Origin of the sequence: Burkholderia diffusa (genome assembly GCF_902499115.1) — a bacterium.
Taxonomy (GTDB): Bacteria; Pseudomonadota; Gammaproteobacteria; order Burkholderiales; family Burkholderiaceae; genus Burkholderia; species Burkholderia diffusa.
Genome location: NZ_CABVPN010000013.1, coordinates 115,344 through 206,340 on the forward strand (window position 1 = coordinate 115,344; position 90,997 = coordinate 206,340).

General features: G+C 66.1%; 87 protein-coding genes, 1 tRNA gene, 1 other RNA gene and 1 riboswitch (1 of these 90 running past the window's edge). Of the genes, 41 read left to right on the forward strand and 48 right to left on the reverse strand.

The features are described 5' to 3' along the window. A protein-coding gene (locus tag BTE28158_RS15115) for a sigma-54 dependent transcriptional regulator (protein WP_151047031.1) crosses the window boundary here: on the reverse strand, nucleotides 1-886 show its 5' portion. It extends 512 nt beyond the left edge of the window; the window shows 886 of its 1,398 coding nt (coding positions 1-886); its start codon is at nucleotides 884-886; its stop codon lies beyond the left edge, outside the window. Nucleotides 887-1,420: 534 nt separating this feature from the next. Between BTE28158_RS15115 and BTE28158_RS15120 the strand changes: the two genes are divergently transcribed. Beyond that, nucleotides 1,421-1,714 (forward strand): hypothetical protein, encoded by a 294-nt coding sequence (locus tag BTE28158_RS15120; RefSeq protein ID WP_239007111.1) that lies wholly within the window; start codon nucleotides 1,421-1,423, stop codon nucleotides 1,712-1,714. 295 nt (nucleotides 1,715-2,009) lie between these two features. Further along, nucleotides 2,010-2,510, forward strand: coding sequence for a dihydrofolate reductase (locus BTE28158_RS15125; protein ID WP_124902128.1), 501 nt, complete (start codon nucleotides 2,010-2,012; stop codon nucleotides 2,508-2,510). A gap of 83 nt (nucleotides 2,511-2,593) precedes the next feature. Here the strand turns inward: BTE28158_RS15125 and pmbA are convergent, their stop codons facing one another. Then, nucleotides 2,594-3,964 carry a metalloprotease PmbA gene (pmbA, locus tag BTE28158_RS15130; protein WP_059523791.1) on the reverse strand — a complete coding sequence of 457 codons (1,371 nt, stop codon included), beginning with the start codon at nucleotides 3,962-3,964 and terminating at the stop codon, nucleotides 2,594-2,596. A gap of 128 nt (nucleotides 3,965-4,092) precedes the next feature. On the opposite strand from pmbA, the gene yjgA reads away from it, so the two are divergent. Together yjgA and mog are read left to right on the forward strand one after the other, a co-directional pair. Beyond that, entirely contained in the window at nucleotides 4,093-4,695 is a 603-nt protein-coding gene (yjgA, locus tag BTE28158_RS15135) for a ribosome biogenesis factor YjgA (RefSeq protein ID WP_275404604.1), read from the forward strand. Beyond that, nucleotides 4,679-5,296, forward strand: coding sequence for a molybdopterin adenylyltransferase (gene mog / locus BTE28158_RS15140; protein ID WP_081259227.1), 618 nt, complete (start codon nucleotides 4,679-4,681; stop codon nucleotides 5,294-5,296). Before yjgA ends, mog begins: the two co-directional genes overlap by 17 nt. 16 nt (nucleotides 5,297-5,312) lie before the next feature. On the opposite strand, the gene orn is transcribed toward mog, so the two are convergent. Continuing rightward, nucleotides 5,313-5,933 (reverse strand): oligoribonuclease, encoded by a 621-nt coding sequence (gene orn / locus BTE28158_RS15145; RefSeq protein ID WP_059678659.1) that lies wholly within the window; start codon nucleotides 5,931-5,933, stop codon nucleotides 5,313-5,315. 117 nt (nucleotides 5,934-6,050) lie between these two features. Between orn and BTE28158_RS15150 the strand changes: the two genes are divergently transcribed. The 3 genes from BTE28158_RS15150 to BTE28158_RS15160 are packed head-to-tail and all read left to right on the forward strand — an operon-like array spanning nucleotide 6,051 to nucleotide 8,624. Continuing rightward, the gene (locus BTE28158_RS15150) at nucleotides 6,051-7,310 is read left to right on the forward strand and encodes a M48 family metallopeptidase (protein ID WP_059599377.1); all 1,260 of its coding nucleotides are present in this window, start codon (nucleotides 6,051-6,053) and stop codon (nucleotides 7,308-7,310) included. Then, nucleotides 7,307-8,248 carry a ribosome small subunit-dependent GTPase A gene (gene rsgA / locus BTE28158_RS15155; RefSeq protein WP_059599376.1) on the forward strand — a complete coding sequence of 314 codons (942 nt, stop codon included), beginning with the start codon at nucleotides 7,307-7,309 and terminating at the stop codon, nucleotides 8,246-8,248. The genes BTE28158_RS15150 and rsgA overlap by 4 nt, the downstream gene beginning before the upstream one ends. A 58-nt stretch (nucleotides 8,249-8,306) precedes the next feature. Then, nucleotides 8,307-8,624 carry a putative signal transducing protein gene (locus BTE28158_RS15160; RefSeq protein ID WP_151047037.1) on the forward strand — a complete coding sequence of 106 codons (318 nt, stop codon included), beginning with the start codon at nucleotides 8,307-8,309 and terminating at the stop codon, nucleotides 8,622-8,624. A gap of 78 nt (nucleotides 8,625-8,702) precedes the next feature. On the opposite strand, the gene BTE28158_RS15165 is transcribed toward BTE28158_RS15160, so the two are convergent. The 6 genes from BTE28158_RS15165 to rpsP all read right to left on the reverse strand — a co-directional run bounded on the left by BTE28158_RS15165 (nucleotide 8,703) and on the right by rpsP (nucleotide 12,830). Further along, nucleotides 8,703-9,641, reverse strand: coding sequence for a CobD/CbiB family protein (locus tag BTE28158_RS15165; RefSeq protein ID WP_059599374.1), 939 nt, complete (start codon nucleotides 9,639-9,641; stop codon nucleotides 8,703-8,705). A gap of 120 nt (nucleotides 9,642-9,761) precedes the next feature. Beyond that, the gene (locus BTE28158_RS15170; protein ID WP_151047039.1) at nucleotides 9,762-10,448 is read right to left on the reverse strand and encodes a CoA pyrophosphatase; all 687 of its coding nucleotides are present in this window, start codon (nucleotides 10,446-10,448) and stop codon (nucleotides 9,762-9,764) included. Nucleotides 10,449-10,535: 87 nt separating this feature from the next. Next, nucleotides 10,536-10,928, reverse strand: a complete 393-nt coding sequence (rplS, locus tag BTE28158_RS15175) for a 50S ribosomal protein L19 (protein WP_006753174.1) — start codon at nucleotides 10,926-10,928, stop codon at nucleotides 10,536-10,538. 133 nt (nucleotides 10,929-11,061) lie between these two features. After that, nucleotides 11,062-11,856, reverse strand: coding sequence for a tRNA (guanosine(37)-N1)-methyltransferase TrmD (trmD, locus tag BTE28158_RS15180; protein WP_059599372.1), 795 nt, complete (start codon nucleotides 11,854-11,856; stop codon nucleotides 11,062-11,064). Next, nucleotides 11,856-12,533: a ribosome maturation factor RimM gene (gene rimM / locus BTE28158_RS15185; RefSeq protein ID WP_124902131.1), complete on the reverse strand. Its 678-nt coding sequence runs from the start codon at nucleotides 12,531-12,533 to the stop codon at nucleotides 11,856-11,858. Before rimM ends, trmD begins: the two co-directional genes overlap by 1 nt. Before the next feature lie 42 nt (nucleotides 12,534-12,575). Beyond that, the gene (gene rpsP / locus BTE28158_RS15190) at nucleotides 12,576-12,830 is read right to left on the reverse strand and encodes a 30S ribosomal protein S16 (RefSeq protein ID WP_006476550.1); all 255 of its coding nucleotides are present in this window, start codon (nucleotides 12,828-12,830) and stop codon (nucleotides 12,576-12,578) included. A gap of 153 nt (nucleotides 12,831-12,983) precedes the next feature. Here rpsP and BTE28158_RS15195 point away from each other — a divergent pair, with 153 nt between their 5' ends. Both BTE28158_RS15195 and BTE28158_RS15200 read left to right on the forward strand, forming a co-directional pair. Next, entirely contained in the window at nucleotides 12,984-14,123 is a 1,140-nt protein-coding gene (locus BTE28158_RS15195; RefSeq protein WP_151047075.1) for a PQQ-dependent sugar dehydrogenase, read from the forward strand. Nucleotides 14,124-14,233: 110 nt separating this feature from the next. Next, a complete protein-coding gene (locus BTE28158_RS15200; protein ID WP_059599369.1) occupies nucleotides 14,234-14,704 on the forward strand; it encodes an NINE protein in 471 nt (156 codons plus the stop codon). Between the two features lie 22 nt (nucleotides 14,705-14,726). Here BTE28158_RS15200 and BTE28158_RS15205 read toward each other — a convergent pair whose 3' ends face one another. Then, the gene (locus BTE28158_RS15205; RefSeq protein WP_151047041.1) at nucleotides 14,727-15,905 is read right to left on the reverse strand and encodes a PA0069 family radical SAM protein; all 1,179 of its coding nucleotides are present in this window, start codon (nucleotides 15,903-15,905) and stop codon (nucleotides 14,727-14,729) included. A gap of 91 nt (nucleotides 15,906-15,996) precedes the next feature. Continuing rightward, nucleotides 15,997-16,485: an Lrp/AsnC ligand binding domain-containing protein gene (locus tag BTE28158_RS15210; protein WP_006762687.1), complete on the reverse strand. Its 489-nt coding sequence runs from the start codon at nucleotides 16,483-16,485 to the stop codon at nucleotides 15,997-15,999. 144 nt (nucleotides 16,486-16,629) lie between these two features. Here BTE28158_RS15210 and BTE28158_RS15215 point away from each other — a divergent pair, with 144 nt between their 5' ends. Continuing rightward, nucleotides 16,630-17,916, forward strand: a complete 1,287-nt coding sequence (locus BTE28158_RS15215) for a D-amino acid dehydrogenase (RefSeq protein ID WP_124623391.1) — start codon at nucleotides 16,630-16,632, stop codon at nucleotides 17,914-17,916. Between the two features lie 321 nt (nucleotides 17,917-18,237). Here the strand turns inward: BTE28158_RS15215 and BTE28158_RS15220 are convergent, their stop codons facing one another. The 5 genes from BTE28158_RS15220 to BTE28158_RS15240 all read right to left on the reverse strand — a co-directional run bounded on the left by BTE28158_RS15220 (nucleotide 18,238) and on the right by BTE28158_RS15240 (nucleotide 22,668). Next, a complete protein-coding gene (locus BTE28158_RS15220) occupies nucleotides 18,238-19,173 on the reverse strand; it encodes an electron transfer flavoprotein subunit alpha/FixB family protein (RefSeq protein ID WP_151047043.1) in 936 nt (311 codons plus the stop codon). 16 nt (nucleotides 19,174-19,189) lie between these two features. After that, complete coding sequence (locus BTE28158_RS15225; protein ID WP_059678648.1) at nucleotides 19,190-19,939, reverse strand: electron transfer flavoprotein subunit beta/FixA family protein; 750 nt, start codon at nucleotides 19,937-19,939, stop codon at nucleotides 19,190-19,192. A 229-nt stretch (nucleotides 19,940-20,168) separates the two neighbouring features. After that, nucleotides 20,169-20,963, reverse strand: coding sequence for a MetQ/NlpA family ABC transporter substrate-binding protein (locus BTE28158_RS15230; RefSeq protein ID WP_151047045.1), 795 nt, complete (start codon nucleotides 20,961-20,963; stop codon nucleotides 20,169-20,171). 27 nt (nucleotides 20,964-20,990) lie between these two features. Further along, nucleotides 20,991-21,644 carry a methionine ABC transporter permease gene (locus tag BTE28158_RS15235; protein WP_059529977.1) on the reverse strand — a complete coding sequence of 218 codons (654 nt, stop codon included), beginning with the start codon at nucleotides 21,642-21,644 and terminating at the stop codon, nucleotides 20,991-20,993. Continuing rightward, nucleotides 21,634-22,668 (reverse strand): methionine ABC transporter ATP-binding protein, encoded by a 1,035-nt coding sequence (locus tag BTE28158_RS15240; protein WP_124623398.1) that lies wholly within the window; start codon nucleotides 22,666-22,668, stop codon nucleotides 21,634-21,636. The genes BTE28158_RS15235 and BTE28158_RS15240 overlap by 11 nt, the downstream gene beginning before the upstream one ends. Nucleotides 22,669-22,884: 216 nt before the next feature. On the opposite strand from BTE28158_RS15240, the gene BTE28158_RS15245 reads away from it, so the two are divergent. Continuing rightward, nucleotides 22,885-23,808 carry an alpha/beta hydrolase gene (locus BTE28158_RS15245; protein ID WP_151047077.1) on the forward strand — a complete coding sequence of 308 codons (924 nt, stop codon included), beginning with the start codon at nucleotides 22,885-22,887 and terminating at the stop codon, nucleotides 23,806-23,808. A 22-nt stretch (nucleotides 23,809-23,830) separates the two neighbouring features. Here the strand turns inward: BTE28158_RS15245 and BTE28158_RS15250 are convergent, their stop codons facing one another. Then, nucleotides 23,831-24,754 carry a histone deacetylase family protein gene (locus BTE28158_RS15250; RefSeq protein WP_151047047.1) on the reverse strand — a complete coding sequence of 308 codons (924 nt, stop codon included), beginning with the start codon at nucleotides 24,752-24,754 and terminating at the stop codon, nucleotides 23,831-23,833. Nucleotides 24,755-24,797: 43 nt separating this feature from the next. Here BTE28158_RS15250 and mltB point away from each other — a divergent pair, with 43 nt between their 5' ends. After that, the gene (gene mltB, locus BTE28158_RS15255) at nucleotides 24,798-26,147 is read left to right on the forward strand and encodes a lytic murein transglycosylase B (RefSeq protein ID WP_124623567.1); all 1,350 of its coding nucleotides are present in this window, start codon (nucleotides 24,798-24,800) and stop codon (nucleotides 26,145-26,147) included. 77 nt (nucleotides 26,148-26,224) lie between these two features. Here the strand turns inward: mltB and cysM are convergent, their stop codons facing one another. The 16 genes from cysM to gyrA form a co-directional block, all read right to left on the reverse strand. Continuing rightward, complete coding sequence (gene cysM, locus BTE28158_RS15260) at nucleotides 26,225-27,127, reverse strand: cysteine synthase CysM (RefSeq protein WP_059599013.1); 903 nt, start codon at nucleotides 27,125-27,127, stop codon at nucleotides 26,225-26,227. Nucleotides 27,128-27,333: 206 nt separating this feature from the next. Beyond that, nucleotides 27,334-27,678, reverse strand: coding sequence for a ComEA family DNA-binding protein (locus BTE28158_RS15265; RefSeq protein WP_151047049.1), 345 nt, complete (start codon nucleotides 27,676-27,678; stop codon nucleotides 27,334-27,336). Between the two features lie 73 nt (nucleotides 27,679-27,751). Beyond that, nucleotides 27,752-28,744: an ADP-glyceromanno-heptose 6-epimerase gene (gene rfaD / locus BTE28158_RS15270; protein ID WP_059507155.1), complete on the reverse strand. Its 993-nt coding sequence runs from the start codon at nucleotides 28,742-28,744 to the stop codon at nucleotides 27,752-27,754. Nucleotides 28,745-28,808: 64 nt separating this feature from the next. Continuing rightward, nucleotides 28,809-29,759 (reverse strand): D-glycero-beta-D-manno-heptose-7-phosphate kinase, encoded by a 951-nt coding sequence (gene rfaE1, locus BTE28158_RS15275; RefSeq protein ID WP_170296363.1) that lies wholly within the window; start codon nucleotides 29,757-29,759, stop codon nucleotides 28,809-28,811. Nucleotides 29,760-29,766: 7 nt separating this feature from the next. Continuing rightward, nucleotides 29,767-31,167, reverse strand: a complete 1,401-nt coding sequence (locus BTE28158_RS15280) for a UDP-glucose dehydrogenase family protein (RefSeq protein WP_124623408.1) — start codon at nucleotides 31,165-31,167, stop codon at nucleotides 29,767-29,769. Nucleotides 31,168-31,257: 90 nt separating this feature from the next. Beyond that, nucleotides 31,258-32,430, reverse strand: a complete 1,173-nt coding sequence (lapB, locus tag BTE28158_RS15285) for a lipopolysaccharide assembly protein LapB (RefSeq protein ID WP_124623411.1) — start codon at nucleotides 32,428-32,430, stop codon at nucleotides 31,258-31,260. A 53-nt stretch (nucleotides 32,431-32,483) separates the two neighbouring features. After that, entirely contained in the window at nucleotides 32,484-32,777 is a 294-nt protein-coding gene (locus tag BTE28158_RS15290) for a lipopolysaccharide assembly protein LapA domain-containing protein (RefSeq protein WP_059530004.1), read from the reverse strand. A gap of 210 nt (nucleotides 32,778-32,987) precedes the next feature. Next, complete coding sequence (locus BTE28158_RS15295) at nucleotides 32,988-33,311, reverse strand: integration host factor subunit beta (RefSeq protein WP_006750752.1); 324 nt, start codon at nucleotides 33,309-33,311, stop codon at nucleotides 32,988-32,990. 22 nt (nucleotides 33,312-33,333) lie between these two features. Continuing rightward, nucleotides 33,334-35,046, reverse strand: coding sequence for a 30S ribosomal protein S1 (rpsA, locus tag BTE28158_RS15300; protein ID WP_059599019.1), 1,713 nt, complete (start codon nucleotides 35,044-35,046; stop codon nucleotides 33,334-33,336). A 141-nt stretch (nucleotides 35,047-35,187) separates the two neighbouring features. Continuing rightward, complete coding sequence (cmk, locus tag BTE28158_RS15305; protein WP_059599008.1) at nucleotides 35,188-35,874, reverse strand: (d)CMP kinase; 687 nt, start codon at nucleotides 35,872-35,874, stop codon at nucleotides 35,188-35,190. Nucleotides 35,875-35,887: 13 nt separating this feature from the next. Continuing rightward, complete coding sequence (aroA, locus tag BTE28158_RS15310) at nucleotides 35,888-37,192, reverse strand: 3-phosphoshikimate 1-carboxyvinyltransferase (RefSeq protein WP_059530011.1); 1,305 nt, start codon at nucleotides 37,190-37,192, stop codon at nucleotides 35,888-35,890. Nucleotides 37,193-37,212: 20 nt separating this feature from the next. Then, nucleotides 37,213-38,139: a prephenate dehydrogenase/arogenate dehydrogenase family protein gene (locus BTE28158_RS15315; RefSeq protein WP_151047053.1), complete on the reverse strand. Its 927-nt coding sequence runs from the start codon at nucleotides 38,137-38,139 to the stop codon at nucleotides 37,213-37,215. 187 nt (nucleotides 38,140-38,326) lie between these two features. Next, on the reverse strand, nucleotides 38,327-39,409 hold the full coding sequence (gene pheA / locus BTE28158_RS15320) for a prephenate dehydratase (RefSeq protein ID WP_059599006.1): 1,083 nt from the start codon (nucleotides 39,407-39,409) through the stop codon (nucleotides 38,327-38,329). Nucleotides 39,410-39,442: 33 nt separating this feature from the next. Beyond that, nucleotides 39,443-40,525 carry a 3-phosphoserine/phosphohydroxythreonine transaminase gene (gene serC, locus BTE28158_RS15325; protein WP_059530019.1) on the reverse strand — a complete coding sequence of 361 codons (1,083 nt, stop codon included), beginning with the start codon at nucleotides 40,523-40,525 and terminating at the stop codon, nucleotides 39,443-39,445. A gap of 161 nt (nucleotides 40,526-40,686) precedes the next feature. Then, nucleotides 40,687-41,286 (reverse strand): DUF2059 domain-containing protein, encoded by a 600-nt coding sequence (locus tag BTE28158_RS15330; protein WP_011883810.1) that lies wholly within the window; start codon nucleotides 41,284-41,286, stop codon nucleotides 40,687-40,689. Nucleotides 41,287-41,369: 83 nt separating this feature from the next. After that, nucleotides 41,370-43,973: a DNA gyrase subunit A gene (gene gyrA, locus BTE28158_RS15335; RefSeq protein WP_151047055.1), complete on the reverse strand. Its 2,604-nt coding sequence runs from the start codon at nucleotides 43,971-43,973 to the stop codon at nucleotides 41,370-41,372. A gap of 536 nt (nucleotides 43,974-44,509) precedes the next feature. Here gyrA and ompA point away from each other — a divergent pair. The 4 genes from ompA to ssrA all read left to right on the forward strand — a co-directional run bounded on the left by ompA (nucleotide 44,510) and on the right by ssrA (nucleotide 47,146). After that, a complete protein-coding gene (gene ompA / locus BTE28158_RS15340; protein WP_006400736.1) occupies nucleotides 44,510-45,178 on the forward strand; it encodes an outer membrane protein OmpA in 669 nt (222 codons plus the stop codon). 152 nt (nucleotides 45,179-45,330) lie between these two features. Further along, complete coding sequence (ubiG, locus tag BTE28158_RS15345; protein ID WP_044844843.1) at nucleotides 45,331-46,029, forward strand: bifunctional 2-polyprenyl-6-hydroxyphenol methylase/3-demethylubiquinol 3-O-methyltransferase UbiG; 699 nt, start codon at nucleotides 45,331-45,333, stop codon at nucleotides 46,027-46,029. A gap of 13 nt (nucleotides 46,030-46,042) precedes the next feature. Then, a complete protein-coding gene (locus BTE28158_RS15350; protein WP_151047057.1) occupies nucleotides 46,043-46,759 on the forward strand; it encodes an HAD-IA family hydrolase in 717 nt (238 codons plus the stop codon). A 17-nt stretch (nucleotides 46,760-46,776) separates the two neighbouring features. After that, nucleotides 46,777-47,146, forward strand: a transfer-messenger RNA (tmRNA) gene (gene ssrA / locus BTE28158_RS15355). Nucleotides 47,147-47,406: 260 nt separating this feature from the next. On the opposite strand, the gene BTE28158_RS15360 is transcribed toward ssrA, so the two are convergent. The 3 genes from BTE28158_RS15360 to BTE28158_RS15370 form a co-directional block, all read right to left on the reverse strand. Beyond that, nucleotides 47,407-47,760, reverse strand: a complete 354-nt coding sequence (locus tag BTE28158_RS15360) for a DUF4148 domain-containing protein (protein ID WP_059599002.1) — start codon at nucleotides 47,758-47,760, stop codon at nucleotides 47,407-47,409. Between the two features lie 309 nt (nucleotides 47,761-48,069). Further along, nucleotides 48,070-48,339 (reverse strand): hypothetical protein, encoded by a 270-nt coding sequence (locus tag BTE28158_RS15365; RefSeq protein ID WP_124623574.1) that lies wholly within the window; start codon nucleotides 48,337-48,339, stop codon nucleotides 48,070-48,072. Between the two features lie 101 nt (nucleotides 48,340-48,440). Further along, a complete protein-coding gene (locus tag BTE28158_RS15370; RefSeq protein ID WP_151047059.1) occupies nucleotides 48,441-49,547 on the reverse strand; it encodes a substrate-binding domain-containing protein in 1,107 nt (368 codons plus the stop codon). 131 nt (nucleotides 49,548-49,678) lie between these two features. On the opposite strand from BTE28158_RS15370, the gene BTE28158_RS15375 reads away from it, so the two are divergent. The 4 genes from BTE28158_RS15375 to BTE28158_RS15390 are packed head-to-tail and all read left to right on the forward strand — an operon-like array spanning nucleotide 49,679 to nucleotide 54,981. Beyond that, nucleotides 49,679-50,179 (forward strand): NAD(P)H-dependent oxidoreductase subunit E, encoded by a 501-nt coding sequence (locus BTE28158_RS15375; RefSeq protein WP_151047061.1) that lies wholly within the window; start codon nucleotides 49,679-49,681, stop codon nucleotides 50,177-50,179. Continuing rightward, complete coding sequence (locus BTE28158_RS15380) at nucleotides 50,176-51,753, forward strand: formate dehydrogenase beta subunit (protein WP_151047079.1); 1,578 nt, start codon at nucleotides 50,176-50,178, stop codon at nucleotides 51,751-51,753. The genes BTE28158_RS15375 and BTE28158_RS15380 overlap by 4 nt, the downstream gene beginning before the upstream one ends. 17 nt (nucleotides 51,754-51,770) lie before the next feature. Beyond that, nucleotides 51,771-54,722: a formate dehydrogenase subunit alpha gene (gene fdhF, locus BTE28158_RS15385; protein WP_151047063.1), complete on the forward strand. Its 2,952-nt coding sequence runs from the start codon at nucleotides 51,771-51,773 to the stop codon at nucleotides 54,720-54,722. Nucleotides 54,723-54,729: 7 nt separating this feature from the next. Further along, nucleotides 54,730-54,981 (forward strand): formate dehydrogenase subunit delta, encoded by a 252-nt coding sequence (locus BTE28158_RS15390; protein ID WP_059598996.1) that lies wholly within the window; start codon nucleotides 54,730-54,732, stop codon nucleotides 54,979-54,981. An 8-nt stretch (nucleotides 54,982-54,989) separates the two neighbouring features. Here the strand turns inward: BTE28158_RS15390 and BTE28158_RS15395 are convergent, their stop codons facing one another. Continuing rightward, entirely contained in the window at nucleotides 54,990-56,648 is a 1,659-nt protein-coding gene (locus BTE28158_RS15395) for an FAD-dependent monooxygenase (RefSeq protein WP_151047065.1), read from the reverse strand. 130 nt (nucleotides 56,649-56,778) lie between these two features. Between BTE28158_RS15395 and BTE28158_RS15400 the strand changes: the two genes are divergently transcribed. Beyond that, entirely contained in the window at nucleotides 56,779-58,617 is a 1,839-nt protein-coding gene (locus BTE28158_RS15400) for a tetratricopeptide repeat protein (protein WP_420868010.1), read from the forward strand. Nucleotides 58,618-58,690: 73 nt separating this feature from the next. Here BTE28158_RS15400 and BTE28158_RS15405 read toward each other — a convergent pair whose 3' ends face one another. Then, the gene (locus BTE28158_RS15405; protein ID WP_151047069.1) at nucleotides 58,691-59,986 is read right to left on the reverse strand and encodes an MFS transporter; all 1,296 of its coding nucleotides are present in this window, start codon (nucleotides 59,984-59,986) and stop codon (nucleotides 58,691-58,693) included. Between the two features lie 350 nt (nucleotides 59,987-60,336). On the opposite strand from BTE28158_RS15405, the gene BTE28158_RS15410 reads away from it, so the two are divergent. Beyond that, nucleotides 60,337-61,287 (forward strand): hypothetical protein, encoded by a 951-nt coding sequence (locus BTE28158_RS15410; protein ID WP_244107987.1) that lies wholly within the window; start codon nucleotides 60,337-60,339, stop codon nucleotides 61,285-61,287. Nucleotides 61,288-61,368: 81 nt separating this feature from the next. On the opposite strand, the gene BTE28158_RS15415 is transcribed toward BTE28158_RS15410, so the two are convergent. Together BTE28158_RS15415 and BTE28158_RS15420 are read right to left on the reverse strand one after the other, a co-directional pair. Next, the gene (locus BTE28158_RS15415) at nucleotides 61,369-62,070 is read right to left on the reverse strand and encodes a DUF2968 domain-containing protein (protein ID WP_151047071.1); all 702 of its coding nucleotides are present in this window, start codon (nucleotides 62,068-62,070) and stop codon (nucleotides 61,369-61,371) included. Nucleotides 62,071-62,184: 114 nt separating this feature from the next. Further along, the gene (locus BTE28158_RS15420; protein WP_151047073.1) at nucleotides 62,185-63,372 is read right to left on the reverse strand and encodes a gamma-glutamyl-gamma-aminobutyrate hydrolase family protein; all 1,188 of its coding nucleotides are present in this window, start codon (nucleotides 63,370-63,372) and stop codon (nucleotides 62,185-62,187) included. 277 nt (nucleotides 63,373-63,649) lie between these two features. Here BTE28158_RS15420 and BTE28158_RS15425 point away from each other — a divergent pair, with 277 nt between their 5' ends. From BTE28158_RS15425 to BTE28158_RS15460, 8 genes are all read left to right on the forward strand, one after another. Next, nucleotides 63,650-64,330, forward strand: a complete 681-nt coding sequence (locus BTE28158_RS15425) for a GntR family transcriptional regulator (RefSeq protein ID WP_059598990.1) — start codon at nucleotides 63,650-63,652, stop codon at nucleotides 64,328-64,330. A gap of 7 nt (nucleotides 64,331-64,337) precedes the next feature. Next, nucleotides 64,338-65,714 carry an amidase gene (locus BTE28158_RS15430; protein WP_059598989.1) on the forward strand — a complete coding sequence of 459 codons (1,377 nt, stop codon included), beginning with the start codon at nucleotides 64,338-64,340 and terminating at the stop codon, nucleotides 65,712-65,714. A gap of 149 nt (nucleotides 65,715-65,863) precedes the next feature. Next, on the forward strand, nucleotides 65,864-66,376 hold the full coding sequence (locus tag BTE28158_RS15435; protein WP_059598988.1) for a disulfide bond formation protein B: 513 nt from the start codon (nucleotides 65,864-65,866) through the stop codon (nucleotides 66,374-66,376). 612 nt (nucleotides 66,377-66,988) lie between these two features. Continuing rightward, entirely contained in the window at nucleotides 66,989-67,975 is a 987-nt protein-coding gene (gene xdhC, locus BTE28158_RS15440; protein ID WP_151052146.1) for a xanthine dehydrogenase accessory protein XdhC, read from the forward strand. 36 nt (nucleotides 67,976-68,011) lie between these two features. Beyond that, the gene (locus tag BTE28158_RS15445; protein ID WP_151052145.1) at nucleotides 68,012-69,037 is read left to right on the forward strand and encodes an adenosine deaminase; all 1,026 of its coding nucleotides are present in this window, start codon (nucleotides 68,012-68,014) and stop codon (nucleotides 69,035-69,037) included. A gap of 27 nt (nucleotides 69,038-69,064) precedes the next feature. Then, the gene (locus tag BTE28158_RS15450; RefSeq protein WP_124904397.1) at nucleotides 69,065-69,403 is read left to right on the forward strand and encodes a hypothetical protein; all 339 of its coding nucleotides are present in this window, start codon (nucleotides 69,065-69,067) and stop codon (nucleotides 69,401-69,403) included. Next, nucleotides 69,400-70,719, forward strand: a complete 1,320-nt coding sequence (gene guaD, locus BTE28158_RS15455) for a guanine deaminase (protein WP_151052143.1) — start codon at nucleotides 69,400-69,402, stop codon at nucleotides 70,717-70,719. The genes BTE28158_RS15450 and guaD overlap by 4 nt, the downstream gene beginning before the upstream one ends. A gap of 96 nt (nucleotides 70,720-70,815) precedes the next feature. Beyond that, nucleotides 70,816-70,954: riboswitch (yybP-ykoY riboswitch) on the forward strand. A 77-nt stretch (nucleotides 70,955-71,031) separates the two neighbouring features. Next, nucleotides 71,032-71,604 carry a TMEM165/GDT1 family protein gene (locus BTE28158_RS15460; RefSeq protein WP_047900090.1) on the forward strand — a complete coding sequence of 191 codons (573 nt, stop codon included), beginning with the start codon at nucleotides 71,032-71,034 and terminating at the stop codon, nucleotides 71,602-71,604. 52 nt (nucleotides 71,605-71,656) lie between these two features. Here the strand turns inward: BTE28158_RS15460 and BTE28158_RS15465 are convergent, their stop codons facing one another. Then, a complete protein-coding gene (locus BTE28158_RS15465; RefSeq protein ID WP_059680756.1) occupies nucleotides 71,657-72,358 on the reverse strand; it encodes a DUF4136 domain-containing protein in 702 nt (233 codons plus the stop codon). A 186-nt stretch (nucleotides 72,359-72,544) separates the two neighbouring features. Here BTE28158_RS15465 and pepN point away from each other — a divergent pair, with 186 nt between their 5' ends. From pepN to BTE28158_RS15500, 7 genes are all read left to right on the forward strand, one after another. Continuing rightward, complete coding sequence (pepN, locus tag BTE28158_RS15470; protein WP_151051421.1) at nucleotides 72,545-75,238, forward strand: aminopeptidase N; 2,694 nt, start codon at nucleotides 72,545-72,547, stop codon at nucleotides 75,236-75,238. Between the two features lie 283 nt (nucleotides 75,239-75,521). After that, nucleotides 75,522-76,541: a class 1 fructose-bisphosphatase gene (locus tag BTE28158_RS15475; RefSeq protein WP_059598981.1), complete on the forward strand. Its 1,020-nt coding sequence runs from the start codon at nucleotides 75,522-75,524 to the stop codon at nucleotides 76,539-76,541. A 208-nt stretch (nucleotides 76,542-76,749) separates the two neighbouring features. After that, nucleotides 76,750-76,825 (forward strand) — tRNA-Thr (locus BTE28158_RS15480). Nucleotides 76,826-77,008: 183 nt separating this feature from the next. Further along, nucleotides 77,009-77,818 (forward strand): helix-turn-helix transcriptional regulator, encoded by an 810-nt coding sequence (locus BTE28158_RS15485; RefSeq protein ID WP_059598980.1) that lies wholly within the window; start codon nucleotides 77,009-77,011, stop codon nucleotides 77,816-77,818. Between the two features lie 175 nt (nucleotides 77,819-77,993). Continuing rightward, on the forward strand, nucleotides 77,994-79,739 hold the full coding sequence (locus BTE28158_RS15490) for an FAD-dependent oxidoreductase (RefSeq protein WP_151051419.1): 1,746 nt from the start codon (nucleotides 77,994-77,996) through the stop codon (nucleotides 79,737-79,739). Then, nucleotides 79,736-79,945, forward strand: a complete 210-nt coding sequence (locus BTE28158_RS15495) for a hypothetical protein (protein ID WP_151051417.1) — start codon at nucleotides 79,736-79,738, stop codon at nucleotides 79,943-79,945. The genes BTE28158_RS15490 and BTE28158_RS15495 overlap by 4 nt, the downstream gene beginning before the upstream one ends. Before the next feature lie 237 nt (nucleotides 79,946-80,182). Then, nucleotides 80,183-80,437: a GlsB/YeaQ/YmgE family stress response membrane protein gene (locus tag BTE28158_RS15500; protein WP_059530096.1), complete on the forward strand. Its 255-nt coding sequence runs from the start codon at nucleotides 80,183-80,185 to the stop codon at nucleotides 80,435-80,437. Between the two features lie 88 nt (nucleotides 80,438-80,525). Here BTE28158_RS15500 and BTE28158_RS15505 read toward each other — a convergent pair whose 3' ends face one another. The 4 genes from BTE28158_RS15505 to BTE28158_RS15520 form a co-directional block, all read right to left on the reverse strand. Further along, a complete protein-coding gene (locus tag BTE28158_RS15505; RefSeq protein WP_124904379.1) occupies nucleotides 80,526-81,008 on the reverse strand; it encodes a TlpA disulfide reductase family protein in 483 nt (160 codons plus the stop codon). Next, complete coding sequence (locus BTE28158_RS15510; protein ID WP_151051415.1) at nucleotides 81,005-82,264, reverse strand: sialidase family protein; 1,260 nt, start codon at nucleotides 82,262-82,264, stop codon at nucleotides 81,005-81,007. The genes BTE28158_RS15505 and BTE28158_RS15510 overlap by 4 nt, the downstream gene beginning before the upstream one ends. Then, a complete protein-coding gene (locus BTE28158_RS15515) occupies nucleotides 82,252-84,600 on the reverse strand; it encodes a TonB-dependent receptor (protein ID WP_151051413.1) in 2,349 nt (782 codons plus the stop codon). The genes BTE28158_RS15510 and BTE28158_RS15515 overlap by 13 nt, the downstream gene beginning before the upstream one ends. 143 nt (nucleotides 84,601-84,743) lie before the next feature. Further along, the gene (locus BTE28158_RS15520; RefSeq protein WP_151050527.1) at nucleotides 84,744-85,133 is read right to left on the reverse strand and encodes a DUF2946 domain-containing protein; all 390 of its coding nucleotides are present in this window, start codon (nucleotides 85,131-85,133) and stop codon (nucleotides 84,744-84,746) included. A gap of 197 nt (nucleotides 85,134-85,330) precedes the next feature. On the opposite strand from BTE28158_RS15520, the gene BTE28158_RS15525 reads away from it, so the two are divergent. Further along, complete coding sequence (locus tag BTE28158_RS15525) at nucleotides 85,331-85,477, forward strand: hypothetical protein (protein ID WP_009690993.1); 147 nt, start codon at nucleotides 85,331-85,333, stop codon at nucleotides 85,475-85,477. Between the two features lie 220 nt (nucleotides 85,478-85,697). Beyond that, nucleotides 85,698-86,291, forward strand: coding sequence for a chorismate mutase (locus BTE28158_RS15530; RefSeq protein ID WP_124623488.1), 594 nt, complete (start codon nucleotides 85,698-85,700; stop codon nucleotides 86,289-86,291). Nucleotides 86,292-86,327: 36 nt separating this feature from the next. Here the strand turns inward: BTE28158_RS15530 and BTE28158_RS15535 are convergent, their stop codons facing one another. Both BTE28158_RS15535 and BTE28158_RS15540 read right to left on the reverse strand, forming a co-directional pair. Continuing rightward, nucleotides 86,328-87,455 carry an exonuclease domain-containing protein gene (locus BTE28158_RS15535; RefSeq protein ID WP_124904369.1) on the reverse strand — a complete coding sequence of 376 codons (1,128 nt, stop codon included), beginning with the start codon at nucleotides 87,453-87,455 and terminating at the stop codon, nucleotides 86,328-86,330. A gap of 161 nt (nucleotides 87,456-87,616) precedes the next feature. Beyond that, nucleotides 87,617-87,820, reverse strand: coding sequence for a cold-shock protein (locus BTE28158_RS15540; RefSeq protein ID WP_006476615.1), 204 nt, complete (start codon nucleotides 87,818-87,820; stop codon nucleotides 87,617-87,619). Between the two features lie 393 nt (nucleotides 87,821-88,213). On the opposite strand from BTE28158_RS15540, the gene BTE28158_RS15545 reads away from it, so the two are divergent. Both BTE28158_RS15545 and BTE28158_RS15550 read left to right on the forward strand, forming a co-directional pair. Further along, complete coding sequence (locus BTE28158_RS15545; protein ID WP_151050525.1) at nucleotides 88,214-88,477, forward strand: hypothetical protein; 264 nt, start codon at nucleotides 88,214-88,216, stop codon at nucleotides 88,475-88,477. Nucleotides 88,478-88,984: 507 nt separating this feature from the next. Next, nucleotides 88,985-90,127 carry a porin gene (locus BTE28158_RS15550; RefSeq protein ID WP_151050523.1) on the forward strand — a complete coding sequence of 381 codons (1,143 nt, stop codon included), beginning with the start codon at nucleotides 88,985-88,987 and terminating at the stop codon, nucleotides 90,125-90,127. Nucleotides 90,128-90,231: 104 nt separating this feature from the next. Here BTE28158_RS15550 and greB read toward each other — a convergent pair whose 3' ends face one another. Beyond that, on the reverse strand, nucleotides 90,232-90,795 hold the full coding sequence (gene greB / locus BTE28158_RS15555; protein ID WP_059530120.1) for a transcription elongation factor GreB: 564 nt from the start codon (nucleotides 90,793-90,795) through the stop codon (nucleotides 90,232-90,234). Nucleotides 90,796-90,997: the final 202 nt, after the last annotated feature.

The following is a 90,997-nucleotide window of genomic DNA, read 5'->3' on the forward strand; positions in this document are numbered from 1 at the left end:
ACAGCCCGTCGCGCAGCGCCGCTTCCATGTTCACGTGCGTCGCGCAGATCACGCGCACGTCGACCGGCACCGACACATGCGCGCCGAGCCGCTCGATCTTGCCTTCCTGCAGGAATCGCAGCAGGCTCGCCTGGCTCTCGAGCGGCAGGTCGCCGATCTCGTCGAGAAACAGCGTGCCGCCGTTCGCGGCCTCGACACGGCCGATCTTGCGCTGGTTCGCGCCCGTAAAAGCGCCGCGCTCATAGCCGAACAGCTCGGCTTGCAGCAGCGTCGACGGAATCGCACCGCAATTGATCGCGACGAACGGCGCCTGCGCGCGCGCCGAGCGCTCGTGGATCGCAACGGCCGTCAGTTCCTTGCCGGTACCCGATTCGCCGGAGATGAACACCGGCGCATCGGTCGTGGCGACGCGCCGGATCGTCCTGAAGAGTCCGAGCATCGCGTCGCAGGTGCCGACCATCTCGCCTTCGGCGCGCCCGGCGCCGACGGGCGCCGCCACCGGGTCGGTCAGTGCGACCATGCCGTGCGCATGGCCGATGGTCTCGACGATGCGCGACGCCTCGTACGGCATCGTCACGTAGTCGAAGCAATAGTCGCGAATGAGATGCCGCAGCGACGCGTCCTGCAACTGCCCACGCCGGGTCGCCGCGATCCAGCCGATGTGCTGGATGCTCAGACACGTTTCGAGTTCGCGCAGATCCGCGGGCCGAAAGCCCGGCGAGAAATCAAGCAGGCCGGCGGTTGCCACGCCGTGCTGCACGACACGCCGCACGTCGCGTGCGCTTTCCGCAAGATCGACGCGCCACCCGCATTCGTCGAAACGCCCGCGCAACGCGTCGTTCGGCTCGCGCGAGAAATAGATCACATGCCGCTGCTCGGCTCCCATATGCCCACCCCGTTCATCAACCGTCTAACGATTGCAGCACACGCCAAGTCGCGTGCTAAAGGATCGAACCGGGTCAGCCGAAGCGGCTCGATTCGCCATGCCGATGCGCGGCGACGACCAGCCTCGCATGATGGCGCTTGTCTCGCGTCCAGTTATTTTTGGGTCACGACGGCTTAGTTATAGGCGCTGAATACGACAAACCGATTGCAGCGCAAATGGGCGAGCGGCCGAATCGCTCAATGGTCGACGTTTATCAATCATCTGCACATAAGCACACGCGCAGTGACGCGTACCTGCATCGACACACGCCCAGATTTTCATCCTTGAAGCGTATCGAATGAATCCGCAGTACTCCCAAGCCCCTTCGTTTCACGCCTGAAACATTTCCCGGCGTTTTCGATTGCGATTCACGATGCTCCCCCGCGAATCGCAGACGCGACAATGCTCTTCGCCCGATGGCATGTATTTCGCTGAATGTGCAACGGATCGGAGAAGGCAGCCATGCGAACACTTTTTTCACGGTCTTGTGTGCAGATGACGATTGCATTCGCGCTCGCGTGTCCGTTCATGCCGGCCCGCGCGGAAGAAAGCGCGCGGCCCGAACGCGCGATGCTGCTTGCCGATAACGCGCCGCACACGCAACAGGACAACCGCATCGGTATCGTGCCGGTCGCCGCACCCCAACCGCGTTCGTCGAGCAAGACATGGGTGACGCTGTGGGACGAGCTCGCCCCGCCTACTCCGCTGCCGGTACCGATTCCTGTTCCGCTTCCCGGCAACGCACAGCATGCGATGGAGGGAAACGCCGGAAACCGCGTGCATCAATAATCTGCTCACGACGCCACATGCCGCTCAATTGATGAGGATTACAGACGAGCGAGATGAGTCAGGTCAATTCACACAGCGCCGATATCTCGACGCGAACCGTTTTTGTGTCCGTCCCCCGGCGGGCACTCTTTTTATTCAGGACATTACGGCGCAAAGGCCGCACCTCGTCGCCACCGTCGGCGAGGTGCGGCGGACCGGAATCTGCCAAACCGCCCGCGCATCCGCATCGATGCGGTCGCGCGCCGCCATTCCGGTAGAATCGGCGCCATTCCGGTTCTCCTCTTCTCCGACCTTCATGACGACGTTGACCCTGATCGTCGCGCGCGCCCGCAACGGCATCATCGGCCGCGACAACCAGTTGCCCTGGAAACTTCCCGAGGACCTCGCGTTCTTCAAGCGCACGACGATGGGCGCGCCGATCGTGATGGGCCGCAAGACCCACGAGTCGATCGGCCGGCCGCTGCCGGGCCGCCGCAATATCGTCGTCACGCGCGACGCAGCGCGCCGCTTCGACGGCTGCGACACCGTCACGTCGCTCGCCGATGCGCTCGCGCTCGCCGCGCGCGACGGGGTGGCCGAAGCATTCCTGATCGGCGGCGCACAGCTCTATGCGGAAGGTCTGGAACTCGCCGACAAGCTGGTCGTCACCGAGATCGACGCGGACTTCGACGGCGATGCGTCGTTCCCGGCGCCCGATCCCGCGCACTGGCAAGAAGTGTCGCGCGATCCGCACCAGGCCGCCGCGCCGAACACGTTCGGCTATGCGTTCGTCGTCTACGCGCGCAAGCGCGACTGACACGCGGCACACGACAAAAAGCCCGACCGGCGCACTCACGCCAGTCGGGCTTTTTCGTTTCATGGCGGCCGACGCCGCGCCGCTTACTGGCCGGCGATCGTCATCTGCTCGATCAGCACCGAGCCCGTTTCCTTCGTACCGCGCACGATCGAATCCGCGCCGATCGCGACAATATGCCGGAACATCTCCTGCAACGTGCTCGCGACGGTGATTTCCTCGACCGGATATTGGATCACGCCGTTCTCGACCCAGAAGCCGGCCGCGCCGCGCGAATAGTCGCCGGTCACGTAGTTCACGCCCTGCCCCATCAGCTCCGTCAACAGCAGGCCCGTGCCGAGCTTCTTCAGCATCGCGTCGAAATCATCGCCCGGCTGCGTGTTCGAACTGCGCAGCGCGAGGTTGTGCGAACCGCCCGCGTTGCCGGTCGTCTGCGTGCCGAGCTTGCGCGCCGAATAGGTCGACAGGAAGTAGCCTTCGACGACACCGTCGCTGACGACGCTGCGCGCACGCGTGCGCACGCCTTCCTCGTCGAACGGCGCGCTGCCCATTGCACGCGGCACGTGCGGATCCTCGACGACCTGCACGTGCGGTGCGAACACCGGCTTGCCGAGGCTGTCGACGAGGAACGACGTCTTGCGGTACAGCGCGCCGCCGCTGACGGCCTGCACGAATGCGCCGAGCAGGCCGGCCGCGAGCGGCGCCTCGAACAGCACGGGCACCTTGCGGGTGTCGAGACGGCGCGCGCCCATCCGCGCCAGCGCACGCTCGGCCGCATAGCGCCCGACGGCTTCCGGCGCAGCGAGGTCGACCGCGCTGCGCTTCGACGAATACCAGTCGTCCCGCTGCATGTGGCGGCCGGTGCCCGCGATCGGCGCACACGCGATGTAGTGGCGCGAGTACGGGTAGCCGGCAAGGAAGCCGCGCGACGTCGCGAGCACGAACTGCGAATGCTGCGCCGACACGCTCGCGCCTTCCGAGTTGCGGATCTGCGGACTGACCGCGAACGCGGCGTCCTCCGCGCGACGGGCGAGCTCGACGGCCTCATCGGCCGTCAGCGCCCACGGGTGGTAGAGATCGAGGTCGCGCGGGTCGGTTTCGAGCAGCTCGGCCTCGGCGAGGCCGGCCGCGTCGTCCTCGGCCGTGAAGCGCGCGATGTTGTACGCGGCGGCGACGGTATCCTTGATCGCGGCCGGCGAGAAGTCCGACGTGCTCGCGTTGCCGCGCTTCTTGCCGATGAACACCGTCACGCCGACCATCTTGTCGCGGTTGTGTTCGATCGTCTCGACCTCGCCGCGGCGCACCGACACCGACAGGCCGTCGCCTTCGGAGATTTCGGTCGCGGCGTCCGTCGCGCCGAGCGCCTTCGCATGGCGAAGGATGTCCGAGGCAATTTCTTTGAGCTGGTCCTGCGTGTGCGGGAAATAGCGCGCTTGTACGTCGAGATTGGCTGCCATCGTCGTGATATCCGGTGGCGGGCGAGCCGCCCGCATGTTCAAAATGTTGCGTATCCCGCGATCATAGCAAGGTCCGGGGCCGCATACCGACAAGCTTGGGGTGTTCGCGCCGCGATACAATGCCGCCCATGACACGCAAAACCCGAATCCAGCCGATCGAGCATGCCGACGACGACGTCGGCAACGGCTACGATCGCCCCAGCAAATCCCAGTTGAAACGCGAGATGCACGCGCTGCAGGAGCTCGGCCAGGCCTTGGTCGACCTGCCGAAGGACGCGCTCAAGCGCATGCCGATGCCCGAGGACCTCGCCGACGCCGTGCGCGAGGCACGTCGGATCACCGACCACGAAGGCAAGCGCCGCCAGCTCCAGTACGTCGGCCGCGTGATGCGCTCGCTGACCGAGGATGAAACGGCCGCGCTGCGCACCGCGCTGGACGCCCAGCGAGGCGTGAACAAGGCCGCGACCGCTCGCCTGCACTGGATCGAGCGCACGCGCGAACAGCTGCTCGCCAACGACGACGCGCTGACCGAATTCCTCCGCCAGCACCCCGAAGCCGACATCCAGGAAGGCCGCACGCTGATCCGCAACGCGCGCAAGGAAGCGCAGCAAGGCAAGCCGCCGCGCTATTTCCGCGAGCTGTTCCAGTGGATCAAAACCGCGAGCGGTACGCCCGACGGGGATGACGAAGCGGCCGACGACGCCGGAGACGACCATGACGACGAAGCGTAACCACCCGGACGAGCTCGTGGTCGGCCTCGTGTCGATCAGCGACCGCGCGAGCACGGGTGTTTATGAGGACAAGGGCATTCCGGCGCTGCAGGAATGGCTCGCCGGCGCATTGCGCTCGCCGTGGCGCGCCGAAACCCGGCTGATCCAGGACGACGCGCCGACGATCTCCGCCACGCTGGCAGAACTCGTCGACGTGGCAGGCTGCGATCTGGTGCTGACGACCGGCGGCACCGGCCCGGCGCGGCGCGACGTGACGCCGGAAGCCACGCTGGCCGTTGCGACGAAGGAAATGCCGGGATTCGGCGAACAGATGCGGCAGATCAGCCTGAATTTCGTGCCGACCGCGATCCTGTCGCGACAGGTCGCGGTGATCCGCGAGACGGCCGACCACGCGGCCCTGATCATCAACCTGCCCGGCCAGCCGAAGTCGATCCGGGAAACGCTCGAAGGGCTGCGCGACGCCGACGGCAAGTCGACCGTGCCCGGCATCTTCGCGGCCGTGCCCTACTGCATCGACCTGATCGGCGGCCCGTACATCGAGACCGACGCCGCAGTGGTCGCGGCGTTCCGGCCGAAGAGCGCTCAACGCGCGCCGCGCTGAGCGCGTGCCGGCCCGCTCAGGCGGCCGGTGCGGACTCGCCTGCCGGCGCCGACGCGGCCGGAATCAGGAAATGCTCGCGGTAGTACTTCAGTTCGTCGATCGACTCGTGGATGTCCGCGAGTGCCGTGTGCATCGCGCGCTTCTGGAAGCCCTTGTAGATCGCGGGCTGCCAGCGGCGGCACAGCTCTTTCAGCGTGCTGACGTCGAGATTGCGGTAGTGGAAGAATTTCTCGAATTCCGGCATCCAGCGCGCCATGAAACGGCGATCCTGGCAGATCGAATTGCCGCACATCGGCGACTTGCCGGGCGATACGTACTGCGCGAGGAACGCCTGCAGCTGCGCGGCGGCGTCCGCCTCGGTCACGGTCGACGCGCGCACGCGGTCGATCAGGCCCGAGCGGCCGTGCGTCGACTTGTTCCAGTCGTCCATCTTCGCGAGCGTTTCGTCGCTCTGGTGGATCGCGAACACGGGGCCTTCGACGGCGATGTCGAGCGTGGAATTGGTCACGACGACCGCGATTTCGATGATGCGGTCGTTATCCGGGTCGAGGCCCGTCATCTCCATGTCGAGCCAGACGAGGTTCAACTCGTTGCGCACGAGCGCGGGCTGGCTGGCGGAAGCGGCGGTATCGGTCATGAGTCATCCTGGAAAATGGCGGACGGCGCGCGGCGCCGCCCGGGCGGCCGGCATCGCGTGAGCGGGCCCGGTCCGCAAGAACATATAATTCTCGCATAGAACCCTTTGGCGCCTTCGATGTCACCCTTTTCGTTCACCCTGCTGTTCGCGCTCGCCGTGCTCGCGATGGTCGTTACCAAGCTGTGGCTCGCGTCGCGGCAGATCCGCTTCGTCGCCGCGCACCGCAACGGCGTGCCCGCGCAGTTCAGCGCCACCATTCCGCTGACCGCCCACCAGCGCGCGGCCGACTACACGGTCGAGCGCACCCGGCTGGCGATGTTTGAAATTGTTGTCAGCGCGGCCGTGCTGGTCGGCCTCACGCTGCTCGGCGGCGTCGGTGCCCTCGACACGCTGCTGACGGGCTGGTTTGGCCGCGGCTACGGGCAGCAGGTCGCGCTCGTCGCCGCCGTGCTCGCAACCATGAGCGTGATCGACGTGCCGTTCGAGTATTACCGCCAGTTCGGGATCGAACAGCGGTTCGGCTTCAACCGCATGACCAAGCGCCTGTTCTTCACCGACATGCTGAAGAACACGCTGCTCGGCGCCGTGCTCGGCCTGCCGCTCCTGTTCGTCGTGCTGTGGCTGATGAACCAGGCCGGCAGCCTGTGGTGGCTGTGGACCTGGATCGTCTGGGTCGCATTCCAGATGCTCGTGCTGCTGATCTACCCGACCTTCATCGCGCCGATCTTCAACAAGTTCGAACCGCTGAAGGACGAAGCGCTGCGCACGCGCATAGAGTCGCTGATGAAACGGTGCGGCTTCGCGGCGAAGGGCCTGTTCGTGATGGACGGCAGCCGCCGTTCCGCGCACGGCAACGCGTATTTCACGGGCTTCGGCGCATCGAAGCGGATCGTGTTCTTCGACACGCTGCTCGCGCGGCTGTCCGGCCAGGAGATCGAGGCGGTGCTCGCGCACGAACTCGGCCACTTCAAGCGCCGCCACGTAATGAAGCGGATGCTCGTGTCGTTCGTGCTGAGTCTCGTGCTGCTCGCGCTACTCGGCTGGCTCGCGCAGCGCACGTGGTTCTACACGGGGCTCGGCGTCACGCCTTCGCTCGACACGAGCAACGCGGGCGCCGCGCTCGTGCTGTTCTTCCTCGCGATCCCCGTGTTCCTGTTTTTCGCGACGCCGTTCAGCAGCCTCACGTCGCGCAAGCATGAATTCGAGGCCGACGCGTTCGCGGCCAGCCAGACCGACGCGCAGGATCTCATCAGCGCGCTCGTGAAGCTTTACGAGGACAACGCGTCGACCCTCACGCCTGACCCGGTCTACACGGCCTTCTACTACTCGCATCCGCCGGCGTCGCAGCGGATCGACCGCCTGATGCAGCACGCATGAGCCGGCCGACCTCCCGCAAGCCGGCTCCGCGCGCATCAGGCGCGTCGCGTGTCGAAGGCCGCGTGATCGCGGCGCACGGCCGCCACTACATCGTCGCACCCGACGACGGCGGCCCGATGCTGCAGTGCTTCCCCCGCGGCAAGAAAAGCGAGATCGCGGTCGGCGACCGCGTCGTGTACGAACAGGCGTCGGCGGACCAGGGCGTGATCGTCGAGATCGGCGAGCGGCGCAACCTGCTGTACCGTTCCGACCAGTTCAAGTCGAAGCTGTTCGCGGCCAACCTCGACCAGCTGCTGATCGTGCTCGCAACCGAGCCCTATTTCAGCGAGGACCTCCTCGGCCGCGCGCTGATCGCGGCCGAAGCGAACGAATTGAAGCCGCTCGTCGTGCTGAACAAGATCGACGTCGAGGCCGCGCTGCCGGTCGCCCGCGAGCGCCTCGCGCCCTACCGCGCGCTCGGCTACGACGTGCTCGAACTGTCGGTGAAGGGCTCGCCCGACGATGCGCGCGCGCAACTGATGCCGCATCTGGCCGGGCATTCGACGATCCTGCTCGGCCAGTCCGGGATGGGCAAGTCGACGCTCGTGAACCTGCTCGTGCCCGATGCCGAAGCCGCGACCCGCGAAATCTCGGCCGCGCTCAACAGCGGCCGCCATACGACGACGTTCACGCGCCTCTACCCGCTCGAAGGCGGCGGCGCACTGATCGATTCGCCGGGCTTCCAGGAATTCGGCCTCTACCACCTGACGGAAGGCCGCCTCGAGCGCGCGTTCCCGGAATTCCGCCCGCTGCTCGCGGACTGCCGTTTCTATAATTGTCATCATCTGCACGAGCCGGGCTGCGCGATTCTCGAAGCCGTCTCCGACGGCCGCATTTCACCGTCGCGGCATGCGCTTTACGCACAGCTCGTGCACGAGGCAAGCCAGATCGTCCGCTGACCGCACGGCGGACAGAAGGCGGCCGGGGCCGGCCCGGCCTTCACCGACAGGAGCCGCGATGCGTTTCAGGGCCCCCGATCTCGCCACCGCGCAGCATTGGGCGAATGTGCTGCAGGTGGCCGGCATCGGCTGCGAATTGCACAACTGCTACGCGACCGGCGCGCTCGGCGGCTTGCCCGCCGACGCTTGCGCCCCCGAGCTGTGGCTCGACGACGAGCGCGACGATGCACTCGCCCGGCGGCTCCTCGATGCGGCGTCGCACGGCCCGTCGGCCGGCGCCGTTCCGTGGCGCTGCCGCCAATGCGGCGAGGCGCTGGAGGCCCAGTTCACCGCCTGCTGGCAATGCGGCGCCGTACGCGATCCGCTCGACGACTGAGCGGACTGACCGGACGCACAGCAAAAAGGCCGGCATGAAGCCGGCCTTTTCGTTTCATCGCGCATGTTCGCTGCCGCGTCACGACACCCAGACGGCCAGCGTCAGCATCAACAGCAGGATCATCCACAGGATCACGGCGCGCCAAACCAGGCCGACCGCGGACTGCAGCGTGCGCGGCGTGCAATCATCACCGACCGTCAACGGGCCGCTGTCACCGACCGCCAACGCGTCGAGACTCGACGGTTCCGCGAGCGGCCCCGCGAGGCGCGCGCCAAGCGCGCCGCTGCCGGCCGCGAGCAGCACGCCATCGTTCGGGTCGGGCCACTGGCGCGTGTGATTGCGCCACGCGTAGATCGCATCCTCGAAGTTGCCGACGATCGCGAAGCCGAGCGCGGTCAGTCGCGACGGAATCCAGTCGATCACGAAGAACGCGCGCTGCGCGAACGTCGAGAACGCGGCCGTGCGATCGTCGCCCGGCGTCGACCAGCTGCGCGCGAGATATTCGGAGATGCGGTACAGCACGGCTCCGGCCGGACCGATCGGCAGCACGTACCAGAAGAACACGCCGAACACGTGGCGATGGGACGCAACGACCGCATGAATCAGCGTATGGCGGACGATTTCACCGACCGGCATGTCGACCGTATCGAGGCCCGTCCACTCGTGCAGGATTTCACGCGCGCGCGGCACGTCGTCGTTGTTAAGCGCGAGATGGATATCGGTGAAGTAGTGGCTGAACTGGCGGAAGCCGAGCGTGAAATACACGACGACGACGTTCCAGATGAACGCGAGCACGAAGCTCACCTTGAACAGCAGGAAGTAGATCAGCGCGACGACCAGAACCCACGGCAGCACGACTGCGATCCATGCGAGCAGGCCATGCTTTTGCTTGCCGGCGTCGAGGCCATGGGCGACGGTTTCCGCATGAAACTGGAACAGCGCGAACACCGGATTGCTCGGCGACAACGCGCGGACCTGTTCGATGATGAGGGCGAGAAGAACCGAAAAGAAAGTCATGCGTGGTGCCGTCTTCGGAGTTATGTCATTTTTTGCATAACGATAGCACAGCGTAAGGGGCGCATGGCTGCCGACGCGACGGGCCGGCAGCCGGCCGCGTGCGCAGGTTAGGGTGGGATGCTATCCGGCTGCCAAGAAGCGGTACAGATTGCGCAACATGCCGGCAGTTGCGCCCCAGATGAAGTAATACCCGGCCGATTCGCCGTTCGGATAGGGCATCGCAAAAAAACGACGCTCGCCGCCTTCCCAGCGGAACACGCGCACCTGGTGGTTCGACGGACTCATCAGGAACGCGAGCGGCACCTCGAAAATCTCGGCAACTTCGAACGTGTCGGCCTGCACGGTGAACGGGGGATGCACGAGACTCACGACGGGCGTCACGCAGAAGCCGGTCCCCGTCAGGTAGTCGGGTAGCGCACCGAGAATCTCCACCGGTTCGGCGGCCAGGCCGATTTCTTCCTTCGCCTCGCGCAACGCGGTCGCCGTCGCATCGCGATCGAACGGCTCGCGGCGACCACCGGGAAAGCTGATCTGCCCGGCATGGTCGTTCAGGTGATCGGCGCGCTGGGTCAGCAGCACCGTGAGACCGCTCTCGCGAACGACGAGCGGGATGAGGACGGCAGCGCTGCGCGGATCGACGCCCTCCTGCAGCCGTACCTCTCCGGGCTCGACGCTCCATTCGAGCGTGCGCGCGAAACGCTCGCGCAGCCCGGGCGGCGTCATCAAGCGGGATTCGATGGACGGCAGGCCGGCGCCGGTGCCTTCGACCGGCAGCACTTCGGGATCAATGATGGGGCGGCGATTCAATCGGGGTCTCGAGTTCGTGACGTATCGAGCATATTGTCGCGCCAGAATGAAAAAAGCACCCGGGTGGGTGCTTTTTCCTTACAGCTCTTACTCTTGGGAAGCTGCTGCGGCGCGATCCTTCGACACCAGCTTTTCCTTGATTCGAGCCGACTTGCCCGAACGCTCGCGCAGGTAGTACAGCTTCGCACGACGCACATCACCGCGACGCTTCACGACGATGCTCGCCAGCAGCGGCGAGTAGGTCTGGAACGTACGCTCGACGCCTTCGCCCGACGAGATCTTGCGGACGATGAAGTTCGAGTTCAGACCACGGTTGCGAATCGCGATCACGACGCCTTCGTACGCCTGAACGCGCTTGCGGTTACCTTCAACCACGTTCACGTTCACGATCACCGTGTCGCCCGGGGCGAATTCGGGGATCGTCTTGCCGGCGAGCGCGCGCTCGATCTCTTCCTGCTCAAGTTTTGCAATCAGATTCATCACTGACTCCTAAAACCATCTTGTCGGCGTTTGCACCCGCCTGCTTCCAGGCTTGGCCCCGATAGAGGATGGATTCACATCAGGCGCCGCGCACGCATGCACGGCACCGCCATTTCCCGCCCGCGACGCCGCCTCAGGAGGCGTTCTTCGCTTCGCGTGCGAGGTTCGCAAGCCAGGCCTCGTCGGCACGGCTCAACAACTTTTCGCGGCGCGCCCGGACGATCAGGTCCGGCCGCTTCCGCAACGTATTTCTCAATGCTTCCTGGCGCCGCCACCGCTCGATCTCGGCATGATGGCCACCGAGCAGCACGTCCGGCACGCGCATCCCCTCGTACTCCTCGGGGCGCGTGTAATGCGGACAATCAAGCAGCCCGTCGACGAAGCTGTCCTGCACGGCCGACTGCGCATCGTTCAGCACGCCGGGCAGCAGGCGCACAACGGCATCCATCATCGCCATCGCCGGCAGTTCGCCGCCGGACAGAACGAAATCGCCGAGGCTGATTTCCTCGTCAACGCAACGGTCGAGCAGACGTTGATCGATCGCCTCGTAGCGGCCACACAGCACGATGACACCCGGCTCCTGCGCCATTCGCACCGCACGTTCGTGCGTGAACGGCGCACCTTGCGGCGACATCATCACCACACGCGTGCTCGCGACGCCCTGCTCCGCCTGCGCTGCTTTCGCCGCACCGATCGCAGCCTCGAGCGGCCTGGCCAGCATCACCATGCCCGGACCGCCGCCGTACGGACGATCGTCGACCGTGCGGTAGTTGTCCGTCGTGAAATCACGCGGATTCCAGGTGCGCAGCCCGAAGCGCCCCTGCTTCACGGCACGGCTGGTGATGCCCCAGTCGGTCAGCGCGCGGAACATTTCGGGAAAGAGCGTGACGACGTCAAACTGCACCGCGCTCTCCGTAACCTGGTTCATTAGTAATCGGCTTCCCAGTCGACGACGATGCGACGTGCCGCCTGATCCACCGTTTTGACGTAGACGCCGACGAACGGAATCAGCCGTTCGCCGGTGGTCGGCCGACCATCCTTGCCGACTGCCGGATACTCGACGCGCATGATCGAATGCACGCCGTTGTCGATCATCCCGCTCACCGTCCCGAGCGCCACCGATTGCTCGTTGACGACCTCGAGGCCGATCAGGTCGACCCAATAGAATTCGTCCGCGGCCAATACCGGGAAATCTTCCCGGCGCACGAACACGCGAAAGCCGCGCAAAGCCAGCGCGGCATCGCGGTCGCTGACACCCGCGGTATGCGCGACGACAGTGTCGCCGTGCGTCTTCGACTGCAGGATGCGGGCGGACAACCGCTCCCCACCCCGTTCCAGCCACCAGCAGCGCGCGTTGAGCAACGCATCGCCGCCACGACCGGCGTCGGCATGCGTCGCCACCTTGACCCAGCCTTTCAGGCCGTAGGCGTCGACTACCGCCCCGACCTCGACAGCATCGTCGGGCCAGGCTTGCACCGCCTCGAGACTGCCCGACTCGGCAGCCTCACCGGCGCTCGCGACAGTGTCGCGCTCGACCGGCTTGCGGACGAATGCGCCAAATGACGCTCGCCCGCGCTTTGCGTTACCGGAATCGTGACCGGACATCAATGCTCCTTGCAGCCGGCACGACCGGCACACCGCGCCATGTTAGGCAGCCGGTTGCGCCTTTTGCGCTTCCTTCACGAGACGCTGAACGGTCGGCGACAGTTGCGCGCCAACGCCTTGCCAGTACGTCAGACGGTCCTGAGCGATACGCAGCGATTCGCCCTTCGTGGCGACCGGGTTGTAGAAGCCGACGCGCTCGATGAAGCGGCCGTCACGACGGTTGCGCGAATCGGTAGCGACGATGTTGTAGAACGGGCGCTTCTTCGAGCCGCCGCGAGCCAGACGGATGATAACCATATGAAATCCTTCGGGGAAACCGGGTTCGAAACTACTGAAACGTGCGATTATAGCCGGAAACCAAAGCCACAACAAACACTTACGCGCAAAAATTCCACGGACTCCCTGCGCGCCAGGCATACAATCGTCGTGTCCACGACGCTCACCGCCGCCATGCCGCTATTTTGCGTCACCCAGGCGCGCCGCGCGCAGCACCGCCTCGCGGGCTTGCTGACCGGCCTCGTCACCTGTCTCGCAGCAGCCGCGGCTTGCGCCGCAACGCCGGTGGACAAACTCGTCGTGCCATCCGGCTTCCATGTCGACGTGCTGACCGACGCCGTGCCGACCGCCCGCGAAATGGCATGGTCGCCCCGCGGAATCCTGTATGTCGGGTCGCGGGAAGGTCGCGTGCATGCATTCGTGATGCAGGAGGGCCGGATCACGGCCGGATACGTGATCGCATCGGGGCTCGACATGCCCGTCGGCGTCGCGTATCGCGACGGCGCGCTCTATATCTCCGCCGTGTCGCGCATTCTGCGCCTCGACCACATCGACGACCGGCTCGCCAGTCCTCCGGCGCCGGCGGTCGTGACGGACGCGCTGCCGACCGATCATCATCACGGCTGGAAATTCATCGCATTCGGCCCCGACGGCAAGCTCTACGTGCCAACCGGCGCACCGTGCAACGTGTGCCTCGCCGATCGCGGCCGATACGCGATCATCGCACGCATGAACGCGGACGGCAGCGGCCGAGAAGTGTTTGCCCGCGGCGTGCGCAATACCGTCGGCTTTGCCTGGCACCCCGATTCGCGCGAGCTGTGGTTCACCGACAACGGGCGCGACTTGATGGGCGACGACGTGCCCGACGACAAACTGAACCGTGCGCCGCGCGCAGGCCTCGATTTCGGCTTTCCATACTGCCACGGCGGCGACACGCCTGACCCTGAATTCGGGAGCGCCGACGTGTGCCACCGCTACGTGCCGCCCGTGCTGAAACTTGGCGCGCACGTCGCGGCGCTCGGCATGCGCTTCTATACGGGGCCGATGTTTCCGGCGTCATATCGCAACAACATCTTCATTGCCGAGCACGGTTCGTGGAATCGCAGCACGAAGGTCGGCTATCGCGTGATGCGCGCGGTCGTGTCGGCCGACGGCAGCCACGCAAGCCAGACACCGTTCATCACCGGCTGGCTGCGAGCGGACGGCACCGTGTGGGGGCGCCCGGCCGACGTACTGCCGCTGCCCGACGGCTCGCTGCTCGTCAGCGACGACTACGCAGGCACCATCTATCGCGTCACCTATGCGGCACCTTGACGCAGGCAAGGGGTGACCCGGCCGGACCGGGCATCGTAGAATGCCTGCCGGGCCACGCGCCCCGCGCCGGCCTGCCGGCCGCCCATGCCAACGATAATCCGCCGCCATCCATGTCCAGCAGCACCGCATCGTCGTCCCGCCGCTTTCGCTCCAAGACGCTCACCGCCGCCCTCGCGTTCCTCCTCGGCTCGCTCGGTGCGCACCGCTTCTACCTGTACGGCTTTCGCGACGTGTACGGCTGGGCGCACCTGCTCGCGACGATCGTCGGGATCCCGGGTTTCCTGCTGCTCGCCGCGACCCAGCGCAGTGCCAACCTCGGCTGGTGGCTCGCCGTGCCGGGTGCGATCTCGCTTCTGGCTGCGTTCCTCGCCGCGCTCGTCTACGGCCTGCGCCCCGACGAGAAATGGGACGCGCAATTCAATGCCGATACCGGCAAGCACAGCCAGTCAGGCTGGACTGTGATCTTCATCGTGATCTTCTCGCTGCTGATCGGTGCGTTCCTGCTGATGACCGCGCTCGCGCTGTCCTTCCAGACATATTTCGAATCGCAAGTCGAAGCGGCGAAGCAAATCTCGCAATAAGCACCGACGCGCGTCGGTCAGCTCAGAACAGCCTCAGCTGCACGTCGTCACGCGACGTCGCGCCGGTTGCGCCCGCCATCGGGCGCTGCGCTGCCGCCCCGGTCGCCGGCGCACCGCGAAACTGCGACAGATCCAGAATGCCGTTCGCGCGCTCGTTCAACCCGAGCCGCTTCACGGCCTGACGGAACCGCTGCCGCAACAGGTCTGCCCAGATTCCCTCGCCCTTCATCCGCTTCGCGAAATCCGAGTCGTAGTCCTTCCCGCCGCGCATGTCGCGCACGCGGTTCATCACGCGCTCCGCGCGATCGGGGAAATGCGCGGAGAGCCAGTTCTTGAACAGCGGCGCGACCTCCCACGGCAGCCGCAGGATGATGTAACTCGCGTGCGTTGCGCCGGCTTCCGCACAGGCTTCCAGCACACGCTCCATGTCCGGCTCGGTGACGAACGGGATCATCGGTGCAATGCTGACGCCCACCGGCACGCCCGCGTCGCGCAGCGCGCGGATCGTGCGCAGCCGGCGCGCCGGCGTCGCCGCACGCGGCTCGAGCGTACGCGCGAGATCGGCATCGAGCGTCGTGATCGTGACCGCGGCCATCACCTGCCCGCGCTCGGCCATCGGGGCCAGCAGATCCAGATCGCGCTCGATCAGTGACGATTTCGTGATCGCGGCGAACGGCAGCCCGTGATCGTGCATCACCTGGATCACGCTGCGCGTGATGCGCAGATCGCGCTCGACGGGCTGGTATGCATCGGTGTTGACGCCAAGCGCGATAGGCTCCGGCACGTAGCGCTTGCGCGAAATCTCGCGCTCGAGCAATTCGGCAGCGTTGACCTTCGCATAGATGCGGCTCTCGAAATCGAGCCCCGGCGACAGACCGAGATAACTATGGGTCGGCCGTGCAAAGCAGTAAATGCAGCCATGCTCGCAGCCGCGATACGGATTGAGCGACACGCTGAACGGTATGTCTGGCGACTGGTTGTGCGTGAGGATGCTCTTCGCGCGCTCCTCGAACACCTGCGTGCGCAGCGGAGCCGGCAGATCGGTGTCGGCCGATTCGTGGGTCCAGCCGTCGTCGACCGCTTCACGCAGCGCCGTTTCGTATCGCCCCTGGAGGTTGTCGACCGCACCACGCCCCTTGCGGGGCGCCGGCGGCGCTATAGGAAATTCGTTGTCGGACCGACCGCCCATGCACTCACCCATTCGCCTGCACCCAATACTGTACATTTATACAGTATTGGGTGCAGCATGCCAAGGGCGAGATAGAGGGACGGACTGTCGGCCACAGCCAGGGTCATTCGCCGACCGAGATCGTCAGCGTCTCCTTGATTTCTTCCATCACGACATAGCTCTTCGACTGCACCGCGCCAGGCAGCTGCAGCAAGATGTCGCCCAGCAGCTTGCGATAGTCGGCCATTTCACCGATCCGCGCCTTGATCAGGTAGTCGAAGTCGCCGGACACGAGATGACATTCGAGCACCTCGTCGATCTTCATCACTTCGCGCCGGAACTGCTCGAACATGTTGCCGCCCTTGTGGCCGAGCGTGATCTCGACGAACACCAGCAACGCGGCACCCAGTTGTCCCGGATCGACGCGTGCGTGATAGCCGGTGATGACGCCGTCGCGCTCCATGCGCCGCACGCGTTCGATGCACGGCGTGACGGTCAGCCCGACCTGCTCCGCGAGGTCCTTCATCGCCATCCGGCCGTCGTCCTGGAGCAGTTTGAGGATGCGCCGATCGAGCTTGTCGAGCGAGCGTACTGGCTGGCGTTGCGTTCTCATTTGTTTATGCTGAAAACCTGAAAAATACGATAACAAAACCTACACATTCGACAATACCATAGCGCAAAAAACTAGATCAGCTAGAGGTTACACGGAGACGCAGGTGCGCCCGGCCTCGACCTGATCCTTCCATCTGGAGCAGCTATGCGAGTCGTCATTCTGGGCAGCGGTGTGGTGGGCGTGGCAAGCGCGTATTACCTCGCGCGCGCCGGTCATGAAGTCACGGTGATCGACCGGGAAGCCGGTCCGGCGCTCGAGACGAGCTTCGCGAACGCAGGTCAGATCTCGCCCGGCTATGCCGCGCCGTGGGCCGCGCCCGGCGTGCCGCTGAAGGCCGTCAAGTGGATGTTCGAGAAGCACGCGCCGCTCGCGATCCGCCTCGACGGCACGCGCTTCCAGCTCCAGTGGATGTGGCAGATGCTGCGCAACTGCACGGCCGAGCGCTATGCAGTCAACAAGGGCCGCATGGTCCGCCTCGCCGAATACAGCCGCGATTGCCTGCAGGCGCTGCGCGCCGACACGGGTATCCAGTACGAAGGCCGCACGGGCGGCACGCTGCAACTGTTCCGCACGCAGCAGCAACTCGACGGCGCGGCGAAGGATATGGCGGTGCTGCAGGAAGCCAACGTGCCGTTCGAACTGCTGTCGCCGGCCGAGCTCAAGAATGCCGAACCGGCGCTTGCCGCCGTGTCGCACAAGCTGACGGGCGGCCTGCGCCTGCCGGGCGATGAAACCGGCGACTGCCAGCTGTTCACGACGCGCCTCGCGGCGCTCGCAGAATCGCTCGGCGTGAAGTTCCGCTACAACACGCCGATCGACGCGCTCGCGATCGCGGGCGGCAAGATCGCCGGCGTGCAGTGCGGCAGCGAGACGGTGCGCGCGGATGCATATGTCGTCGCGCTCGGGTCGTACTCCACCAACTTCATCTCAAACCTGATGAAGATCCCCGTCTATCCGCTGAAGGGCTATTCGATCACCGCGCCGATCGTCGACGAGACGGCCGCGCCCGTGTCGACGGTGCTGGACGAAACCTACAAGATCGCGATCACGCGTTTCGACCAGCGCATCCGCGTCGGCGGCATGGCGGAGATCGTCGGCTTCGACAAGAACCTGCGTGCCGCGCGTCGCGAGACGCTCGAAATGTGCGTGAACGACCTGTTCCCGGGCGGCGGCGACACGTCGAAGGCAACGTTCTGGACAGGCCTGCGCCCGATGACGCCGGACGGCACGCCGATCGTCGGCCGCACGCCGGTCTCGAACCTGTTTCTGAACACCGGCCACGGCACGCTCGGCTGGACGATGTCGTGCGGGTCGGGCCAGCTGCTCGCCGACCTGATCTCGGGCAAGAAGCCGGCAATCCAGGCCGACGACCTGTCGGTGCATCGCTACCTGAAGGACGTAGCCGGCCAGACGCGCCCGGCATATGCATAAGTCGGAACGGCCCGCCGCGACGCAGGCCGGTCCGCCTCAACGAAAAAGGCGCCCTCGGGGCGCCTTTTTCGTTACAGCGAATGCGTTGCGGCCTCGGAACAGGGCCTCCGTCGACTCGCGCACGGTCGTTGCCATTCGCGCCGACGATCAACGCTTCTGGCCCACCTGTCCACACGACGACATGTTCGGCGCGGCATTGAGCGAGCACGGCTCGCTGCCCGACAGAACACCCCGCCGGCTTCTGTCGTCGCACAAAAAAAGGGGCGCGTATCGCGCCCCTCGTCCTGCGTACTTGCCGCCGAAGCGTCAAGTCACACTGTGTCAGCCCAGTTCGTTCACGAGTTCCGGCACGAGCGCGAACAGGTCGCCGACGAGGCCGTAATCGGCCACGCTGAAGATCGGCGCTTCCGGATCCTTGTTGATCGCGACGATCACCTTCGAATCCTTCATGCCGGCCAGGTGCTGGATCGCACCCGAGATGCCCACCGCGATGTACAGCTGCGGCGCAACGATCTTGCCGGTCTGGCCGACCTGATAGTCGTTCGGCACGTAGCCTGCATCGACTGCCGCGCGCGATGCGCCAAGCGCTGCCGACAGCTTGTCGGCCAGAGGCTCCAGCACCTTCGTGTAGTTTTCACCGCTACCCAGACCGCGGCCGCCCGACACGATGATGCTCGCCGACGTCAGCTCCGGACGGTCCAGCTTCGTCACCTCACGGCTCACGAACTGCGACTTGCCTGCATCTGCCGCCGCTTCGATCTTCTCGACCGACGCGCTGCCGCCTTCCGCCGCCACCGGATCGAAACCCGTTGCACGCACCGTGATCACCTTGATCGGATCGCTCGACTGAACCGTCGCAATCGCGTTGCCTGCGTAGATCGGACGCTCGAACGTGTCGGCCGAATCGACCGCCGTGATGTCCGAAATCTGTGCAACGTCCAGCTTCGCGGCGATGCGCGGCGCGATGTTCTTGCCGTAGGCGGTTGCCGGCGCGAGGATGTGCGAGTAGTCCTTCGCGATGTTCAGCGCGGTCGCTTCGACGTTTTCCGCCAGGCCCGCTTCGAGCTGCGGCGCGTCGGCCAGCAACACCTTCGACACACCTGCAATCTTGGCTGCGGCATCGGCCGCGCCCTGCGCGTTGTGCCCCGCGACCAGCATGTGAATGTCGCCGCCAATCTTCGCGGCCGCCGCCACCGTGTTCAGCGTCGCGGCCTTGATCGACGCGTTGTCATGTTCTGCAATCACCAGAATCGTCATTTCTTTCCGCTCCCTCTTACAGCACCTTGGCTTCGGTCTTCAGCTTCTCGACCAGCGTCTTCACGTCCGGCACCTTCACGCCGGCCGCGCGCTTCGGCGGCTCGGCCACCTTCAGCGTCTTCAGACGCGGCGTGACGTCCACGCCCAGGTCTTCCGGCTTCACCGTTTCCAGCGGCTTCTTCTTCGCCTTCATGATGTTCGGCAGCGTCACGTAGCGCGGCTCGTTCAGGCGCAGGTCGGTCGTGACGACTGCCGGCAGTTGAAGCGACAGCGTTTCCGCGCCGCCGTCGACTTCACGCGCAACCGTGGCGCGGCCATCGGCGATCGTGACCTTCGACGCGAACGTCGCTTGCGGCAGGCCCGCCAGCGCGGCCAGCATCTGACCCGTCTGGTTCGAATCGTCGTCGATCGCCTGCTTGCCGAGGATCACGAGTTGCGGCTGTTCCTTGTCGACCAGCGCCTTCAGGATCTTCGCCACCGCCAGCGGCTCGACGCTGTCGTTCGACTCGACGAGGATCGCGCGATCCGCGCCGATCGCCAGCGCCGTACGCAGCGTTTCCTGCGCTTGCGTCACACCGACCGACACCGCGATCACTTCGGTCGCCACACCCGCTTCCTTCAGGCGCACCGCTTCTTCCACCGCGATTTCGTCGAACGGGTTCATCGACATCTTCACGTTCGCAATGTCGACGCCCGTGTTGTCCGACTTCACGCGGACCTTCACGTTGTAATCGACCACTCTTTTCACTGGCACCAGGATTTTCATGCACACGCTCCAAAGTTACGAATACGACCAGAGGCCATTCTATAGCGAGGCCTCATGACTGCGCGGCCAAGCGGACCAATCCATCGCGGCTATCGAGGATAACGCTCCTCTTCGGCGCGCCGACAATAGCGAACGGTCGTTTTATTTTAAAAGAGAAAAAACCCGGACGCAAAGCCCGGGTTTTCGATCATCAACTCTAATCGTCACCGGGCGCGCCCAGCACCACGTGTTACCAGGCGGCGATGACCGCGCCGCCGAACTTCTGTTCGATGAACTGCTTCACTTCCGCGGAATGGTAGGCCGCTACCAGCTTTGCGACCCACGGCTTGCTCCGGTCAGCGTCGCGAATCGCGAGAACGTTCGCGTAAGGGCCGTTCGGGCCCTCGATCGCGATCGCGTCCTGTTTCGGCTTCAACCCGGCTTCCATCGCGTAGTTGGTGTTGATCGCCGCGGCGTCGACGTCGCCGAGCGAACGCGGAATCTGCGCCGCATCGAGTTCGACGATCTTCAGCTTGCGCGGATTGTCGACGATGTCGAGCGGCGTCGCCTTCAACCCGGCGTCCGCACGCAGCTTCAGCAGCCCCTGCTTCTGCAGCAACAGCAGCGCGCGGCCGCCATTGGTCGGATCATTCGGCACCGCGATGCGCGCGCCGGGTTTCAGCTCGGCCAGCGACTTCACCCGCTTCGAATAGATGCCCATCGGGAATGTGACGGTATCCGCGACCTTGATCAGCTTGTAGCCGCGATCCTTCACCTGCGCCTGCAGATAAGGATCGTGCTGGTAGCTGTTTGCGTCGAGATCGCCCGACGCGAGCGCCGCGTTCGGCTGCACGTAATCCGAGAATTCGACGATGCGGATGTCGAGGCCGCTCTTGGCCGCGACCTTCTTCACCACGTCCATGATCTGCGCGTGCGGACCGCCCGTCACGCCCACCTTGATGGTTTCGGCCTGCGCGTGCGCGCTCGCGAACAGCGCGGCCGCACCGAGTGCGACCGCGAACTTCAGCATGAAGCGTCGTTGCATCGTCTCCCCCTACCAATGAATGTCGTTTTACTTATGGCTCAGCCGGCGCACGAGCCAGTCGCCGAACGATTGCACGATCTGCACGAACACGATCAGGATCGCGACGACCGTCCACATGACTTCCGGCAGATAGCGCTGGTAGCCGTAGCGGATCCCGAGATCGCCGAGCCCGCCGCCGCCGATCGCACCGGCCATCGCTGAATAACCGACGAGCGACACGAACGTGATCGTCAGGCCCGCGACGATGCCAGGCAGCGATTCGGGAAGCAGCACCTTGAACACGATCTGCGACGTCGTCGCGCCCATCGACTGCGCGGCCTCGATCAGCCCGCGGTCGACTTCGCGCAGCGCGGTCTCGACCAGTCGCGCGACGAACGGCGCGGCCGCGAGCGTCAGCGGCACGACCGCCGCAGCCGTGCCGATCGACGACCCCGTGACGAGCCGCGTGAACGGAATGACCGCAACCAACAGGATGATGAACGGCGTCGAGCGCACCGCGTTCACGATGCCGCCGAGCACACGATTCACGCCGAGGTTCTGCAGCACGCCCTGGCGGTCGGTCAGGTAGAGCAGCACGCCGAGCGGCATCCCGACGAGCGCGCCGACCGCTCCCGAGATGCCGACCATGATCAGCGTCTCCCAGAACGACTGCACGAACATATCGAACATCTCACTCAACATACGAAAGCTCCTCTACCACCACACCTTGCTCGCGCAGGAACGCGAGCGCCTGCCCGACCTTGCCCGGTTCGCCGCCCGCGAGCACCGCGAGCGACCCGAACGCCTGCCCCTGGATCTCGTCGATCTGGCCGTGCAGGATGTTGAAATCCAGTTCGTACCGGCGAATCGTCTCCGACAGGATCGGCTGGTCGACACCCGAGCCGGTGAACGCGAGCCGCAGCAAATGCCCGCTGCCCGTCTTCAGCCGCTCGGCCACGCGTGCCTTCAGCGCGGGCGGCAGTTCCTGCGCGATCACGTCGCCGATCAGCGCGCGCGTCACTTCGTGATGCGGCTGCAGGAACACGTCGATCACGCGGCCTTCCTCGACCACGCGCCCCGCGTCGAGCACCGCCACGCGATCGCATACTTGCTTGATCACTTCCATCTGGTGCGTGATCAGCACGATCGTCAGGCCAAGTTCGCGGTTGATGCGCTTCAGCAGGTCGAGGATCGCGCGCGTGGTCTCGGGATCGAGCGCCGACGTCGCTTCGTCCGACAGCAGCACCTTCGGCTTGCTCGCGAGCGCGCGGGCGATGCCGACGCGCTGCTTCTGGCCGCCGCTGATCTGAGCAGGGTAGCGGTCCTTCTGCGCGGACAGCCCGACGAGGTCGAGCAGCGGCAGCACGGCGGCCTCGATGTCGGCACGGCTCGCGCCAGCAAGCTCGAGCGGCAACGCGACGTTGTCGAAGACCGTGCGCGACGACAGCAGGTTGAAGTGCTGGAAGATCATGCCGATTTCGCGGCGCGCTTCGCGCAGCGCGCCGGCCGACAGCAGCGTGAGATCGAGCCCGCCGACGACGACGTTGCCTTCGGTCGGCCGCGTGAGCAGGTTGATGGTGCGCACGAGCGTGCTCTTGCCGGCGCCGCTTCGGCCGATGATGCCGAACACCTCGCCCTGCGGGATCGTCAGATTGACGTTGTGCAATGCGTCGACCCAGCCGGTCGGCCCGGGGAAACGCTGCGACAGATTGCGTAATTCGATCATGTAAACAAAACGGCGGCCGACTGGCGAAGCCCGCCAGTCGGCCGCCGATGCATCTGGAATAGCCGGCGATTTTACCGCAAACGCCTCATTCCACTTAATAATCGATTTCGATCTTTTCATAACCAGACGAAATTAGAGGAGCACTGCTGGTCCGCCGTGTGAGTGCCGCGACTATGATCCGGAACACCGATGCCAACCAAACAGGGGACCCGCCAGATGACCGCCACCACCACGCAGGTCGCCGCACCCGCCGCCATCGCAGCACGGGACACGGCAGCGCCGCCCGACCCGCGGATGGGCCGGCTCCGTACCGCGGACGGGCTCGAACTGGCGTCGTATCGCTGGCCGGCTGGCGACGGCACGGAGCCGCCACGCGCGACGATTGCTCTCGTGCATGGCCTCGCCGAGCATGCGGGCCGCTACGCGGCGCTCGCGGCCAGATTGAACGCGGCCGGCATCGACGTGCTGGCGATCGATCTGCGCGGGCACGGCCAGTCGCCCGGTAAACGCGCGTGGGTCGAGCGTTTCGACGATTACCTGAACGATGCGGATGCCCTCGTCGCCGAAGCCGCCCGCGACGATACGCCGCTCTTCCTGATGGGGCACAGCATGGGCGGCGCCGTCGCGGCGCTGTATGCAATCGAACGCGCGCCGATTCGCGGCCACGCGCTGGCGGGCCTCGTGCTGTCGAGCCCGGCGCTCGCGCCGGGACGCGACGTGCCGCGCTGGATGCTCGCGATGAGCCGCTTCATCACCCGCGTGTGGCCGAGCTTCCCCGCGATCAGGATCGACGCGGCGCTGCTGTCGCGCGATCCGGCCGTCGTCGCGGCCAATCGTGCCGACCCGCTCGTGCACCACGGCGCGGTGCCGGCGCGCACCGGCGCCGAGATCCTCGACGCGATGGCGCGCATCGAGCGCGGTCGCGGCGCGCTGCGCGTGCCGGTGCTCGTCTATCACGGCACCGAGGACAAGCTGACCGAGCCCGACGGAAGCCGCGCGTTCGGCGCACGCGTCGGCTCGCCCGATCGCACGCTGACGCTATACGAAGGCGGGTTCCACGAAACGATGAACGATCTCGAGCGCGACCGCGTGATCGATGCGCTGATCGAGTGGATTCACGCGCACGTGCAGGCGCGCTGAGCGCGCGCCGCCCCGCTCCCGGTCAGATGCCGGCCAGCACGCGCAGGTGCGCCACGACGCTGCGGCCGAGCGCGGACAGGTTGTAGCCGCCCTCGAGACAGCTCACGATGCGGCCCTGCGCATGCCGGCGCGCGACGTCGACGATCTGCGCGGTCAGCCATTCGAAATCGGCCTCGACGAGACCGAGGCTGCCGATGTCGTCCTCTCGATGCGCGTCGAAACCGGCCGACACGAACAGCATCTGCGGCTTGAACGCGTCGAGACGCGGCAGCCAGAACATGTCGACCGCTTCGCGGATCGCCATCCCGTTGCTGCGCGCAGGCATCGGCAGGTTGACCATGTTCGGCGCCTGGTGATCGACGCCCGAGAACGGGTATAGCGGATGCTGGAAGAAGCTGCACATCAGCACCCGCTCGTCGTTCGCGAACGCGGCTTCGGTGCCGTTGCCGTGGTGCACGTCGAAATCGACGATCGCGACGCGCTCGAGGCCGTGGACGTCTAGCGCATGCCGCGCGCCGATCGCGACGTTGTTGAAAAAGCAGAAACCCATCGCGCGCGCGGGCTCCGCGTGATGGCCGGGCGGCCGCACGCTGCAGAACGCATTCGCGTAGCGGCCTTCGATCACGGCGTCGGTCGCCGCGATCGACGCGCCGGCCGCACGCAGCGCGGCGCGCCACGTGTCGCGGTTCATCAGCGTGTCGGGATCGATCTCGACGTAGCCGTCGACGGGCGTCATGCTGCGGATGTAGTCGATGTGGGCCTGCGTATGCACGCGGCCCAGCGCCACCTCGCTCGCGAACGGCGCGGTTTCGTGCACGATCAGGTCGTCGATGCGGCTCGCGATCAGTTGATCCTGGATCGCCGACAGGCGGGCCGGGCATTCCGGATGCCATTCCCCCATCTCGTGCAGCATGCAGTCGGGGTGCGTATAGAAGGCGGTTGCCATAATCTGTCATCCGCGACGCGGGGTGCGCCGCAGGTCTCCATCAATAATGTCCATCGTCTGCCGCGAATTCGCCGCTAACTTACCACAACGGTACGCTGCTTCGCCCCGGCACGCAGGATGCGTCGGGTATACTGCGCCGAACCCCACCGCCCTGTCCGCCCGCTTCGACATGAATTCCAGCAAGCCTGCCGCCCTTCTCTCCGCACTGTTTAGCGTTCGCGTTCCGCTCGTTGCTGCTGCCGTCGCCGCTACCGTGGCGGCCGCGCCCGCCGTCGCGCAGACGCAGCCCGCGAAGTCTCCCGGCACGCGCGTCGCGCAGGCGCAACCGCAGCAGCCGGCGCCGCAAGGGCAGACCTTCGAAGAGGAAATCGTTCCGCAGCGCTACGCGAACAACGCGAAGGTCGATGCGTTCATCGACGAGATGGTGAGCCGCAACGGCTTCGATTCCACAAGCCTGCATGCGCTGTTCTCGCGCATCAGCTACTCGGCCACCGCCGTGAAGCTCGTGAAGCCGGCTCCGACGCCTTCGGTAAAGAACTGGCGCGTCTATCGTTCGCGTTTCATCGAACCGATCCGCATCAACGCGGGCGTGAAATTCTGGAAGGCGAACCAGGCGACGCTGCAGCGCGCGTCCGAGGAATTCGGCGTGCCGCCCGAAGTGATCGTCGGCATCATCGGCGTCGAAACGATCTACGGCCGCTACATGGGCAACTTCCGCGTGCTCGATGCGCTGACGACGCTCACGTTCGACTACCCGGACACGCCGAATCGCGACAGTCGCCAGGCAACGTTCCGCAAGAATCTCGAGGACTTCCTCGTCTGGACCCGCGACAACCAGCTCGACCCGACTACCGTGCTCGGCTCGTACACGGGCGCGATCGGCATCCCGCAGTTCCTGCCGAGCAGCATCCGCGAGTATGCGGTTGATTACGACGGCGGCGGCCACGTCGATCTGCGCAGCAGTCCTGCCGATGCGATCGGCAGCGTCGCGAACTACCTGAAGCAGCACGGCTGGGAAACCGATCGCCCGGTAGTCTGGCGAATCACGCCCGACACGGGCAGCCTCGGCATTGCCCAGGCGGCCGCGGACGGTCAGCCCGAACCGCACTGGGCACTGTCGCAACTTCTGCGCGCCGGCATGACGCTCAACGAGCCGATGGTCAACATCACCACCGAAGCTGGCACGCCGGTCACCGTGGTCGATCTGCCGTCGCCGGGAAGCGCGACCGAATACATGCTCGGCCTCAAGAACTTCTACGTGCTGACGCGCTACAACCGCAGCTTCTTCTACGCACTCGCCGTGTACCAGCTCGGCGAAGCCGTGAAGGCGCAGATGGAAGCGAACGGCGCGCTGCCGCTGCCTGCGGCGGACACGGAAGCGCCGGCGCAATAAGCACGGTCCGCGCAAAGAAAAAGCGCCGCTCATGCGGCGCTTTTTTTATCGCGTGACGCTGCTGATGCCGTTCGGGCTCAGGCAGGAAATACGCCGGTCGACAGGTAGCGGTCGCCGCGATCGCAGACGATGAACACGATCGTCGCGTTCTCGACCTGACGCGCGATACGCATCGCGACTTCGCATGCGCCACCCGACGAGATACCGGCAAAGATGCCTTCGACGGCCGCGAGCCGACGCGCCATCGTTTCGGACGCGGCCTGACTCACGCTCTCGACGCGATCGACGCGGCTGCGATCGAAGATCGTCGGCATATAGGCTTCCGGCCACTTGCGAATGCCCGGAATACGCGACCCTTCTTCCGGCTGCGCGCCGACGATCTCGATCGCCGCATTCTGTTCCTTCAGAAAGCGCGACGTGCCCATGATCGTGCCCGTCGTGCCCATCGCCGACACGAAGTGCGTGACGCGCCCCTCGGTGTCGCGCCAGATCTCCGGGCCAGTTCCTTCGTAGTGCGCGATCGGATTGTCAGGGTTCCCGAACTGATCGAGAATCACCCCCTTGCCTTCGCGCTGCATCTGCTCCGCGAGGTCGCGCGCCAGTTCCATCCCGCCCTTTACGGGCGTCAGGATGATTTCGGCGCCGTAGGCGGCCATGCTCTGGCGACGCTCGATCGACAGATCCTCCGGCATGATCAGCACCATCTTGTAGCCGCGGATCGCCGCTGCCATCGCGAGCGCGATGCCCGTGTTGCCGCTCGTCGCCTCGATCAGCGTATCGCCCGGCTTGATGCGACCGCGCGCCTCGGCCTTGCTGACCATCGACAGCGCAGGGCGATCCTTCACGGAGCCGGCCGGATTGTTCCCTTCCAGCTTCGCGAGCACCACGTTGTTGCGTGCGCGAATCTCGTCGTCCGGCAGGCGGACCAGTTGCACGAGCGGCGTGTTGCCGATCGTGTCTTCGATAGTTTTGTAAGCCATGGAGATACCGTGAGTGCGAGGCCGATCAATCGATTGATTGTAAACCAGCACCGGGGCTCGCGCCGGCAACCCCATTGTGACGATGGAATAGATGTGCCGCACGATTGACGACTGTGCATTTGCAGCATGCACGCAAAAAACCCGCGGCATGCCGCGGGAAGCCGTCGCAACGACGGCGGCTGAAGGAGCCCTTTGTCTTGCGTGCGTTACTTCTGCGCGGTGCGGGCAGGTGCCGCAGCCGGCGTCGCCGCCGCGGGCTTGCCCGCGGCCGGTGCCGCAGCACCTGGGCCGGCCGTACCGATCGTCAACCCTTCCCGCTGAAGGCGCTCGACCGTATGGCCGCCCATGCCTTTCACGCGCGATGAGAGATCGTCTGCATTCCTGAAAGCCCCCCGTGCACCGCGCTCGTCGAGAATCGCCTTCGCTCGCGCGGGACCGATGCCCTTGATGCCGACGAGTGCATCTTCGTTCGCGGTGTTGACGTCGACGGCCGCCCAGGCCGACGCGATCGCGCCGAACATGGCGGCGGCGGCAAACCATTTCCTGATCATGTACTGGATCTCCGATGAAAACGGTCGGCGGCTGCCGACCGTGAGACCCAGTCTAGCGATGCGACGCGCAGGCTTAAACCTGGCCGGATAGCCAACGCACGTAGCGATCGACACCCTCCTGCACCGTCAGGAACGGCGCATCGTAGCCGGCAGCACGCAGTTTCGTCTGGTCGGCCTGCGTGAAGCACTGGTACTTGCCGCGCAGCGCATCCGGGAACGGCACGTATTCGATCAGCCCTTGCTCGACCTGCTGCGCGAGCGTCAGCGGCGGCAGGTTGTCGAGCGCGCGCAGCGTGTTCACGACCGTCGATGCGATGTCGTTGAACGGTTGTGCCCGGCCGGTGCCGAGGTTGAAGATGCCCGATTTCTCCGGATGATCGAAGAAGAACAGGTTCACCTTCGCGACGTCCTCGACCGACACGAAGTCGCGCGTCTGCTCGCCCGGCGCATAACCGTTGTACTCGCCGAACAGCTTGACCTTGCCTTCCGCGCGGAACTGGTTGAAGTTGTGGAACGCGACCGACGCCATGCGGCCCTTGTGTGTCTCGCGCGGACCGTACACGTTGAAGTAGCGGAACCCGGCGATCTGGCTCTTCGCGCTCGGCAGCACGCGGCGGATCACCTGGTCGAACAGGAACTTCGAATAGCCGTAGACGTTCAGCGGCGCCTCGACTTCGCGCTCCTCGACGAAACGCGTCGAGCCGCCGTAGATCGCGGCCGACGACGCGTACAGGAACTGCGCGCCCTGCGCGAGGCACGCATCGAGCACCGCGCGACTGTAGCGGAAGTTGTTGTCCATCATGTAGCGGCCGTCGGTTTCCATCGTGTCCGAACAGGCGCCTTCATGGAATACCGCGCGTACCTTGCCGAAATCGCCGCGCGCGAAGCGCTCGACGAATTCCGTCTTGTCGAGATAGTCGTCGATCTCGCAATCGACGAGATTGCGGAACTTGTCCGCGCGCGTCAGATTGTCGACCGCGATGATGCGCGACTCGCCGCGCTCGTTGAGCGCCTTGACGATGTTCGCGCCGATAAAACCGGCTGCGCCGGTGACGATGATGGTCATGGTCGTTCTGCCTGAAAAACTGCAAGAAATACGTGCGGCCCGCTCGGCGCGCCGCCGAATGCGCTCAGTGAAACAGCTCGTCGTAGGCTACCGTGGCCGTACCCAGCTTGCCGACCACGATGCCTGCCGCACGGTTCGCGAGCACGACGGCATCGACGAGCGGCACGCCGGCACCGAGCATCGTCGCGACCGTCGCGATCACGGTATCGCCTGCGCCGGACACGTCATACACCTCGCGCGCGAGCGCCGGTGCGTGCAGTTCGCCCGCTGCGGAAAAAAGCGTCATCCCCTCTTCCGAACGTGTGAGCAGCAACGCGTCGAGATCGAGCTCCGCACGCAGCTTCGCGACACGCGCGCGCAGGTCGTCTTCCGATTGCCACTGGCCGATGACCTCGCGCAACTCGGCACGGTTCGGCGTGATCAGCGATGCGCCGCGATAGCGCGCCCAGTCGCCGCCCTTTGGATCGACGAGCACTGGCTTGCCGGCCGCGCGCGCCTTCTCGATCATCGTGGTCACGTGCGTCAGACCGCCTTTCGCGTAATCCGACATCAGCACGACGTCGTGCTGCGGCAGCAGCGCATCGAAACGCGCGAGCCCGGCGAGCAGCACCTCGTGCGTCGGCATCGCCTCGAAGTCGACGCGCAGCAGCTGCTGCTGGCGCGCGAGCACGCGCAGCTTGATCGTCGTCGGCAGTGACGCATCGCGTTCGAGATGGGGCGTCACACCGCTGCTGTCGAGCAATTCGACGATGCGCTCGCCCGGCTCGTCGCAGCCAACCACGCACAGGAGCCCGGCCTGACCGCCGAGCGTCACCGCGTTGCGCGCGACGTTGGCCGCACCGCCAAGCCGCTCTTCCTGGCGCTGCACGTGCACGACAGGAACCGGTGCTTCCGGAGAAATGCGCTCGACGTTGCCGAACCAGTAGCGGTCGAGCATCACGTCACCGACCACGAGCACGCGCGAACGCGCGAGCTGCGCGCGCGGCACCGGCACCACTTCGCGAAGGGTAGTCATCGTGCGTTCATCCACGGGGAGAGGACTGGGGGTCGACATGCGGACGCCCGATCGCATGGTAGTCGATGCCGAGTTCGGCCATCGCGTCCGGCTCGTACAGATTGCGTCCGTCGAAGATCACCGGCGCCTTCAGTTCGGCCTTCAGGCGAGTGAAATCCGGGCTCCTGAATTCCTTCCATTCGGTGACGATCACGAGCGCATCCGCGGCGGTCACGGCCGCGTCCTGGGTATCGACGAAGTGCAGGCGCGCAAGCGCGTCGGGAGCCTCACCGAGATCGAGCGCGAACACACGGCGCGCCTCGTCGATCGCGACCGGATCGTACGCGCGCACGGTCGCGCCACGCCCGAGCAGCGCGGCGATCAGCCGACGGCTCGGCGCCTCGCGCATGTCGTCCGTGTTCGGCTTGAACGCGAGGCCCCAGACCGCGAATTCGCGGCCGTTCAGGTCTGCGCCGAAGCGCTGCTCGATCTTGCCGATCAGCACGTCCTTCTGTGCGGAGTTGGCCGCTTCGACGGCCTCCAGGATGCGCAGCGGCTGACCGTTTTCGCTCGCGGTGCGAATCAACGCCTGCACGTCCTTCGGGAAGCACGAGCCGCCGTAACCAACGCCCGCGTACAGGAAGTGATAGCCGATGCGCGGATCGGAACCGATCCCGCGGCGCACGGCTTCGATGTCGGCACCGACCTTGTCGGCGAGGTTCGACATCTCGTTCATGAACGAAATGCGCGTCGCGAGCATCGCATTCGCCGCATATTTCGCGAATTCCGCCGAACGCACGTCCATGTAGATCGTGCGCTCGTGATTGCGGTTGAACGGCGCGTACAGCTTCTTCATCTTCTCGCGCGCCACCGTGCCCGTCTCGTCGTCGTCGACACCGATGATGATTCGGTCCGGGCGCATGAAGTCCTCGACTGCCGCGCCTTCCTTCAGGAATTCCGGATTCGACACGACCGAGAAACGGTGCGCGACGCTGCCCGCAAGGCCGCGCGCGCCGAGTGCCTCGTCGACCACCGCGCGCACGCGCTGCGCGGTGCCGACCGGCACCGTCGACTTGTCGACGATCACCTTGAAACCGGTCATGTACCGGCCGATGTTGCGCGCCGCCTCGAGCACGTATTGCAGGTCGGCCGAACCGTCCTCGTCGGGCGGTGTGCCGACCGCGATGAACTGGATCTCACCGTGGGCAACGCTCGCCTCGATGTCGGTCGAGAAGCGCAGACGTCCTGCCGCGCGGTTGCGCGCGATAATGTCCAGCAGGCCCGGTTCGTGAATCGGCATCCCGCCGTTGTTCAGGATCTCGATCTTGCGCGGATCGACATCCAGACAGAAGACGTCGTGGCCGATCTCGGCGAGGCAGGAGCCCGTGACGAGACCGACATAGCCAGTGCCGATGATGGTGATTTTCATAGATGTTCCGGTACGTCCCGGTAAATGACAAACTTGGCCGCCGGACCGGGCCCGGCGACAACCGCAGCGCTTGCGCGTCGAACGCCGGGATCAGCCCGGCATCGCAGGTTCGACGCGGCGCGGCGCATAGGTTTCCCAGCCGCTGCATCCGGGGCACTGCCAGTAGAAGAGCCGTGCCCGGAAACCGCAATTCTGGCACGTATAGCGTGGCAGATTCTTGGTGCGCTGCTTGATCAGCGCACGCATCATTTCAAGTTCCTTACGGCGCGGCTCGTCGGCGGCCGCGATCTGCGCATCGAGCAGGTGCAGCATGCCCGACAGGTTCGGCGACTTCTCCATCTGCGTACGCGCGAGTGTGTGCGCCGCTTCCTGGCCGCGCAACCCGGCGATGTGCTGATAAGCAATATCGAGCAGGTCGTTCGACGTATAACGATCGACATAGCCCATCAGCAGCTCGGCACCCTCGACCGGCTTGCCGAGCGCGACGTAGGCCTTCATCAGCTTGTCGGCGACGAGCGGCAGATACGCCGGATTCTGCGCTTCGACACGCTTCCAGTGCTCGATCGCGGCCGCGTGATCGCCCGCCGCCTGCGCGGCGTCGCCGGACAGGATCGTCGCGCGGACGTTCTGCGGGTTCGCTGCAAGCGCGAGCTTCAATTGATCGGCCGCAGCCGCGGCGTTCTTGCGTTGCAGCGCCTCCTGCGCGAGTTCGCAATGGAACTGCGCGATTTCGGTGCCGAGCGGTTTGTCGCTCATCGATTCGATGCGTTTCGCGGTATCGATCGACTTGTTCCAGTCCTTCTCGATCTCGTAGATCGTCAGCAGCGCCCGCTGCGCGCCCAGCGCGTAATCGCCATCGGCGAGCCGGTGGAAGGTCTCCTCCGCACGATCGAGCAGGCCGGCCTTCAGGAAATCCTGGCCGAGCTCGTACAGCGCGTGGTCGCGCTCGTTCACCGGCAGGTCCGTGCGGCTCAGCAGGTTCTGATGCACGCGGATCGCACGGTCCGTTTCGCCACGGCGGCGAAACAGGTTGCCGAGCGCGAAGTGCAACTCGACCGTCTCGGGGTCGAGCTTCGCGACCTCGATGAACGCGTCGATCGCCTTGTCCGGTTGTTCGTTCAACAGAAAGTTCAGGCCGCGGAAATACGATCGCGGCAGGTTGGCGCTCTCCGACAGGAGGTTCTTCAGGTCATAGCGTGACGCCGCCCAGCCGAGCGCGAACGCCACCGGAATCGCGAGCAACCACCAAAAATCCAGATCCATGCGAAATATCGAAGCAGAGACGAAAACCGCGCCAGGGTCGCGCGGCGTCCGTGTTAAATGACGGGCGGCATCGGCGGCTGGTCGACGACGGCCGGGGTTTCGCGCGCCGTACGCAGATCGCGCTTCAGGCGCCCGTTCTCGAGGCGCATGCGGAAGATCGCCGGCAGCGCGGACAGCAGGCCGGCCAGCAGCCCCACGACGAAGAACGCGAGGCCGATCAGGATCAGCGGCGCTTGCCATGCGTAGCCGGCAACGAAATTCAGCGTCGCGGTTTGCGTATTGGCCAGCGCGAGCACCAGCAACAGCACGAACACCAATACCCGGATCAGCCAGACGATAAACTTCATGTAGCCCTCTCTTTGTTGAGGTTTGCCGTGGCGCGCGACTCCCCTTCGCGGCGCCGAATCGACCCGTATTGTAAAGGAAGCGTTTCCGCGTCACCGCACATCCTGCGGGTACACGTTGTCACGCAGCCGCCGGAAATGAAAAAAGCGCCCGCAAGGGGCGCTTTTTTCTTCAGCCTTCGCCGGACGGATTCCGGGCAAGCCGCACGACGCTCAACGCTCGTCGTCCGGATCATCAGCTTTCAACGGCTCGCCGGCGCGGCCGTCGACGCGTTCACGCAATTCCTTGCCGGGCTTGAAGTGAGGCACGAACTTCTCGGGCACCTGCACTTTCTCCCCCGACTTCGGGTTGCGCCCAACGCGCGCCGGGCGACGGTTGAGGCCGAAGCTGCCGAAACCCCGAATTTCGATGCGATGCCCTTTCGACAAAGCGTCGGACATTGCATCGAGCATCGTTTTCACCGCGAAATCCGCATCCTTGAGGACAAGTTGCGGAAATCGCAGTGCCAGCTGCGCGACCAACTCGGATTTGGTCATACTTCAGCAGACCTCGTGAGGCTTACTGGTTCTGGCCGTCGAGCTTCGCCTTCAGCAGCGCGCCGAGGTTGGTCGTACCGGTCGCAGCAGCGCTGGTGTCCGACTGCAGGCCGCGGATCGCTTCCTGTTGTTCAGCCGAATCCTTCGCCTTGATCGACAGGTTGATGCCACGCGACTTGCGATCGATGTTGATCACCATCGCGTTGACCTTGTCGCCTTCCTTCAGCACGTTGCGTGCGTCTTCGACGCGATCCTGCGAGATTTCCGACGCGCGCAGGTAGCCTTCGATGTCGCCCGTCAGCGTGACGACAGCGCCCTTCGCATCGACCGACTTCACCACGCCGTCGACGATCGAACCCTTGTCGTTCATTGCAACGTAGTTGCTGAACGGGTCGCCTTCGAGCTGCTTGATGCCGAGCGAAATACGCTCCTTCTCGACGTCGATACCGAGCACGATCGCCTCGACTTCGTCGCCCTTCTTGTACTTGCGAACGGCTTCTTCGCCGGCTTCGCTCCACGACAGGTCCGACAGGTGGACCAGGCCGTCGATGCCGCCCGGCAGACCGATGAACACGCCGAAGTCGGTGATCGACTTGATTGCGCCCGTGATCTTGTCGCCCTTCTTGAAGTTGCGGCTGAAGTCATCCCACGGATTCGGCTTGCACTGCTTCATGCCGAGGCTGATACGACGACGGTCTTCGTCGATCTCGAGGACCATGACTTCGACTTCGTCGCCCAGCTGGACAACCTTCGACGGAGCAACGTTCTTGTTGGTCCAGTCCATTTCCGACACGTGGACGAGGCCTTCGATGCCCGATTCCACTTCGACGAATGCGCCGTAGTCGGTGATGTTCGTGACCTTGCCGAACAGGCGCGTGCCCGACGGGTAACGGCGCGAGATGCCTTCCCACGGATCGTCGCCCAGTTGCTTGATGCCCAGCGAGACGCGGTTCTTCTCTTGATCGAACTTGAGGATCTTCGCGGTGACTTCCTGGCCAACCGACAGGACTTCGCTCGGGTGACGCACACGACGCCATGCGATGTCGGTGATGTGCAGCAGGCCGTCGATGCCGCCGAGGTCGACGAACGCGCCGTAGTCGGTGATGTTCTTGACCACGCCGTTGACGATCGCGCCTTCCTTCAGCGTCTCGAGCAGCTTTGCGCGCTCTTCGCCTTGCGTTGCTTCGATCACTGCACGACGCGACAGCACGACGTTGTTACGCTTGCGATCGAGCTTGATCACGCGGAATTCGAGCGTCTTGCCTTCGTACGGGGTCGTGTCCTTGACCGGACGCGTGTCGACCAGCGAACCCGGCAGGAACGCGCGGATGCCGTTGACCATCACGGTCATGCCGCCCTTCACCTTGCCGGTGATCGTGCCGGTGACGAGTTCGTTGTTGTCGAGAGCCTTTTCCAGCGACAGCCACGATGCAAGGCGCTTCGCCTTGTCGCGCGACAGGATCGTGTCGCCGTAGCCGTTTTCGAGTGCGTCGATCGCGACGGACACGAAATCGCCCGACTGCACCTCAACCTCGCCCTGATCGTTCAGGAATTCCTCGATCGGAATGTAAGCCTCGGACTTCAGGCCTGCATTGACGACCACGAAGTTGTGGTCGACGCGCACGACTTCGGCGGAAATCACTTCGCCGGCGCGCATGTCTTGGCGGGTCAGCGACTCTTCGAACAGAGCCGCGAAAGATTCAGTATTCGGGTTGGAGGTTTGCAGGTCGGACATAAAAATCTGATTGTGCATGGATCGCTGTGCCACGCCGGCCGGAATGGCAGGCTGAAAGGGCCAGATCGAAGCCACACGGGGTTAAGGGTTCGAAACACGCTCCGCGCTTCTCGCGCAAAGCACCTACTGCTGCCCGCCTTCTCAGGCGGGCTGACCGAGCGTTCGGTACCACTGCAGCACCTGGTCGACTGCTTCATCAACCGAAAGCGCCGACGTATCGAGCAGCTTGGCATCTGCCGCAGGCTTCAGCGGCGCGGCTGCGCGATTGCTGTCGCGCGCGTCACGTTCACGAAGATCCCGGAGCAAGTTATCAATATTAGCAGAAAAACCTTTTTGCATCAATTGCTTATGCCGCCTGGTCGCGCGAGCCTCGGCACTGGCCGTCAGGAACACCTTCAGCACGGCGTCCGGGAAGATCACAGTGCCCATGTCGCGGCCGTCGGCAACGAGGCCCGGCGTCTTGCGGAACGCGCGCTGGCGCGCGACGAGCGCGGTACGCACCGGCCCGTGCACGGCAATGGCCGACGCGCGGTTGCCGACCGCTTCGGCGCGGATGTCGTTCGACACGTCGACGCCGTCGAGCTGCGCGCAGCCCTCGCGGAACGTGATGTGAAGATCGTCGATCAGCTTCACGAGCGCGTCGACATCCTCCGCCGCGATGCCGTAGCGCACGCTCGCGAGCGCGGCGAGCCGGTACAGCGCGCCGCTGTCGAGCAGGTGAAAGCCGAGATGCGCGGCGACGAGCGCCGCGACGGTCCCCTTGCCGGAAGCGGTCGGACCGTCGATCGTGATGACGGGGGTCGGGTGAAAGGGTCGGGTCGATTTCATCGGAACTGTCGGGTCAGGCTTTGGCGAGCGCGGCAAAGCGGTCGAAATAGTCGGGGAACGTCTTGCCGACGCACTTCGGATCGTTGATCCGCACGGGCACGCCGCCCAGGCTGACGAGCGAGAAGCACATCGCCATCCGGTGATCGTCGTACGTGTCGATCGCTGCATTCGGCGTGAGCCGTTGCGGCGGCGTAACGACCAGATAGTCCGGGCCTTCCTCGACGATCGCGCCGACCTTGCGCAGTTCGGTCGCCATCGCGGCGATGCGGTCGGTTTCCTTCACGCGCCAGCTCGCGATGTTGCGCAGCGTGCTCGTGCCGCTCGCGAACAGCGCCGCGACCGCGATGGTCATCGCCGCGTCGGGAATCAGGTTGAAGTCCATGTCGATCGGCTCGAGCTTGCCATGGTCATGGCCGATGCCGCGCACTTCGATCCAGTCGTCGCCCATCGATACGTTCGCGCCCATCTGCATCAGCGCGTTCGCGAAGCCGACGTCGCCCTGGATGCTCGCGCGCCCCACGCCCTCGACGCGCAGCGGGCCGCCGCCGAGCGCGCCGGCCGCGAGGAAGTACGAGGCCGACGATGCATCGCCCTCGACCATGATGCGCCCCGGCGAACGGTAGCGGACGCCGGCCGGCACGACGAAGCGCTGCCAGCCGTCGCGCTCGACGGTCACGCCGAAGCGCGCCATCAGCCGGATCGTGATGTCGATGTACGGCTTCGAGATCAATTCGCCGTCGACTTCGACGACGATCCTGCCGTCCTTCGCCTTCACGAGCGGCAGCGTCATCAGCAGCGCGGTGAGGAACTGGCTCGACACGTCGCCGCGCACGCGGATCGGCGCGTCGACCGTGATCGCGGCAGGCTTGATCCGCAGCGGCGGAAAGCCTTCGTTTTGCTCGTAGTCGATCTGCGCGCCGATCTGCCGCAGGCCGTCGACGAGGTCGCCGATCGGCCGCTCGTGCATGCGCGGCACGCCGTGCACGCGATAGTCGCCGCCGTTGACTGCGAGCGCCGCCGTCAACGGTCGCACCGCGGTGCCCGCGTTGCCGAGGAACAGATCGGCGGTCTTCGCGGTGAACGCGCCGCGCGTGCCGGTGACGACACAGGTGTCGCCCTCGCGCGCGAGCTTCACACCAAGCTTGCCGAGCGCGTCGAGCATCACGCGCGTGTCGTCGGAATCCAGCAGGTTGGTGATCGTCGTATCGCCTTCAGCAAGCGCCGCGAGCAGCAGCACGCGGTTCGAGATGCTTTTCGAGCCGGGCAGGCGCACGGTGCCCGATGCGCTGGAATATGGGCCGAGATCGAGATAGTCCATGGGAATCGTCCTGTTTCCTGTTATTTCTTGACCGGTTCGGCAGCGGGCTGCGCGCCACGTTCCTGCCAGGCCTTGCGTGCAGCACGCGAGCGAGTGAACACGGCTTCGAGCGCCGCGCCATCGCCGGCGTCGATCGCCGCACGCAGCCGGGCGAGCACGCGCGTGTAGCCGTCGAGCTCATCGAGCAGCGCCGCGCGGTTCGCGACACACACGTCGCGCCACATTTCCGGGCTCGACGCCGCGATCCGCGTGAAGTCGCGGAAGCCGCCCGCCGCGTACGAGAATTTCAGTTCGGCATCCGTCTCGCCGAGAATTTGCTCTACGAGCGCGAACGACAGCACGTGCGGCAGATGACTGATCGACGCGAACACGCGATCGTGCTGCGCCGTGCTCATGGTGCGCACGTCGGCGCCGGTCGCCCGCCACATCGCGTCGATCCGCGCGACCGCTTCGGGCGCGTTCTCCGGCAACGGACACAGCACGACGTTGCGACCGACGTACAGATCCGGCAGCGCGGCCTCGACGCCGCTCGATTCGCGCCCGGCGATCGGATGGCCCGGCACGAATTGCGCAATCCGCGCACCGAACGCATCGCGTGCCGCCGTAACGACGTCGGACTTGGTACTGCCAGCGTCGGTGACGATCGTCGCAGCGTCAAGCCACGGCGCGATGCGCGCGAGCAACGGGCCCGTTTGCGCGACGGGCGCAGCCAGCAATACGAGATCGGCGCCGGCAAGTGCGTCGCGCAGTTGCGCATCGTCGTCGAGCGCCACCGCGCGATCGATCACGCCGAGCGCGAGCGCGCGATCGACCGTTGCACGCGAACGACCGACGCCGACGACTTCGCCCGCGCCACCCGGTGTGCGCTCGCGCAGCGCGCGCGCCAGCGATCCGCCGATCAGGCCGACGCCGAAGATGACAAGTTTGTTGAATGCAAAGCCTGACACGACAAGAGCCAAGTGACGCGCGCGGAACGACGCCCCGCGCACGGAAGTCCAGATTCCGGGCAACGGGCCCGCACCCGGCGCGACCTGCACCGGATACCGCCCGAACCCGCCTTGGGCAGCGCCGCCCGGCCTGCCCCGCCCGCTTCGCCGCGCCGCCTGCTCAGTGCAGGCGACGGGCCGCTGCGCGTCAGCGCGCGCGCGGATACGAACCGAGTATCTTCAGGAACGCGGCCTTCTGGCCGAGCTCCGCGAGCGCGGCGGCCACGGCTGGCTCGTCCCGGTGCCCTTCGATGTCGATGTAGAAGTAATACTCCCACGTGCCGACCCGCGCGGGGCGCGACTCGAAGCGCGTCATCGACACACCGTGCCGCGCGAGCGGTTCGAGCAGCTTGAACACCGCGCCCGGCTCGTTCTTCACCGACACGATCAGCGACGTCTGGTCGTGACCGCTCTGTCCGGCCGGCTGCTTGCCGACGATCACGAAGCGCGTGCGATTGTGCGGATCGTCCTGAATCAGCGAGAACGCGATCTGCAGGCCGTAGTGCGCGGCTGCGCGGTCGCCTGCGATCGCCGCGACGCTCGGATCCGCCGCCGCGAGACGCGCGGCCTCCGCATTGCTCGACACCGCTTGCCGCTCGAGCTGCGGCGCGTTCGCGGCAAGCCACTGCTGGCATTGCGCGAGCGCCTGCGCATGCGCGCAGACGCGCGTCACGCCGTCGAGCGTGCCGCTCTGCGTGAGCAGGTTGTGATGGATCGGCAGCGCGAGTTCACCGCTGATCAGCAACTGCGTCTGCAGCAGCAGGTCGAGCGTGCGCGACACCGCACCTTCGGTCGAGTTCTCGACCGGCGCGATGCCGAATGCGGACGCGCCTGCCTCGACCGAGCGGAATACCTCATCGATCGACGGACACGGCAGCCCTTCGATCGACTGGCCGAAGTACTCGAACATCGCCTGTTCGCTGTACGTGCCGACCGGCCCGAGGAACGCGACGTGGATCGTCTGTTCGAGCGCGCGGCTCGCGGCCATGATCTCGCGCCAGATGGCGCTAATGTGCTCGCTCGCGAGCGGTCCCGCGCTCATGTCCTGCAGGCGCGCGATCACCTGCAGCTCGCGCTCCGGCCGGAACACCGGCGCATTGAAATGCTTCTTGACCTCGCCCACCTCGAGCGCCACCGCGGCGCGCTGATTGAGGAGCGCGATCAGCTGCGCGTCGATCGCATCGATGCGGTCGCGCAGCGGTTTCAGGCGGGAATTCAGTTCGTCGTCCATGCGTAGTTGCCGTGCTGTTTGAACAGCGCGCGCTCAGGCGCCGCGCTGTTCGAAGTCCTTCATGTACTCGACGAGCGCTTTCACGCCCTCGAGCGGCACCGCGTTGTAGATCGACGCCCGCATGCCGCCGACGGACTTGTGGCCCTTCAGCTGCAGCAGCCCGCGCGCCTTTGCGCCGGCAAGGAAGTCTTCGTTGCGCGTTTCGTCGGCCAGGAAAAAGGGCACGTTCATACGCGACCGCACCGCCGGCTCGACCTTGTTCAGATAGAAACTGCTCGCATCGATCGTGTCGTAGAGCAGCTTCGCCTTCTCGATATTGCGCGCCTCGATCGCCTCGAGGCCGCCCTGCCGCTTCAGCCACTGGAACACGAGGCCCGCGATGTAGATCGCATAAGTAGGCGGCGTGTTGTACAGCGAGTTGTTCGCGGCGACGGTCTTCCATTCGAATGCGGACGGACAGATCGACAGCGCGCGATCGAGCAGATCCTCTCGCACGATCACGACGGTCACGCCGGCCATCCCAATGTTCTTCTGCGCGCCGCCGAACAACACGCCGTACTTCGCGACGTCCATCGGACGCGACAAAATGTGTGACGACACGTCCGCGACGAGCGGCACGTCGCCGAGGTCGGGAATCTCGAACGTCTCGACGCCGTCGATCGTCTCGTTCGTGCACAGATGCACGTAGGCCGGATCGTCCGACAGCTGCCATTCGGCGCGGGCGGGCGCGCGCGTGAAACCGTCGGCCGTCTTGCCGGATGCGGCCAGATGCGGCGTGCCGTATTTCTTCGCTTCGTTGAACGACTTCTGCGACCACGAACCCGTCACGACGAAGTCGGCGGTCTTGCGCGAACCAAGCAGGTTCATCGGCACGATCGCGTTCTCGGCAATGCCGCCGCCCTGCAGGAACAGGATCCGGTGGCTGGCCGGCACATCGAGCAGCTCGCGCAGGTCGGTCAGCGCTGCCTCGTGGATCGACATGAATTCCTTGCCGCGATGGCTCATCTCCATCACGCTCATGCCGCTGCCGTGCCAGTCGAGCATTTCGTCGGCGGCCTGCCGCAGCACTTCCTCGGGGAGCGCCGCAGGACCGGCGGAGAAATTAAAGACGCGCATCGTGAAAACCTCGGGAGGGACGCGACCGGCTTGCCGCCGGCAGAAAGAACCGCGCCAGAAAAGGAATGGCCGCTTGCGCTCGCGCGCAAACGGCCATTATCGCACTGTCATCAGGCTCCCGCCAAACCCGGCCGAACGGCCGGGCGGCGTGCCCGGACGGCTTACTTGCCCGGCTTGACTGCAGCGACTTCCTTGTCAGCCTGCGTACGCGTTGCCTGGATCGCTTGCGGCATGTACTTCTGCATCAGGCCGTTGACCACGTCGCGGCCGACCTGATCCTGAACCTGGATGAACTTGCGGCCCGTCGGGCTCTTGTAGAACGTCGTCAGATCCTTGATCTCCGACGTGCTGTAGTACTTCGCGTAAGCGTCGTACTGAGCCGACATCGCGTCGTTCTGGAACTGCTGCGTGCCGAACACCTTGCCCGCGCCGTCAACCAGCTTCGGCACCGCGTTCTTCTGCAGCGTCGGCACGGCGGCTTGCTTTTGCTTGTCGTTCAGCGTCTTGTTTTCCGACAGCGCGTCCGACAGGATCGCCGGCACGAGTTGCTTTGCCTGCATCTCGGCGCTGTTGCCGATTGCCGACACGAGCTTCGGCGCGTCGATCGCGTCGAGCAGATCCTTGATCGCCGCCTTCTTGTCGGCGTCGATCGGCGCAGCTGCCGCGGTCGCAGCCGGTGCGGAATTCGACAGCGCTTGCGCCATCGCGAACGTCGGCACCAGTGCAGCCAGCAGAACCAGTTGCTTGAATTGCTTTTGCATCATCACTCCCTTTTGGAAATATGAATGGTTGCTCGCCGGCCGCGGCGCTTCACGCCCGCGGCGGCCAGAGTCTCATCCGTTCTTCAGGCTTCGCCGTCCGACGCCTCGTCGGCCTCGCCATCGCCCTCTTCGGCCTCCGCGATCTGCTGCAGGCCAGAAAGCTTGGTACCCTCATCGAGACTGATGAGTGTAACACCTTGCGTGGCACGCCCCATCTCGCGAATCTCGGATACGCGGGTGCGAATCAACACGCCGGCCGTCGTAATCAGCATGATCTGATCCTCGGCGTCGACGAGCGTCGCGGCCACGACCTTGCCGTTGCGCTCGGACGTCTGGATCGCGATCATACCCTTCGTACCGCGGCCGTGGCGCGTGTACTCGGTGATCGGCGTGCGCTTGCCGTAGCCGTTCTCGGTCGCGGTGAGCACGGTCTGCCCCTCGCTGCCCGCGACCAGCATCGCGATGACCTGCTGCCCGTCCTCGAGCTGCATGCCGCGCACACCGCGCGCCTCGCGACCCATCGGACGCACGTCGTTCTCGTCGAAGCGAACGGCCTTGCCGGCGTCGGAGAACAGCATCACGTCGTGCGCACCGTCGGTGATCGATGCACCGATCAGGAAGTCGCCGTCGTCGAGGCCGACCGCGATGATGCCCTTCTTCATCGGGCGGCTGAATGCTTCGAGCGGCGTCTTCTTCACGGTGCCGAGCGACGTCGCCATGAAGATGAACTTGTCGGCCGAGAACTCCTTGACCGGCAGCACGACGTTGATCTTCTCGCCTTCCTGCAGCGGGAACATGTTGACGATCGGACGGCCGCGCGAGTTGCGCGAGCCCTGCGGCACTTCATAGACCTTGACCCAGTACACGCGGCCGCGGTTCGAGAAGCACAGGATGTAGTCGTGGGTGTTCGCGATGAACAGCGTCTCGATCCAGTCGTCTTCCTTCATCTGCGTCGCCTGCTTGCCGCGGCCGCCGCGCTTCTGCGCGCGATACTCGGACAGCGGCTGCGACTTCACGTAGCCCGCGTGCGACATCGTGACGACCATGTCCTGCGGCGTGATCAGGTCTTCGGTATTCAGTTCGGTCGCGTTCAGCTCGATCTTCGAGCGGCGTGCGTCGCCGAATTCGGCCTTCACCGCCGTCAGCTCCTCGCCGATCATCGTCGTGATCCGCTCGGGGCGCGCGAGGATGTCCAGCAGGTCGGCGATCTGCGCCATCACTTCGCGGTACTCGCCGATGATCTTGTCCTGCTCGAGACCGGTCAGGCGCTGCAGACGCATCTGCAGGATTTCCTGCGCCTGCGTGTCGGACAGACGGTACAGCCCGTCGGCCTGCATCCCGAACGCCGGGTTCAGGCCTTCCGGACGGTACGCGGAGCGACCGCCCGCCGACGCGTTCTCGGCCTCGGCGCGCGTCAGCATATCGCGCACGAGCGACGAATCCCACGGCTTCGCCATCAACTCCTGCTTCGCGATCGGCGGCGTCGGCGCTGCCTTGATGATCGCGATGAACTCGTCGATGTTCGCGAGCGCGACCGCGAGACCTTCGAGCACGTGGCCGCGTTCGCGCGCCTTGCGCAGTTCGTAGATCGTGCGGCGCGTCAGCACTTCGCGTCGATGCGACAGGAAGCACTGCAGGATTTCCTTCAGGTTCAGCAGCTTCGGCTGGCCGTCGACCAGCGCGACCATGTTCATGCCGAACGTGTCCTGCAGCTGCGTCGCCTTGTACAGGTTGTTCAGCACCACTTCGGGCACTTCGCCGCGCTTCAGCTCGATCACGACGCGCATGCCGCTCTTGTCGGACTCGTCGCGGATGTCGGAGATGCCCTCGAGCTTCTTCTCGTTGACGAGCTCGGCGATACGCTCGAGCAGCGAGCGCTTGTTCACCTGGTACGGCAGCTCGTCGACGATGATCGCCATCCGCTGACCGCGGTCGATCTCCTCGAAGTGCGTGGCCGCGCGCATCACGACGCGGCCGCGCCCGGTGCGATAGCCGTCGCGCACGCCGGCGACACCGTAGATGATGCCGGCCGTCGGGAAGTCCGGCGCCGGGATGATCTCGATCAGCTCGTCGATCGTCGCTTCCGGGTTGTTCAGCAGGTGCTGGCACGCGTCGACGACTTCGTTCAGGTTGTGCGGCGGGATATTGGTCGCCATACCGACCGCGATACCCGACGAGCCGTTGATCAGCAGGTTCGGGATGCGCGACGGCAGGACCGACGGCTGCATCTCGTTGCCGTCGTAGTTCGGCTCGAAGTCGACCGTTTCCTTGTCGATGTCGGCGAGCAACTCGTGACCGATCTTCGCCATGCGAATTTCGGTGTAACGCATCGCCGCGGCATTGTCACCGTCGATCGAGCCGAAGTTGCCCTGTCCGTCGATCAGCATGTAGCGCAGCGAGAAGTCCTGCGCCATCCGCACGATCGTGTCGTACACCGCGGTATCGCCGTGAGGGTGATACTTACCGATCACGTCACCGACGATACGCGCCGATTTCTTGTACGCGCGGTTCCAGTCGTTGTTCAGTTCGTGCATCGCGAACAGTACGCGCCGGTGCACGGGCTTCAGGCCATCGCGGACATCCGGAAGGGCACGTCCGACGATCACGCTCATCGCGTAATCGAGATACGAACGGCGCATTTCCTCCTCTAGGGAGGTGGGCAGGGTCTCTTTGGCGAATTGATCCATGTATCCGTATCGTTTCGGAGCGAAGACGGCGAACGCCTTTCGCGTGGGCGCTGCATGCGCAACGCAACGCGAGATTCTAACATGCACGCATCAGCCGCCAATTCGCCACCCCCTCTATATGTAAACAGCAAAAATCACGGCCCATGGCAAAGGCGTCCCGGACCGGCCATGATCGCGCCCCATTCAGGAAGCCCACGGCGTTCGGACCCTTGTCACGCATGCGCGTAAACCCTTGCGGCCTTTCATGCAATTTCGCGGACACACTCTTGACAATCTCTGAAAGTTACGGCAGGCAGGTGTTGCGCATGCACCACAAAGTTGAAGCGATCTTGGGGTGGGGAGGATTTTTTTTCGTAGGAAGGGAACGATATGGCAAAATGCCAACGCACTGAAAGTTAGACGCTGCTCGAAGTCTACACAGAGCGGTGCCGCGTTTTTTGTGCCGCACCAATGTTATACTTCGAGCAATGTATGACTTGTCACCGTCAACAGGCTCGCAGTAAACCTGCGGTAATCTCAATTTCGAGAGGAGAAATATGAATAAACTTTCAAAGCTCGCGTTCATTGCAGCTACCGCAGTTATGGCTGCATCCGCTTCGGCACAGTCGGTGCCGGCATCGCGTCAAGCCGTCAACGACAACTGGGTGAACGGCACGGGCGAATGGGTGTGGATGAACGGCACGAACGAGCTCTGCTGGCGTGACGCGTTCTGGACGCCGGCCACCGCCAACGCGAAGTGCGATGGCGCACTGGTCGCCCAGGCACCGCAGCCGCCGGTCGCTCCGGTTGCTCCGGCCATCACGAGCCAGAAGATCACGTACCAAGCCGACGCACTGTTCGACTTCGACAAGGCAACGCTCAAGCCGCTGGGCAAGCAAAAGCTGGACGAACTGGCTTCGAAGATCCAGGGCATGAACACGGAAGTGGTCGTCGCTACGGGCTACACGGACCGCATCGGTTCGGACAAGTACAACGACCGCCTGTCGCTGCGCCGCGCACAAGCTGTCAAGTCGTACCTGGTCAGCAAGGGTGTCCCGGCCAACAAGATCTACACGGAAGGCAAGGGCAAGCGCAACCCGGTCACGACCGGCTGCAACCAGAAGAACCGCAAGCAACTGATCGCCTGCCTCGCACCGGACCGCCGCGTGGAAGTCGAAGTGGTCGGTACGCAAGAAGTTCAGAAGACGACCGTTCCGGCGCAGTAAGCCGCGGTTTTCGACTGCTTCAAAGCCCCGCTCCGGCGGGGCTTTTTCTTTGACGCCCGCCCAGGCGCTCGCTGGCCTCGTTGTGCGCCCCCTTATATACTCGGGGCTGACGTACCGACGCACCGCCCTCCTTCCGTAGCCCGTTTGCCGACATGACCAACGCCGATCCGCACGAACTCCAGAAATTCAGCGACCTCGCCCATCGGTGGTGGGACCCGAATGCCGAATTCAAGCCCTTGCACGACCTGAATCCGGTCCGGCTCGGCTGGATCGATTCGCATGCGCACCTCGCCGGCAAGCGCGCACTCGATATCGGCTGCGGCGGCGGCATCCTGTCCGAATCAATGGCCGGGCTCGGCGCCCAGGTGAAAGGCATCGACCTGTCGACCGAAGCGCTCGGCGTCGCCGACCTGCACAGCCTCGAAAGCGGCATCACGGTCGACTACGAGGCGATCGCCGCCGAAGCGATCGCCGAACGCGAGCCGGGCACTTACGACGTCGTCACCTGCATGGAGATGCTCGAGCACGTGCCTTCGCCGGCCGGCGTCGTCGCCGCGTGCGCGACGCTCGTGAAGCCGGGCGGCTGGGTGTTCTTCTCCACGCTGAACCGCAACCTGAAGTCCTACCTGTTCGCGGTAATCGGCGCTGAGTACATCGCGCAGATGCTGCCGAAGGGCACCCACGACTACGCGCGCTTCATCCGCCCGTCGGAACTGGCGAGCTTCGTGCGCGGGACCGATCTGCACATCGTGGAGATCAAGGGTATTACCTATCACCCGATCGGCAAGCGCTTCGCGCTGTCGAACGACACCGACATCAACTATCTCGTCGCGTGCCGCCGAGGCGCGTGACCCTCCGACCGGCATGACGATTCCCCTTTCGACCGAGCGGCCCGCATTCGACGCGCCGCACCTGCTGCACTGCGATGCCGTGCTGTTCGACCTCGACGGCACGCTCGCCGACACGGCGCCCGATCTCGCCGCTGCAGTCCACAAGATGCAGCGCGTGCGCGGCCTGCCCGAAACGTCGCTCGACGTGCTGCGGCCGCTGGCATCGGCCGGTGCGCGGGGCCTGCTCGGCGGCGCATTCGGAATCGACCCGCATTCGCCCGGCTACGATGCGATGCGCGACGAGTTCCTGACCAATTACGCGACCGACATCTGCGTGCACACAGTGCTGTTCCCCGGCATCGGCGACGTGCTCGACGAACTCGATGGACGCGGCGTGCGCTGGGGCATCGTCACGAACAAGGCGATGCGTCTCACCGCGCCGCTCGCCGACCTGCTCGGCCTCGCGCCGCGCGCGGCCTGCATCGTCGGGGGCGACACAACGCCGCACTCGAAACCACATCCGGCCCCGCTGTTGCATGCGGCGGAACAAATGACGCTCGCGCCGGAGCGCATCGTCTACGTCGGCGACGATCTTCGCGACATCCAGGCTGGCAGCGCGGCGGGGATGGCGACGGTCGCGGCCGCGTACGGCTACTGCGGTGACGGCGTCGCGCCGGCTGACTGGCAGGCGCAGCATCTCGTCGGCACGACGCAGGAACTGCGCGAACTGCTGCGCCATGTTGGGCTATAATAGTGGATCTTATCCGCGGGGGCGACCTGGTTTCGACAGGGGTTGTGAAGCGGCTAGGGCATGTCGAGGACCCGTCACCTCGTTAATCAATGGGAAAATCGTAACTGCAAACGACGATACGTTCGCACTGGCAGCCTAACGGCCGCCGTCCTCTGCCTAGTTCACTGACGGGCTAGTGTCGCAAGACCGGTAGCAATACCGCCAGAGGTCATTTACGTCAGTTAAGCCCTGTCGGCGTCGCGACGCCAGGGTCGAAAATCTAGCGAATCGCCGTAGTGCAGCGTGTTCGTCCGCGTCGCTGCGGTTAAATCAAATGACTGAACTAAACATGTAGAACTAGTCGTGGAGCGCTTCTGGACGCGGGTTCGATTCCCGCCGCCTCCACCAAATTTCGCGCTTGACGCACGAACCCCGCACGACGCGAGTCTGCGGGGTTTTTTGTTGCCGGGGAAGCCGAACGTCCCGTGCCTTCCGAAAAAGCGCCCAGCCCCGGACGGGCCGGGCGGAATGCCGCCAGCATTCCGACGGCAGGAGGTGACGGATATTCGGCGTCGCCCGCACGGTGATCGACCGCGGCGGACGGCACCCTGCCCGGCACGCGACGCGTCATCGCACGCGCAGCACTGCCTCACCGGGCGATGAGCAGCTTAACTGCCGCGATACAGCGACTTCATTTCTTCCGCACTGGCCGGACGCACGCCGATCGCACGCGAACCCGCTGCCGATGCGCCTTGCACCTGCGCGCCATAACCGCTGGCGTCGGCGCCTTGCGCCTGGGCGAGCGCGCTGCGCTGTTGCTCTGCGACACGCGCCGTGGCGGCCTGGATCGCTTCCGGATAATGCGGATCTTCGCCGCGGGCGGTGTTGTAACCGGCCTGCTGGAGCTGAACCAGTTCGGCACGAACCTGTGCGCGGGTGAGTGCCGAGCCGGACTGCGCGAACGACACGACCGGGGCAACGAGAGCAGCAGCAACGACAACGGCTTGAACGAGCGACTTCATGATGACCTACCTCCAGATTTGTCTGATTTCGCGGTGAACACCCGTTCATCGCTGACAAACCGAAGTTTATGTAGGCGCGTGCTTAAGAATAAGGCAGGTTTCAGGAAGACATCCTTCCCGAAACGAGGGTTAACCCTAGGATGGTACGAATCTGGTCCAGCTCCGCACGATCACACTACGCGAGGGCGAACCACAAAGCATGAGCCCCGCCGGGCAGCACACCCTGCGGGGCTCCAAAGGAACCGCGCGGCAACGGCGCGGTTCGGACAAACGATCGCGGCGTCGACAACCCGGCGCGTCAGCGCCTGCTCATTGTGTGTCCATCGGACACTTCAGGTTGCAGCCGTTCGGGTCCCCCAAATCGCCCTTGCGGCGCAATGCTGACTTCTTGCCGTTCTGGTATTTCTGCGACGGCGCCGACGCCGCGAACGGCATCTGCGGATGCTCGTTCAGGCGGAACTGGTCGCTCAGGATCCCGCCGGGCAGGCCAGGTGAATTCTGCGCGAGCGCCAATGGCGAAACGGCAACAAGAAGCCCTGCGGTCAACGCTGCCGCGGAGAAAGGAACGGATAGTTTCATGGCGGGATGACGCCTGAACGGCGTGCTTGTTGGAACGTTGATCAAGCGGCAAGCGTAGCGCAAATCCCTCGCTGCTGCAGCGCGGTTCGCGCGCGTCCCCGTTACCGTACATTGCCGTCCGGCATACCGCCCCCGACGATACCGGCGAATCCGTCCGCGATGCCGGTCAGCGTCCCGCACGCGGCCGGATCGTAGCCGTCGAGATGCGCGACGCGGTCGACGAAGCGCGCATCGCGCAGCAAGGCGAGCACGCCGGCGAGCGGTCGCGAGTCGAGCTGCGCGCGTTCGCACGCAAAGTAATAGTCCTCGTCGACGACCGGGATGAAATCGAGCCCGAAGTGATGGGCGGCCGGCTCGACGCCGAAGCCGAGATCGGCCATCCCGCTCGCGACGAACGCGGCGATCGCCGAGTGCGTGAGTTCGGCCGACGCATAGCCGTCGATACGCTCGGGATCGATGCCGATCGCGCGCAATGCAAGATCGAGCAGCATGCGCGTGCCCGACCCCGGCTGCCGGTTGACGAAGCGGATGTCGTTGCGGGCGAGATCGGCGAGCCCGCTGACCTGCTTCGGGTTGCCGCGCGGCACGAACAGCCCCTGCTGGCGACGCGTCAGATGAATCAGCACGTGACGGGTGTCGTCGAGCCACGGCCGGTAGATCTGCGCGCACTGTTCGCGGAACGCGCCGCGTGGCAGATGAAAACCGGCCAGCTCGCATTCACCGCGCGCGAGCGCCTGCACGGCTTCGACGCTCTCGCGATACTTGATGTCGACGGCTGCCTGCGAATCGACAAGCGCGGAGACGAGCGTCGCAACCGCGTAGCCGTGCGATGCATGGATGCGCACGGCGCCGTCGCGCTGCGCGAGCCGCCTGTTCAGGTCGCTCGCCACCTCGGCTGCCAGCGCGCGCAGGTTCCCGTCGAGACGGTTGCGCGCGAGCCGCTGCGCGTCGACGACCGCCTGCCCCAGCTCCGACAGCGTCGATCCCTTGCCGCGTGCCGTCTCGATCAACTCGCCGCCGACGCATGCCTCAAGCGCCCGCAGCATGCCCCACGCGTGCCGATACGACAGACCTTTCGCCTGCGCGGCCTGCGCGATGCTGCCCGTATCGGCCACGAGCTCCAGCAACGGGGCGACGTCCGACAGGCTCGCCGTCCGGCCCTCCGTGTCGCGTACGGTCAGATACGCGTCGCATTCGATTCGAATCAATTATGTACTCCGATTTCCTATTGCGACTGCGAAATCTTCCGCTTATCGTTGCTTAAAATCAATCAGGACGAAGTCCCGATGTGCACTATATGAATTGACGGCACATATGAGACTTTGGAGGAGCATAACCGATGTCCCCGAATTCCCCTGCGCCCGACGCGCTCGTCGAGCGCCACGCGCGTGCCGGCCGCTCGCTCGTCGCGATCCTGCATGCGATCCAGGACGATGCAGGCTACGTGCCGGCAGGCTGCGTCGCGCCGCTCGCGAAGGCGCTGAATCTGTCGCGCGCCGAAGTGCACGGCGTGCTCACCTACTATCATCACTTCCGCAGCGTGCCGCCCGCGCGCGTGACGATCCAGATGTGCCGCGCCGAGGCGTGCCGCAGCATGGGCTGCGAAGCGCTGGCCGCACACGCGGAAGCGCGCACGGGTTGTCGATTCGACGCGGCGCACGGCGATGGCGCCGACGCGCACGCGCCGGACGACGTCGCGCTCGAATCGGTCTACTGCCTCGGGCTGTGCGCGCAATCGCCGTCGATGACGGTCAACGGCGTGTTGCACGCAAAGGTCACGCCGGAGAAGTTCGACGCCCTGCTCGCCGACGCGACCGCGCACACTTCGGAGGCAGCATGACGACCCGCATCTACGTTCCGCGCGATTCGTCCGCGCTGGCGCTCGGCGCCGACGCGCTCGCCGCCGCGATCGTTGCGGAAGCCGAGCGGCGCGGCGTCGCGATCGAACTGATCCGCAACGGCTCGCGTGGGCTGCTGTGGCTCGAGCCGCTCGTCGAGGTCGGCACGGCCGCCGGTCGCGTCGGCTACGCGAACCTGTCAGCCGCAGACGTGCCCGCCCTGTTCGACGCGAACTGGCTCGACGGCGGCGCGCATCCGAGCGGCGTCGGCGTAGTCGACGCCCTGCCCTATCTCGCGCGCCAGCAGCGCCTCACGTTCGCGCGCATCGGCCTGACCGATCCACTGTCGATCGACGATTACTTGAAGCACGACGGCCTCGCCGGCCTGAAGAACGCGCTCGCGCTCGACGGCGGCGCCGCGTGCGAATTGCTGATCGAATCGGGGCTGCGCGGCCGCGGCGGCGCAGCCTTCCCGGCCGGCATCAAGTGGCGCACCGTCCGGCAGGCCAGCGCGACGCAAAAATACATCGTCTGCAACGCGGACGAAGGCGATTCGGGCACGTTCTCCGATCGCCTGATCATGGAAAGCGATCCGTACTGCCTGATCGAAGGGATGATCATCGCGGGCATCGCGACGGGCGCGACGCTCGGCTACATCTACGTGCGCAGTGAATACCCGCACGCGATCGCGGCACTGGAAACCGCGATCGAGCGCGCCCGTGAAGCCGGCTGGCTCGGCGAACGCGTGCTCGGCTCCGCGCATGCGTTCGACCTGCACGTCGCGAAGGGTGCGGGCTCCTACGTGTGCGGCGAGGAAACGGCGCTGCTCGAATCGCTCGAAGGCAAGCGCGGCGTCATACGCGCGAAGCCGCCGCTGCCCGCGCTCGCCGGCCTGTTCGGCCAGCCGACCGTGATCAACAACGTGATCACGCTCGCGACCGCGCCGGTGATCTTCGCGCGCGGCGCCGCGTTCTATCGCGACTACGGGATGGGTCGCTCGCGCGGCACGCTGCCGTTCCAGCTCGCGGGCAACATCCGCTACGGCGGGCTCGTGGAGCTCGCGTTCGGCGTCACGCTGCGCGAGCTGCTGTTCGACTACGGCGGCGGCACGGCAAGCGGCCGGCCCGCGCGCGCCGCCCAGGTCGGCGGCCCGCTCGGCACCTATCTGCCCGATCACCAGTGGGACGTGCCGCTCGACTACGAGGCGTACACGGCGATCGGCGCGGTCGTTGGCCACGGCGGCATCGTGCTGCACGACGACACGTCGAATCTCGCGGAGCTCGCCGAATACGCGATGAAGTTCTGCGCGATCGAATCGTGCGGCAAGTGCACGCCGTGCCGGATCGGATCGACGCGCGGCGTCGAGACGATCGCACGCATTCGCAAGGGCGATAAGTCGGAGCGACAGGTCACGCTGCTGCGCGACCTGTGCGACACGATGCTCGCCGGCTCGCTGTGCGCGATGGGCGGGATGACGCCTTACCCGGTGCTGTCCGCGCTCGACCATTTCCCCGAAGATTTCGGGCTCGCCGCCGGCAATCAAGCCGCGTCGGGTCCGGTCAAGGCTGCGGCCTGACCCAGAAGGAGCCCTGAATGTCCCTCGACACGAACAACGTCCGCCAAGGCGGCTGCGGCTCGGGCCAATGCGCGTGCAAGAGCGCCGCCCAGGCGCGCGTGCGCGATCCGTTCGACGAAACCGACTACGGCACGCCGCAACGGCATGCCGATACCGACGTCACGCTCGAAATCGACGGCCAGCCGGTGACGGTGCCGGCCGGCACGTCGGTGATGCGCGCCGCGATCGAAGCCGGCGTCAACGTGCCCAAGCTTTGCGCGACCGATTCGCTCGAACCGTTCGGATCGTGCCGCCTGTGCCTGGTCGAAATCGAGGGCCGGCGCGGCTATCCGGCATCGTGCACGACGCCCGCCGAAGCCGGGATGAAGGTGCGCACGCAGTCGGACCGGCTGCAGTCGCTGCGCCGCAACGTGATGGAGCTGTACATCTCCGACCACCCGCTCGACTGCCTCACCTGCCCCGCCAACGGCAACTGCGAGCTGCAGGACATGGCCGGCGTGGTCGGGCTGCGCGAAGTGCGCTACGGTTTCGACGGCGCGAATCACCTGCGCGAGCAGAAGGACGAATCGAATCCGTATTTCACGTACGATCCGTCGAAGTGCATCGTCTGCAACCGCTGCGTGCGCGCATGCGAGGAAACGCAAGGCACGTTCGCGCTGACGATCGCCGCGCGCGGTTTCGAATCGCGCGTCGCCGCCGGCGAAAGCGAATCGTTCATGGAATCGGAATGCGTATCGTGCGGCGCCTGCGTCGCCGCGTGCCCGACCGCCACGCTGCAGGAGAAGTCCGTCGTGCAGCTCGGCCAGGCCGAGCACTCGGTCGTCACGACCTGCGCGTACTGCGGCGTCGGCTGCTCGTTCAAGGCCGAGATGAAGGGCACGCAGGTCGTGCGCATGACGCCGCACAAGAACGGCCTCGCGAACGAAGGTCATGCGTGCGTGAAGGGCCGCTTCGCGTGGGGCTACGCAACGCACAAGGACCGCATCACGAGACCGATGATCCGCGAGAAGATCACCGACCCGTGGCGCGAAGTCAGCTGGGAAGAAGCGCTCACGTACGCGGCGACGCAATTCCGCAAGCTGCAGCAGAAATACGGCCGCGATTCGATCGGCGGCATCACGTCGTCGCGCTGCACGAACGAGGAAACCTACCTCGTGCAGAAGCTCGTACGCGCCGCGTTCGGCAACAACAACGTCGATACCTGCGCACGCGTGTGCCACTCGCCGACCGGCTATGGCCTGAAGGCGACGCTCGGCGAATCGGCCGGTACGCAGACCTTCGCGTCGATCGGCCAGGCCGACGTGATCGTCGTGATGGGCGCGAACCCGACCGACGGCCACCCTGTGTTCGGCTCGCGCATGAAGCGACGCATCCGCGAAGGCGCGAAGCTGATCGTGATCGACCCGCGCCGCATCGACGTGGTCGACGGCCCGCACGTGAAGGCCACGCACCACCTGCAGCTGCGCCCCGGCACCAACGTCGCGATGGTCAACGCGCTCGCGCACGTGATCGTCACCGAAGGGCTCGTCGCCGAGGCATTCGTCGCCGAACGCTGCGACACGCGCGCGTTCGAGCAATGGCGCGACTTCGTGTCGCGCGCCGACAACTCGCCCGAGGCCACCGCGGACGTGACGGGCGTGCCGGCCGAACTGGTGCGCGAGGCCGCACGCCTCTATGCAACCGGCGGCAACGCCGCGATCTACTACGGCCTCGGCGTGACCGAACACGCGCAAGGCTCGACGACGGTGATGGGCATCGCGAACCTCGCGATGGCGACTGGCAACATCGGTCGCGAAGGCGTCGGCGTCAATCCGCTGCGCGGCCAGAACAACGTGCAAGGCTCGTGCGACATGGGTTCGTTCCCGCACGAGCTGCCCGGCTACCGGCACATCAGCGACGCAATCGTGCGCAGCCAGTTCGAGGAAGCATGGTCGGCCACGCTGCAACCGGAACCGGGGCTGCGCATCCCGAACATGTTCGACGCGGCGCTCGACGGCAGCTTCAAGGGGCTTTACTGCCAGGGCGAGGACATCGTCCAGTCGGACCCGAACACGCAGCACGTCGCGGCCGCGCTGTCGTCGATGGAATGCATCGTCGTGCAGGACATCTTCCTGAACGAAACCGCGAAATACGCGCACGTGCTGCTGCCGGGTTCGACGTTCCTCGAGAAGGACGGCACGTTTACGAACGCGGAGCGCCGCATCTCTCGCGTACGCAAGGTGATGCCGCCGCTCGCGGGTTACGCCGACTGGGAAGTGACGCTGCTGCTGTCGCAGGCGCTCGGCTACGACATGCACTACACGCATCCGTCGGAAATCATGGACGAGATCGCGCGGCTCACGCCGACCTTCTCGGGCGTGTCGTACAAGAAGCTCGACGCGCTCGGCAGCATCCAGTGGCCGTGCAACGAAGATGCACCGGACGGCACGCCGACGATGCATATCGACGCGTTTGTGCGCGGCAAAGGCCGGTTCGTGATTACGCAGTTCATTCCGACGCCGGAAAAGGTCACGCAGCGCTATCCGCTGATCCTGACCACGGGCCGCATCCTGTCGCAATACAACGTCGGCGCGCAGACGCGCCGGACCGAGAACGTCCGGTGGCACGAAGAGGATCGCCTCGAGATTCATCCGCACGATGCGGAGGATCGCGGGATCCGGACAGGCGACTGGGTCGGCATCGAATCGCGGGCCGGCCAGACGGTACTGCGCGCGCTCGTATCCGACCGCATGCAGCCGGGTGTCGTGTACACGACGTTCCACTTCCCCGAGTCGGGCGCGAACGTGATCACGACGGACAGCTCCGACTGGGCCACGAACTGCCCGGAATACAAGGTCACGGCCGTGCAGGTCATGCCGGTTGCGCAGCCGTCGGACTGGCAGCGCGCGTATGCACGTTTCAACTCGGAGCAGCTCGATCTGCTCGAGCGCCGCGCCGCCACGCCGGCTGCCGCGACGACGGGCAAGTGAGGACGCGATGGACAACGGACACCTGATCGACATGGCCAACCAGATCGGCGCGTTCTTCGAATCGATGCCCGATCGCGAAGAAGCGCTGGCCGGAATCGCAGACCACATCCGGCGCTTCTGGGAACCGCGGATGCGGCGCGCGCTACTCGCCGCGCTCGACGATCCGTCGAGCGAAGCCGCGCAACGCGCCGCACCGATCGTGCGCGACGCGATCGCCGCGCACCGTGCATCGCTCGTGCCGGCCGCGGCCACCGCCTGAGCGCCGCGCTACGTGGGCACCGGCATGCCCGCGAACCAGCTTTCGCAATGGCGCAGCAGCGCGTTCGCGTCGGTGGCGGTACGGCCGCGCACCGCGATGTAGCCATCGGGACGCAGCAGGTAGAACGACGGCCTCGAACGGCCGTATACCTGCGCGAGCCCATCGTCGCCGTCGCTTTCGGCATCGGCGACGCGCCACGTTCGCACGGCACCTGGCATGATCCGCTCCAGCCCCTGCGCAAGCGCCTGCGCGTCCGCGGGCATCGGCGGCACGTCGCCCGTGTCGCCCGTGTCGGCACTTGCCGGCTCCTCGAGCAGCAGCAGCGTAAAGCTCGCCGGGTCATGCAGGTCGTATAGTCTCGCGGTCCCGGGCGCCCGGCCGAGCGGCCCGTCGACGACGTGCACGAGCGCGTCGGGCGCACGCTCGCCCGCGCGCGGCCCGCCATCGAGCACGCGTTCGAGCGTGAGCGGGCTTTTCCGGTATTGCACGCCGAGCTCGCTGACAGTGCGGCGCACCGCGTCGCGCACCGGCCCGAACGACGCCAGCAGCGGCACGACATGATCGCGCAGCAGCTTCATCGCGCCGTGGTCGGCTTCGACGATCTGCGTGATGAAGCCGGTCTGCCGCAATACATCACGCTCGATCGGATGGCGCTCCGCGTGATACGTGTCGAGCAGCCGCTCCGGCGTGCCTGCGCCGAGCACGCGCGCGAGCTTCCAGCCGAGATTGAACGCTTCCTGGATACCCGTGTTCATGCCCTGCGCGCCCGCCGGGCTGTGAACGTGCGCGGCGTCGCCCGCGAAGAACACGCGCCCGTGACGCAGCCGGTCGACCATCCGGCTATGCAGGCGGAAATACGCCGACCACGCGAGATCGCTCGGCGCGATCGACGCGCCGACGCGAGCGCGCACGATCGCCTCGCATTCGTCGAGCGTCGGCGTGGCCGGCGCATCGGGCGATGCGTCGCCGCCGGGCGGCCGGTCGGCGACGAGCCGGTAGCGGCCGCCGCCCATCGGAAACAGCCCCGCGATGCCGTCAGGCGTCGTGAACAGATGGATCTCCTCGTCCGGCCAGTCGGGTATCGCCGCGAAATCGGCGAGCAGGAAGGTCTGCTCGAACGCATGCCCGGCGAAGCCCAGGCCGAGCAAATGGCGCACCGTGCTGTGCGCGCCGTCGGCGGCGATCAGGTAGGACGGTGCGAACGCCTCTTCACGACCGTCGGCGCCGCGGATCGTCACGTCGAGCGACGTACCGCCCGCGTCGCACGCGGTCAACGTGACGCCGCGTTCGACCGTCACACCGAACCCGGCCAGGTGCTCGGCGAGCAGCCGTTCGGTGATGCTCTGGTCGAGAAACAGCAAATACGGATAGCGCGTTTGCAGCGGATCGAAATCGAGCCGCGCGATCACGCGGCCGTCCGCGTGCAGTACGGCCGCATGCGCACGATGGCCCAACGCGAGAAATGGTTCGACCGCACGATGCTGCTCCAGCAGTTCGAGCGTGCGCGCCTGGATGCCGATCGCGCGCGAATACGGTGCGGGCGCGGCGAGCCGGTCGATGATGCGCACCGGCACGCGGGCACGCACGAGCGCCATCGCGGCGGCAAGGCCAGTCGGGCCCGCGCCGACGATCAGCACAGGCGGGATATCGAGCGGTGTGTCAGCCATGAGAACCTCGATGACACGCGATTGTGCAAGTCTACGCCGCTCCGCGTGACGGGGCCATATGCCAATCGGCCGATCTGGGGTACCCCCGCGCAGTGTGGGAAAATACGCGCTTTCCGTCAGTTTTCGCGTCATGGAATCCGCATTCGACCGAGCGTATGCCGCGCACCGCGCGGGCCACCTCGCCGAGGCCGAGCACGGCTATCGCACCGCACTCGCCACCAATCCCGCCGACGCCGACGCACTGCATCTGTTCGGCGTGCTGCGGCATCAGCAGGGCCAGCATGCCGAGGCGGCCGATCTCGTCGGGCGTGCGGTCGAGCTGCGCCCGAACGATGCCGCGCTGCAGCTCAATCTCGGCAACGCGCTGAAGGCGCTCGGCCGACTCGACGAAGCGATCGACCGCTTTCGCAACGCGCTGACGCTCGCGCCCGAATTTCCGCTCGCGCACTACAACCTCGGCAACGCGTATGCGGCGCTGCAGCGCCACGAGGATGCCGTCGATGCGTTCGGCCGCGCACTTCGGCTCACGCCCGACGACGCATCGATCCACAACAACCTCGGCAACGCGCTGAATGCCCTCGGCCGTCACGACGACGCGCTTGCCGCATTCCATCGCGCCCTCGAGCTGCGGCCCGGGCATGCCGGTGCGCACAACAATCTCGCGATGGCCCTGAACGCGATGGGCCGGGCCGACGACGCGATCGCGCACTTCCAGGCAGCGATCGCCGCGCAGCCGCGCTTCGTCGCCGCGCATTTCAATCTCGGCAACACGCTCGAGGCGGTCGGCCGTCACGGCGAAGCTGCCGCCGCATTCGAAGCCGCGCTCGCGCTGCGCCCGCCGTTCCCACTCGCCCTTTTCGGGCTCGCGAACGCGCTGTGCGCGCAGGCACGCCAGCGCGAAGCGCTGCCCTACTACGAACGGGCGGTCGGCCTCGATCCGTCGTTCAGTCTCGCGTGGCTGAACCTCGGCAACGCACATCACGCACTCGGCGCGCACGAGATGGCGCTGCGCGCGTTCGACCAGGCGCTGCGCGTCGCTCCCGACCTCAAACTCGCGCACCTGCATCGCGCCGTCACGCTGCTTACGCTGGGCGACTTCACCCGCGGCCTGCCCGCATACGAAGCGCGTCACGACACGCCGGGCGCAACGCCGCTCGGCACGCTGCCGCGCTGGCAAGGCGAGCCGATTGCGTCGCGCACGCTGCTGATCCGCGCGGAACAGGGCTTCGGCGACACGCTGCAGTTCGTCCGCTTCGTGCCGCTCGCGCGCGCCCGCTGCGCGCGCGTCGTGCTCGAAGTGCAGCCGGAACTCGTCGCGCTGCTCACGCCGGCCGCGGCACGCTGGCGCGTGACGCTCGTCGCACAGGGCGCCGCGAAGCCGCCGGCGGCGGACGTCGCGTGCACGCTGATGAGCCTGCCGTTCCTGCTCGGCCTGCAGCCAGCCGACATCGTCGCGGGCAAGCGTTACCTCGACGCGCCGGACAGCGCGCGCCGGCGCTTTCGCGGCTCGCTCGGCGGCCAGTCGAAGCGCAAGTTCGGTCTCGCGTGGTCAGGGCGCCGGCAAGCGCAGGAAAATCGCTCGATGCCGTTCGACGCACTCGCGCCGCTGCTCGCACTGCAGGACATCGACTGGGTCGTGCTGCAGCCGGCGCTCGACGAAGACGAACGGGCGCGCGTCGACGCGCATCCGCGCGTGCATCGCCTCGATGGGCGGCTGAACGACTTCGCCGATACGGCCGCGCTGATCGAACGACTCGACGGCGTCGTCACGATCGATACGGCGGTCGCGCACCTCGCGGGCGCACTCGGCAAGCCGCTGTGGATCATGCTGCCGTTCGCACCCGACTGGCGCTGGTTCACCGGCGACGACTGCCCCTGGTATCCGCACGCGAAGCTCGCCCGCCAGTCCGCACCGGGGCAATGGCTCGACGTGGCGGCGGCAGTCGCCGACGCGCTGCGCGACGCCTGAGTGGCCGAACGCAGACAAAAAAGGAGCGCGGCGCGCTCCTTTTTTCGTTCGACGTGATGCGACGCAGGTGGTGTCAAGCCGCCTTGTACTGGTTGCGCGCCTCGGGCGTGCGATACAGCACGAGCGTCGCGATCAGCCCGCAAATCGCGGCGACGCTCAGCCACAGCCCCGGCGCCGCCTTGTTGCCGGTCTGGTGGATCAGCAACGTCGAGATCGCCGGCGTAAAACCGCCGATCGTCGTCGCGAGGCTGTACGCGAGCGAAAAGCCAGCCGTGCGCACGTCGGCCGGCATTACTTCGGTCAGCGCGACGACCATCGCGCCGTTGTACGAGCCGTACAGGAACGACAGCCACAGCTCGACCGCCAGCAGCCGCAGGAAGGACGGATCGGCCACGAGCCACAGCACGGCCGGGTAGGCCGACAGCAGCGTGAGCACCGTGAACGCGATCAGCACCGGGCGGCGGCCGATGCGATCCGACAGCGCGCCGGACAGCGGCAGCCAGACGAGATTGGACGGGCCGACGCAGACGGTCACGACGAGTGCGTCGAGCGACGACAGGTGCAGCACTTCCTTGCCGAACGTCGGCGTGTAGGCCGTGATCATGTAGAACGACACCGTCGTCATGATCACCATTCCCATGCCGGCAATCACGACACCCCAGTTCTCGAGCATCGAACGCATGATCTCGCCCATCGTCGGACGATGACGCTTCGCAAGGAATTCGTCGGTCTCCTTCAGCGAACGACGGATCAGGAACAGGAACGGGACGATCAGACAGCCGATCAGAAACGGAATGCGCCAGCCCCACGCGGTCATGTCCTCGACTGGCAGCGCGCGGTTCAGCAGCACGCCGACGAACGCGGCGAACACGACCGCCACCTGCTGGCTGCCCGATTGCCACGACGTATAGAACCCCTTGTTGCCCTTCGTCGCGATCTCCGACAGGTAGACCGACACGCCGCCGAGCTCGACGCCCGCGGAAAAGCCCTGCAGCAACCGGCCGAGCAGCACGAGCACCGGCGCGAGCACGCCGATCGTCGCATAGCCGGGTATCGCGGCCACCGTGAGCGTGCCGAGTGCCATCAGTCCGAGCGTCAGGATCAGCCCCTTGCGGCGGCCGTGGTGGTCGATGTACGCGCCGAGCACGATCGCGCCGACCGGGCGCATCAGGAAGCCCGCGCCGAACACCGATAGCGACAGCATCAGCGACGCGAACGCGTTGCCGCTCGGAAAATAGGTTTTCGCGATGGCCGACGCGTAATACCCGTAGACCATGAAGTCGTACATTTCCAGGAAGTTGCCGCTGACGACCCGGAACACGGTACGAACCTTCGATTCCTGCGCGACGGCGTGTGTTGCTGTGGACATGTTGTTCTCTCGGCTCGGATGGCGCGACATCGGCGCCGTGTGGATCCGACGATGCGTGTGGCACCGGACCGGCACGCACGAACATCGCTGCCAGCCGGAGGCACGCAGCCCAATGATGCACACGCCGGCATGGACGGCAAATGATGCCACGCGAAGCCGACAATTGCCTTGGGCCGGGCCCGCGATCACCGTCGCCGCGTTCGTCTGGTACGAATCGCCTCGAAACGCGTACTAAAAATCAGATTGATCTGATCGACCGGTCGCCGTCGACTGACCACAATTTCACAACTTGCCACGCTATTCGCGCCGCGGCCGGCATCGTTGCCTGTGTCGCATCGCGTACCGCCCTCATGATCCCAACGCTCCTCGTTTCCGTCGAAGGTCCGCTTGCCCGCCCTCGTGTCGCACCGCTCGACGGCGTGCCGCCGTTCGGCCGCGAATGGACGTTCAGCGGCGCGCCCGGCACCCGACTCGGCACGCGCTGCGCAGCCATCCTGAAGACCTCATGCATCGACGTCGGAGCACCGCATCGCGCGTGTCGCTGGCAATCGCCGCCCGCCACGCGCCCGGTGTCTGCCGGCGTACCGGACGTTGCGGCGCGCGCCGCCGGCCAGCACATCGAGCATGCCGCCGGTCGCGCGCATGACCGGCGTGCGCGGCACGCCGCCTGCTGGAGCATCGGCGCACTCGGCATCATCGGTTGGCTGATCGCCGCGCACGAGCCGTTACCGGGTTTCGCGCCTGCGCCCGCGACGCAGATCGTTGGCGTCGTGCCGGAGCATGCCGTGCAGTCCATGGGTGCCGTGCAAACGGCAGCGGTGGCGCCCGCCATGCCGACCGTCGCACCGGCGCAGCCCGTCGCAGCGCGGCCGTTTGCGACGCATTCCACAGGCGCGCCCGTCACACGCGGCGCGACGACCCATCCAGCGCCGCGACGCTCCGAGACGACACCGAACGTTCAGCGCGTCGCCATCGCAGCGCCGCCGACGCCGCATCGGCCGGCCCACAGGCGCACGACAACGGCACGCGTGCACGCACCTTCCGCGCCGCGACTCGCCGCGCGCCCATCGGTCACGCGCCACGCGTCGCGCACGCCGACACCCGATCGCGTCGGTTCGCCTGCGCATCCCGGAGCCCCGCTCGACCCGCTCGACGACCCGCTCACGCTTATCGCGATGGTGAACGCGCTGCACCCCGATCGCGCGGCACCGGCGGCCGACGCGCCCGGCGCCGGTTTCGACTGGACAGCACAACTGTCCCACCGCCGCCTGACCGACGGACCGGATACGCTCATCCGCTGACACGCACCCAACAAAAAACCCGGCGAAGCAGGCTTCGCCGGGTTTTCGTTCGTCCGTCCGTCGGTCGATCGCACCGAATCGTCACTTGTGCGCGGGCAACCCCGTTTCCGACTGCCGCTCGAGTTGCCGTACCTGCTCCTGCAGATCACGCAACTGCACCTGCGCGGCCCGCTTCTCGATCTGCAGCGCCCGCGTCTGCTCCTGCGCCGCCTTCTGCCGCTGCGCCACCGCGGCCTGCTGGTCGCGCGCGACGTTCAGATCGGCCTGCAGTTGCTGCGCGCGATTCGCCTGCAGCGCGATCACGCGTTCGAGGAACGTCTTCTGCGCCTCGAGTTCGGTGCGACGAATTTCGACGTCCGCGAGCTGCACCGTCTGCTGGACGAAGTTCGCGTACACCATCTCCGCACGGCTTTTCTCCTGCGACCTGATCACGCGCCACAGATGCTTGTCCTGAAACAGCGCGACGTAATACGTCATCTCGCGCGGATCGAACATCAGGCTTGCGCCATAGCTGCCGTTGTAGGTGGTGCGCATCTCGACAATTCGTCCGTCATGCAGCATCTGCGTGAGTTCGGCGACGTTGCCTTGCGCGGTGGCATCCGTGGCGGATGCCGCGGAGGCCGGTGCCGCAGTCGCGACATCGCCGCTCAGGCTCGTCACCGCGGGGCGCGTGCCCGCGACCGGCGCGGTCGCGTCGGACCACGCTGCGCCCGCGTGCGCGCAGGCGGCCAGCGCAACGATCCACGTTGCGCATCGTGCAGGGGAAAAATCTCGGAAGACCAACGTCAGACTCCGGCGAACGAATCGGGAGTCGCGATTATCGTTCAAAACGAAACGGCCGCATCTCGAATTTATCGGGATGCGGCCAGCCTTCCTGCGCGGCGATACAAGAGCGGCTTACAGGCGGGTATCGCGAGCCGCTCGCAGGAACGCATCGAGCAGCGGCGTGCAGTCGAGCAACTCGGCGCCGCCAGCACGATGAAACTCCGGGTGCCATTGCACGCCGACGACGAACGGTGCACGCCGGTAGCGAATGCCTTCGATGATCCCGTCACCGGCCGACACGGCCTCGATGTTCAGATCGCGGCCGAGATCGCGGATCGCCTGATGGTGAATCGAGTTCACGATCGCTTCGCTGCGCCCGGGGAACATGCTCGCGAGCGTCGACGAGTCGGGGAAGCGGATGGCGTGGCGATGCTGGTCGTAATGCTCGCTGACGTGCGCATTCGCGGTCGGCACGTCCGTCGCGATGTCCTGGTACAGCGACCCGCCGAACGCGACGTTGATCAGCTGGCAGCCGCGGCACACGCCGAGCACCGGCTTGCCGGACTCGACGAACTCGTGAAACAGCTCGAGCTCGTACATGTCGCGCACGCGGTCGCCCGGCCATTCGGGGCGCGCATCCGACGCCGCGTAGGTTTGCGGCGACACGTCGGCGCCGCCTTGCAGCAGCAGGCCGTCGAGATGCTTCGCGTAGTCGCGCAGGCGGATGTTGCTCGGATGCAGCATGCCCTGGTGACCGACGGTCGGGATCATGAACACGAGCACGTCGCGCGACATCACCCAGTGCGCGATCGATTCCTCGAGATACTGCAGTGTCTTGCCGCGCAGTCCCTTCGCGCCCGGCTCCGGATGGAAGATCCGCGCCGACACGCCGATGCGCAGCGTACGCTGCGTGATCCGCTGGCCGGCGCGATCGAAGATCCGGCGTGCGCGTGCCGCGATGATCCGCCCGAACACCGACCACGGCGTGTCGCTTTGCTTCAGGTATGCCGGCGGCGCGTTCTGCGCGCTCGCGGGCGGCGGACGCGGCGTGTCGAAATCGGGCTGCGCGCCAAAACCGGGCGGCGCGGCACCGGGTTTCGGCGGCACTGCACCGCCTTCGGCTGCAGCACCTGTCGTGCCTGCGGCGCCCGGGTCGGACGCCGCGGTGACCGGCGACGCACCGTCCGCCGCGACGACTTGCGCAGCGGCAGCCTGCGTGGCAGACGCCTCCGGCGTGTGCGCCGGCCTGGAACGGGGGGAATCGGTAGAAGCGGAAGAGGTGCCGGGCAGACCGGCCGGGGAAGGCGTGATTTCGCTCATGACGATGGTCTGGTACGTCGCTCGCGCGTGGTGGATTGACGAGGATTCATTATGCTTCAGTGCACGATCGCGCGGTAAACGAGCAACATCCTGTCGATATTGTTGCAACTCATCGCATCCGCCGCCAGGCGTATCACCGGACCCCTTCGACGATATCGATCGTCACCCGGGCAAACTGGACATCAGTGATATATCACAATAATATTCATGAATCGCCCACGCTACCGATCGCCCGCGCCATGATCGCGCCCTGCCTGGCCACCGCGCCGCCGCCCGCATGAACGCCCTGACCGACGTCCTCCACGACCGGCCCGCCGCATCGGCCGTCAGCCTCGCCGACCGCGCGTACGCGCTGATCCAGCGCGACATCATCACGATGCGCCTGAAGCCCGGCGCCGCGCTCAACGAAGCCGACCTCGTCGCCCGCACCGGCATCGGCCGCACGCCCGTCCACCAGGCCGTCCACCGGCTGGTGCTCGAAGGGCTGCTGTCCGTGATGCCGCGCAAGGGGTTGATGGTGCAGCCGCTGTCGCTCGACGACATCGTCGCGGTGATCGACGTGCGCCGCATCAACGAAGCGCATTGCGTCGAACTCGCCGCCCGCCATGCGACGCCCGACGATCTCGCGCGCATGGCCGCGCTGCTCGACGACGGGCAGGCCTGCGTCGACGCGCACGACGTCGAGGGCATGATGGAACTCGACCGCGCGTTTCATCAGGCGATCGCCGCAGCGGCACGCAACACCGTGCTCGCGGAGATCCTGCGCGCGCTGCACGAACGCTCGCTGCGCTTCTGGTTCGTCACGCTGTCCGAGCCGCACCACCTGTCCGACGTCCAGCGCGAACACCTCGAATTGTTCGAACGGCTGTCCGCGCGCGATGCCGCCGGCGCGCGCACGGCCGTCGAACGCCATATCGATTCGTTTCGCGCCACTCTTGTCCAACGTCTTCGCCCCTGAACCGCCCATGACCACCTTCACGCCCTTCCCTCCGCTCGCCCAGCTCGCCGCCGACCTCGCCGCCGGCCGGACCACGAGCCGCGCGCTCGTCGACGTCGCGCTCGACCGGATCGCCGATCCGTCCGGCCAGGGTGCCGCCGTCTTTACGGAAGTCGACGCCGACAACGCGCGCGCGGCCGCCGATGCCCACGACCGCCTGCGTGCCGCGGGCACCGTGCTGTCGCCGCTCGCGGGCATCCCCGTGTCGGTCAAGGATTTGTTCGACGTCGCGGGCCAGGTGACGCGCGCCGGCTCGCGCGTGCTCGACGGCGCACCGCCCGCCAAGGCCGACGCGGTGGCCGTCGCGCGGCTCAAGCGCGCGGGCGCGGTGCTGGTCGGCCGCACCAACATGAGCGAGTTCGCGTTCTCGGGGCTCGGCCTGAATCCGCACTTCGGCACGCCGCGCTCACCGTACCGCCGCGACGTGCCGGGCGACGCGCGGATTGCCGGCGGCTCGTCGTCCGGCGCGGCCGCGTCCGTCGCCGACGGGATGGCGGCCGTCGCGCTCGGCACCGACACCGGCGGCTCGATCCGCATTCCGGCCGCGCTGTGCGGGCTCACGGGCTTCAAGCCGACCGCGAGCCGGATCCCGACGCAAGGCGGCGTGCCGCTGTCGACCACGCTCGACTCGTTCGGCCCGATCGGCCTGACGGTCGCCTGTTGCGCGCTCGTCGACCGCATGCTCGCGGGCCTCGAGCCGCACGTACCGGCCGCGCGGCCGCTCGAAGGCGTGCGGCTCGGCGTGCTGACCAACTATGTGACGGACGGCGTCGATGCCGATGTCGCCGCCGCGCTCGACGCCTCGCTGAAGCACCTCGAAGCCGCCGGCGCGATCGTCACGGAAGTGCGCTTTTCCGCGCTCGACCGGTTGCCGGACATCAACCGCTTCGGCTTCTCGCCGATCGAGGCATACGCGTGGCATCGCCCGCTGCTCGCGCAGCACCGCGACCAATACGACCCGCGCGTGCTTTCGCGCATCCTGAAGGGCGAGCCGGCGAGCGCGGCCGACTATCTCGACCTGCTCGCCGCCCGCCAGGCGATGCTGGAGGAAGCGGCGCACACGGTCTGGTCGCGCTTCGACGCGCTCGTCGCGCCGACGGTGCCCGTCGTGCCGCCGCGCATCGCCGAACTCGAAGCGGACGATGCTGCCTTTACGCGCACCAACGCGCTGATCCTTCGCAACCCGAGCGCGTTCAACTTCCTCGACGCCTGCGCGCTGTCGCTGCCGTGCCATCCGCGCGACACGGCACCGGTCGGCCTGATGCTCGCGGCCGCGCCGCATCGCGACGACGCGCTGCTCGCGATCGGCCAGGCGGTCGAAGCCGTGCTGAACACGATCCGGTGACCGCACGGACGCAATGACGGCGGAAGGTGCCCCGGACGAAGTGGCTGCGGCGGGGTGCCGCATGCGCGCTGTCAGTTTCGTGCCAGATCGTTCGCGCTAAAATCGCGCGATTGTTTATCGGACCGACCAACGACAGGAATCCCGCCGACATGAACGACTCCACGCTCGCACTCCGCCGTGAACGCCGCCTGCTGATGCTGCTCGGATGGGTGTGCATCGCCCTGCTGGCCGGCGCGCTTTATCTGCAGTACGTGAAGAACGAAGATCCGTGCCCGCTGTGCATCATCCAGCGCTACTTCTTCGCGGCGATCGGGATCTTCGCGTTCCTGGCGGCCGGGATGCGCAACTGGCGCGGCATCTGGGTGCTCGAGCTGCTGATCGCGATCGCCGCGGCCGGCGGCGTCGGCACCGCCGCGCGGCACCTTTCGATCCAGATGAATCCGGGCTTCAGCTGCGGCTTCGACACGTTGCAACCGATCGTCGACAGCCTGCCGCCCGCCCAGTGGTTCCCCGGCATGTTCAAGGTCGCCGGCCTGTGCGAGACCGTCTACCCGCCTATCTTCGGCATCCTGCTGCCCGGCTGGGCGCTGATCGGCTTCGCCGCGATCCTGATTCCCGTCGCCTCGAGCCTCTGGCGCCATCGCCGCAAGCTGGCAGGCTGACCGGACGCGCCACGTTCCGGCCGACCGGTCGAGGCCGCGCAGGCGCTTCGCCCTGCTCACCCGGCTGCACCGGCGCAGCCCCACGCGGCCGCACATGCCGGCCGCGCGTAAACACCTACCCCGCCGCAACCCGGATTTCCGGGCGAACGCACCTCACGCGACAGCCGCGCGCACGCCCCGCCGCGCATGCGTTTCGGCCCGATGCCCGTGCATCGGCGCCCCGATCCCGCACGGCGGGCCTATGATCGACATGATCGCCGTCTGATAGCCCGGATCACCGCCCGGCAATGTTTCCGCCGCCTTGCGGTGCTATCTTCGCGACTGGATGGCGATCTACGTGCGCGAGGCCAGTTGCCTCACCTCCTGCGTAACGCGCGCCCGATCCGCAATGTCGACTGGATTCATCATGACAACGCAAACCATCCGCATCCGTCACCCTCATGGCGTCCGCACGTCCCGCGGCGTCGTTCGCGCGCGCCTTCGGCGCACGGCCACCGCACCGAATTCGCAGTCGGGCAGCCGGCCCGCGTCGCTTTCGTCCGCCCTCGTTGCCGCGGCGCCCGCCACCCCGCGCCGCCCGTCGTGCCGCGTCGTCCCGACCGGAGCGTGCTGATGGAAGCCTGGCTCGGCGATCTGCAGCAGTTGCTCGCGCACGGCGAAGCGGCCGTGCTGGTGACGGTGGCGCACACCGACGGCTCCGCGCCGCGCGAGGCCGGCACCAAGATGCTCGTCACGCGCGACACGGCCCGCCATACGATCGGCGGCGGTCATCTGGAATGGAAGGCGATCGAGATCGCGCGGCACCTGCTGAAGGACGGCGCGCACGTGCCCCACGCACGCCGGCTCGAACGGCTCGCGCTCGGCCCGAGCCTCGGCCAGTGCTGCGGCGGCGCGGTCGTGCTCGCGTTCGAGCGGCTCGACGTCGGCGACCTCGGCTGGATCATGTCGCTCTCCAAGCGCGTCGCGGCGGGCGCCGCAACCGTGCGTAGCGTATCATTCGGCCCCTCGCCGGGTGCGCCGCTGCTGAGCGAGCCCGAATCGCCCGCGGCGCGCGCCGATTGCCTGCTGTGGGAAACCGGTGGCGTATCGCTGATGACCGAAACGATCGCGCCGTATGCGTTCCCCGTCGTGCTGTTCGGCGCGGGACACATCGGCACCGCGCTCGTGAAGGTGCTGGCGACGCTGCCATGCCACGTGCACTGGATCGACGGACCCGACGCGGTGTTCCCGCCGACCGACGCACTCGCCGGGATCGGCAATCTCGCGATCGACGCGGTGGCCAGCCCGGCCGATGCCGTCGATACGGCGCCGCCGCATGCGTACTTCGTCGTGATGACGCACGACCACGCACTCGATTTCGTGCTGGCCGAGCGCATCCTGCGGCGCGGCGACTATGCATACTTCGGGATGACCGGCTCGCGCACCAAGCGCGTGCAGTTCGATCATCGGCTGGCGGCGATCGGCATCGACCCGGCCCAGGTCGCGCGGATGCGCTGCCCGATCGGCGTCGAAGGCATCATCGACAAGGCGCCCGAAGTGATCGCGATCTCGGTGGCCGCGCAGTTGCTGCAGGCCGTCGAGGCGAACGCACCCGCCTAGGCTTCCCCTACATTCTGACCGACCAAGAACAACGCCATGACCCCGACATTCAAGGACAAGATTGCCCGCGCTCCGAAAGCGGAGCTGCACATCCATATCGAAGGCTCGCTCGAGCCCGAACTGATTTTCGCGCTCGCGCAGCGCAACGGCGTGAAGCTCGCGTACGAGTCGATCGACGCGCTGCGCGCCGCGTATGCGTTCACCGACCTGCAATCGTTCCTCGACATCTATTACGCCGGCGCGAGCGTGCTGCTGACCGAGCAGGATTTCTACGACATGACGGCCGCATACTGCGAACGCGCACTCGCCGACAACGTCGTCCACACCGAGCTGTTCTTCGACCCGCAGACGCACACCGAACGCGGCGTGCCGATCGAGACGGTCATTGCCGGCATCGACCGCGCGCTCGCCGATGCCGAGCAGCGCGGGCTGTCGAGCAAGCTGATCCTGTGCTTCCTGCGCCACCTGTCCGAAGACGATGCGCTCGCGACGTTCGAATCCGCGTTGCCGCTGTTCGAACGCTATCGCCACCGGCTGATCGGCGTCGGTCTCGATTCGTCCGAGCTCGGCCATCCGCCGACGAAGTTCGCGCGCGTGTTCGAGAAGGCGCGTGCGCTCGGGCTGAAGCTCGTCGCACATGCGGGCGAGGAAGGCCCGCCCGCCTACATCTACGAAGCGCTCGACGTGCTGAAGGTCGACCGGATCGACCACGGCGTGCGCAGCATCGAGGACGCGGCGCTCGTCGAACGCCTCGCGCGCACGCGCACGGCGCTGACCGTGTGCCCGCTGTCGAACCTGAAGCTGTGCGTGTTCGACGACATGGCGAAGCACACGCTGAAGGCGCTGCTCGATCGCGGCGTCGCGGTGACGATCAACTCCGACGATCCGGCCTATTTCGGCGGCTACGTGAACGACAACTACTTCGCGACGGTTGACGGGCTGCAGCTGACGGACGCCGAAGTGCACACCGTGATCCGCAACGGCTTCGAGGCGTCGTTCGTCGACGCCTCGCAGCGCGACGCGCTGATCGCGCGTCTCGATTCGTACTGGCAGGCCGCGTGACGGCTGGCATCGAGGTTCGCTAGACAGATGAAACACATCGACGGCATCCGCTTCGTGGCGACCGGTTTGGCCCTGCGCCACGTCGGCCGCGTGCGTGCACCGCGCACGCACGCGCGCGTCGCGCCAGTCGCCCGCGTGGCGACGGCGTTGTGCGGCGTCGCGCGCCGAAGCCTGTCGTTGCGGCTCGTCATGCAGCTCGCCGCCGCGCCGGTCGCTAATGCCACCGCGATCGCCTTCCGCCGCGCCCCGGCCTTCGCGCTTCGCCGCATTGCGCATGCCCGAGCAGCGCCCGCCATGCCGTCGCCCGCGCGGCGCCGACCGTTTTCTTCTGTTCGCCTTACCTTGATGCAGGACCATTCGTCATGACGCAAACCGCTTTCCGTTCCCAACTGCTCACCTTCAACGGCGACCCGGCGCAGTCGAGCCAGGCCGCGAACCACGAGACCGACGGTCTCCTGATCGTCGACGACGGCAAGGTCGTCGCGGCCGGCCCGTATGCGCAGCTCGCCGCGACGCTCGCGCGCGACGCGGTCGTCCACGACCTGCGCGACAAGCTGATCGTGCCCGGCTTCATCGACACGCACATCCACTATCCGCAGACGGACATGATCGCGTCGCCGGCGCCCGGCCTGCTGCCTTGGCTCGACAAGTACACGTTCCCGACCGAGCGCCAGTTCGGCGATCCGGAACATGCGCGCGAAGTCGCCGACTTCTTCGTCGACGAACTGCTCGCCTGCGGCACGACGAGCGCGCTCGTCTACTGCACCGTGCACAAGCAATCGGCCGACGCGCTGTTCGCGGCGAGCGACGCGCGCGACCTGCGGATGATCGCGGGCAAGGTGCTGATGGACCGCAACTGCCCCGAGTTCCTGCGCGACACCGCGCAATCGGGCTATGACGACAGCGCCGAGCTGATCGGCCGCTGGCACGGCAAGGGCCGCCAGATGTATGCGCTCACGCCGCGCTTCGCGCCGACATCCACCGAGGCGCAGCTCGAGGCATGCGGCGAACTCGCGCGCCGCCATTCGGACGTGTTCGTGCAGAGTCACGTCGCGGAAAACGTCGATGAAGTGAAATGGGTGGCCGAGCTGTTCCCCGGCCACCGCAGTTATCTCGACATCTACGACCGTTACGGGCTGCTGCGCCCGCGCGCGGTGTACGGCCACTGCATCCACCTCGACGACGAGGACCGCCGCCGGATGGCCGAGACGCGCACCGTCGTCGCGCACTGCCCGACGTCGAACTTCTTCCTCGGCAGCGGGTTGTTCGACTTCGACAAGGCCGGCGAATTCGACGTGCCCGTCACGCTCGCCACCGACGTCGGCGGCGGCACGTCGTTCTCGATGCTGCAGACGATGAACGAGGCGCACAAGGTCGCGCGGCTGTCGGGCCACCACCTGACGGCGACGCGGATGTTCTGGCTCGCGACGGCCGGCGCCGCCCAGGCGCTCGACCTCGCCGACACGGTCGGCACGCTCGCGCCGTGCACCGAGGCCGATTTCGTCGTGCTCGACCCGCAGGCCACGCCGTTGCTCGCGCGCCGCACGAAACGCGCGGAGTCGCTGGAAGAACTGCTGTTCGCGTTCGCGCTGCTCGGCGACGACCGTGCCGTGTACCGCACCTATGCGGCCGGCCAACTCGTGCACGAGCGCGGTGCCGCGCGCCGCACCGCCGCCGCGTAACTGACGCGCGCTTGCCCATGCCTGCCCCGGCGTGCGTCGCGAGGCAGGCCGGAGCAACCGGATTCGCACCGCGCGCGCCGCACGCCGTGCTAGAATTCGCCGCTCATTGGGGAGTAGCCGCTCCGCTCGATGTCCCGCGCCAACGGCGCGCATCGTGACGGAGGCGTCCGTCAACAGACTTGGCCTTTCGGCCATGGCGGACGCAGCCACCAAGGCCTGGCGAGACCGATGGTTCACTGCGCGCCGCATCAGGGCCCGGCGCGCGGCGGATCGTCGCTCGCACGCACAACATCGGCCCGTGGAACCCCATACGTGTCTCAAGCCTTCCTGATCTCCACCGGCGCCGTCGCCCTCGCTGAAATCGGCGACAAGACCCAACTGCTGTCTCTCGTGCTGGCCGCGCGCTACCGCAAGCCCGTGCCGATCATTCTTGGCGTGCTCGTCGCGACGCTCGTGAACCACGGTTTCGCCGGTGCGCTAGGCGAATGGCTCGGCGCGCTCGTCACGCCGTCGATCATGCGCTGGGCGCTCGCGTTCTCGTTCATCGCGATGGGGCTGTGGATCCTCGTGCCGGACAAGCTCGATGCGGACGAAGCCAATGCCAACCGCTCGCGGCTCGGCGTGTTCGGCGCGACGCTCGTCGCGTTCTTCCTCGCGGAAATGGGTGACAAGACGCAGATCGCGACCGTCGCGCTCGCCGCGCGCTTCCAGGATTACATCGGCGTGGTGGCCGGCACGACGTTCGGGATGATGCTGGCGAACGTGCCCGCGATCCTGCTGGGCGACCGTTTCGCGCACCGCCTGCCGACGAAGCTCGTGCATGGCATCGCGGCCGTGCTGTTCGTCGTGCTCGGCGCGCTGGCGCTGCTGGGTATCGGGGTCTGACGGACGGAGGTGGCTGGCGCGGCCGGGCGGCCGCGCCGGTGTCGATACCGCGTTACTTCGCGGCCGCCGCGCCCGAAGCCGGCGCGGCCGGCACCGCGCGCTCGTTGGCGGCCGGCGCCGCCGGCCCGCCGCGCTTGTCGACCGGCAGCCGGACCGAGCGAACCGCGCCGTTCGACAACGGGAAATCGGCGAGCGCGCTGCGCGCCAGGAACGGCATCGCATACAGCAACGTGCCGTTGTCGCCGGTCGTGCGCGCGGACACGTTGTAGACCTCCTTGCCCGTCGCGCGCTCGGTGATGCGGATGCCGAGCGTGTAGTCGAACACCTGGTACGTCTGCGCGACATAGCCGGCCGGCATCGGCCCCCAGGGCCCCCACGGGCCCCACGGCCCGCGCCGCCAGTATGGCCCCGGCCCGACGAACCAGGGATCGTAGTAGACGGGTTGCGGCACCGTCACGAGATCGCTGCCGACCGCATAGGTCAGCCCGACCAGATACCGCGCCTGTGCCTGCGGCACCTGCCGGAACGCGTACGCGGACAGCTCGCTCGCGACGATCGGCTCGTAGGTCGACTGCTCGATGCTGTTCTTCTGCGCATCGGTGCGCGTAAACGCATAAGTGCGTGTCGCGTCGCTGCCGCTCCAGTCTGAGAATGCCGTGACCTGCGTCGTCACGTAGCTGGTGCAGCCCGTCAGCAGCACCACGCACAGCGCCGCCGCCCAGCCCGCACCCCGTTGAATCCATTCGTGTTTCATGTCGATCCTCGTCCATCCGTCACCCGTGCGTCGCACCGCGCGAACTGCACGGGATGCCGATAATACGCGGACTCGCGGAACCGGTAAAAAGTTCGCCCGGCACGCAGCCGCCAGCCTTTGTACAATGACCCGGTTCGCCCGGCCCGCGTCGCGGGCCCGATCCCCATTCCACCGATCTCGACGACCATGTCCGACAACGCCTCTTCCACCGTGATCCGCCGCGCCGACTACACGCCGCCGGCCTTCCTCATCGATTCCGTCGCGCTCGAATTCGATCTCGCGCCGGCCCGCACGATCGTCAGGAATACGATGCGCGTGCGCCGCAATCCGGACGCGGCGCCCACCCCGCATCTGGAGCTGCTGGGCGAAGCGCTCGAATTCCTCGGCGCGCAGCTCGATGGCGCGCCGTACGGCGCGGTGCGCGCGCACGAGCACGGGCTGACCGTCGAAAACGTGCCTGATGCGTTCGAGCTCACGCTCGACAGCGCGTGCGCGCCGGACCAGAACACGACGCTGTCCGGCCTGTACGTGTCGAGCGGCAACTTCTTCACGCAGTGCGAGGCCGAAGGCTTTCGCCGCATCACCTACTTCCTCGACCGCCCCGACGTGATGGCCTCGTATACGGTCACGCTGCGCGCCGACAAGACGGCGTATCCGGTGCTGCTGTCGAACGGCAATCTCGTCGACTCGGGCGAGCTGCCCGACGGCCGCCACTTCGCGAAATGGGAAGACCCGTTCCGCAAGCCGAGCTATCTGTTCGCGCTGGTCGCGGGCAAGCTCGTCGCGATCGAGGAGAAGATCACAACCGGCTCGGGCAAGGAAAAACTGCTGCAGGTGTGGGTCGAGCCGGCTGACCTCGACAAGACCCGTCATGCGATGGATTCGCTGATCCACTCGATCCGCTGGGACGAAAAGCGCTTCGGCCTCGAGCTCGATCTCGACCGCTTCATGATCGTCGCGGTCGGCGACTTCAACATGGGCGCAATGGAGAACAAGGGGCTCAACATCTTCAACACGAAGTACGTGCTGGCGAACCCCGAGACCGCGACCGACACCGACTTCGCGAACATCGAATCGGTGGTCGGCCACGAGTATTTCCACAACTGGACCGGCAACCGCGTGACCTGCCGAGACTGGTTCCAGCTGAGCCTGAAGGAAGGGCTGACGGTGTTCCGCGACCAGGAATTCTCGGCCGACATGGCCGCGGGCGACGACGTCGCATCCGCGGCCCGCGCGGTCAAGCGCATCGAGGACGTGCGCGTGCTGCGTCAGCTGCAGTTCGCCGAGGACGCGGGCCCGATGGCGCACCCGGTGCGCCCGGAAAGCTACGTCGAGATCAACAACTTCTACACGATGACCGTCTACGAGAAAGGCTCGGAAGTCGTGCGGATGTACCAGACGCTGTTCGGCCGCGACGGCTTCCGCAAGGGGATGGACCTGTACTTCAAGCGCCACGACGGTCATGCCGTGACGTGCGACGACTTCCGTCACGCGATGGCCGACGCGAACGGGCGCGACCTCGCGCAGTTCGAGCGCTGGTACAGCCATGCCGGCACGCCGCGCGTGTCGGTGAAGGCCGCCTACGACCCGGCCACGCGCCGTTACACGCTCACGCTCGCGCAGGGCTACGGCGATGCGTCGCCGGCCGCGCGCGAAACGCAGCAAGGGCCGCTCCTGATCCCGTTCGCGATCGGCCTGATCGGCCGCGACGGCCGCGACCTGCCGCTGCGTCTCGACGGCGAAGCCACGGCGGCAGGCACGACGCGCGTGCTCGACTTCACCGATACCGAGCAGACCTTCACGTTCGTCGACGTGCCGGAACAACCGCTGCCGTCGCTGCTGCGCAATTTCTCGGCACCTGTGATCGTCGAGTACGACTACAGCGACGACGACCTCGCATTCCTGCTCGCGCACGACAGCGACCCGTTCAACCGCTGGGAGGCCGGCCAGCGCCTCGCGACGCGTGCACTGCTGACGCTCGCCGCGCGTGCCGCCGCAAAAGAGCCGCTCACGCTCGGCGAGAATTTCGTCGCCGCGTTCCGCCGCGTGCTGACCGATGAAAACCTGTCGCCCGCGTTCCGCGAACTCGCGCTGACGCTGCCGTCGGAAACCTATCTGGCCGACCAGATGGCGGAAGCCGATCCGGCCGCCGTGCATCGCGCGCGCCAGTTCGTGCGCCGCCAGCTCGCGACCGCGCTGCGCGCCGAGTGGCTCGCCGCGTACGCGCAGCACGAGACGCCGGGCGCGTACGAGCCGACGCCCGACGCATCCGGCCGCCGTGCGCTGAAGAACCTCGCGCTCGCGTATCTCGCCGAACTCGAGGATCCGGCCGACGCCGTGCGCATCGCGACCGCGCAGTACGACGCGGCGAACAACATGACCGATCGTGCCGCCGCGCTCGGCGCGCTGCTGTCCGCTGCGGCATCGGGCGCGAACGACGCGGCCGCGCGCGCGCTCGACGACTTCTACCGTCGCTTCGAGAAGGAAGCGCTCGTGATCGACAAGTGGTTCGCGATGCAGGCTGCGCAGCGCGGCACTGCCGCGCAGCCGACGCTCGCGAAGGTCCGCAAGCTGATGGCCCACCCTGCGTTCAACCTGAAGAACCCGAACCGCGCACGCTCGCTGATCTTCAGCTTCTGCGCGGCGAACCCGGCGCAATTCCACGCGGCGGACGGCTCGGGCTACGCGTTCTGGGCCGAACAGGTGCTCGCGCTCGACGCGATCAACCCGCAGGTCGCCGCGCGCCTCGCCCGCTCGCTGGAACTGTGGCGCCGCTTCACGCCGGCGCTGCGCGACCGGATGCGCGATGCGCTCGAGCAGGTCGCCGCCGGCGCGAAATCGCGCGACGTGCGCGAGATCGTCGAAAAGGCACTTGCGTAACGTCACGCACGCGATTCGCCTCGCGTGCGACGAAGCCGGCGCCGCCCCGTTGCGGCGCCGGCTTTTTTGTCGTCTGAAGGTTGGCGGGGTCGGAGCCGGACCACGCGTTCGTGGCACCCGGTTTTCCCGCCGCTTCCACGCCGATCCGCCGCGTCACGCACGCCGGAACCCGGCCGAGTCAGCCGACCGACCATGTAACCGGACGAAAAAAGGCGGCGGGTCGGGAGGCGCGCCGGGTAAAATTGCGGCAATTCAAGGATTCTTTGGCCTTTCGGAGTCTGTCATGTCCATTGCCCGCCGCACCACGCTGTCCAAGTTCCTGATCGAGCAGCAGCGTGAGACCAACAACCTCCCCGCCGACCTCCGCCTGCTGATCGAAGTTGTCGCCCGCGCGTGCAAGGCGATCAGCTACAACGTGTCGAAGGGCGCGCTCGGCGATGCACTCGGTACCGCCGGCAGCGAGAACGTCCAGGGCGAAGTGCAGAAGAAGCTCGACATCCTGTCGAACGAAATCCTGCTCGACGCGAACGAATGGGGCGGCAACCTCGCCGCGATGGCGTCGGAAGAAATGGAAACGTTCTTCCCGATCCCCGCGAACTACCCGCGCGGCGAATACCTGCTCGTGTTCGACCCGCTCGACGGCTCGTCGAACATCGACGTGAACGTGTCGATCGGCACGATCTTCTCGGTGCTGCGTTGCCCGGACGGCAAGCAGGCCACCGAGGAATCGTTCCTGCAGCCGGGCACGGAGCAGGTCGCGGCCGGCTACGCGGTGTATGGCCCGCAATCGGTGTTCGTGCTGACGACCGGCAACGGCGTGAACTGCTTCACGCTCGACCGCGAAGTCGGCTCGTGGGTGCTCACGCAAAGCAACATGCAGATCCCGGCCGATACGCGCGAATACGCGATCAACGCATCGAACGCACGCCACTGGTACGAACCGGTCCAGCGCTACGTCAGCGAGCTGAACGCCGGCAAGGAAGGCCCGCGCGGCGACAACTTCAACATGCGCTGGATCGCGTCGATGGTGGCCGACGTGCACCGGATCCTGAACCGCGGCGGCATCTTCATGTACCCGGCCGACAAGCGCACACCCGATCGTCCGGGCAAGCTGCGCCTGATGTACGAAGCGAACCCGATGTCGTTCATCGTCGAACAGGCCGGCGGCGCCGCGACGACCGGCACGCAGCGCATCATGGAAGTGCAGCCGACCGGCCTGCACCAGCGCGTCCCGGTGTTCCTCGGTTCGAAGAACGAAGTCGAGCGCGTGACCGGCTATCACAACGAAGGCGAAGGCAAATAAATTTGCACTGCAGCACTAGACGGAGGTGCGAGACGCCAGTACAATCGCGCCTTCGCGATGTGGCCCTGACAGGCTGCATCGCAGTGAAGTGAAAGCGGGAAGTCCGCCGGATCGATGGTTTCGCGAAACAGCAGCAGCAAGCTGAAAAAATTTCGCAAAACCTATTGCCAAGATCTCGGATTTGACCATATAATTTCATTTCTCTGCTGCCGGTGTAGCTCAGTTGGTAGAGCAGCGCATTCGTAATGCGAAGGTCGTAGGTTCGACTCCTATCTCCGGCACCAAGATATAAAGGCCTGATAAGCATCGCTTATCAGGCCTTTTCTCTTTTGCGGCGACGATTTCCGATACACGAAGTCCTGCACCACCCGCCACATCATTTCCGCTTGCGGGCATCCCCCGACTCCCGCACCGCGCGCCGCCGATTACAATCGCCGGATCACCTGGCCCTCCCCCCCCTCCGCATCATGCGCATCTGGCGCCTCGAGCGACCGAACCTCGGCGGGCAACTGGACGTGTCCCGCGCAACTGGTCTCGTTACCGTGATCGGCGGCAGCGAGCCGAATGCGTTCGCCGCGGAAATCCTGAAGCTGTTCGACGATGCGCTGTCCGTCACGCAGTGCACGATCTTCGCGTACGAATTCGGCAACCGTCCACGCACCATCTCGGTCGCCGATCATCGCGGCGGCCGCTACCTGCGTGACGTCGCCGACACCTACGCGCGGCATTTCTATGCACTGGACGGCAACCAGAAGATCGTCTCGGCCGCCGGTCGCGGCACGCACCGCCACGACGTGGTGCTGCATCAGCAGGCCGGCGACGAGATCTGCCACGACGCATATCGCGCGGCCTGCTACCGCGGCCCCGACGTGTCCGATCGCGTCGCGTTGCTGATGCAGCCGAACGACTCGACCTGGCTGTCGATCAACTTGTATCGCGCGCGTCGCAGCGGCGCGTTCCAGCCACGCGAGATCGCGGCCATCGAAACGCTCGCACCGCTGATTGCGCAGGCCGCGCGGCATCACTATGCGCTCGCCGGCGCGGCGCAGATCGGCATCCCGCAACTGATGCTCGCGCGGCTGCGCGGCGCATGCCCGGCACTGTCCAAGCGCGAACTCGATGTGCTGCGCGGCGTGCTCGAAGGCCAGACCGCGCAGGAGATCGGTGAGACGATCGGCGTGAAGGCCTCCAGCGTGGTCACCTACCAGAAACGCGCGTACCGACGCCTCGGCATCTCGAGCCAGCGCCAGCTGTTCGCGCTGTGCCTGCAGCCCTGAACGTCGACTGCCGATCCTGAACGCGTCGGGGTAAGTCCCGACCCGCCGCCGGCCGAGCGCTGTACCCGGAATGGGGACAGCGGTGTTCGGTACGGCTTCCATACTGCATCCAGCCTGCCGCACGCATCGCGTCGTCGAGCGTGCGCATTCAAACAGTGCAACCTGGAAGCCAACGATGGGCATCGAATTCAAGCCATATCCGTTCGTCGCCGCGCGCCATCCCGCGCACCTGCCGACCTGCAGCGACGGCGTCGACATGCAGCGGCACCGCGTCGCGATCGTCGGCGGCGGGCCGGTCGGCCTCGCGGTCGCGCTCGGCCTCGCCAATCACGGCATCCGCAGCGTGCTGCTCGAAGCCGACGATTCGGTCTGTCACGGCAGCCGCGCCATCTGCATCTCGCGACGCAGCCTCGAGATCATCGAGCGGCTCGGCGCACTCGACGGTTTCCTCAGCGTCGGACTGCCGTGGAGCGGCGGACGCAGCTTCCATCGTCACGAAGAAGTGCTGCATTTCACGATGCCGCAGGACGAAAACCAGAAGCTGCCGCCGATGGTGAACCTCGCGCAGTATCACATCGAGCAGTTCCTGCTCGATGCCGCGCTGCGCCGCCCCGAGCTCATCGAAATCCGCTGGCAGACGAAGGTCGCCGGCGTCACGCGGCGTCCGGACGGCGTGCGTCTCGACGTCGATACGCCACTCGGCGGATACGCACTCGATGCCGACTGGGCCGTGGCGAGCGACGGCGGGCGCAGCACGATGCGCGATGCGCTCGGCCTGTCGCTCCAGGGCACCAGCTACGAAGGCCGTTACGTGATCGTCGACATCGCGCTCGACAGCGATCGGCCGACCGAGCGACTCGCCTACTTCGACCCGGCGTCGAACCCAGGCTCGACCGTACTCGTCCACAAACAGCCCGACAACGTGTGGCGGATCGACTACCAGCTGCGCGACGATGAGGATCCCGAAGCGGCTGTCAAACCCGAAAACGTGATCCCGCGTGTGCAGAGCCTGCTCGACATGATGGGTGAGCGCGGAGACTGGTCGCCGATCTGGATCACGATCTACAAGGCGAACGCGCTGACGCTCGAACGCTACCGGCACGGCCGCGTGCTGTTCTGCGGCGACGCCGCGCACCTCGTGCCGATCTTCGGCGTGCGCGGCGCGAACTCGGGCATCGACGACGCCGACAATGTCGCGTGGAAACTGGCGTACGTGATTCGCGGGCTCGCGTCGGACGCACTGCTCGACAGCTATTCGGACGAGCGCGTGTTCGCGACGCACGAGAACCTGCGCTACGGCACCAAGAGCACCGAGTTCATGGCGCCGCCGTCGTTTGCGTTCGACCTGATGCGCAAGGCCGTGCTGACGCTCGCGGTCCGGCATCCGGCGTTGCGTTCGCTGATCAATCCGCGTCAGACATCGGCCATCGCTTACACGGCGTCGCCGCTCAATGCGGACGAACGCGATGCGTTCTCGGCTGGGCCGGCGCCCGGCATGGTGCTCGCCGAATGCCCGCTGATGCTGCAGACGTCGAGCGACATCGGCAACGACAACGGCGCGCGTCGCGGCCACCTGACCGATCTCGTCGGCTCGCGTTTCACCGCGTTCCGCTTTACACGCGACGGTGCGCCCGATCCGTCGTTCGTCGATCTCGAACGACGCCTGCACGACACCGGCATCCCGTTCGCGCTCGTCACGCTCGCGCGGCATGCGGCACCGCAACACCCGGGACGCGGCGGCTACGATGTCGACGGCCGGCTGTTCGACCTGTACGGCGCGCGCGACGGCACCGTCTATCTCGTGCGTCCGGACGGACACGTGCTCGGCCGCTGGCACGATGCGCGCACCACCGACCTGAGCGCCGCACTCGAGCGCGCACTTCACCCGCACACGTCAGCCGATCCTCAGGAGAACGCATGATGACCGACACCGAACGCGACGTCCTTTACACCAACCTGTGCCGCACGATGACCCGCATCGGCGAAACCGACGCGTCGCTCTTTCTCGCCCGCTTCGCGCTGCTGGCGATCGAGGCGATCGGCGACGCGGCAACCATCACCCGCCTGATCGCGGACGCCGGCGACGGCCTGCCCGACACGGGCGCACCGGCGCCGACGCATGGATGATGTGACACATGACGCATCCCTTGCGCGCCACCATCAATTTCTTACAGATTCATTTCGTAGGCAGACGAATCCCCTGGAAAATCCCGATAAGGGTGCATAACATTACTTAACGATTCCGACCCGTCTATCGCGTTACATTGCGTGGGCGGCGCGGCGGGTCGCATGCCGCCTTCATGCAGCTTGCGGCGAAACAGCCGACGTCCGGTCATTTCGACTCAACACTAGGAGAGGATCACCATGACTCATGGCTTGATTATGTGGCTCATCATCGGCGCGATCGCCGGCTGGCTGGCGGGCCTGCTCGTCAAGGGCGGCGGGTTCGGCCTGATCGTCGATATCATCGTCGGGATCGTCGGCGCGGTGATCGGCGGCTGGCTGGCCGGGGTGCTCGGCATCAGCCTCGGCAGCGGCTTCATCGGCTCGGTGATCGTCGCGGTCATCGGCGCCGTGATCCTGCTGTTCGTGATCCGTCTGTTCAGGCGCGCGGCCTGACGATCTTCTCGCGCACCTTCGGGCGCGCTTTCGTTTCGTAGTTGCATCGAAGCGGCGCGCGGCATTGCCCGCGCGCCGCCGTCCGGTTTCACTGGCGCTTGCCGCGCCGAAACCAGCCGTCGAGCACGTCGGTCGTCAGCAATCCGCTGCGCGCCTCGCGCGCGCCATCGCGTCCGATCCACACGGTACGCGGCATTTCTCCCCGCCATCCCGCATCGAGTGCCGCCCGCAGACGCTCGGGCATCGGCTCCGCGTTCGCATACTGCGCGACCTGCGGCGGCAGGTTCATTTGCGCGAGCGCCTGCGCGATCGCCGCACCGTTGTCGTCGTACGCGTCCATCGAGACCATCGCGAGGCGCACGTCCGGATGCCGGCGCTGCCACGCGACCAGATGCGCGGCGTTCTCGCGGCAGTAGCCGCAATCGAGCGACCAGATCTCGACCGCGAGCGGCCGTTCGAGCGCCGTCGCGTACAACTTCGCGACCTCGGACGCGCGCAGCGGCTGCAGTTCACCGGCCCATGCGGGCAGACTCGCAAGCACGGCGCAGATCGACACCAGCAGCCGTTTCATTGCGCCCCCTCCACGGAAATCAGCCGATAGCCGTCGTTACGCGTACGCCACGACAGGTAGATGCGTCCTGCATCGTCGAGCAGTTGCGGGTTGTCGCTCGCACCCGACGTCGACGCGATCACGCGCGGCGCCGACCAGTGCTCGCCGCGATCGTCCGAGCGGCGCAACTTGATCTGCATCGTGTCGCCGTCGAACGCCTTCCATGCGAGCCAGACGACATCACCGCGCGCGACGAGCGCCGCATGCGATGCCTGCTCCGCCGGTACCGCCGGATTCGCGCCGAACGCCCAGGGTGTGCCGAGCGGCCTCCCATCAGCGCCGATGCGCGAGTAGAACACGTCGGCGCGGCCGTCGACGACGCCGAACCACGCGATGTGGCGCGTGCCGTCCGGCGCGATCGCGAGCGCCGGCCCGTGCTCGGGGCACGCCTCGACGTGCCAGTTCGAGAACGTCGCGCGCACCGGCGCGACGGGCTCCGACGCCGACACGGGCAGCACCGCGAGCGCATGGTCGCGGATCTGCCCTGGGAACACGTTGCGCCACACGGCTTCGATATGTCCGGCCGGATCGATCGCCATCGCGATGCGGCAGCATTCGCATGTGTGATCGGTCACCTTGCGCTCTGGCTCGAACGACGCGCCGCCGTCGCGCGACACTGCGTAGTAGACGGCCGCACCGTCGTACGCCCGCCCCGCCGCCTTCGCCGCAACGAGATCGCGCTTGTCGATCCACGCGATTGCGATGTTGCCGGCCGGATCGACTGCCATCATGTCGAAGCGGTGCGTGATCGCCTGCCGGTCGCGATGCACGGTGACGGGCACGCTCCAGGTCGCGCCGCCGTCGAGCGAACGCGAAAAGCGCACCATTCCGGTGTACGGCGCATCGAGCGGCATCGACCACGACACGTACACCGCGCTACCGTCCGGGCTCGTCGCGAGCTTCGGGCGATTCTCCGCACTCGTGTAGATCGGCTCGGGCATCGCGTTGACGGTCGCAGGTGCGGACAGCGTGCGGCCCGCGTCATCCGAGTGCGCGACGACGACGTGCGCGCCTTCGACCCATGCGACCCACAGCCGGTGCCGCACGTCGAATGCGGCGCCGGTCGCGAGCGGCTGCTTCTGCTGTGCCGGCGCGGCCTGCACGCTCATGTGCGCCGCATGCGGATCGACGGCGTTCGGCGCGTCGTGCGCACCTGCGGGCGACAGCGCCGCGAGCCACAGCGCGCAGCCTGCCGCGAACGATTTCACAGCGACCATTTCAGTTCTCCAAAGAAAGTGCGGCCCGGATACGGGTGGAACACGTAGTAGCGGCGGTCAGTCAGGTTGTCGATGCCGACCGACGCGACCCAGTGACGGTCGAACCGGTAGCGTGCCTTCAGGTCGACGACCGTGAAGGTGCTCGTGCCGCCGTACACGTCCGGATTGACGTCGCTGTTGTCGAGCGTATTGAACTGGCGGCCCGAGTAGCGGACGCCGACGCTCGCGAGCCAGTGTTCGTCGAAGCGGTACGACGCGAGCAGGTTCGCGCGCATGCGCGGGATGCGCGGAAAGCGCGAACCGACGTAAGCCGGATTCGCGGCGTCGGCCAGAATCTGCGCATTGCTCGCCGACACGTTCGCGTCGATGTCGAGCCCGCGCAGCCCGACGCTCTGGCCGCTGAATGCGAGTTCGACGCCACGTACGCGCACGCGATCGACGTTCGAGATGTTGGTGACGGTCGACGCGCCCGACACCGTCGTCTGGCTGTAGATCGAATCGCGCAGGTCGCTCTGGAATACGCTCGCGCGCACGACGCCGACGCCCACGTCGCGCTCGGCCGTGAAGTCCCAGTCGATCGCCTTTTCCGGCCGCAGGTTCGGGTTGTTGTTGACGATCGCGTTGTTCGAGATCGTGCCCTGGAACAGTTCGCCGACCGTCGGGAAGCGCGTGCCGGTCGCGAACGACAGCCGGAAGCGCCAGACGTCCGTCGCGTCCCATTGCAGCGCGACTTTTGGCGACAGCGCGTTCGCGTTGCGGTCCGCGTAGCCGAGCATGCCGTTGGCGTTGCCAAGCGCGCCGCCGTACGCATCCCAGCGCTCGTAGCGCAGGCCGAGGGTCGCGAGCCAGCCGGGCGCGAAACGCCACGCGTCCTGCGCGAACAGCGCCTGCGTGCGCGTGTCGCCCCGGTAGACGCTCGCGAGCGACGTAGTCGGCCCGGTCAGCCAGTCGGCCGTGTTGTACGTGACGTTGCGCAGGAAATAGTTGTCGTAGTGATAGCCGAACGTGAACGCGTGGCCCTTCACTTCCGGCGCCTCGGCCTTCAGGTCGAACGTGCGCCAGCCCGTGCCGTCGCCCTGGAACAGCGTGCCCGCCCCGCCCTGCACGGTCGACGCCGCGCGCAGCACGTCGCGCGATACGTCGTACGCCGACACGACGCCCGACAGCCGCCAGCCCGAATCCAGCCGACCGTTCAGGCCGAGCGCGTACAACCAATTCTCCTGGTCGCCGCGCTGCGGCGCGAACGCGCTCGGCGCGACGGTCATGTTCCGGCCGCCAATCGACACGTTGCCACCGTAGACGGGATTGCCGGCCGCATCGCGCAGGAAGGTTTCGCCGTGCTGCCGGTAATGGTTTTCCCAGTGCCCGAGCGTCAGCGTCGCGTCGACGTGGTCCGTCAACGCATAGCCCATCCGGACCGTCTCGTTGAGCTGCTCGGTCCGCTCGATGGTCTGCGCGCCGACGATCGTGCGCGGCTTGCCGTTCGGCCCGATGTCGGTAGCCGCTCCCGTAACTGGCACCGCAGCGCCGAGCTTCGGGTTGTAGGCTGAATTGGGGCTCGCATACTGCATCGGCTGGCCGTCGTTCTCCAGCCGGTCAAGCGACAGCGAAAACCAGAACTTGCCAACGCGGTTCGCGATCCGCGCGGTCTGGTGATTGCCGCCGAAGCTGTCCGCGAACCCGTAGCCGTCGTGATAGCGCTGCGTGAAGAACTGCGTCGACAGCGACGCCTCGAGCGCGTCGGGGCGCCGCGTCGTCAGCAGCACGGTCGAGCCGATCGCGTTACCGGGATACAGCGCGGAAAAGGGACCATACAGCACGTCGACGCGCGCGATATCGTCGGGCGCGATCAGCGACCAGCGCGGCGGATACGCATAACTCGAACCGAGCAGGTTCGACAGCAGCAGCCCGTCGGCGTAGACGAGCCCGCGCGCGCTCTGCAACTCGTTGAAGTCGCGACCGGCGAACACGCTGTTGCGGTCGCCGATGTAGCGCTTGCGAACCATCAGGTTGGGTGCGTACTTCAGCGCGTCCTCGGTGGTGACGTTGGTGTGCGCGTCGATCTGCTCGCGCGTGATCGACTCGACGACGGCCGGCGTATCGGGATCGACGGGTTGCCGCCGGGCGGAGACGCTGACGGCGGTCAGCGTGTCGCCCGTCGGCGCGGGCGCGGCAACCGGTGCGGCACGGCCGGCCGGGTTGCCCAGACCGCCGGGCACGGGGTCCGCGGATGCGCCATCGATCGTGGCCGCCTGCGCGGCAGGCCAGACAAAAACTGCTGCGCAGGCGAGCGCGAGCCGGCCGCGCGACGGCCGCGCGGGGAAGGTGAACGACATGGATGAATTCCTGAAAACGTGACCGGACGCCGCCGTGCGCGAGCCGACGCGCCGCGCGCACATGGCGCGGCGCGCACATGGCGCGGCGCGCGGATCGGGCCGCAGGCGACACGCGCGCCACCGGAGCGCGCGGACGATATCAATCAGATCGGGACGTTTTCAGGCGGACCGCGCGGCTGCGCGAGACGGATGCCCTTGCGGGGAAAAACGGGAACGGCCGGGGCGGCCGCCCGGTACGCGAATGCGCGCACGAAGCCCGGCAATGCAGGCAGGCTCGTGCCGAGCGCCACGTTCGCCGCGAAGCCGGGACAGTACACGCAGTGCGGCACGCCGGCATGGTCGAACGGCGATGTGCCGCGGTCGTCGCCCGACTGCGCGAGGGCGATGTGGCGCACGCCTGCCGCACTGCACAATTCGAGCGTGAGCTCGCCGGAACCGCTCGATGCGAGACGCGCGTAGCCGATGACGGGCGACAGTACGTTCAGTACGAGCGCCAACCATACGAGGCCGATCCATCGCGTCGTTCGTTTCATCGCGGTCCAGGAAAAAGAGCGCGCAAGTATAGCAAGCGGCCCGATCGTTGCCGACGTGCGAGGTGCAATAGTCGGCATCTCACAGTGCGCAGCTGCGCATGTGCCGTTAATACAACAGAGACAAAATCTAACGATTCGCCACTGGCATAAATCCAAGCGCGAGGTTGATAATTATTGAACCTGCTGGAGAAATGACCATGGACGAAAGACCAACCCGCATGCCCCCGCCCGAGCAAGTGATGAGCCCGGATCCGGAACCCGTCGGCGTCGAATTCCTCGCCGAGTTGCCCGAGCATGTCCGGGCATTCTTCGACGAGCAGCACAAGCTGTACTCGCCGAAGTGAACCTACGTTCCGTTCTGTAACCGCCACGTGTCGATCGATATCGTGCGGTTCATCGCTGCGTTTTCGGCGCAGATCGCTTCGCACCCGGGCTGCAATGGCCTGACGGTGCCGGATCAGCGCGTCCGCTGATTCTTCTGTCGCGTCGTTCCGCCGCGCGACTGTCTTCGTCTATTCTTCTGGTTTTCCACCTCCGGCCAGCCCGGTCCTCCCGATCGTTCCGATGAAACAAGCCATTCGTGCCAGCGTCGCTGTCGCCGCGCTCGGCGTCGCCTTTTTTACGTCACCGCACGTCGCACGCGCGGACGGCGACGACACCGCGCTTACCAATCTCGTCGCGCTCGCATCGCAGCGGCTCGCACTTGCCGAACCCGTCGCGCGATGGAAATGGGCAAACCACCAGGCGATCGAGGACCGGCCGCGCGAAGCGGCCCTGCTCGCATCGGTGGAGAAGCGTGCCGCACAGTCCGGCGTGGATCCCGCGTTCGCGCGCACGTTCTTCGAGGATCAGATCGCCGCGAGCAAGGACGTGCAGAACGCGCTCTTCGCAACGTGGCGCGCGACGCGGCCGCCGGAAGGCTCGCCGCCCGACCTCGCGACCAGCACGCGGCCGGCGCTCGACCAGCTCACGCAAAAGATGCTGGCCGGCCTCGCGCAAGTCGCACCGCTGCGCGACGCGCCCGATTGCCAGGCGCGGCTCGCACGCAGCATCGCAAACTGGAAGACGCTTACGCGCTACGACCGCACCCAGACGCAGGCACTCGGCATCGCGCTGTCGCACGTCTGCTCGGCCGGCGGCGCCAGCGCGATCGGCTGATGGCGCGGGGCCATTACGCGCTGCAGCCGGCGGTGCTCAGTCGGCAGGCGTGAGCGCCGCTATCGGAATCAGTTGCAGGCCGCGCGCGAGATGCGTCTGCAGCAGGCGATGGGTATGCGGCTCGACTGCACCGTCCGCGCCATCGGCCACGAGCCGCGCCGCCGCATCGAGCGATTCGGCCACACCGAGGTAGCGCCAGCCGTCGATCACATGAAACAGGCGGCGCTCGCCGCTCGCCTCGAACGCGACCGGGCCGTCGAACGGCCAGGGCACATTGCCGGCACGGGCGCTTTCGGCCGCGGGACGCCGGTTGTATGACGGACGCAGACGAGCGATCCACTGCGCTTCCGCAAGCATTGCGCCGAGTTCGTTGCCGGTCTCCCGCCATTCGACGCGCCGCACCTGCTGCGCAATCCGCATTTCCTTCGACGAACGCCGCTCGCCGGTCAGCAGCGCGCGCAAGCGCTGCCGCACGCGCACGCTGCGGCCAACGTACAGCGCTACGTCACCCTCCCCGAACAACGCGTACGCGCCGCATCCGGCCGGCGCGGTATCGAGCCACGCTTCGGTCATGCCGCCCGCGAGACGGAAGTGGCGCGTCGTGCGCGCAATCTGGTCGCGCAGACGCTCGAGCGGCACGATCTCGTGCAATTGCCGCCAGAACTGCCAAAGGAGATCGGCATCCGCGAGCGCCCGGTGGCGGGCGGCGGGAACGAGGCCATGCCGCTCGATCAGCGCATCGAGTCCGTGTCGCGCCTCCCGCGGAAACAGCGCGCGCGACAACCGCACCGTGCACAGCACGTCCGGATTGAATGCGAAGCCGGCGCGCTCGAATTCGGCACGCAGGAAGCCCCGGTCGAAGCTCGCGTTGTGCGCGACGAACAGCTTGCCGTCGAGCCGCTCGAACAGCACGGGCGCGAGCGACGCGAACGACGGCGCGTCGCGCACCATCTCATCGGAAATGCCCGTCAGTTGCTGGATGAACGGCGGAATCGATTGCCCCGGATTGACCAGTGTCGTCCATGTCGATACGCCCAGCGGGCCGATTTCGACCACGCCGATTTCAGTGATGCGGTGCTCGGCGGACGAACCACCGGTGGTTTCGAGATCGACGAAGACGAGCGGCTGTTCGCAGGCGGGATCGGACGGACGGAAATCGGACATGAAAAGGCGGGAGAGACAATGCTTCCGTGAGTATGCACCGGCAGGCGTGTTCGCGACCAGTCCGAAGCGGATTCGATTCGCCGGTCACGGGTTTTCGTGCCCCAAAAAGCAAAAAGCCCCCGCGATGCGGGGGCCGGACGTGATCGGCAATGCGTGGCGCGTCAGACCGCCTGGATATTCGCTGCCTGCTTGCCTTTCGGCCCGACTTTCACATCGAAGGAAACGCGCTGGTTTTCCTTCAGCGTTTTGAAGCCGTCCATCCGGATTTCGGAAAAGTGCGCAAACAGATCTTCGCCACCATTGTCGGACGTAATAAAGCCGAAACCTTTAGCATCGTTAAACCATTTTACGATACCGGTATCCATACCTTCGTTCCCCACTCGATTAGATCAAAAAAGCTACTGTTTATAGCCGCTTCCCGAAATCCCGCAACGGCGCGCCGACACTCACCCCCAGCGCTCCGCCCGGGGACGGAGTGCTGACTTTATAAATTGGACGATCCGGGTGCGTCAAGGGAATTTTTGGCGCCTTCTTTATCAAAAAAACGTCAATACCACTGGAATCGGTACACCATCGTCTTTTATTAATTGATCCGCATCAAAAACCTGTCAATATTACCTGGATCGAATCACCGATAATCAAAAACATGAAAAACCTACCGGGGACAAATCGGGCCGGTAAAATCATCGGGTTTTTTCCGGATTGCCAAGAACGAAGGACGTTGCGATGCTGGTGCATGGCATTTGGAGGAGAAGGTCATGTGGCTGGACGGAATCAAACGCCTTGCGAGCCGGCTCGCACGCGTACGCCGCAAGTCCCGCGCGCTGGCCGAGTCTCGTGAAACGCCATGCGATACCGAGTTCGACCCGACCTGGCACGGCGATCATTGGCAGAACCTGCTGGCTTCACCGCTGGACGCCCGTCACTACGTGATGGAAGACTGGACGTACACGCCGCCGCAAGCCGAAACCGATGACACGCAACCGACAGGCAAGCGCAAGCGACGCTCGTACAAGCAATAGGGATCCGGGAGACGGGCAAAAAAAAAGCGCGACTGGGAAGTCGCGCCGACAAAGGTTTGGAGATCTTTTCCGTCAACGAAAAAGTCTGCTTCGGAAAGCAGAGATCGCAGTATAGCGAGAGAACATCCTTTCATTATCCATGCTCCACACAAACCTCTATTGCCGATGTGTCAATAATCGCGCTAGGTCTGCCCCGCCCGCCACTGATTGCCTGTCGCGATCGCGCAACGCCCTCGACACCCGTTATGCAGTCCTGAGCACATTCTCCGCCTGCTGCGCTGCCGCAAAGTCTTGATGGCCGGGGCTCCCGGCGCATACACTCATTCTTGCGGGATTCAAAATACAGTATTGCCAGAAGCAATTTCCTTTTGCACCCGGACCCATCCTTACACTGCAAATGGATTTCCGACGAAGGCGCCGCGCTCAACGCGCACGGCGTCGCCGACACGCGACGCCGCCGATGCCCGCAGCAGGTTCGATCGACATCATCCTGTTTGGAGACAGATCATGAAAAAGCCCCTGATCGTCGCCGCATTGACCGGCGTGTGTGCCACTGCCGCCCATGCGCAAAGCAGCGTCACGCTGTACGGCCTGATCGATGCAGGCATCACCTATACGAACAACCAGGGTGGTCACAGCGCGTGGCAGGAGACCAGCGGCTCGATCAACGGCAGCCGCTGGGGCCTGCGCGGCACCGAGGATCTCGGAGGCGGACTGAAAGCGATCTTCACCTTGGAAAACGGCTTCGGCATCAACAACGGTTCGCTCAAGCAGAACGGCCGCGAATTCGGCCGCCAGGCTTTCGTCGGCCTCGCGCACCAAAGCTACGGCTCGCTCACGCTCGGCCGCCAGTACGACAGCGTCGTCGATTTCCTCGGCCCGCTGTCGCTGACCGGCACCCAATACGGCGGCACGCAGTTCGCGCACCCGTTCGACAACGACAATCTGAACAACTCGTTCCGGATCAACAACTCGGTCAAGTATCAGAGTGCCAATTACGGCGGCCTGAAGTTCGGCGCGCTGTATGGCTTCTCGAATTCCAGCGATTTCTCGAACAATCGCGCATACAGCGTGGGCGCGTCGTACAGCTATCTGGGCTTCAACGTCGCGGCCGCGTACATGCAACTCAACAACAACATCAACGCGCTGTCGCTCGCAGCCAGCGACCCCGGCGCGGTGGCCGGCGACTGGACGTTCGCCGCCAGCCGTCAGCGCACCTGGGGTGCGGGCCTCAACTACACGTTCGGACCCGCGACGGCCGGCTTCGTGTTCACGCAGACGCGCCTGACCGATTCGGCCAGGATCAGCGCCGGGCAGTCCGGCGTGTCGGGCGGCATCCCGCTCACCGGCGGCACGCGCTTCAACAATTACGAAGTGAATGGCCGCTACGCGTTGACACCGGCATTCTCGCTCGCGGGTTCATACACGTACACCGACGGCCGCCTCGACGGCCAGACGCCCAGCTGGCACCAGTTCAACCTGCAGGCCGACTATGCGCTGTCGAAGCGCACCGACCTGTATCTGCAGGGCGAGTACCAACGGGTCAATGCGGACGGCCTGACTGTGGGTGCGAACATCAACGGGCTCGGCACCGCGTCGTCGACGAACAAGCAGATCGCGGTCACGGCCGGCATGCGCCACCGCTTCTGAGCAATGCGATCGGTCCCCGCCCGGCAAGGACCGTCATGACGAAGCGCCCCACCCGGGGCGCTCGTCGTTTCAGCGCTGCGCTGTGCGAATGCACCGCTCCCCGCTCACGCGCTGCCCGGTGCCGGATAGCGAACGTCGAGCACGTCGATCGGCTGGGGACCAGCCGGCGTCATCAGCGTGACGGTGTCGCCGATCTTCGCCTTGATGAGGGCTCGTGCGACCGGCGAAATCCAGCTGACACAGCCGCGATCGAGATCGACCTCGTCGATCCCGACGATCGTGACGGTGTGATCCTCGCCGTCCGGCGTCGCGTAATCGACGGTCGCGCCGAAGAACACCTGGTCGACATTCTCCTGCCGGCTCGCGTCGACGACTTCGGCGAGATCGAGCCGCTTCGTCAGAAAGCGGATCCGGCGGTCGATCTCGCGCAACCGCCGCTTGCCGTAGATGTAGTCGCCGTTCTCCGATCGATCGCCGTTCGACGCGGCCCACGACACCAACCGCACGACTTCGGGGCGCTCGACGTCGATCAGGTTCAGGAGTTCGTCCCTGAGCCGCTTGTGGCCGGCCGGGGTGATGTAGTTCTTCGTGCCCGCCGGAATCGCGGGTTGACTCGGGTCGAGATCGTCGTCGTCGCCGTCCGACTCTTTGACAAACGCCTTGTTCATGATGCAGATTCAACACTTGGATGACTGATGCATCAAGGGTACACGAACGCGGCCGCCCAGGATCGGGTGACATTTTTTGCGAATAAGGCTTCCCTTTTTATACAACCCTGCTATACTTCCGCTTCTGCGTGCGGCTGTAGCTCAGTTGGATAGAGTACTTGGCTACGAACCAAGGGGTCGTGGGTTCGAATCCTGCCAGCCG

What these genes read in the sequence shown, in the direction of transcription:
- BTE28158_RS15120 (WP_239007111.1), top strand. Translation starts at nt 1,421, where the DNA reads ATGACGATTGCATTCGCGCTCGCGTGTCCGTTCATGCCGGCCCGCGCG.
- BTE28158_RS15125 (WP_124902128.1), top strand. Translation starts at nt 2,010, where the DNA reads ATGACGACGTTGACCCTGATCGTCGCGCGCGCCCGCAACGGCATCATC.
- pmbA (WP_059523791.1), bottom strand. Translation starts at nt 3,964, where the DNA reads ATGGCAGCCAATCTCGACGTACAAGCGCGCTATTTCCCGCACACGCAG.
- yjgA (WP_275404604.1), top strand. Translation starts at nt 4,093, where the DNA reads ATGACACGCAAAACCCGAATCCAGCCGATCGAGCATGCCGACGACGAC.
- mog (WP_081259227.1), top strand. Translation starts at nt 4,679, where the DNA reads ATGACGACGAAGCGTAACCACCCGGACGAGCTCGTGGTCGGCCTCGTG.
- orn (WP_059678659.1), bottom strand. Translation starts at nt 5,933, where the DNA reads ATGACCGATACCGCCGCTTCCGCCAGCCAGCCCGCGCTCGTGCGCAAC.
- BTE28158_RS15150 (WP_059599377.1), top strand. Translation starts at nt 6,051, where the DNA reads ATGTCACCCTTTTCGTTCACCCTGCTGTTCGCGCTCGCCGTGCTCGCG.
- rsgA (WP_059599376.1), top strand. Translation starts at nt 7,307, where the DNA reads ATGAGCCGGCCGACCTCCCGCAAGCCGGCTCCGCGCGCATCAGGCGCG.
- BTE28158_RS15160 (WP_151047037.1), top strand. Translation starts at nt 8,307, where the DNA reads ATGCGTTTCAGGGCCCCCGATCTCGCCACCGCGCAGCATTGGGCGAAT.
- BTE28158_RS15165 (WP_059599374.1), bottom strand. Translation starts at nt 9,641, where the DNA reads ATGACTTTCTTTTCGGTTCTTCTCGCCCTCATCATCGAACAGGTCCGC.
- rplS (WP_006753174.1), bottom strand. Translation starts at nt 10,928, where the DNA reads ATGAATCTGATTGCAAAACTTGAGCAGGAAGAGATCGAGCGCGCGCTC.
- trmD (WP_059599372.1), bottom strand. Translation starts at nt 11,856, where the DNA reads ATGAACCAGGTTACGGAGAGCGCGGTGCAGTTTGACGTCGTCACGCTC.
- rimM (WP_124902131.1), bottom strand. Translation starts at nt 12,533, where the DNA reads ATGTCCGGTCACGATTCCGGTAACGCAAAGCGCGGGCGAGCGTCATTT.
- rpsP (WP_006476550.1), bottom strand. Translation starts at nt 12,830, where the DNA reads ATGGTTATCATCCGTCTGGCTCGCGGCGGCTCGAAGAAGCGCCCGTTC.
- BTE28158_RS15195 (WP_151047075.1), top strand. Translation starts at nt 12,984, where the DNA reads ATGCCGCTATTTTGCGTCACCCAGGCGCGCCGCGCGCAGCACCGCCTC.
- BTE28158_RS15200 (WP_059599369.1), top strand. Translation starts at nt 14,234, where the DNA reads ATGTCCAGCAGCACCGCATCGTCGTCCCGCCGCTTTCGCTCCAAGACG.
- BTE28158_RS15205 (WP_151047041.1), bottom strand. Translation starts at nt 15,905, where the DNA reads ATGGGTGAGTGCATGGGCGGTCGGTCCGACAACGAATTTCCTATAGCG.
- BTE28158_RS15210 (WP_006762687.1), bottom strand. Translation starts at nt 16,485, where the DNA reads ATGAGAACGCAACGCCAGCCAGTACGCTCGCTCGACAAGCTCGATCGG.
- BTE28158_RS15215 (WP_124623391.1), top strand. Translation starts at nt 16,630, where the DNA reads ATGCGAGTCGTCATTCTGGGCAGCGGTGTGGTGGGCGTGGCAAGCGCG.
- BTE28158_RS15220 (WP_151047043.1), bottom strand. Translation starts at nt 19,173, where the DNA reads ATGACGATTCTGGTGATTGCAGAACATGACAACGCGTCGATCAAGGCC.
- BTE28158_RS15225 (WP_059678648.1), bottom strand. Translation starts at nt 19,939, where the DNA reads ATGAAAATCCTGGTGCCAGTGAAAAGAGTGGTCGATTACAACGTGAAG.
- BTE28158_RS15230 (WP_151047045.1), bottom strand. Translation starts at nt 20,963, where the DNA reads ATGCAACGACGCTTCATGCTGAAGTTCGCGGTCGCACTCGGTGCGGCC.
- BTE28158_RS15235 (WP_059529977.1), bottom strand. Translation starts at nt 21,644, where the DNA reads ATGTTGAGTGAGATGTTCGATATGTTCGTGCAGTCGTTCTGGGAGACG.
- BTE28158_RS15240 (WP_124623398.1), bottom strand. Translation starts at nt 22,668, where the DNA reads ATGATCGAATTACGCAATCTGTCGCAGCGTTTCCCCGGGCCGACCGGC.
- BTE28158_RS15245 (WP_151047077.1), top strand. Translation starts at nt 22,885, where the DNA reads ATGACCGCCACCACCACGCAGGTCGCCGCACCCGCCGCCATCGCAGCA.
- BTE28158_RS15250 (WP_151047047.1), bottom strand. Translation starts at nt 24,754, where the DNA reads ATGGCAACCGCCTTCTATACGCACCCCGACTGCATGCTGCACGAGATG.
- cysM (WP_059599013.1), bottom strand. Translation starts at nt 27,127, where the DNA reads ATGGCTTACAAAACTATCGAAGACACGATCGGCAACACGCCGCTCGTG.
- BTE28158_RS15265 (WP_151047049.1), bottom strand. Translation starts at nt 27,678, where the DNA reads ATGATCAGGAAATGGTTTGCCGCCGCCGCCATGTTCGGCGCGATCGCG.
- rfaD (WP_059507155.1), bottom strand. Translation starts at nt 28,744, where the DNA reads ATGACCATCATCGTCACCGGCGCAGCCGGTTTTATCGGCGCGAACATC.
- rfaE1 (WP_170296363.1), bottom strand. Translation starts at nt 29,759, where the DNA reads ATGACTACCCTTCGCGAAGTGGTGCCGGTGCCGCGCGCGCAGCTCGCG.
- BTE28158_RS15280 (WP_124623408.1), bottom strand. Translation starts at nt 31,167, where the DNA reads ATGAAAATCACCATCATCGGCACTGGCTATGTCGGTCTCGTCACGGGC.
- lapB (WP_124623411.1), bottom strand. Translation starts at nt 32,430, where the DNA reads ATGGATCTGGATTTTTGGTGGTTGCTCGCGATTCCGGTGGCGTTCGCG.
- BTE28158_RS15290 (WP_059530004.1), bottom strand. Translation starts at nt 32,777, where the DNA reads ATGAAGTTTATCGTCTGGCTGATCCGGGTATTGGTGTTCGTGCTGTTG.
- BTE28158_RS15295 (WP_006750752.1), bottom strand. Translation starts at nt 33,311, where the DNA reads ATGACCAAATCCGAGTTGGTCGCGCAGCTGGCACTGCGATTTCCGCAA.
- rpsA (WP_059599019.1), bottom strand. Translation starts at nt 35,046, where the DNA reads ATGTCCGACCTGCAAACCTCCAACCCGAATACTGAATCTTTCGCGGCT.
- cmk (WP_059599008.1), bottom strand. Translation starts at nt 35,874, where the DNA reads ATGAAATCGACCCGACCCTTTCACCCGACCCCCGTCATCACGATCGAC.
- aroA (WP_059530011.1), bottom strand. Translation starts at nt 37,192, where the DNA reads ATGGACTATCTCGATCTCGGCCCATATTCCAGCGCATCGGGCACCGTG.
- pheA (WP_059599006.1), bottom strand. Translation starts at nt 39,409, where the DNA reads ATGGACGACGAACTGAATTCCCGCCTGAAACCGCTGCGCGACCGCATC.
- serC (WP_059530019.1), bottom strand. Translation starts at nt 40,525, where the DNA reads ATGCGCGTCTTTAATTTCTCCGCCGGTCCTGCGGCGCTCCCCGAGGAA.
- BTE28158_RS15330 (WP_011883810.1), bottom strand. Translation starts at nt 41,286, where the DNA reads ATGCAAAAGCAATTCAAGCAACTGGTTCTGCTGGCTGCACTGGTGCCG.
- gyrA (WP_151047055.1), bottom strand. Translation starts at nt 43,973, where the DNA reads ATGGATCAATTCGCCAAAGAGACCCTGCCCACCTCCCTAGAGGAGGAA.
- ompA (WP_006400736.1), top strand. Translation starts at nt 44,510, where the DNA reads ATGAATAAACTTTCAAAGCTCGCGTTCATTGCAGCTACCGCAGTTATG.
- ubiG (WP_044844843.1), top strand. Translation starts at nt 45,331, where the DNA reads ATGACCAACGCCGATCCGCACGAACTCCAGAAATTCAGCGACCTCGCC.
- BTE28158_RS15350 (WP_151047057.1), top strand. Translation starts at nt 46,043, where the DNA reads ATGACGATTCCCCTTTCGACCGAGCGGCCCGCATTCGACGCGCCGCAC.
- BTE28158_RS15360 (WP_059599002.1), bottom strand. Translation starts at nt 47,760, where the DNA reads ATGAAGTCGCTCGTTCAAGCCGTTGTCGTTGCTGCTGCTCTCGTTGCC.
- BTE28158_RS15365 (WP_124623574.1), bottom strand. Translation starts at nt 48,339, where the DNA reads ATGAAACTATCCGTTCCTTTCTCCGCGGCAGCGTTGACCGCAGGGCTT.
- BTE28158_RS15375 (WP_151047061.1), top strand. Translation starts at nt 49,679, where the DNA reads ATGTCCCCGAATTCCCCTGCGCCCGACGCGCTCGTCGAGCGCCACGCG.
- BTE28158_RS15380 (WP_151047079.1), top strand. Translation starts at nt 50,176, where the DNA reads ATGACGACCCGCATCTACGTTCCGCGCGATTCGTCCGCGCTGGCGCTC.
- fdhF (WP_151047063.1), top strand. Translation starts at nt 51,771, where the DNA reads ATGTCCCTCGACACGAACAACGTCCGCCAAGGCGGCTGCGGCTCGGGC.
- BTE28158_RS15390 (WP_059598996.1), top strand. Translation starts at nt 54,730, where the DNA reads ATGGACAACGGACACCTGATCGACATGGCCAACCAGATCGGCGCGTTC.
- BTE28158_RS15395 (WP_151047065.1), bottom strand. Translation starts at nt 56,648, where the DNA reads ATGGCTGACACACCGCTCGATATCCCGCCTGTGCTGATCGTCGGCGCG.
- BTE28158_RS15400 (WP_420868010.1), top strand. Translation starts at nt 56,779, where the DNA reads ATGGAATCCGCATTCGACCGAGCGTATGCCGCGCACCGCGCGGGCCAC.
- BTE28158_RS15405 (WP_151047069.1), bottom strand. Translation starts at nt 59,986, where the DNA reads ATGTCCACAGCAACACACGCCGTCGCGCAGGAATCGAAGGTTCGTACC.
- BTE28158_RS15410 (WP_244107987.1), top strand. Translation starts at nt 60,337, where the DNA reads ATGATCCCAACGCTCCTCGTTTCCGTCGAAGGTCCGCTTGCCCGCCCT.
- BTE28158_RS15420 (WP_151047073.1), bottom strand. Translation starts at nt 63,372, where the DNA reads ATGAGCGAAATCACGCCTTCCCCGGCCGGTCTGCCCGGCACCTCTTCC.
- BTE28158_RS15425 (WP_059598990.1), top strand. Translation starts at nt 63,650, where the DNA reads ATGAACGCCCTGACCGACGTCCTCCACGACCGGCCCGCCGCATCGGCC.
- BTE28158_RS15430 (WP_059598989.1), top strand. Translation starts at nt 64,338, where the DNA reads ATGACCACCTTCACGCCCTTCCCTCCGCTCGCCCAGCTCGCCGCCGAC.
- BTE28158_RS15435 (WP_059598988.1), top strand. Translation starts at nt 65,864, where the DNA reads ATGAACGACTCCACGCTCGCACTCCGCCGTGAACGCCGCCTGCTGATG.
- xdhC (WP_151052146.1), top strand. Translation starts at nt 66,989, where the DNA reads ATGGAAGCCTGGCTCGGCGATCTGCAGCAGTTGCTCGCGCACGGCGAA.
- BTE28158_RS15445 (WP_151052145.1), top strand. Translation starts at nt 68,012, where the DNA reads ATGACCCCGACATTCAAGGACAAGATTGCCCGCGCTCCGAAAGCGGAG.
- BTE28158_RS15450 (WP_124904397.1), top strand. Translation starts at nt 69,065, where the DNA reads ATGAAACACATCGACGGCATCCGCTTCGTGGCGACCGGTTTGGCCCTG.
- guaD (WP_151052143.1), top strand. Translation starts at nt 69,400, where the DNA reads ATGACGCAAACCGCTTTCCGTTCCCAACTGCTCACCTTCAACGGCGAC.
- BTE28158_RS15465 (WP_059680756.1), bottom strand. Translation starts at nt 72,358, where the DNA reads ATGAAACACGAATGGATTCAACGGGGTGCGGGCTGGGCGGCGGCGCTG.
- pepN (WP_151051421.1), top strand. Translation starts at nt 72,545, where the DNA reads ATGTCCGACAACGCCTCTTCCACCGTGATCCGCCGCGCCGACTACACG.
- BTE28158_RS15475 (WP_059598981.1), top strand. Translation starts at nt 75,522, where the DNA reads ATGTCCATTGCCCGCCGCACCACGCTGTCCAAGTTCCTGATCGAGCAG.
- BTE28158_RS15485 (WP_059598980.1), top strand. Translation starts at nt 77,009, where the DNA reads ATGCGCATCTGGCGCCTCGAGCGACCGAACCTCGGCGGGCAACTGGAC.
- BTE28158_RS15490 (WP_151051419.1), top strand. Translation starts at nt 77,994, where the DNA reads ATGGGCATCGAATTCAAGCCATATCCGTTCGTCGCCGCGCGCCATCCC.
- BTE28158_RS15495 (WP_151051417.1), top strand. Translation starts at nt 79,736, where the DNA reads ATGATGACCGACACCGAACGCGACGTCCTTTACACCAACCTGTGCCGC.
- BTE28158_RS15500 (WP_059530096.1), top strand. Translation starts at nt 80,183, where the DNA reads ATGACTCATGGCTTGATTATGTGGCTCATCATCGGCGCGATCGCCGGC.
- BTE28158_RS15505 (WP_124904379.1), bottom strand. Translation starts at nt 81,008, where the DNA reads ATGAAACGGCTGCTGGTGTCGATCTGCGCCGTGCTTGCGAGTCTGCCC.
- BTE28158_RS15510 (WP_151051415.1), bottom strand. Translation starts at nt 82,264, where the DNA reads ATGGTCGCTGTGAAATCGTTCGCGGCAGGCTGCGCGCTGTGGCTCGCG.
- BTE28158_RS15515 (WP_151051413.1), bottom strand. Translation starts at nt 84,600, where the DNA reads ATGTCGTTCACCTTCCCCGCGCGGCCGTCGCGCGGCCGGCTCGCGCTC.
- BTE28158_RS15520 (WP_151050527.1), bottom strand. Translation starts at nt 85,133, where the DNA reads ATGAAACGAACGACGCGATGGATCGGCCTCGTATGGTTGGCGCTCGTA.
- BTE28158_RS15525 (WP_009690993.1), top strand. Translation starts at nt 85,331, where the DNA reads ATGGACGAAAGACCAACCCGCATGCCCCCGCCCGAGCAAGTGATGAGC.
- BTE28158_RS15530 (WP_124623488.1), top strand. Translation starts at nt 85,698, where the DNA reads ATGAAACAAGCCATTCGTGCCAGCGTCGCTGTCGCCGCGCTCGGCGTC.
- BTE28158_RS15535 (WP_124904369.1), bottom strand. Translation starts at nt 87,455, where the DNA reads ATGTCCGATTTCCGTCCGTCCGATCCCGCCTGCGAACAGCCGCTCGTC.
- BTE28158_RS15540 (WP_006476615.1), bottom strand. Translation starts at nt 87,820, where the DNA reads ATGGATACCGGTATCGTAAAATGGTTTAACGATGCTAAAGGTTTCGGC.
- BTE28158_RS15545 (WP_151050525.1), top strand. Translation starts at nt 88,214, where the DNA reads ATGTGGCTGGACGGAATCAAACGCCTTGCGAGCCGGCTCGCACGCGTA.
- BTE28158_RS15550 (WP_151050523.1), top strand. Translation starts at nt 88,985, where the DNA reads ATGAAAAAGCCCCTGATCGTCGCCGCATTGACCGGCGTGTGTGCCACT.
- greB (WP_059530120.1), bottom strand. Translation starts at nt 90,795, where the DNA reads ATGAACAAGGCGTTTGTCAAAGAGTCGGACGGCGACGACGACGATCTC.